Annotated in this window: 111 protein-coding genes, 1 tRNA gene and 2 pseudogenes (1 of these 114 cut by a window edge); 62 read left to right on the top strand and 52 right to left on the bottom strand. The window is 70.0% G+C overall.

Annotation, left to right across the window (positions count from 1 at the left end):
• Positions 1-820 carry the 5' portion of a vanadium-dependent haloperoxidase gene (locus IEZ27_RS41145; protein ID WP_189652207.1) on the bottom strand. It extends 467 nt beyond the left edge of the window, so 820 of the gene's 1287 nt are visible here — the first part of the coding sequence; it begins with the start codon at positions 818-820; the stop codon falls past the left edge of the window.
• A gap of 172 nt (positions 821-992) precedes the next feature.
• Here IEZ27_RS41145 and IEZ27_RS41140 point away from each other — a divergent pair, with 172 nt between their 5' ends.
• The 3 genes from IEZ27_RS41140 to murJ are packed head-to-tail and all read left to right on the top strand — an operon-like array spanning position 993 to position 4313.
• Complete coding sequence (locus IEZ27_RS41140) at positions 993-1514, top strand: SigE family RNA polymerase sigma factor (protein WP_189652206.1); 522 nt, start codon at positions 993-995, stop codon at positions 1512-1514.
• Positions 1511-2689, top strand: a complete 1179-nt coding sequence (locus IEZ27_RS41135; RefSeq protein WP_189652205.1) for a TolB-like translocation protein — start codon at positions 1511-1513, stop codon at positions 2687-2689. Before IEZ27_RS41140 ends, IEZ27_RS41135 begins: the two co-directional genes overlap by 4 nt.
• A gap of 52 nt (positions 2690-2741) precedes the next feature.
• A complete protein-coding gene (gene murJ, locus IEZ27_RS41130) occupies positions 2742-4313 on the top strand; it encodes a murein biosynthesis integral membrane protein MurJ (RefSeq protein ID WP_189652204.1) in 1572 nt (523 codons plus the stop codon).
• A gap of 21 nt (positions 4314-4334) precedes the next feature.
• Here the strand turns inward: murJ and IEZ27_RS41125 are convergent, their stop codons facing one another.
• Positions 4335-6749, bottom strand: coding sequence for a glycoside hydrolase family 5 protein (locus IEZ27_RS41125; RefSeq protein ID WP_189652203.1), 2415 nt, complete (start codon positions 6747-6749; stop codon positions 4335-4337).
• A 680-nt stretch (positions 6750-7429) separates the two neighbouring features.
• Here IEZ27_RS41125 and IEZ27_RS41120 point away from each other — a divergent pair.
• Positions 7430-8020, top strand: coding sequence for a hypothetical protein (locus IEZ27_RS41120; protein WP_189652202.1), 591 nt, complete (start codon positions 7430-7432; stop codon positions 8018-8020).
• Positions 8021-8144: 124 nt separating this feature from the next.
• Here IEZ27_RS41120 and IEZ27_RS41115 read toward each other — a convergent pair whose 3' ends face one another.
• The 5 genes from IEZ27_RS41115 to IEZ27_RS41095 form a co-directional block, all read right to left on the bottom strand.
• Positions 8145-8783, bottom strand: a complete 639-nt coding sequence (locus tag IEZ27_RS41115) for a response regulator transcription factor (protein WP_189652201.1) — start codon at positions 8781-8783, stop codon at positions 8145-8147.
• Positions 8783-9955 (bottom strand): sensor histidine kinase, encoded by a 1173-nt coding sequence (locus IEZ27_RS41110; protein WP_189652200.1) that lies wholly within the window; start codon positions 9953-9955, stop codon positions 8783-8785. Before IEZ27_RS41110 ends, IEZ27_RS41115 begins: the two co-directional genes overlap by 1 nt.
• On the bottom strand, positions 9955-10695 hold the full coding sequence (locus tag IEZ27_RS41105) for a hypothetical protein (RefSeq protein ID WP_189652199.1): 741 nt from the start codon (positions 10693-10695) through the stop codon (positions 9955-9957). The genes IEZ27_RS41110 and IEZ27_RS41105 overlap by 1 nt, the downstream gene beginning before the upstream one ends.
• A gap of 113 nt (positions 10696-10808) precedes the next feature.
• Positions 10809-11978 (bottom strand): serine hydrolase domain-containing protein, encoded by a 1170-nt coding sequence (locus IEZ27_RS41100; RefSeq protein ID WP_189652198.1) that lies wholly within the window; start codon positions 11976-11978, stop codon positions 10809-10811.
• Positions 11979-12093: 115 nt separating this feature from the next.
• On the bottom strand, positions 12094-13239 hold the full coding sequence (locus IEZ27_RS41095; protein ID WP_189652197.1) for a serine hydrolase domain-containing protein: 1146 nt from the start codon (positions 13237-13239) through the stop codon (positions 12094-12096).
• A 130-nt stretch (positions 13240-13369) separates the two neighbouring features.
• On the opposite strand from IEZ27_RS41095, the gene IEZ27_RS41090 reads away from it, so the two are divergent.
• Entirely contained in the window at positions 13370-16555 is a 3186-nt protein-coding gene (locus tag IEZ27_RS41090) for a BTAD domain-containing putative transcriptional regulator (RefSeq protein WP_189652196.1), read from the top strand.
• Positions 16556-16677: 122 nt separating this feature from the next.
• Positions 16678-17493, top strand: coding sequence for a CPBP family glutamic-type intramembrane protease (locus IEZ27_RS41085; protein ID WP_229824797.1), 816 nt, complete (start codon positions 16678-16680; stop codon positions 17491-17493).
• Between the two features lie 4 nt (positions 17494-17497).
• Here the strand turns inward: IEZ27_RS41085 and IEZ27_RS41080 are convergent, their stop codons facing one another.
• Positions 17498-17851 (bottom strand): hypothetical protein, encoded by a 354-nt coding sequence (locus IEZ27_RS41080; protein WP_189652195.1) that lies wholly within the window; start codon positions 17849-17851, stop codon positions 17498-17500.
• A 168-nt stretch (positions 17852-18019) separates the two neighbouring features.
• On the opposite strand from IEZ27_RS41080, the gene IEZ27_RS41075 reads away from it, so the two are divergent.
• The 8 genes from IEZ27_RS41075 to IEZ27_RS41040 all read left to right on the top strand — a co-directional run bounded on the left by IEZ27_RS41075 (position 18020) and on the right by IEZ27_RS41040 (position 26064).
• On the top strand, positions 18020-18178 hold the full coding sequence (locus IEZ27_RS41075; RefSeq protein ID WP_185845188.1) for a hypothetical protein: 159 nt from the start codon (positions 18020-18022) through the stop codon (positions 18176-18178).
• 18 nt (positions 18179-18196) lie between these two features.
• Positions 18197-20677, top strand: a complete 2481-nt coding sequence (locus tag IEZ27_RS41070) for a lantibiotic dehydratase (protein WP_189652194.1) — start codon at positions 18197-18199, stop codon at positions 20675-20677.
• Positions 20670-21707: a lantibiotic dehydratase C-terminal domain-containing protein gene (locus IEZ27_RS41065; RefSeq protein WP_189652193.1), complete on the top strand. Its 1038-nt coding sequence runs from the start codon at positions 20670-20672 to the stop codon at positions 21705-21707. The genes IEZ27_RS41070 and IEZ27_RS41065 overlap by 8 nt, the downstream gene beginning before the upstream one ends.
• Positions 21704-22786, top strand: coding sequence for a thiopeptide maturation pyridine synthase (locus IEZ27_RS41060; RefSeq protein ID WP_189652192.1), 1083 nt, complete (start codon positions 21704-21706; stop codon positions 22784-22786). The genes IEZ27_RS41065 and IEZ27_RS41060 overlap by 4 nt, the downstream gene beginning before the upstream one ends.
• A gap of 105 nt (positions 22787-22891) precedes the next feature.
• Positions 22892-23860, top strand: a complete 969-nt coding sequence (locus tag IEZ27_RS41055; protein ID WP_189652191.1) for an ankyrin repeat domain-containing protein — start codon at positions 22892-22894, stop codon at positions 23858-23860.
• A gap of 229 nt (positions 23861-24089) precedes the next feature.
• The gene (locus tag IEZ27_RS41050) at positions 24090-24329 is read left to right on the top strand and encodes a hypothetical protein (RefSeq protein ID WP_125645880.1); all 240 of its coding nucleotides are present in this window, start codon (positions 24090-24092) and stop codon (positions 24327-24329) included.
• 78 nt (positions 24330-24407) lie between these two features.
• Positions 24408-25451, top strand: a complete 1044-nt coding sequence (locus tag IEZ27_RS41045; RefSeq protein ID WP_189652190.1) for a DUF5937 family protein — start codon at positions 24408-24410, stop codon at positions 25449-25451.
• Positions 25452-25539: 88 nt separating this feature from the next.
• Positions 25540-26064 (top strand): DinB family protein, encoded by a 525-nt coding sequence (locus tag IEZ27_RS41040; RefSeq protein ID WP_189652189.1) that lies wholly within the window; start codon positions 25540-25542, stop codon positions 26062-26064.
• A 557-nt stretch (positions 26065-26621) separates the two neighbouring features.
• Here the strand turns inward: IEZ27_RS41040 and IEZ27_RS41035 are convergent.
• From IEZ27_RS41035 to IEZ27_RS41025, 3 genes are read right to left on the bottom strand one after another with little or no spacing between them, the layout of a single operon-like run.
• Complete coding sequence (locus tag IEZ27_RS41035) at positions 26622-26831, bottom strand: DUF4287 domain-containing protein (RefSeq protein ID WP_189652188.1); 210 nt, start codon at positions 26829-26831, stop codon at positions 26622-26624.
• A 30-nt stretch (positions 26832-26861) separates the two neighbouring features.
• Positions 26862-27722, bottom strand: coding sequence for an alpha/beta fold hydrolase (locus tag IEZ27_RS41030; protein ID WP_189652187.1), 861 nt, complete (start codon positions 27720-27722; stop codon positions 26862-26864).
• A 41-nt stretch (positions 27723-27763) separates the two neighbouring features.
• The gene (locus tag IEZ27_RS41025) at positions 27764-28303 is read right to left on the bottom strand and encodes a dihydrofolate reductase family protein (RefSeq protein WP_189652186.1); all 540 of its coding nucleotides are present in this window, start codon (positions 28301-28303) and stop codon (positions 27764-27766) included.
• 109 nt (positions 28304-28412) lie between these two features.
• On the opposite strand from IEZ27_RS41025, the gene IEZ27_RS41020 reads away from it, so the two are divergent.
• Complete coding sequence (locus IEZ27_RS41020) at positions 28413-29060, top strand: TetR/AcrR family transcriptional regulator (protein ID WP_189652185.1); 648 nt, start codon at positions 28413-28415, stop codon at positions 29058-29060.
• Positions 29061-29257: 197 nt separating this feature from the next.
• Here IEZ27_RS41020 and IEZ27_RS41015 read toward each other — a convergent pair whose 3' ends face one another.
• Complete coding sequence (locus IEZ27_RS41015) at positions 29258-30226, bottom strand: winged helix-turn-helix domain-containing protein (protein ID WP_229824796.1); 969 nt, start codon at positions 30224-30226, stop codon at positions 29258-29260.
• A gap of 73 nt (positions 30227-30299) precedes the next feature.
• Here IEZ27_RS41015 and IEZ27_RS41010 point away from each other — a divergent pair, with 73 nt between their 5' ends.
• On the top strand, positions 30300-31529 hold the full coding sequence (locus tag IEZ27_RS41010) for an MFS transporter (RefSeq protein WP_189652183.1): 1230 nt from the start codon (positions 30300-30302) through the stop codon (positions 31527-31529).
• 335 nt (positions 31530-31864) lie between these two features.
• Here the strand turns inward: IEZ27_RS41010 and IEZ27_RS41005 are convergent, their stop codons facing one another.
• Positions 31865-32392 carry a MarR family winged helix-turn-helix transcriptional regulator gene (locus IEZ27_RS41005; RefSeq protein WP_229824795.1) on the bottom strand — a complete coding sequence of 176 codons (528 nt, stop codon included), beginning with the start codon at positions 32390-32392 and terminating at the stop codon, positions 31865-31867.
• A 93-nt stretch (positions 32393-32485) separates the two neighbouring features.
• On the opposite strand from IEZ27_RS41005, the gene IEZ27_RS41000 reads away from it, so the two are divergent.
• The gene (locus tag IEZ27_RS41000; RefSeq protein ID WP_189652182.1) at positions 32486-33139 is read left to right on the top strand and encodes an FMN-dependent NADH-azoreductase; all 654 of its coding nucleotides are present in this window, start codon (positions 32486-32488) and stop codon (positions 33137-33139) included.
• Between the two features lie 252 nt (positions 33140-33391).
• On the opposite strand, the pseudogene IEZ27_RS54465 reads toward IEZ27_RS41000, so the two are convergent.
• The 3 genes and pseudogenes from IEZ27_RS54465 to IEZ27_RS40990 all read right to left on the bottom strand — a co-directional run.
• Positions 33392-33619, bottom strand: a pseudogene (locus tag IEZ27_RS54465) (RidA family protein); the annotation flags it as partial.
• 16 nt (positions 33620-33635) lie between these two features.
• Positions 33636-34184, bottom strand: coding sequence for a DUF1330 domain-containing protein (locus IEZ27_RS54460; protein ID WP_229824794.1), 549 nt, complete (start codon positions 34182-34184; stop codon positions 33636-33638).
• Between the two features lie 225 nt (positions 34185-34409).
• On the bottom strand, positions 34410-35405 hold the full coding sequence (locus tag IEZ27_RS40990; RefSeq protein ID WP_229824793.1) for an Lrp/AsnC family transcriptional regulator: 996 nt from the start codon (positions 35403-35405) through the stop codon (positions 34410-34412).
• 113 nt (positions 35406-35518) lie between these two features.
• Between IEZ27_RS40990 and IEZ27_RS40985 the strand changes: the two genes are divergently transcribed.
• Positions 35519-36940, top strand: coding sequence for an MFS transporter (locus IEZ27_RS40985; RefSeq protein ID WP_189652180.1), 1422 nt, complete (start codon positions 35519-35521; stop codon positions 36938-36940).
• Here the strand turns inward: IEZ27_RS40985 and IEZ27_RS40980 are convergent.
• Entirely contained in the window at positions 36901-37146 is a 246-nt protein-coding gene (locus IEZ27_RS40980) for a DUF4158 domain-containing protein (protein WP_189652179.1), read from the bottom strand. The two genes, IEZ27_RS40985 and IEZ27_RS40980, sit on opposite strands and share 40 nt — an antisense overlap.
• 161 nt (positions 37147-37307) lie before the next feature.
• Between IEZ27_RS40980 and IEZ27_RS40975 the strand changes: the two genes are divergently transcribed.
• Positions 37308-40385: a S8 family serine peptidase gene (locus IEZ27_RS40975; RefSeq protein WP_189652178.1), complete on the top strand. Its 3078-nt coding sequence runs from the start codon at positions 37308-37310 to the stop codon at positions 40383-40385.
• A gap of 165 nt (positions 40386-40550) precedes the next feature.
• On the opposite strand, the gene IEZ27_RS40970 is transcribed toward IEZ27_RS40975, so the two are convergent.
• A complete protein-coding gene (locus IEZ27_RS40970; RefSeq protein ID WP_189652177.1) occupies positions 40551-41588 on the bottom strand; it encodes a LacI family DNA-binding transcriptional regulator in 1038 nt (345 codons plus the stop codon).
• A gap of 136 nt (positions 41589-41724) precedes the next feature.
• Here IEZ27_RS40970 and IEZ27_RS40965 point away from each other — a divergent pair, with 136 nt between their 5' ends.
• The 8 genes from IEZ27_RS40965 (at position 41725) to IEZ27_RS40930 (ending at position 50772) form a co-directional block, all read left to right on the top strand.
• Positions 41725-43347: an ABC transporter substrate-binding protein gene (locus IEZ27_RS40965; RefSeq protein ID WP_189652176.1), complete on the top strand. Its 1623-nt coding sequence runs from the start codon at positions 41725-41727 to the stop codon at positions 43345-43347.
• The gene (locus IEZ27_RS40960) at positions 43347-44282 is read left to right on the top strand and encodes an ABC transporter permease (RefSeq protein ID WP_189652175.1); all 936 of its coding nucleotides are present in this window, start codon (positions 43347-43349) and stop codon (positions 44280-44282) included. Before IEZ27_RS40965 ends, IEZ27_RS40960 begins: the two co-directional genes overlap by 1 nt.
• A 22-nt stretch (positions 44283-44304) precedes the next feature.
• Positions 44305-45138: an ABC transporter permease gene (locus IEZ27_RS40955; RefSeq protein ID WP_229824800.1), complete on the top strand. Its 834-nt coding sequence runs from the start codon at positions 44305-44307 to the stop codon at positions 45136-45138.
• Positions 45138-46094 carry an ABC transporter ATP-binding protein gene (locus IEZ27_RS40950; RefSeq protein ID WP_125645846.1) on the top strand — a complete coding sequence of 319 codons (957 nt, stop codon included), beginning with the start codon at positions 45138-45140 and terminating at the stop codon, positions 46092-46094. The genes IEZ27_RS40955 and IEZ27_RS40950 overlap by 1 nt, the downstream gene beginning before the upstream one ends.
• On the top strand, positions 46087-46902 hold the full coding sequence (locus IEZ27_RS40945) for an ABC transporter ATP-binding protein (protein ID WP_189652173.1): 816 nt from the start codon (positions 46087-46089) through the stop codon (positions 46900-46902). Before IEZ27_RS40950 ends, IEZ27_RS40945 begins: the two co-directional genes overlap by 8 nt.
• Positions 46899-48308, top strand: coding sequence for an amidase (locus tag IEZ27_RS40940; protein ID WP_189652172.1), 1410 nt, complete (start codon positions 46899-46901; stop codon positions 48306-48308). Before IEZ27_RS40945 ends, IEZ27_RS40940 begins: the two co-directional genes overlap by 4 nt.
• A 10-nt stretch (positions 48309-48318) precedes the next feature.
• Positions 48319-49938, top strand: a complete 1620-nt coding sequence (locus IEZ27_RS40935) for an amidohydrolase (RefSeq protein ID WP_189652171.1) — start codon at positions 48319-48321, stop codon at positions 49936-49938.
• Positions 49939-50040: 102 nt separating this feature from the next.
• Positions 50041-50772, top strand: a complete 732-nt coding sequence (locus tag IEZ27_RS40930) for an MFS transporter (RefSeq protein WP_189652170.1) — start codon at positions 50041-50043, stop codon at positions 50770-50772.
• Positions 50773-50846: 74 nt separating this feature from the next.
• On the opposite strand, the gene IEZ27_RS40925 is transcribed toward IEZ27_RS40930, so the two are convergent.
• Positions 50847-51341 carry a hypothetical protein gene (locus IEZ27_RS40925; RefSeq protein ID WP_189652169.1) on the bottom strand — a complete coding sequence of 165 codons (495 nt, stop codon included), beginning with the start codon at positions 51339-51341 and terminating at the stop codon, positions 50847-50849.
• Positions 51342-51541: 200 nt separating this feature from the next.
• Here IEZ27_RS40925 and IEZ27_RS40920 point away from each other — a divergent pair, with 200 nt between their 5' ends.
• Positions 51542-52858, top strand: coding sequence for an erythromycin esterase family protein (locus tag IEZ27_RS40920; RefSeq protein WP_189652168.1), 1317 nt, complete (start codon positions 51542-51544; stop codon positions 52856-52858).
• A gap of 157 nt (positions 52859-53015) precedes the next feature.
• Here the strand turns inward: IEZ27_RS40920 and IEZ27_RS40915 are convergent, their stop codons facing one another.
• Positions 53016-54206 (bottom strand): epoxide hydrolase family protein, encoded by a 1191-nt coding sequence (locus IEZ27_RS40915; protein WP_308427341.1) that lies wholly within the window; start codon positions 54204-54206, stop codon positions 53016-53018.
• A gap of 62 nt (positions 54207-54268) precedes the next feature.
• Here IEZ27_RS40915 and IEZ27_RS40910 point away from each other — a divergent pair, with 62 nt between their 5' ends.
• A complete protein-coding gene (locus IEZ27_RS40910; RefSeq protein ID WP_189652167.1) occupies positions 54269-55282 on the top strand; it encodes a helix-turn-helix transcriptional regulator in 1014 nt (337 codons plus the stop codon).
• A gap of 33 nt (positions 55283-55315) precedes the next feature.
• Here IEZ27_RS40910 and IEZ27_RS40905 read toward each other — a convergent pair whose 3' ends face one another.
• Positions 55316-55867 (bottom strand): TetR/AcrR family transcriptional regulator C-terminal domain-containing protein, encoded by a 552-nt coding sequence (locus tag IEZ27_RS40905; protein ID WP_189652166.1) that lies wholly within the window; start codon positions 55865-55867, stop codon positions 55316-55318.
• Positions 55868-55956: 89 nt separating this feature from the next.
• Here IEZ27_RS40905 and IEZ27_RS40900 point away from each other — a divergent pair, with 89 nt between their 5' ends.
• Complete coding sequence (locus tag IEZ27_RS40900) at positions 55957-57108, top strand: FAD-dependent oxidoreductase (RefSeq protein WP_189652165.1); 1152 nt, start codon at positions 55957-55959, stop codon at positions 57106-57108.
• Positions 57105-57965: an alpha/beta fold hydrolase gene (locus IEZ27_RS40895; RefSeq protein WP_189652164.1), complete on the top strand. Its 861-nt coding sequence runs from the start codon at positions 57105-57107 to the stop codon at positions 57963-57965. The genes IEZ27_RS40900 and IEZ27_RS40895 overlap by 4 nt, the downstream gene beginning before the upstream one ends.
• 13 nt (positions 57966-57978) lie before the next feature.
• On the opposite strand, the gene IEZ27_RS40890 is transcribed toward IEZ27_RS40895, so the two are convergent.
• The 3 genes from IEZ27_RS40890 to IEZ27_RS40880 all read right to left on the bottom strand — a co-directional run bounded on the left by IEZ27_RS40890 (position 57979) and on the right by IEZ27_RS40880 (position 60792).
• Complete coding sequence (locus IEZ27_RS40890) at positions 57979-58635, bottom strand: TetR/AcrR family transcriptional regulator (RefSeq protein ID WP_229824792.1); 657 nt, start codon at positions 58633-58635, stop codon at positions 57979-57981.
• Positions 58636-58639: 4 nt separating this feature from the next.
• Positions 58640-59917 carry an MFS transporter gene (locus tag IEZ27_RS40885; RefSeq protein ID WP_189652163.1) on the bottom strand — a complete coding sequence of 426 codons (1278 nt, stop codon included), beginning with the start codon at positions 59915-59917 and terminating at the stop codon, positions 58640-58642.
• Positions 59918-59991: 74 nt separating this feature from the next.
• Positions 59992-60792, bottom strand: a complete 801-nt coding sequence (locus IEZ27_RS40880) for an alpha/beta hydrolase family protein (protein WP_189652162.1) — start codon at positions 60790-60792, stop codon at positions 59992-59994.
• A 113-nt stretch (positions 60793-60905) separates the two neighbouring features.
• Here IEZ27_RS40880 and IEZ27_RS40875 point away from each other — a divergent pair, with 113 nt between their 5' ends.
• Entirely contained in the window at positions 60906-62027 is a 1122-nt protein-coding gene (locus IEZ27_RS40875) for a PucR family transcriptional regulator (protein WP_189652161.1), read from the top strand.
• On the opposite strand, the gene IEZ27_RS40870 is transcribed toward IEZ27_RS40875, so the two are convergent.
• Positions 61999-63393, bottom strand: a complete 1395-nt coding sequence (locus IEZ27_RS40870; RefSeq protein WP_189652160.1) for a carboxylesterase/lipase family protein — start codon at positions 63391-63393, stop codon at positions 61999-62001. The two genes, IEZ27_RS40875 and IEZ27_RS40870, sit on opposite strands and share 29 nt — an antisense overlap.
• A 199-nt stretch (positions 63394-63592) precedes the next feature.
• On the opposite strand from IEZ27_RS40870, the gene IEZ27_RS40865 reads away from it, so the two are divergent.
• Entirely contained in the window at positions 63593-64318 is a 726-nt protein-coding gene (locus IEZ27_RS40865) for an MBL fold metallo-hydrolase (protein WP_189652159.1), read from the top strand.
• A 301-nt stretch (positions 64319-64619) separates the two neighbouring features.
• Positions 64620-65036: an SgcJ/EcaC family oxidoreductase gene (locus IEZ27_RS40860; protein ID WP_189652158.1), complete on the top strand. Its 417-nt coding sequence runs from the start codon at positions 64620-64622 to the stop codon at positions 65034-65036.
• Positions 65037-65686: 650 nt separating this feature from the next.
• Here IEZ27_RS40860 and IEZ27_RS40855 read toward each other — a convergent pair.
• The gene (locus tag IEZ27_RS40855) at positions 65687-66064 is read right to left on the bottom strand and encodes a VOC family protein (protein WP_189652157.1); all 378 of its coding nucleotides are present in this window, start codon (positions 66062-66064) and stop codon (positions 65687-65689) included.
• 103 nt (positions 66065-66167) lie between these two features.
• On the opposite strand from IEZ27_RS40855, the gene IEZ27_RS40850 reads away from it, so the two are divergent.
• A complete protein-coding gene (locus IEZ27_RS40850; protein ID WP_189652156.1) occupies positions 66168-66497 on the top strand; it encodes an ArsR/SmtB family transcription factor in 330 nt (109 codons plus the stop codon).
• On the opposite strand, the gene IEZ27_RS40845 is transcribed toward IEZ27_RS40850, so the two are convergent.
• The 3 genes and pseudogenes from IEZ27_RS40845 to IEZ27_RS40840 all read right to left on the bottom strand — a co-directional run bounded on the left by IEZ27_RS40845 (position 66491) and on the right by IEZ27_RS40840 (position 68550).
• A complete protein-coding gene (locus tag IEZ27_RS40845; protein WP_189652155.1) occupies positions 66491-66994 on the bottom strand; it encodes a hypothetical protein in 504 nt (167 codons plus the stop codon). The genes IEZ27_RS40850 and IEZ27_RS40845 overlap by 7 nt on opposite strands.
• A 432-nt stretch (positions 66995-67426) precedes the next feature.
• Positions 67427-67717, bottom strand: a pseudogene (locus IEZ27_RS55670) (hypothetical protein); the annotation flags it as partial.
• An 86-nt stretch (positions 67718-67803) separates the two neighbouring features.
• Positions 67804-68550, bottom strand: coding sequence for an aminotransferase class I/II-fold pyridoxal phosphate-dependent enzyme (locus tag IEZ27_RS40840; protein ID WP_229824791.1), 747 nt, complete (start codon positions 68548-68550; stop codon positions 67804-67806).
• Positions 68551-68602: 52 nt separating this feature from the next.
• On the opposite strand from IEZ27_RS40840, the gene IEZ27_RS40835 reads away from it, so the two are divergent.
• The 5 genes from IEZ27_RS40835 to IEZ27_RS40815 all read left to right on the top strand — a co-directional run bounded on the left by IEZ27_RS40835 (position 68603) and on the right by IEZ27_RS40815 (position 71426).
• Positions 68603-68989, top strand: a complete 387-nt coding sequence (locus IEZ27_RS40835; protein ID WP_229824790.1) for a carboxymuconolactone decarboxylase family protein — start codon at positions 68603-68605, stop codon at positions 68987-68989.
• Between the two features lie 153 nt (positions 68990-69142).
• Entirely contained in the window at positions 69143-69709 is a 567-nt protein-coding gene (locus IEZ27_RS40830; RefSeq protein WP_189652154.1) for a MauE/DoxX family redox-associated membrane protein, read from the top strand.
• Entirely contained in the window at positions 69706-70260 is a 555-nt protein-coding gene (locus IEZ27_RS40825; RefSeq protein ID WP_125645798.1) for a hypothetical protein, read from the top strand. Before IEZ27_RS40830 ends, IEZ27_RS40825 begins: the two co-directional genes overlap by 4 nt.
• Positions 70261-70356: 96 nt before the next feature.
• Complete coding sequence (locus IEZ27_RS40820) at positions 70357-70659, top strand: hypothetical protein (RefSeq protein WP_189652153.1); 303 nt, start codon at positions 70357-70359, stop codon at positions 70657-70659.
• Positions 70660-70865: 206 nt separating this feature from the next.
• On the top strand, positions 70866-71426 hold the full coding sequence (locus IEZ27_RS40815; protein ID WP_189652152.1) for a hypothetical protein: 561 nt from the start codon (positions 70866-70868) through the stop codon (positions 71424-71426).
• A 38-nt stretch (positions 71427-71464) separates the two neighbouring features.
• Here the strand turns inward: IEZ27_RS40815 and IEZ27_RS40810 are convergent, their stop codons facing one another.
• Positions 71465-72049 carry a hypothetical protein gene (locus IEZ27_RS40810; RefSeq protein ID WP_189652151.1) on the bottom strand — a complete coding sequence of 195 codons (585 nt, stop codon included), beginning with the start codon at positions 72047-72049 and terminating at the stop codon, positions 71465-71467.
• Positions 72050-72088: 39 nt separating this feature from the next.
• Positions 72089-73084 (bottom strand): selenide, water dikinase SelD, encoded by a 996-nt coding sequence (gene selD, locus IEZ27_RS40805; protein ID WP_268246117.1) that lies wholly within the window; start codon positions 73082-73084, stop codon positions 72089-72091.
• A 170-nt stretch (positions 73085-73254) separates the two neighbouring features.
• Between selD and IEZ27_RS40800 the strand changes: the two genes are divergently transcribed.
• The 3 genes from IEZ27_RS40800 (at position 73255) to selB (ending at position 75595) form a co-directional block, all read left to right on the top strand.
• Positions 73255-73350 (top strand) — tRNA-Sec (locus IEZ27_RS40800).
• Between the two features lie 20 nt (positions 73351-73370).
• Positions 73371-73829 carry a rhodanese-like domain-containing protein gene (locus IEZ27_RS40795; RefSeq protein ID WP_189652150.1) on the top strand — a complete coding sequence of 153 codons (459 nt, stop codon included), beginning with the start codon at positions 73371-73373 and terminating at the stop codon, positions 73827-73829.
• Entirely contained in the window at positions 73820-75595 is a 1776-nt protein-coding gene (gene selB, locus IEZ27_RS40790) for a selenocysteine-specific translation elongation factor (protein ID WP_189652149.1), read from the top strand. Before IEZ27_RS40795 ends, selB begins: the two co-directional genes overlap by 10 nt.
• Here selB and IEZ27_RS40785 read toward each other — a convergent pair.
• Positions 75578-75814 (bottom strand): DUF6289 family protein, encoded by a 237-nt coding sequence (locus tag IEZ27_RS40785; protein ID WP_125645786.1) that lies wholly within the window; start codon positions 75812-75814, stop codon positions 75578-75580. The two genes, selB and IEZ27_RS40785, sit on opposite strands and share 18 nt — an antisense overlap.
• A 560-nt stretch (positions 75815-76374) precedes the next feature.
• Between IEZ27_RS40785 and IEZ27_RS40780 the strand changes: the two genes are divergently transcribed.
• On the top strand, positions 76375-76890 hold the full coding sequence (locus tag IEZ27_RS40780) for a SigE family RNA polymerase sigma factor (protein ID WP_189652148.1): 516 nt from the start codon (positions 76375-76377) through the stop codon (positions 76888-76890).
• Positions 76890-78143, top strand: a complete 1254-nt coding sequence (locus tag IEZ27_RS40775) for a hypothetical protein (protein ID WP_189652147.1) — start codon at positions 76890-76892, stop codon at positions 78141-78143. The genes IEZ27_RS40780 and IEZ27_RS40775 overlap by 1 nt, the downstream gene beginning before the upstream one ends.
• 46 nt (positions 78144-78189) lie before the next feature.
• On the opposite strand, the gene IEZ27_RS40770 is transcribed toward IEZ27_RS40775, so the two are convergent.
• Together IEZ27_RS40770 and IEZ27_RS40765 are read right to left on the bottom strand one after the other, a co-directional pair.
• Complete coding sequence (locus tag IEZ27_RS40770; RefSeq protein WP_229824788.1) at positions 78190-78792, bottom strand: NAD(P)-dependent oxidoreductase; 603 nt, start codon at positions 78790-78792, stop codon at positions 78190-78192.
• A gap of 64 nt (positions 78793-78856) precedes the next feature.
• On the bottom strand, positions 78857-79174 hold the full coding sequence (locus tag IEZ27_RS40765; RefSeq protein WP_189652145.1) for a hypothetical protein: 318 nt from the start codon (positions 79172-79174) through the stop codon (positions 78857-78859).
• A gap of 70 nt (positions 79175-79244) precedes the next feature.
• Here IEZ27_RS40765 and IEZ27_RS40760 point away from each other — a divergent pair, with 70 nt between their 5' ends.
• The gene (locus IEZ27_RS40760) at positions 79245-80096 is read left to right on the top strand and encodes a LysR family transcriptional regulator (protein ID WP_189652144.1); all 852 of its coding nucleotides are present in this window, start codon (positions 79245-79247) and stop codon (positions 80094-80096) included.
• 273 nt (positions 80097-80369) lie between these two features.
• On the opposite strand, the gene IEZ27_RS40755 is transcribed toward IEZ27_RS40760, so the two are convergent.
• From IEZ27_RS40755 to IEZ27_RS40730, 6 genes are all read right to left on the bottom strand, one after another.
• The gene (locus tag IEZ27_RS40755; protein ID WP_189652143.1) at positions 80370-80831 is read right to left on the bottom strand and encodes a LysE family translocator; all 462 of its coding nucleotides are present in this window, start codon (positions 80829-80831) and stop codon (positions 80370-80372) included.
• Positions 80821-81321, bottom strand: a complete 501-nt coding sequence (locus tag IEZ27_RS55665) for a nitroreductase family protein (RefSeq protein ID WP_379478633.1) — start codon at positions 81319-81321, stop codon at positions 80821-80823. Before IEZ27_RS55665 ends, IEZ27_RS40755 begins: the two co-directional genes overlap by 11 nt.
• Positions 81322-81685: 364 nt before the next feature.
• On the bottom strand, positions 81686-82435 hold the full coding sequence (locus IEZ27_RS54455; protein WP_229824787.1) for a phosphotransferase family protein: 750 nt from the start codon (positions 82433-82435) through the stop codon (positions 81686-81688).
• A gap of 714 nt (positions 82436-83149) precedes the next feature.
• Positions 83150-83419, bottom strand: a complete 270-nt coding sequence (locus IEZ27_RS40740; protein ID WP_189652141.1) for a hypothetical protein — start codon at positions 83417-83419, stop codon at positions 83150-83152.
• A 10-nt stretch (positions 83420-83429) separates the two neighbouring features.
• Positions 83430-83753, bottom strand: coding sequence for a hypothetical protein (locus tag IEZ27_RS40735; RefSeq protein ID WP_189652140.1), 324 nt, complete (start codon positions 83751-83753; stop codon positions 83430-83432).
• A gap of 1024 nt (positions 83754-84777) precedes the next feature.
• Positions 84778-84933 (bottom strand): hypothetical protein, encoded by a 156-nt coding sequence (locus IEZ27_RS40730; protein WP_189652139.1) that lies wholly within the window; start codon positions 84931-84933, stop codon positions 84778-84780.
• A 1309-nt stretch (positions 84934-86242) separates the two neighbouring features.
• Between IEZ27_RS40730 and IEZ27_RS40725 the strand changes: the two genes are divergently transcribed.
• Entirely contained in the window at positions 86243-86728 is a 486-nt protein-coding gene (locus IEZ27_RS40725; protein ID WP_189652138.1) for an SRPBCC family protein, read from the top strand.
• A gap of 668 nt (positions 86729-87396) precedes the next feature.
• On the opposite strand, the gene IEZ27_RS40720 is transcribed toward IEZ27_RS40725, so the two are convergent.
• Both IEZ27_RS40720 and IEZ27_RS40715 read right to left on the bottom strand, forming a co-directional pair.
• Positions 87397-88362: a CU044_5270 family protein gene (locus tag IEZ27_RS40720; RefSeq protein ID WP_189652137.1), complete on the bottom strand. Its 966-nt coding sequence runs from the start codon at positions 88360-88362 to the stop codon at positions 87397-87399.
• The gene (locus tag IEZ27_RS40715; RefSeq protein ID WP_229824786.1) at positions 88359-88925 is read right to left on the bottom strand and encodes an RNA polymerase sigma factor; all 567 of its coding nucleotides are present in this window, start codon (positions 88923-88925) and stop codon (positions 88359-88361) included. Before IEZ27_RS40715 ends, IEZ27_RS40720 begins: the two co-directional genes overlap by 4 nt.
• A 146-nt stretch (positions 88926-89071) precedes the next feature.
• Between IEZ27_RS40715 and IEZ27_RS40710 the strand changes: the two genes are divergently transcribed.
• Positions 89072-90442: a S8 family serine peptidase gene (locus IEZ27_RS40710; RefSeq protein ID WP_189652135.1), complete on the top strand. Its 1371-nt coding sequence runs from the start codon at positions 89072-89074 to the stop codon at positions 90440-90442.
• Entirely contained in the window at positions 90442-92199 is a 1758-nt protein-coding gene (locus IEZ27_RS40705) for a hypothetical protein (RefSeq protein ID WP_189652134.1), read from the top strand. The genes IEZ27_RS40710 and IEZ27_RS40705 overlap by 1 nt, the downstream gene beginning before the upstream one ends.
• Before the next feature lie 684 nt (positions 92200-92883).
• Here IEZ27_RS40705 and IEZ27_RS40700 read toward each other — a convergent pair.
• Positions 92884-93594, bottom strand: a complete 711-nt coding sequence (locus IEZ27_RS40700) for a TetR/AcrR family transcriptional regulator (RefSeq protein WP_229824785.1) — start codon at positions 93592-93594, stop codon at positions 92884-92886.
• 95 nt (positions 93595-93689) lie between these two features.
• Between IEZ27_RS40700 and IEZ27_RS40695 the strand changes: the two genes are divergently transcribed.
• Both IEZ27_RS40695 and IEZ27_RS40690 read left to right on the top strand, forming a co-directional pair.
• Positions 93690-94391: an NAD(P)-dependent oxidoreductase gene (locus IEZ27_RS40695; protein ID WP_189652133.1), complete on the top strand. Its 702-nt coding sequence runs from the start codon at positions 93690-93692 to the stop codon at positions 94389-94391.
• A gap of 60 nt (positions 94392-94451) precedes the next feature.
• Entirely contained in the window at positions 94452-94811 is a 360-nt protein-coding gene (locus tag IEZ27_RS40690; protein ID WP_189652132.1) for a nuclear transport factor 2 family protein, read from the top strand.
• A gap of 150 nt (positions 94812-94961) precedes the next feature.
• On the opposite strand, the gene IEZ27_RS40685 is transcribed toward IEZ27_RS40690, so the two are convergent.
• The 3 genes from IEZ27_RS40685 to IEZ27_RS55160 form a co-directional block, all read right to left on the bottom strand.
• Entirely contained in the window at positions 94962-95138 is a 177-nt protein-coding gene (locus tag IEZ27_RS40685; protein ID WP_189652131.1) for a hypothetical protein, read from the bottom strand.
• Between the two features lie 5 nt (positions 95139-95143).
• Positions 95144-95335, bottom strand: coding sequence for a DUF4158 domain-containing protein (locus IEZ27_RS40680; RefSeq protein WP_189652130.1), 192 nt, complete (start codon positions 95333-95335; stop codon positions 95144-95146).
• A gap of 324 nt (positions 95336-95659) precedes the next feature.
• Positions 95660-95791, bottom strand: coding sequence for a hypothetical protein (locus IEZ27_RS55160; protein ID WP_268246116.1), 132 nt, complete (start codon positions 95789-95791; stop codon positions 95660-95662).
• Between the two features lie 285 nt (positions 95792-96076).
• Between IEZ27_RS55160 and IEZ27_RS40675 the strand changes: the two genes are divergently transcribed.
• From IEZ27_RS40675 to IEZ27_RS40665, 3 genes are all read left to right on the top strand, one after another.
• Positions 96077-96904: a MarR family winged helix-turn-helix transcriptional regulator gene (locus IEZ27_RS40675; protein ID WP_229824784.1), complete on the top strand. Its 828-nt coding sequence runs from the start codon at positions 96077-96079 to the stop codon at positions 96902-96904.
• A 274-nt stretch (positions 96905-97178) separates the two neighbouring features.
• Positions 97179-98093 carry a ketopantoate reductase family protein gene (locus IEZ27_RS40670; RefSeq protein ID WP_189652129.1) on the top strand — a complete coding sequence of 305 codons (915 nt, stop codon included), beginning with the start codon at positions 97179-97181 and terminating at the stop codon, positions 98091-98093.
• Positions 98090-98446: an ArsR/SmtB family transcription factor gene (locus tag IEZ27_RS40665; protein WP_189652128.1), complete on the top strand. Its 357-nt coding sequence runs from the start codon at positions 98090-98092 to the stop codon at positions 98444-98446. Before IEZ27_RS40670 ends, IEZ27_RS40665 begins: the two co-directional genes overlap by 4 nt.
• A gap of 159 nt (positions 98447-98605) precedes the next feature.
• On the opposite strand, the gene IEZ27_RS40660 is transcribed toward IEZ27_RS40665, so the two are convergent.
• Positions 98606-99901, bottom strand: a complete 1296-nt coding sequence (locus IEZ27_RS40660) for an FAD-dependent monooxygenase (RefSeq protein ID WP_189652127.1) — start codon at positions 99899-99901, stop codon at positions 98606-98608.
• A 71-nt stretch (positions 99902-99972) separates the two neighbouring features.
• On the opposite strand from IEZ27_RS40660, the gene IEZ27_RS40655 reads away from it, so the two are divergent.
• Positions 99973-100542, top strand: coding sequence for a TetR/AcrR family transcriptional regulator C-terminal domain-containing protein (locus tag IEZ27_RS40655; protein WP_189652126.1), 570 nt, complete (start codon positions 99973-99975; stop codon positions 100540-100542).
• A gap of 103 nt (positions 100543-100645) precedes the next feature.
• Here IEZ27_RS40655 and IEZ27_RS40650 read toward each other — a convergent pair whose 3' ends face one another.
• Positions 100646-100804: a hypothetical protein gene (locus tag IEZ27_RS40650; RefSeq protein ID WP_189652125.1), complete on the bottom strand. Its 159-nt coding sequence runs from the start codon at positions 100802-100804 to the stop codon at positions 100646-100648.
• A 101-nt stretch (positions 100805-100905) separates the two neighbouring features.
• Positions 100906-101076, bottom strand: a complete 171-nt coding sequence (locus tag IEZ27_RS54450; RefSeq protein WP_229824783.1) for a hypothetical protein — start codon at positions 101074-101076, stop codon at positions 100906-100908.
• 102 nt (positions 101077-101178) lie between these two features.
• Between IEZ27_RS54450 and IEZ27_RS54445 the strand changes: the two genes are divergently transcribed.
• Positions 101179-101469 carry a TetR-like C-terminal domain-containing protein gene (locus tag IEZ27_RS54445; RefSeq protein WP_229824782.1) on the top strand — a complete coding sequence of 97 codons (291 nt, stop codon included), beginning with the start codon at positions 101179-101181 and terminating at the stop codon, positions 101467-101469.
• Between the two features lie 403 nt (positions 101470-101872).
• Here IEZ27_RS54445 and IEZ27_RS40640 read toward each other — a convergent pair whose 3' ends face one another.
• Positions 101873-102460, bottom strand: coding sequence for a TetR/AcrR family transcriptional regulator (locus IEZ27_RS40640; protein ID WP_189652124.1), 588 nt, complete (start codon positions 102458-102460; stop codon positions 101873-101875).
• A gap of 164 nt (positions 102461-102624) precedes the next feature.
• Between IEZ27_RS40640 and IEZ27_RS40635 the strand changes: the two genes are divergently transcribed.
• The gene (locus IEZ27_RS40635) at positions 102625-105717 is read left to right on the top strand and encodes a bifunctional cytochrome P450/NADPH--P450 reductase (RefSeq protein WP_189652123.1); all 3093 of its coding nucleotides are present in this window, start codon (positions 102625-102627) and stop codon (positions 105715-105717) included.
• A gap of 11 nt (positions 105718-105728) precedes the next feature.
• Here IEZ27_RS40635 and IEZ27_RS40630 read toward each other — a convergent pair whose 3' ends face one another.
• On the bottom strand, positions 105729-105890 hold the full coding sequence (locus tag IEZ27_RS40630; RefSeq protein WP_189652122.1) for a hypothetical protein: 162 nt from the start codon (positions 105888-105890) through the stop codon (positions 105729-105731).
• A gap of 93 nt (positions 105891-105983) precedes the next feature.
• On the opposite strand from IEZ27_RS40630, the gene IEZ27_RS40625 reads away from it, so the two are divergent.
• From IEZ27_RS40625 to IEZ27_RS40605, 5 genes are all read left to right on the top strand, one after another.
• Positions 105984-106889 carry an LLM class flavin-dependent oxidoreductase gene (locus IEZ27_RS40625; RefSeq protein ID WP_189652121.1) on the top strand — a complete coding sequence of 302 codons (906 nt, stop codon included), beginning with the start codon at positions 105984-105986 and terminating at the stop codon, positions 106887-106889.
• 51 nt (positions 106890-106940) lie between these two features.
• Positions 106941-108365 (top strand): FAD-binding oxidoreductase, encoded by a 1425-nt coding sequence (locus IEZ27_RS40620; RefSeq protein ID WP_229824781.1) that lies wholly within the window; start codon positions 106941-106943, stop codon positions 108363-108365.
• Positions 108365-108505, top strand: a complete 141-nt coding sequence (locus tag IEZ27_RS55660; protein WP_189652120.1) for a hypothetical protein — start codon at positions 108365-108367, stop codon at positions 108503-108505. The genes IEZ27_RS40620 and IEZ27_RS55660 overlap by 1 nt, the downstream gene beginning before the upstream one ends.
• A gap of 316 nt (positions 108506-108821) precedes the next feature.
• The gene (locus IEZ27_RS40610) at positions 108822-109232 is read left to right on the top strand and encodes a RidA family protein (RefSeq protein WP_189652119.1); all 411 of its coding nucleotides are present in this window, start codon (positions 108822-108824) and stop codon (positions 109230-109232) included.
• 191 nt (positions 109233-109423) lie between these two features.
• Entirely contained in the window at positions 109424-110356 is a 933-nt protein-coding gene (locus IEZ27_RS40605; protein WP_229824780.1) for an alpha/beta hydrolase, read from the top strand.
• Here IEZ27_RS40605 and IEZ27_RS40600 read toward each other — a convergent pair.
• On the bottom strand, positions 110313-110636 hold the full coding sequence (locus IEZ27_RS40600) for a hypothetical protein (protein ID WP_189652118.1): 324 nt from the start codon (positions 110634-110636) through the stop codon (positions 110313-110315). The genes IEZ27_RS40605 and IEZ27_RS40600 overlap by 44 nt on opposite strands.
• Positions 110637-110869 lie beyond the last annotated feature (233 nt).

Genomic DNA, 110869 nt, shown 5'->3' with positions numbered 1-110869 from the left:
TCAGCCGCCGCGTCGTGGCGAGCTGGCGTTTGATCTCCCATTCGGCCAGGTGCCGGTCGTGCCACCAGATCGCGGCCTGCGTCTGGTCCTGCGTCCTGACCGTGCTGTTCGCCGCGCCGATCCGCTTGAGCTCGTCGAAGTCCTTGGTGTAGCGGGAGCTGGTGAGCGCGGGCGGGCCCGAGGTGCGGAACATGGACGCGCTCGGGATGAGGAACGGCTTGAGGTCGCCGACCCAGGCCCCGTCCGAGGCGGACGTGGGCGGCGTCGGCCGCCACTGGCCGGGCTGGGTGCCGACGGGCCAGGTCTGGTCGCCGAACGCCCCGTCGTTCTTCCTGGCGGCGATCATCGCGGCCGCCGCCTGCTCGCCCACGGCGATGCCGCGTCGTTTCGCGGCGCCGTCGGCGATGGTGGCCAGGTATTCGTCGTACTGGGTCGTCAATCGGGTCTGCTGGGCCGGAAAGAGTTCATTCAGCACGCGGAAGGCCGCGGTGGCGACGGCGGCCTCCGTCGATTCCCCGCCGCGGGCCCGGGGCGCGACCAGGTACGGCTGATAGGGGGTGCCGGCGATCGCGTTCACCGCGTCGTAGACGGCTCCGTGCACCATGGCGAAGCTGCGGGCCTGGACCTGCGGTTGCTGGCCGGCGACGTCCCAGATGGCGGTTTGGGCGTTGCGGTCCCAGACGATGACGGCGTTCTCGGGGGGTTGTGAGTTCGCGTACGCGGTTGATGAGCCCGGTCCCGCCGGGATGACGGCGGCGATGAGGAGGACGGCCAGCCATCGTGCGACGACCGGCCTGCGCCTACCACGTGATTGAGGCATTGGAGCAAATTACCTTGTCCCCCCATGGCCGTTAAGTGGCTTAATGGGCGAAAACTCGATAACGGCACAGCCGAAAAGCGAACCAGCCGCGGTTCGACTCTGCGGCGACTTTCCTGAGCTGATCGAACCTTCCGCGCCTCCACGGAGTCGGTACCGGGCGAGAGGAGTTGTCTTGGATCGCAATGACAGCTTCCGTGAGTTCGTCGCCGCGCACCAGCAATCGCTGATGCGCACCGCGTACCTGCTCACGGGAGACGCCCACCAGGCCGAGGACCTGCTGCAGAGCGTCCTGCTGAAGGTGCTGCGGCGCTGGTCCCGGTTATCGGACGTCGAACGCCCCGACGCGTACGCGCGCAGGGCGCTGGTGAACCAGCAAATCTCGTGGCGCCGGCGCCGGGTCAGGGCGGAGTTCCCGACAGCCGAACCGCCCGACCGGCCGTACTCGAGCGAGGACTCCACCCTCGTACGGCTCGTCATGCGCCGCGCCCTCATGGGGCTGCCGCCTCGGCAGCGGGCGGTGATCGTGCTGCGTTACTACGAGGACCGGACAGAACGGGAGACCGCCGAACTGATGAACTGCTCGATCGGAACAGTGAAGAGCCAGACCCATTACGCTCTGGCCCGGCTGCGCGAGCTGGCTCCCGGCCTCGCGCCGAGGCTCGCGGTCTCGGAGACCGAGGAGACGTACCGATGACCTGGTTGCGCGACGTCCTCGTCGATCTGGCCGCCGAGTCACCACAGGTGGATCTGGCCGAACGTACGATCGCCACGCGCGAGCACCGGCGGCGTACCGCGGTCTCGCTCCTCGCGGCCGCCATGGTCGTGGTCACCGCGCTCGGCGGAACGCTCGCCGTACGGCTGATGCCCCAGGCGCCCGCTCCGGCCACCTCGGGCAAGGACGACCTGCCCGCGCGCGGGGTCGGGCCGCTGAGCCACGCGTACAAGACCTACTGCGGGCCGGGCGGTGGGAAGGGTTCGTCACGCTGCCAGGAGGGGGAGTGGCGCGTGGTCACCCGCGGCGGCAAGACCTACCGCGTGCCGGAGGCGCTGCCGAGCCGCACCATGCAGGACAGCCCGCTGGCGATCAGCCGGGACGGCCGCAGGATCGCGTACTACGCCGCGAAGGAAGGCACCTTCCAGGTCCGCGACCTGGATTCGGGCACGAAGACCACGGCGTCGATGGAGCTGCCCCCGAAGACCTGGTTGTACAGCATCACGCGGCTGATGTTGTCGGACGACGGGCGGTACCTGGCCTTCAGCAAGGTCCCCGAGTTCAAACAGCCCGCGCTGCTCTTCGACATGAAGGACAGGGTCGTCCGCGAACTTCCGGCCCGCTACGTCCCCATCGGCCTGTCACCTGACGGAGCCACCATCACCCTCGCGGAGTACTCGCCCAACTCCCAGCTGCGAACGATCTCCGACCTGTGGCCGTCCACCTCGCAGGGCGACTCCACGGCGGTCATCCTGCCGCAGCACTATGTCTTCAGCCCCCTGGCCCCCGACGGCAGGACCGTGGCGGCTGTCGAGGATCTCAGCACCATGGAGAAACCCTGCAAGACGGGGGCCTTCGTCCTGCTGGACCCGCTGACCGGCAAGAAGCGGAAGACCCTCCCCATCCGTGGCCTGTCGCCCGGCGTCAGCCAGATCTACCTGCGCACGTGGCGCAGCGCCGACGAGGTCACGGCCCTGACGACGTCCGTCCGCTGCAGACCGTCCTCGGCGGCGCCGGACGACGCGGTCGCGCCGCCGTACGAGACCTTCACGGCCTACGCGCTGAACATCAGGACCGGCGAGGCCAGGAAACTCACCACGTACAGGGCGCATGACATCTTCGGCATCGCCATGCCCGGCGCTCCCGGGGCGATATGACCGCGACCTCCCGCTTCACGGCTACCCTGTTGATCAGCGAAGAAGGAGAGGCATGACGGACCAGCCGAGCTCCGCACGGACCGGCCGGACGATGGTGATCGCCACACTTGTGTCACGGATCACCGGGTTCGTCCGTACGCTGGCGCTGGTCGCCGCTCTCGGCCTGGGAACGCGACTGCTCGACGCGTACACCGCCGCCAACGTCCTCCCCAACAGCATCTACGAGCTGGTGATGGGCGGCGCGGCGGCGAGTGTGCTGGTCCCACTGCTGGTCCGGGTCACCGCTGACGACGGCGTCGACGAGGACCTGTTCACCCAGCGGTTGCTGTCCCTGGTGTTCTACGGGCTGTCGGCGGTCGTCATCGTGACGATCAGCGCCGCCCCGCTCATCGTGGACCTGACCGTCCCCGGGTTCGGCTCCGCCCAGCGGGCGCTGGTCGTCGACTTCACCCGGATCTTCCTGCCCCAGATCCTCTTCTACGGCCTCAGCGCGACCCTCGCCGCGATCCTGAACGTCCGTGGCCGGTTCGCCACCCCCATGTGGGCCCCGGTGGCCAACAACGTGGTGGTCACCGCCACCGCCGCGATGTTCCTGCTGGTCGGCGGGACCGGCCACCTGGAAACCCTCCCCCAGGGCCAGATGCTGCTGCTGTCGATCGGCACCAGCGCCGGGGTCGGCGCCCAGATGGTCGTCCTGGCGGTCGTCACCCGCCGGGCGGGCCTCCCGCTGCGGCTGCGCGCCGACCCGCGAGGCATCGCGGTACGCCGGATCATGGCGATGGCCGGATGGACGCTCGTGTCGGTGACCGCCGCACAGGTCGTGCTGATCGTCGTCAACCGTCTCGTGTCGCAGGCCGGGCCGGGGGCGGTGGGTGTCTTCTCCAACGCGTACACCTTGTTCCAGCTCCCGTACGCGGTCATCGCGGTGACCGTGATCACCGGCATGCTGCCCCGCATGAGCCGGGCGGCAAGCCGGCGGGACCTGTCCCAGGTGACCGCCGACCTGTCCCACGGCCTGCGGCTGGCCGGCGTGGTCCTGGTTCCCGTGGCCGCCGCGCTCGTGCTGCTGGGGCCGCATCTGGCCGTGCTGCTGTTCGCGCACGGGAACGCCTCTCCCGCCGCGGCCCACCTCACCGGCGTCGTGCTGGCCGCGTACGGACCGGCGCTGGTGCCGTTCGCCGGCTACCAGATCATGCTGCGCGCCTACTACGCCCTCGGCGACACGCGCACGCCCGCGCTGATCAGCGTGGTGGTCTCCGCCGCTCTCCTCGTCCTCAGCCTGGTCGCGGCGCGCCTGGTCCCGGGCAGGGACATGGTCGTCGCCCTCGCCGCATGCACGGCCCTCGCGTACGCCCTGGGCTTCGTGATCGTCGCACAGTTGCTACGCCGCCGGATCGGCCGCATCGACGGCCACCGCCTGCTCAGCTCGTACGGGCGCATGTCGGTGGCCACGGTCCTCGCCGCGGGGCTCGGCCTGGCTGTGGGCGTGGGGCTGGGCGGTTCGTTCGCCGTCGTCTGCGCCGCGACCGCCGTCGGCGCCAGTCTTTACGTACTGATCGCCCGCCTTCTTCGTGTCAGCGAGTTCACCATCCTCACGGCGGGGCTGCGCGTCCCACGTATCTGATCGAGCGTGGGGCGTTCTCGATCATGCGTGGGTGGTCAGGCTGTAGGGGCCCGAGGCGCAGGCGGTGACGCGCCAGCCGCCCGGCGCCCGCCGGGCGGCGACGTCCCTGAGTCCGGTGCCACGGACGACTGGTTGCGCGTCGCCGGGGAACCAGACGTCGAGGCCGCACCCGCTGCCTTCGCCCCGGGCCGTGAGGCTCGCCCGGTCCGACGTCAGGCCGGTCAGCCGGCCGGGGGCGGAACGGGGGTAGGGGCGCGAGAGCTCGGCGACGTACGCGGCGGGCGGGGGCAGGTCCTTCCCGGTGGCACAGTCCTCGATCATGAGGTTGCCGCCGGTCTCATCCTCGGCACCGGCGTGGGCGTCGCCGCACGACTGCTTCCAGACCCAGAACGCGCCACCGACGCGGTGCCGATCCTCCTGGTCGGTGTATCTCGTGATCGGGGCCGAGGCGGGGTCGCCGAACCACCCCCACTCTCCCGACCAGAGCCCGGCGCCGTAGTACTCCGCCGCCCGGCTCGCCAGCTCGAAGCCGCGCTCGATGCTCGTGACGGTGACGCCGGTGCCCTGGTCGATGGTGATCGACTCGTTGTAGAGGTGGGGAGCGAAGACGAGCAGCCGGTCGTCGGTGAAGTCCTTGGGCACCGGGACCTCGAAGCCGAGACCCGACCAGAGCACGGACGGCTCGAAGAAGACCAGGTGCGGGAAGCCGCGCCTCTCGCCCGCCCTGATGGCCTTGATCGCCCGGTCGTAGTAGCGGCCGAGCAGGACGCCGGAGGTGACCGGCGGGGCCTCGCCGAAGCCCGGCTCGTTCAGCAGGTCGTACCCGGCGACCATCGGCTCGTTCGCGAACCGCTCGGCCAGCATGCCCCAGGCGGCGACCAGGCGGGTCTGGATGCCGTCCCTGTCCTGGTAGAGGTTGGTGAAGGCGCGGGCGACGGCCGGGGAGATGTCACGTCCGGTGAACTCGCACTTGGGGGCGCCGTCGAAGCGGTCGGCCCAGGTGGGGGCGCCGTCCCAGCCGTGCATCGGGGAACCGTTCCGGCAGGTGGTTCCGGGGGCGGCGTCGACGCCCTTCCCCCAGGCGTCCTGGTGCATGTCGATGACCGTACGCATGCCGTGCCGGGCCGCGGTCTCGACGGCCCAGGAGATCCTGGCGAGGTAGGCCGGGTCGTACTGGCCGGGCCGGGGTTCCAGCGCCGACCAGGACAGGGCGAGGCGGACGACGTTGAAACCCATCCGTTCCATGCCGGCGAAGTCGGCCTCGGTGAGCGGTCTCGTCACCGCCTTGTCCGGACGCTTCTGGAAGTAGTCTTCGAGCTGGTTGACGTTCACGCCGCGCAGCAGCACCTCGTTGCCGTCGGCGTCGACGATCCTGCGGTCGGCCGACAGCGTCAGCCCCTTGGTACGCGGTGGCTGCGCGGTCGTGGTGCCGGGTTGCAGGAGCGGCAGGACGAGCACCGCCACGGCCAGGACGGCCGCCATCCGGGTACGCGGCAGGGTGAGGGCGGCTCCCCGTACCGGCTGGGTGGCGGGCAGGAGGGCGACGATCACTGCGGTCGCCAGGGCGAGGAGGGCGCCGAAGGAGAGCGCGGGGGCGAGGCGAAGCATGATCGCCGGGACCCAGAACAGGTCGCCGCCCGCCAGGTCGCCCGGGATCCCGATGGCCACCTCCACCAAGCCAAGCGTCGCGGCCGCTCCCAGCGCGGAGAGCCCGGCCACGACGGCCCGCGGCGAGGTGGCGCCACCGAGCCGGCGGTTCAGTGCCCACGTCAGTACGCCCAGCAGGGTGACCGCGGCCAGGCAGCCCAGCGGTCCCGCCTCGGGCGCCGGGGCCAGCGGGGAGTCGCCGATGGCGTACCCGATGGGTGAGCCGCCCCACCACACCCCGCCGACCGACGCGGCCAGGACCACGGCCGCTCCCGCCGCCGCCCACCCCGGCCCCGAGTCGGTGGCGGGTCCGGCATCCGGCCCTGGGGAGGACGGGTCGGCCGTGGCCGGAGGAGGCGGGGCGAAGCGGCGGCGCAGGACTTGGGCGAGCCACGTGGCGGCCGGCACCGGCAGGCCGAAGATCGCCGCCTTGACGCCGGTGAAGCCGGTCGACCACGCGAGGTAGACCACGTCACCGAAGGTCATCGCCAGCGACATCACCAGCTTCGCCGCCATCGCCGACCACACGACCGCGCCCCACACCAGCAGCGCCGTACGCAGCGGGGCACGTCCGCGCGCGACCGCCCACGTCAGCACTCCGACGCCCGTCAGGAGCAGCGGCACGTACACGGCCGGCGCGGCCACCTGCCAGAGCCCGGCGACGGGCAGCAGATCGGCACCGGTCCATGTGTACGGCGCCGCCAGCCCCGACGGGTCGAACACCGCCCCCAGCACGATGACGGCGGCCAGCACCACGACGGCGATCGGCGACAACCAGCGGTTCCTCATAGTGTCGGCGACCATACATGAGCATTGCTCACAAATGAAGGGCCAAGATCCACGACAACACGACCACCCGAACCCGTACGGCGCCCCGGACGCCGGCCCGGCCCACGTCGGTCGAGACATCTGACAGTGTCACCGCTGCCTTGCTCCTTGGGGTGAGGAGTGGTCGCCGTCCGGGCTCGACGGCTGGGCGCGAGCAGGACGCAACGCGGTGGTCTTCGACAAGCACGTGAACATCGCCGCCTGCATCCGGCTCGAACTGTGGACTGGCGAACCTTCCCCGGCACAACCGATGTGGCATCACATGTGGGCCGGCGAGACGCCACCTGGGCTGTACGGATCCAGCACAGGCGACTGGAGAACGACGAGGAGCCGGACTATCCACGCGACATTTACCAGGTGGATCTCTTCAAGCTGCAGCTGGACCGACGTTCCTCGGCTCCGAATGAGAGAGCACCCATAATCGGAATTTCCGGAAAATTCCCCCTTGTTATAAAAGCGCTTAGCCCTCCCTCTGGTCATTCTTTGCCATCGCCTAATCTCATTGCGCGCGATAACATCCTGATTGGTATTTACCGCATTCCGGCCGGGATGTTTGGCGACTGAATCGCGACATGAATGGACATGTCCGTTTCGGCGTCGACGGGATCGACATTTCGCACAACCGACGGAGGAAGATCGCCATGTTCAAGAAACTGTTGCGTTTCCTTCTCATCGGCCTGGCGGCGGGCTCGCTGCTGGCCACCGCGGCCCTGTACGCTCCGGCATCGGCCTCAGCATCCCCGACCGGGGCACGTCAGAGCGTCGTCACCGTACTCGGCTACAACAGCACCGACTGGAAATACCTCCAGGTGCCGCCGGCGTCCGACGCCCCGCTCTTCTACGCACGGAACTTCGACGACAGCGGCTGGTCGAGCGGGCAGGAGGGCTTCGGCACCACCAACGGCATCTGCTCCTGGAACAAGGCCGCCAACGTCAAGACGCCCTGGGCGGTGAACACCGACATCCTGGTACGCCACTGGGTGCACATCCCGCGCGGCGCACGACAAATCCGCATTCAGGGAACGATCGACAACGACGCGAGGGTCTACTTCAACGGCCGCCTCGTTCAGGCCGTAAAGAGCGGCGGCTGCGTCGCGGGCGCGATCAACGTGGTCCTTCCCGTCAGAGGCATGGAAAGCTGCAACCTCCTGGCCATCCGCGGCCATGACTACGGCGTCGGGACCTACCTGAACGTCGAGGTCAGCTACGTAAGGCCGACCCCGTCCGCCTGAACGGGCACCCAGCACCGCCCCCGGGCCCTTCTTGAACCACGAAGGGCCCGGGCTCTCTCCGCGTCGGCGGCGGATGCGGTGCTCGCGCGAGGCCGGACGGTGTCGGTCATGCCCGGATCCGGGGTCAGCGTGAGCGGAGGAACGTCAGTGCGGCGAGCACCCTGCGATGGTCGTCGGCGTCCGGGCCGAGATTCAGCTTGGTGTAGACGCTGGTGACGTGCTTGGCCACGGCGGCCTCCGACACGTACAGGCGTTGGGCGATCGCGCTGTTCGACCGGCCTTCGGCGACCAGTGCGAGGACCTCGCGTTCGCGGGGCGAGAGCGCGTCCAGGGGGTCGTGCGCGCGGTGGTGGACCATCAGGTGGTGGACGACGTCGGGGTCGATGACCGTGCCTCCGGCGGCGACCTCGCGTACCGCCGCCACGAACTGGCTGATCGCGCCGATCCGGTCCTTCAGCAGGTAGCCGATGCCGCGTGTGCCGGCCTCCAGCAGTTCCCCGGCCGCGGCCGGCTCGACGACCTGCGACAGGACGAGGATGCCGAGCCGGGGATGTTCGCCCCGCAGCCGGATGGCGGCCCGCAGCCCCTCGTCGTGGAAGCCCGGCGGCATGCGTACGTCCACCACGACGACGTCGGGCAGGTCGCGGGCGACGGCGTGCAGCAGTTCGTCGGAGCTGCCGACGGCGGCGAGCACCTCGCCGCCGAACCGGGTGAAGATGCCGGTCAGCCCCTCCCTCAGGAGCACCGAATCCTCCGCGATCATCAACCGCATGGCAGCTCCACCCGGATCGCCGTGGGTCCTCCCAGCGGGCTGCTCAGCGTGAGGGTTCCCTCCAGCACGCCGATCCGGTCGGCCAGTCCGTTGATCCCACTTCCCTTCGTGGCGTCGGCTCCGCCGATGCCGTCGTCGCGCACCTCCAGGACGAGAAGCCGGTCCGACAGTCTCGCTGTGATCATGATGTTCTGTGCCTTGCTGTGTTTGATCCCGTTGGTCAGGCTTTCCGAGATGCAGAAGTAGGCCGCCGCCTCCACCCCGGCAGGCGGCCGGCGGGGAAGATCGAGATCCAGAGTCACCGGGATGGGGCAGTGGCGGGCCAGGTCGGTGACGGCGAGCCCGAGCCCCCGGTCGGTGAGCACGGCGGGGTGGATGCCCCTGATGACGCGGCGCAGTTCGTCCAGCGCGGCCTGCGTGTGGCCGTAGGCGAGGCCGATGGCCTTCGCCGTACGTTCCGGGTCTTCCCGTACGTCCAGCTGGGCCAGGCCGAGTTGCATGAGCACGGCGGTGAGCTGGTGCTGGGTGCCGTCGTGCAGATCCCGTTCGATACGCCGCCGTTCGGCCTCGAAGGCGTCCACCAGCCGGGCCCGTGACCGGGTCAGTTCGATCACCCGCTCGGCGAGGGGCGCGGCGAGCAGACTTCGTGCCAGTGCCCCTTGCGCCGCAGCCACCACCGCGAACAGGTACGCGCAACCGGCCGCCCCGGCCGGCACCACCACGATGGCCGGAAACACACCGGACGGGAGGGGCGAGGCGTAGGAGCTGACCGTCAACGCCGCCAGCGCGATGACCAGGCCGTTGACCACGGGCAGGATCGTCGCCCACAGCAGCGCGTAGCCGATCTCACGCCGGGCGGCCGGGTTCGCGAAGGAGATCGTCGTTCTCGGCTTCGGCGCGGGGAGCGCCACCGGATCGATCAGCCTCAACCGCCACCGTTCCAAGGAGGCGATCGGACCGCTCAGCACGGCGACGACCACCAGCAACGTGATCATCGCCACCACCAGTGCGGTCCGCTGCCCGAACACGGTCACCGCGACCGCCGCGCCGCCGGCGGGCAGGCTGGTCACCAGGTAGGCGAGCGCCCGCCATGGCCACGACGACCCGAGGAACCGGAGCGGGTTCCCCGTGATCGCCTGCCACAGCGTGGTGCCGTTCTTCATCAGCCCTTGATCGTCCGGGTGACCTTGCCCGCGGCGTTCAGGAACTGGATCCGGGGATTCCCGTCCTGATCAACGCGCATCACGATGCGCGGTGCCCCCTTGCCGTCGGCGAGCGTCACGGCCGATGACTTGTCCGGGTTCTTGCCGATGAAGACCCGCTGCGGGCTCGGGTACTTCTTCCGGTACGCCGCCATCGCCTGATCCCGCTCCGGGCCAGGGGGCATCTGCTCGATCTTCCTGTACTCCTCGAAGGACTCCGGCAGGGGCGTCTCGGGCCGGTCGTCGACGGCCAGGCCGACGCCTCGTACGCCTTCTTGTTCCATGTACCGGAGAACGAGGGTCTGGTCCTGCTTGTACTGGTCGAAGGAGAGTTGGCCGACCGCCCACGGTTTGCCGGCGTTGACGCCGTTGTCGGTGCCCAGGCCGCCGGCCTCGTCCCCTTCGCCGTTGTAGAAGGTCATGCCCGGCCGCGTGCCGGCGTTGCCCAGGTCGACGCCGTTCACGACGGCGCCGGGCGACCTGTCCTTGTTGCTCAGGACCATGCGTGGTTTGCCGTCCGGCTCCACCACGTTGATCCGCTGGACCTCGATCTCGTCGAACGTGGCCTTGCCACCGCCCTGTGCGACGGCTTCCCCGTTGCCGGCCAGGATGGCCCCCGTGAGGACCGCAGCGCTGATCAGGCATACCCGCATCCGCCGAAGTTGCCGCTTGACCTTCACGATTTCCAGTGATGCATCCATGGCTTCGATGATCTTAGTTGCCTTGCGGGCTGACGATGGGGCTGCTTACCGATCACAGGTAGAAGTTCTTCTACCTCGGCCATCGGATGGCGGGCGAGGCCGTCAGGTCGCGTTCACCGGGAGCCGGGCGGGCACAGCTCCGCCTCCAGTTCCTTGGCGAAGATGCTGATCGGGTTGGCCCAGTCGCCGTTGACGTTGGTGACGAGCATGCGCTTGCCGTCCCGGGTGCCCATCGCGTACGTCCAGGAGCCGTGGATGAAGCCGCCGTTGCCCCAGGCCGTCACCCCGCAGGACAGCTTCTGGGAGAAGACGCCGAGGCCGTAGGCGGTGTTGTCGATCCAGGGCACGCCCTCGGTCGAGACGGTGGTGAACATCTCCTTCTGCTGAGCGGGCGGCAACAACCGGCCGCTCAGCAGGGCCCGGTAGAAGGTGTGCAGGTCACCGGTGGTGGAGACCATGCCGCCCGCCGCCCAGGCCCAGGAGGCGTTCATGTCGGTGGTGTCGTGGACCTTGGCGTCGGGCCCGGTCACCTGGAGTTTCGTGTAGTGCCGTGCGTGCGGTCCGCGCAGCTTCGCCTCGTCGCCCGGCACGTAGGTCGCGGTCATGCCGAGCGGGCGGGTGATCCGCCGTGCGACCTCCTCCGCGTACGACCTGCCGGTGACCTTCTCGATGATCATTCCGGCGAGCACGTAGTTGGTGTTGGAGTAGCCCCAGGCCGTGCCGGGGGCGAAGGACGGCGGGTGGGTCATGGCGATCTTCACCAGTTTCTCGGGACGGACGACGTCGAAACGGTGATCCATGAAGGCGGGCGTGGCGTAGTTGGTGATCATCGTCTGGTCCAGGGTGTAGGCGAAGATCCCGCTGGTCCCGTTGAGCAGCCGCCTGATGGTGATCCTGCTGCCGTCGTGGCCGTTGCCGCGTACGACGCCGGGAAGCCACTTGTCCACGGTGTCGTCCAGACTCAACCGGCCCTCGGCCGCGAGCTTCAGCACCACGGCCGAGGTGAACGTCTTGGTGATGCTGCCGACGCGGAACCGGTCCTGCTGCCGGCGTGCGCGTCCTGTCGCGGTGTCGGCCACGCCCGCCGTGCCGAACCACGTCCCGCGGCTGTCACGGACGTCGGCGAGGATGCCGGGCAGGCCGTCGCGGGCGACGGCCTGGTCAAGCACCCGCTGAACCCCGGCGTGGTCGTCGGCGTGGTCGTCGGCCACCGCCGGCGACGCGTTCACGGTCATGGCGGCGGCGGCGAGCAGGCAAGCGGCGGTACGGAGAATCCTGGTCATGAGTCGATCGCCCTGCTTTCCAAGGGAGGCGCACAGGCGGCCGGATCGACCGGCTGTACGTGGACGGTGGTGTCGGTGCGCGGGGTCGCGCTGATACGGATGTCGGCCACGGGGGTCACGCGCCGAAGGAGATGCCGAACTCCGCTTCGATGACCTTGAACATGAGGTCCCAGGACTTCCATTCGGTGTTGGTGTGGACGGCGACGGTGTGCCGGCCGTCGGGGGTGCCGACCGCGAAGAAGTAGGAGCCCCACAGGCTGCCGGCGATGCCGCGCAGCGCCCGGCCGCCGGGCGCCCCCTGGTCGAACTCGAACAGGCCCAGGCCGTAGCGGGTGTGCGGCATCCAGTAGCCGCCCTCGGTGGAGACGGTGGTCCACATCTGGCGGTGCTGGGCGGGCGGCAGCAGGCTTCCGGTGGTCATCGCCTCGAAGAAGCGGATCATGTCGGACGTGGTGGAGACGACGTTGCCGGCCGCGTAGCCCGCCGAGGAGTTGAACTCGGTGACGTCCAGGGGCGGCAGGCCGGGCTCCTCCATCAGCGACTGCCAGTTCTCCGGGGTGAGCGCGGCGGGGTCGGCGCCGTCCTTGAGGAACTGGTGGGAGTAGCCGCGCGGGTGCGGGTCGGGGTAACCGGTCTCGGCGGTGGGGCGTACGCGGGTGCCGGCCAGGCCGAGTGGCCGGGTGACGCTGCGTTCGACCTCGTCGGCGTAGCTGTTGCCGGTGACCTGCTCGATGATCGCGCCGGCGATGTGGAAGCCGCCGTTGGCGTACTCGAAGCGTTCGCCGGGCGCGCCGACCGGTGGCTGGGACACCGCGATCCGCAGCAGTTCCTCGGTGCTGAAGGTGTCGAAGCGATGCCGGTCGAACCCGGAGCGGGTGGCGTAGCGGTGGCTGACCTCCGGGGCCAGGCCGGTGGGGAACAGGCCGCTGGTGTTGTTGAGCAGGTGCCTGATGGTGATCTTGTCGCCGTCGTAGCCGTTGACGTCCAGGACGCCGGGCAGGTGGGCGTTGACCGTGTCGTCCAGGCCGAGGCGGCCCTCGGCCTCCAGGGTCAGCAGTACGGCGGCGGTGAAGGCCTTGCCGCTGCTGCCGGCATGGAAGTACTCGCCCGGCCGGCGCGGGGAGCCGGTCCGCAGGTCGGCCACGCCGGCGGTGCCGGACCAGGTACGGTCACCGTCCCTGACCTCGGCGACGATGCCGGGAATGTCGGTCTCGGCCACGGTCTGATCGAGCACCTGCTGCACGTTCTCGTACGTTGTCATCGCACTGCCTTCCGGGTGGTTCGTTCGATGTCCTGAACGATGTCCGGCGGCTCTGACAGGCGGCTTATATCCCGCTTCCAAGTAGCATCGGCGGGCTGTAAGAGCGTGCTTGATCGGTAGCCTGGCGTGCATGCGGATTGAGGTGCTGGGCCCGGTTCTGGCGTACGCCGACGATGGCGCGCCGATCGACCTGGGCGGCACCAGGGTGCGCGCGCTGCTGGCCAGGCTGGCGCTGGCCGGGAACGAAGTGGTGTCGGTCGATTCGCTGCTCGGCGGCCTGTGGGGGGACGACTCGTCCGGGGGCACCGTCAACGCGTTGCACGCGCTGGTCCACCGGCTGCGCAAGGCCCTGGCCGAGGCCGGAACCGTGGAGACGGTGGCCGGCGGTTACCGCCTGCGGCTGCGCGCCGAGGACGTCGACGCGGCCCGGTTCGAGGAACTGGCCGGGCGCGGCGGGCGCGAACTGGCCGCCGGTGACGCGGGGCAGGCGGCCTCGCTGCTGGACGATGCGCTGGCGTTGTGGCGCGGGGACGCGCTGGCCGACGTACGCGACATCCCCTTCGCCGGCACGGCCGGCACACGCCTGGACGAACTGCGTGTCGGAGCCGCCGAAGACCGCTTCGAGGCGGAGTTGCGACTCGGGCACCACGGCCGGATCCTGGCCGATCTGGAGGCGGCGGCCGCGTCCCGTCCGCTGCGGGAGCGGCTGGCCGGGCTGCGGATGCGGGCCCTGCACGCGGCCGGCCGCCGGTCCGACGCGCTGGCCGTGTACGACCAGGTCCGCGACACGCTCGCCGAGGAGCTCGGCGTCGACCCCTCCGAGGAGTTGCGCGAGACGCACCTCGCCGTGCTGCGCGGCGAACTGGACGTGCCCGAGACGGGACGGATCCGGCCGCAGGCGGTGCGCGGCCGGTTGCCGGCCCAGCTCACCAGCTTCGTCAGCCGCGAGGCGGAGCTGAGGTTGCTGGCCGGGTCGCTGGAGGCGTCCCGGCTGGTCACCGTCGTGGGGCCCGGCGGAGTGGGCAAGACCCGGCTGGCCGTGCAGGCGGCGAGCCGGTACCGGGCCCATCGGCGCGGCCGGGTCTGGCTCGTGTCCCTGGCCGCGGTGGGCACGGCCGACGGGCTGGTGGAGGCGGTGCTGGGCGTGCTCAACGTCGCGGGAGCCCAGCCGGCCGGCACGCCGCTGGAGCGGGTGGTCAACCTGCTCGCCGGTGGCGAGGGCCTGCTGCTTCTGGACAACTGCGAACAGATCTCCGCGGCCGTCGCGGAGTTCGCCGGGCAGCTGCTGGAGCGCCGGCCGGACCTGACCGTCCTGGCCACGAGCCGGGAGCCGCTGGAGGTCATGGGGGAGACGTTGTGCCGCCTGGGGCCGCTCGACCTCCCACCGGCCCACGCCGGTCCCGAACGTGCCTCCGCATCGGCCGCGGTACGGCTGTTCCTCGATCGGGCGGCAGCCGTACAACCCGGCTTCGTCCTGGACGGGACGACCGTGGCGCCGGTCGTGGACATCGTGCGCCGGCTGGACGGGCTGCCGCTGGCCCTCGAACTGGCCGCGGCACGACTGCGGACCATGAGCGCCGAGCGGATCGCCCGGCGGCTGGACGACCGGTTCCGGCTGCTCAGCACCGGCAACCGGACCGCCCAGCCCCGCCAGCAGACCCTCCACGCGGTGATCGAATGGAGCTGGGACCTCCTCACCGCACACGAGCGCACTTTGGCCGCCCGGATGTCGATATTTCCGGCGCGTACGGGCATCGCCGTGATCGAGGCCGTCTGCGCGGATCCCGACGGGACGCTTCCCCCGGACGAGGTCGTCTACCTCCTGGACTCCCTGGTGGACAAGTCCATCGTGGAGCGGGACGGCGACACGTACCGGATGTTGGAGACCATCCGGGCCCACGCGGCGGGGAAGCTCCGGCTCTCAGGGGAGGGTGACGCGGTCCTGCGCGGGCTCACGCGGTACTTCGCCGGCCTCGCAGAGGAACACGAACCGCTGCTGCGCTCGGGCGGGCAGGCGCGGTCGTTGCGGCTGTTCCAGGCCGAGTACGACAACCTGACGTTCGCCCTGCGAACGGCGATCGACGACGGCGACGCCCCGGCCGCCGCCCGGATTCTCGCGCCGCTCTACTGGTACTGGGTCATGCACCGCTACGACGCCCGCGCCGAGGCGTACGTCGCCAAGGTCGCCGAGTTCGGCGCGGCGCTGCCCGCGGACGACCGGGCCGCGTTCACCGCGATCCACGCGGTGGGCGTCGCGGGCGGGCCGATCGACGACCCCGGGCGGCTGCGCGCGCTCATCGACGACTGCGCGCGTACGGGCGCGCTGCGCCGCCATCCGATGTTGCTGACGATCGTGGTGGTGATGGCGGCGGTCTCAGGGCTGGACGACCTGCTCGACCAGGAGATCCTCCGGGTACGCGGCGGCTCGGACCGCTGGGCGACCGCCTGCACCTTCATGATCGAGGCCATCCGCCACCGCGAACGGGGTGACCGGACGCGTTCCGCGACCGCGCTGACCACGGCACTGCGCCTGTTCGAGGAGGTGGGCGATCGGTGGTGGGCGGCGAAGGCGCTGTACGGCCTGGCCCACATCCACGCCATCGCCGGTGACCACGCCCAGGCGATCGCCGCCTATGAGGACAGCCTCGCCATCGCCACCGACCTCGGCTCGCAGGACGAGGTCTCGACCCGGCTCGGGCTCGCCACCGAACGTATGCGCGCCGGCGACCTGACCGGCGCCCGGCACGACATCGACACCGCCGGACGCGCGGCCGGGCCGCGTGGCCAGCCGGTGCTGGAGATCGAGGTGCTCGGCGTCCTGGCCGAGTGGCACCGGCGGTCCGGAGAGGTCGTACGCGCCGATCAGGAGCTCGACCGGATGGAGACGCTCCTGCGCAAGCTGCCCCTGTCGCCGCAGGCCGTCGACAATCGGCTGTTTCCGGCGCGGATGGCCAATCTTCTCACCGCCGGCGACGCCGTACGGGCCCGCGAACTGCTGCCCCGAGCCGTCTCGGCGGCACAGGCGATCATGGACGCCCCGGCGGCCGCTCAGCTCCTGGCCAGGCTGCTGTTCCTGGAGGACGATCCGGCGGGCGCCGCCACCGCGCTCGGCCTGAGCCAGGCCATCCGCGGCGCCTTCGACCACGGCGACACCGAACTGCGCCGCCTCGCGGACGTGCTCATGGACCTGCTCGGCCGTACGGGCTACGCCACCGCCTACCGGCGCGGCGCCGACCTGACCCCGCACGAGGCCACCGACCGCCTGGCGAAGCTCCGGGCGGACGGCGGCATCGCGGGCAAGAGCACCTGTCGGTGAAGCGTCCGGTTTTAGGCGGGGGACGCGACCCGGCCCGCCGTGACCTGCGGCTTTCACGGCACCGGAAGCCGTGTCAGGGTGATGTCAGGTCCGTGTCGGGTCTCGGGGCCACGATTCTCGGCATGGACACAGCAATGCAACCCCCGGCCGACGCCCAAGGCGCCCGGCCGAGAGGCTTCGCCGGGAAACTCCTCGCGGACCGTCACTCCGTCCCGTTCTCCATCGCGCTGCACCTGGTGCCCGGCGCGCTCATCGTCGCCGCGTACACGTTCGTCGCCGCGCCCTTGGTCCGGGCGATGGAATACCCGATCTTCATGGCCTGGGCCATCGCCCTCGCGATCGTGCTCTTCCCGATCCAGCTGTTACTGCTGTGGCTGGGCAAGAAGAAGACCGGCCGGTTCACGATGAAGGGCGTCGTCCGATATCGCGACAAGCCCGTCTCGCGGGGCAAGGTCTTCTGGCTCGGCGCCGCGTGCCTGGTGTGGATGACCGTGGTCTCGCTCGCGCTGACCTCGCTGGACAACCTTGTCTACGACTGGTTCTTCACCTGGGTGGACTACCAGGGCGCCGGCCCCGACGGCACCACCTACCTTCAGGGCTACTCACCGCAACTCGTGCTCACCACGCTGCTCATCTGCGCGCCGTTCACCGGTTTCACCCTGCCCCTGATCGAGGAGTACTACTTCCGCGGTTTCCTGCTGCCCCGACTTCCGCAGCTCGGCAAGTGGGCCCCGTTCTTCAGTGTCTTCTTCTTCTCGGTGTACCACTTCTGGGCCCCTTGGACGGTCCTGTCGAAGCTCGTCTTCCTCTTCCCGGGTGTCTGGCTCGCCTGGAAGAAGCAGGACATCCGCATCTCGATCGCCATGCATCCCGGTACGACGCTGCTGATGAGCGTGGTCGGCCTCATCGCCCTCGCCACCGGCGCCTACTCGATGTGAGCCGTCAGGGGGTGGAAGCCGTCTCGCGTTCGGCGAGGTACTCGTCGAGGAGGTCGAACAGGGTGTCGATGACGAGTTCTTCCTGCTCGGCGGGCAGGTCCGGGCGGTCCCAGGTGGTCAGGGCGATGTGGCGCACCTGTGCTCGCCAGTGAAGGCTGCTCGCCCCGCCGTGACGGGCGACGAGCCATTCCGTCCACCCCTGCAGGCCGGGCCCACCGTGGCGTCTGGCGTGCCCGTCGTAACCATCAAGGAACCCCTCCAGGCCCTCCAGCCGACCGCCGGCAACGAACATCCCCCGCAGGCGCCTGACAGTGGCGAAGTACTCGCGCTCGCTCATCTCGTTCGGAGGCTTGTTCATGATCGATCTTCTCACCTGCGGCCGCAGTCTGGGGGAGCCGCTTTGTCGGGAATTAACCGACCTTCCGCCCAGTCCGATATGTCATGAAATATGGACGCATGCCGTTTTGCGTGATCTCTTGGCAGAGTGTCGCGGCGCGAAGTGCGCCCGTTCGGAAACGCAGGCAGCATGGACCTGCACGAAGAAGCCCTTGACCTGGACGCGCTGGACGTCGCCACCGTGGAACTCCCCGGCTCCGAGGTGCTCGTCGAGGCCGTGGCCATGGGACTGGGCAACACCGAGATCGGCGCCTCGGGATGCACGTCAGGCAAGAGCTGGCTCATCTAGCAGAGCAGCGGAATCCGTATGGCGATCCGGCGTCGGCGTTCGGACATCGTGGTGGTCAGGGTCGCCGCCCTGCCCGCGGCCGTCCTGGACGACCTGCGGTGCGGCCGTACCTGGCAGGCCGTCCAGGAGATCCTCAAGGGGCAGGACGGGCTGACCGCGGAAGGGCGGGCGCTCGCGCTCGCCCTGGAGCCGTGCATCGCGGACGTCCCTTCGGGGCGGGCGAGGTCCCGCCTGGTCGCACTCCGCCGGGCGCTGTACAACGGACGTCGTCCTGCGGCGTTCGCCGGCTCGGCCGAGCTTCCGGCCGAGCTTCCGGCCGAGCTGGACCGGCGGGTCCGGCGGTGGCTGGAGACGTCGCGAGAGAACGAGCGGCAGCGGGCCGCGCTGCCCGCCCTCCTGAAGGAGGAACGCCAGGACAGGCACCGCAACCTTCGTAAATGGGCCTCGGCCGACGTCTTCACCCACGGCCTGGTCCAGGCGAGCCCGTCGCTGGCCGAGATGTTGCGGCGCTGGCTCGACGCTCCCGTCGCCGCGCCGTCCCGGCGGCTGGACCTGCGGCTGAGCCGGTACCTCTCGCGGGTGGCGGCCAAGACGAGCCCGTACTCGACGTTCACCATGATGGGGCTCGGACGCTGGGACCCCGGGCCGGAACCGGTCACCGTGACCGGCGAGGGGAACTGGCGTAGCGCGGCCGAGCCCGACCTGTGGGTGCTGCGCAGGCTGCTCGGCGACCTGGCCGCGACCGACGACGACCTCGCGGCCCGCTTCCTGGTCAGGCCCAACGCCAGCCTGACCGGGGAAGGCGACCGCCTGTGGTACCTCAGCCGCACCGAGGACGCCTACCGGAGCGTCCGCGCCACGCCGCCGCTGCGTAGGCTCCTGAACTCGCTGACCGACGGGACCGCGCTCGGTGAGGCGCGGCGGCTCGTCCCGCCGGACACGCTCGCCCGGCTGATCGAGCTGGAGGTGCTGGAGACGTTCGCGCCGGTCGCCGACCAGTCCGCCGCCCACCTCGCCGACCTGGCCCGCGGGCTGGCGCCGCATCCCGCCGCCGACGCGCTCACCGCGTTCGCGCGGGTGGTGGCCCGCGCTCCCGGCGCGGCGGGGCTGTCCGGGCAGCTGGCCCTCCAGGACGAGGCTCGCACCGCGCTGCGCCGCCTGACCCCGCCCGGCACGCGCCTCCCGGACAAGAACCTCTTCCGCGACAACGCCGTCTTCGTCGCACCCGCCGTGCGCCTGGGGGAACGGGCCTGGCGGGCGGCGCTGGACGACCTTCACCTGCTCCGCGAGCTGCTGGGGGTCTTCCAGCGCGACAACGAGATCCGGCTGCTGGCCGCCGACCTCTTCGTACGGGCGTCCGGCGCCGGGGCGCAGGTCCCGTTCATCCGGTTCCACCGTACGCTGGCCGCGCAGCTCGCCACCCCCGAGGGCCAGGCGCTGCACGCCCTGCTCTATCGCGGCGGTGTGACGGCAGAGCACCTGAGCACCGTGCCCGAGGCGGTCGAGCTGCGGCGATTCCGGGACCGTACCCTGACCGTGCTGCGCGAGGAGCCGGAGGCGCTGGCCCGCTGGTTGTCCGCGCGGCCGGGCAGCGCCCGGCCGGTGCGCTCGCTGGCGTGCTACGTGCAGGTGCTGCCGGGGGACGGGCCCGTGCGGCTGGTGCTCAACAGCGTGGCCGCCGGTCACGGCGCCGCGCGCAGCCGGGTGCACCGGCTTCTGGCGGTCGCGGGGTTGTCGTACGAGCCGAATCCCCCCGAACCCGACGGCGACGGCCTCGCGGTCGAGCTGACGGGATTGTTCGGTCACAACGTCAACCTGCGCTCCGCCACGATCTCCCACGAGCTGAGCTACCCGGGCGCGGTCTCCGACCGGCCGCCCGGCGCGCGCCTCACGCCGGGCGAGCTGGCCGTCCGCCACGATCCCGCCGCCGGGGAGCTTGAGCTGGTACGCGCCACCGACGGCCGCCGCGTCCTGCCACGCCACACGGGCCTGATCGCCACGCCGTTCCTGCCGCGTACGGCCCGGCTGCTGCTGCACCTGTTCGGCGACCAGCCCAGCGTCGCGGTGCCGGCCTGGGCGCTGTTCGCCGAGCCGCCGCCGCTCACGCCCGAACGGGTCGTCAGCAGGCCCAGGACGTGGCTGGGCCAGGTCGTCGTGGCCCGCGCCACCTGGTACGCGGCCACGCCCGCCGTCCCGCGCCGCCGGCCGGGCGACCCCGAGGCCGAACACCTGCTGACACTGGCCCGCTGGTTCGCCGCGTACGGCATCCCGCCCCGCTGCTTCGTCTTCTCCCTGGACCCGGGCACATGGGGACAGGACCCCATGCGTACGGCACGGCTGGCCAAACCGACCTTCCTGGACCTGGCCGACCCCTCCCTGGTCGCCGCCTTCGACCGGCAGCTCGGCGACAGCGGCGCCTGCACGGCGTTCCAGGAGGTGCTGCCCGAGCTGGGCGACGGCCACGTCACCGAGTACGTGGTGGAGGTGGGCGATGGCTGAGCCGTGGATCTCGCTGCACGCCTTCCACCGGGGCGGTACCGACCGGCTGATCACGCAGGCGGTCGGCGGACTCGTACGCTCGCTCGCCGCCGACGGCCTGCTGACGGGCTACTTCTTCCTGCGCTACTGGGAGGGCGGGCCGCACCTGCGGCTGCGGCTCCTGCCGTCCGCCCGCCCGCAGGAGGTGGCCGAGCGCGCCACGGCGGCGCTGGAACGGCATCTCGCCGCCCACCCCTCGCCGGCCTCCTGGGACCCCGGCCAGTACGCCGCCACGGCCGAACGGTACGCCAGAGCCGAGCACCTCCTCCACTACGACCGGCGGATACGCGTCGGCGACGGCGTGGAGGCCATCGCCTATCGCCCCGAGTACGGCACGTACGGCGGACCGGACGGGGTCGAGGCCGCCGAGCGGCACTTCCGCGACTCCAGCCGGATCGCGCTCGCGCTGCTGGAGGGCGAGCTCGGGCCCGGACGCAGGGCCGGGTTCGCCGTCGCCGCCCTGATGCTCGCCCTGGCGGCCTGGGAGCCGGACCCCGCCCGCCTCGCCCGTACGCTCCCCACCGCCCGAAACCGTCCGTCCGCCCCTATGGAAGCGCCCGACCAGCCCACGCCTTCCGACCAGCCCGGATTTTCCGACCAGCCCGGATTTTCCGGCCGGGCCGGATTTTCCGGCCGGGCCGGGCCTTCTGCGGGGCAGCGGGCCGCGCTCGCCGCGCAGCTCCTGCGCAGTCACCGCATCGCCACCGGCGAGGAACACCCCTCCGCCCGCGATCCGCTCGGCGCGTGGTGGCGCTCGATCGACACCCTGCGCCACCGCGTCCTGGACCTCCAGACCACCGGCCGATTCAACCCCGAACCCGCACATTCCACCTTCGTGCCCCCCGGCGCCACCCGGCCGCGCGGCGACCTGCTGATCCTCCTCCTGCGCTGCGTCCACCTGCTGTGCAACCGGCTCGGCCTGCCGCCCGCGCAGGAGTCGCACCTGCGTCACCTCGTCGGCACCACCTACCGCGAACTGGAGCACCGGTGAACGACCTCACGACCCCCTGGCACAGCATCCAGGTCCGCTACTACCAGACCGACCAGGACGGGCTGATCCTCGACGCCGTGCGACCGCTGCTGGAGGAACTGGGGGAGCGGGTGCGGCAACCGTACTTCGTACGTCATTGGCGGCGCGGGCCGCACCTGCGACTCAACCTCCAGGCCCCCGAGGACGCCTGGCAGGCGGACATCCTGCCGCTGGCCACCGACCGGCTCGGCCGCTACCTGCGCGAACACCCCTCCCGGGCGGTTCTGGACGAGGCCGCGCTGGAGCAGGCCCACCGGGCGCTCGCCGTACGGGAGAGCGATCACGGCCCGCTGCGGCCGTGGTATCCGGACAACACCCTCCAGACCGAACCGTATGAGGACCGCCTGCACGTTCTCGGCAGCCCTGCTCTGCGGGACCTGCTCGACTCCTACCACGCCGAGAGCACCCGGATGGCGTTCGGGACGCTGGCCGCCATCCGCCGGGGCGAGCTGACGCTCTTCCAGCTCAGCCTCGACCTGATGATCGCCTTCGCGCACACCAGCGTGCCGCCGATCTCGCGCGGGTACATGTCCTTCCGCTCCCACGCCGACGCCTTCGCCTCCTACTGCGTGGACCGCGACGGCGTGCGCGCCGGCTTCGAGGCCAAGTACCGCGAGCACGAACGGCAGCTCCGCGCCCTGGTACGCCGCCGGGTGGCCGAGGTGGACGAGGGCCGCACCCCGCCGCACGTCCGCGAATGGCTCGACTACGTCGAGCGCAGGAAGGCCATCGCCGCGCCCCTCATCCGCGACAAGAAGATCGACCTCGACGCCGCCGCGCCCGAACCCGAGATGCGCCAGCTCCACCCCATCGACTTCCACGAGATCCTGCTGGCCACCGGACGGTACAAGAGCGAGGTGCTCGGCTCCGACTGGTTCCTCGGTCACCGGCTGGCCATCAACATGCTCTACGGCCACCTGGCCAGACTCGGGCTCGCGCCGCTGCAGCGCTACCTGTTCTGCCACCTGATCGCGGCAGCGGTCGAGGCCGAGTACGACGTCTCACCCGTCGAAAAGGCCACGGCCTGGGCACGTTCCTGACCCCACCCGCTCTCCTCCTGGGGAGATCCCGTACCGGGGCCGAATTGTCGGAGCTCTACGCCATGATCGGCATTCGTCCACCCCGTACGTCCCTCAAGGAGTGTCATGGTCGCCGACGACGAAACCGGATGGTCCGGCATCGACTGGGAAAGCTGGACGAACCTCAGCGTGATCCGCTCCCGGCTCGACGCGGGCGCCGACCCCAACACGGGCGTGTTCATCCATGGACGACCGCTGCACGCCGCCGCCGAACATGGTTCCCCTGAGGTGATCACCGAGCTGTCCCGGCGCGTCGATGACGTCGATGCCGAACACGAGGGCCGTACCGCCCTCTGGGAGGCCGTCTTCAACAACCGTCCCGGCAACGCCCGCAGCCTGGTCGCCGCCGGAGCCGACCCGTGGCGGCCGATGATGAACGGCTGGTCCCCAGGACGGCTCAGCCTGGCCACCCCGACCCCTGATCTGTTCACTCTTCCTGTCGGACAGACCGGCCTGTCGGCCGCCGAGACCGCCGCCGTGGCCACCGCCAAGCAACTGATCAACGTGTTGGGCCGCCCGGAGGACGACGGATTCAGCCTCGGCTGTGCGGCGGGCATCACCGCCGCCGAGGCGGCCCGGCGACTGGAGGCCGTACCGGTTGATGACGACGACGTCGAAGAACTGCTGGAAGATCCGTTCGCGGACTTCGAGAACAGCCTGGCCGTCATCGGCGTCACGGACGTACCCGGGGGGTGCGTCGTCTTCCAGCCGTTCGGATACAACGCGTCCACGCCCGGCGTCATGGAGCGCCTGTCGGTCGGTTCTGTCTGCTACGGCCTGTTCGCCAATCCCAAGAGCGGCAACCAGGGAGCGGTCGCCCGTGACGGCGCCATCGAGGAGTGGGACACCCATCCCGGCGGAGGCTCCGTCTCCGCCGACGACTCCGCGCAGGACATCCTCGCCGCCTACCTCTATCACCGCCGGGCAGTGGCGTACTGCTTCGCCGGCGCGGGCCTGCGACCGGCCGACGCCCGATCGCTCACGGAGCAACCTGACATGTGGCTCAGGCTTCCCGAACGGGACTGGTGGAGCTGACCAGTGGCCTCTGTACGCGAGGTTCCTGCACAGCTCGGTCACCGGCCCCGCTGTCTGCCGGCCTGAATCCGGTCACCGACCTGGAGTGACAGCGCATTGCCCCCTTTCTTCGCACACGGGAGGAAGGGAACAAGATCTACAAAAACGCCCCCTTATAGATCAACAAGCGCTACGGTGGAATGATCATTACGGCGGCGCGTGCGCCGCCGTCCACGAGGAAGGACCACATATGCGACAGAAGTCCGCACGGTTCGGCGTGACACTGGCCATGGCCGCCACCCTCGCCGCCGGCACCCTCGCCACCGCGGCTCCGGCCGGCGCCACGGCTACGGGCTGGGCCCCGTACCAGGCGTACCGCACCCTTCAGAACTGCGTCTCGGCGGGGACCACCCTGCTCGTCACGAAGGGCTACAAGGAGTACGACTGCCGCTGGGACAGCCCGTTCTACATGCTCTGGCTGAGGAAGTAGCCCGCCGGCGCGGTCAGGTGTGCCGCGATCCACCTGTCCGTGGCACGTCGTACGGTGCGGGGTGATGGGATCGGGTCCATGCCCACAGTGATCACCGGTCTCGACCGATGCGCGCAGGCAGGGGTTCTGCTGCCGGCGGTGTCGGCGATGACCGAATTCGGCTCGGCGTTGCACGTCCTGCGTGACCCCGGTCATCACGGCCTGGAGGACTGGGCGGCGAAGATCCTCACGGCGATGAGCCCTCGCCTGGCGGCATGGACACGATCGTGGTGGTGGACGGCGCAGGCCATCAGGGCGACGCCGTTCGTCACCCCCGCACCCCCGGCGGAGAGCTTCGACGACCGGCTCGAACAACTGTGTGCCATGCCCGTCCAGGAGCTGGCCGGGCAGCTGCTGCGGCCGATCGCCCCCTCGGGCGACACGCAGGTCGCGCTCCAGTGGTCGCGCGCGCGAGATCCGGCGGTGGCGGCCCGGGTCGAAGCGCTCGTCAGGCGCCCGCGGGACGCGGCCGGGGACTTTCTCTCGTTCTTGCGTCGCAGCCGGCAGGAGTGGTTCGAGGCCGAGTGGACGCGGATCCGGCCGGTGCTGGCCGGGCGGGCGCGACGCTTCGCCGACATGGTGTCCCTGCAAGGGCCCGGGCCGGCGCTCGCCGCTCTCGACCCCTCGATGGAGATGGCCCCGGGCGGGGTCGCCGTACGCATCGCGAAGGTCCAGGCCGCCCGTCATGACGTGTCCCGGCGCGGGCTCGTCGTGGCGCCCAGCACGTTCATCCGCCCCCACCTGTACGTGGCCGACGTGCCCGGCCGGCCGCTTGTTCTCCTCCATCCCGTCGACCCCGGCCTCCCCGTGCCCTCCGCCGCCACGGTACGGCGACGGCTCGAGGCCCTCGCCCACCAGGGCCGCCTGGAGGTCGCCAGAGCGATCGCGACCGAACCGCGGACGGCCGGCGAGATCGCGATGTTGTGGAACGTGGACCCGACCCAGGTGAACCGGCATCTACGCGCCCTGGCCGCGGCGGGACTTGCCACCACGACCCGGCAGGGACGGTTCGTGCGATACCAGCTCGCCGCGGGCGTCCTGGAGGAGCTCGGCAAGGATGTGTTGTCGCTGCTGCTGCGCTGAGCACGATTGATCGGATTCGTCAGTCCGCTGGCCGGACGGTCGCAAGGGTGCTGAAGTCCCTCCAACCGCTCAAAGAGGGAGAACCACTGTGACGATCTTGTCTCCGGGGGAGGCGATCGGCCGCCTGCGTGCCGATCGGGACATCCTCCTCGCCCGCGTCACCGGCCTGACCGAGGAGCAGCTCGACGCCGACTACCTGGTGGATTCGGGCCCGCTCGGCGACTTCTGCCGTTCCCTGCACGACCTCATCGCTCATGTCCTGATGTGGGAAGAGATCAACCTGGCAGTGCTGACGGAAGCCGCCGCTGGCCGGCAACACTGGAGCCTCGACCCCCGCTGGGAGGACCCCGCCGTCGGGCGGGCGCTGAACATCGGCGGCGTGGAAGCGGGCCGGCATCTTCCGGCCTCGCTGCTCCTGCACCGGTCCGCGTCGGTGCACGACGCGATCGTGGCGGACCTGAGCCGGTTCGGCGAGGAGTCCTGGGACTCACCCGGGCTCGGAGCGGTGACGCAGAGGGTGTGGACCGTGCCCGGGAATCCGGCGTACTGGCACGCCGCCATCCACCTCGGCCAGGTGCCGTCGATCCCGCCTGCCGCCGGCCGCCGGCCGTAGGCGTCCGGGTCCCCTAGCCAGATACGGCGTGCTGGCCAGTGCGCCCCTCACGGCTGGTCCGGGTTCGGCGGGAGATAGGTGTTGTGGAAGGGCCGGATGGGGCGCCCCCCTGGCCGGGCGCGTATCCGGTTCTGCCAACGTTCGGTGTACGGAGTGATGAGCCGCTCGCCGGCTTGCCTTTCCACGGCTCCGGCACGGGAGTGGCTGTCCTCGTCCGGTTGCCCGGAGTCCCGGACTTGCTCGATGTCGACGAGCCGCCAGGGCCGGTCGCGTCCAGTCCGGCCCGGGTACGCGTTCGACGTAGCCGAACTTCGCCAGGACCCGCAGCTGGAAGGAGCGGTTGGAGGGGTTCTCGTCGACGAGAAAGGCGCGGGCGACCCCTGGGCGGTGCAGGTTGAGGTAGGCGCGGTCGCTGGTTCGTAGCGCTCCGCCGTTGTGGAGGAGCATGCCGTCGTTGACCAGACGGCGGGGAGGACGGCTTCGACCGATGTCGGATCAACGTAGTCGGCGTTCGACTACACCTCAAAGCGTTCATGGGCGCCGAGCTGACCGCCTGCCTACGTGCGGTTGGCGAGGGTGTGGGCGACCAGGGCGTTGGCGTGGCCGTGGCCCAGTCCGTGCTCGGTCTTGAGCCAGGCGACCAGTTCCATGTGCTTGGTCAGGGGCGAGGTGTTGATGAGGTCGATCCAGTCCTGGACGGGACGCCCGTACCGGGTCTCGATCGAGGGGAAGTAGCTGGCGGGGTTGCCCTTGGCGGGTGCGGTCATGTTCTGAAGCTCCGTTTCTGCTGATGAGGGTCAGACCTGTGCCGTACGGGTGAGTTGGGTGTGGATGATGTCGGCGCTGGTGAAAGGGTCCATCGCCAGGCCCTGATGGTCGCCGGGGAACGCCAGCGGCACAGTGCCGAGCCGGTCGGCCAGCGCCTTGGCCGACAGGGCGGGAACGCCGTCGCCGGAGGCGGCCCCGACGCCGACGGAGATCGGAACGGAACCGGAGCGCAGCGCGGTGACGTCCGGCTCGTAGCGCAGCACGGGCAGCAGGACGTGGCTCAGGAAGTAGTCGAGGTTGCCCTGGATACGGCCCATCATCTCCAGCGCTTCGGGCGGCATCTGGGAAGGATCGGGCATCGCGGGCGGCGGGGCGTCCGGTCCGTCGACGGTGGCGATGAACTTGCCCATCGCCGCGCCGGCGCCGTGGTCGCGGTAGGTGTCGTGAACGTCCTGGAACGCCGCCCGCCACCGGTCGTGGTCGGGCAGTAGTTCCGGGAGCGGCGGCTCGTGCACGACGAGGGCGCGCACCTGCTCGGGGTGGCGGGCCGCCAGTTCCAGGGCGGTGAGCGCGCCGCCGCTGTTGCCCAGCACGTAGGCGGGTTCGTCGGTCAGGGCGGCCAGCAGCCGGGAGGCGTCGGCGGCGAAGACCGTGACGTCGGTGTCGGCGGGTGGCCCGGTCAGGGGACTGCGGGACAGGCCGCGCTGGTCGTAGGTGACCACGGTGTAGCGGTCGGCCAGCATGGTTGCCAGCGCGGTGAGCGTCCCGGCGTCGGCGGGGGCGCCGGGGATCATCAGCAGGAGCGGTCCGGAGCCCCGCACCTCGTAGTGCAGACGCGCGCCGGGCACCTGGAACGTCTTGGTCTCGGTCTTGATCTGGACGTCGTTCATGGGGTTCCGTTCTCGGTCGGTGAGGGTGGATCAGAAGGGGATCAGGCGGGCCGGTAGGTCAGGTCGAGGACGCCGTTGGTGAAGGTGGCCGACCGGGCCAGTTCCAGCGGGACCGGCGGGGTGCCCTCAGGGAACAGGCGCATGCCGGTGCCGACGACCAGGGGGTGGACCAGGAGCCGCAGTTCGTCCAGCAGACCGGCTGCCAGCAGGGTGCGGACCAGGCTGATGCTGCCCGACAGCGTGATCGTGCCGCCGGGCTGGTCCTTGAGTTCCTTGACCGCCGCGACCGGGTCCCCCTCGATCAGCGTGGAGTTGTTCCAGGTGATCTGGGTCAGGGTGGTGGAGGCCACGACCTTGGCGATGCCGTTGATCGCCTCGGCCAGTTCCCCGTTCTGGTGCGGCCACACCGCGGCGAACGCCTCGTAGGTGACCCGGCCCATCAGCAGCGTGTCGGCCTCGGCGTACATGCCGCCCACCGCCGCGCCCATCTCCTCGCTCAGGTACGGGAAGTGCCATCGTTCCGGTGCCTCCACCACGCCGTCCAGCGAGACGAACAGTCCAGCTACGATCTTCCGGCTCATTTCACGAACTCCTGACCAGGTAAAACAATATGTGGACGGCATCCACATCTGGATGCGAGAGGAGTATGGCATACTTTTGTGGACGCCGTCCACATGAGAGGTTCCGGTCATGCCCGAGCGCCCCGGCAAACCCACCCGCGACACCTATCGCCACGGCAACCTGCATCAGGCGCTCCTGGAGGTGGGCACCGAACTGGCCCGCGCCGGAGGCCCGGACGCGATCACCCTGCGCGAGGTCACCCGGCAGGCCGGCGTCGCCCCCAACGCCGCCTACCGGCACTTCCCCAACCGCGACGCCCTGGTGCAGGCGGTCTCACTCCATGCCATGGCCGAACTCGCCCACGCCATGGAGGAGGACCTCGCCGCCCTCGATCCGACCGACGACCCGGCCCGGACCGCCCTGGCCCGCTTCCGCGCCGTCGGCACCGGCTACCTGCGCTTCGCCCGCACCGAACCCGGCCTGTTCCGCGTCACCTTCTACGTCCCCGGCGACATGACCCAGGCCCAGGTCGCCGCCTCCGCCGGACAAGGCGGCCTGACCCCGTTCCAACTGCTCGGCGCCGCCCTGGACGACCTGGTCTCCTGCGGCCTGATGTCCCCCGAACGCCGCCCAGGAGCCGAGTTCCTGGTCTGGTCATGCGTCCACGGCCTGGCGGTCCTGCTCATCGACGGCCCCCTGCGCGGACTACCCGACGAACTCGCCGATCCAGCCGTGCACGACCTGATCGACCTCATCGAAAAGGGCCTGCGACAGTAGTGCTGTGTCAGGTCTGCCGGCGACGACTGCGGCGCAGCGGCGGTCCAGGGCTCGTCGTTGACGAGCTGCTCCCTACATGGCCAAGCCCCGGTCAGCCTTGACGCGGTGGGTGCAGCAGTAGATGTCGTGGGGGAGAGGCGGTTCCTTGCACGGCCGATCGTTCCTGGCGCAGCCGCCACACCGGAACACTTCGCTGCTCAGCCCTGTCCAAGGCCGGCGAGCAGGTGACCGGCCTCGGTGCGTCGATAGACCACACGCCGGCCGGCCCGCGTGCCGACGACGAGGTCCGCATCGCGCATGACGGCCAGGTGGCCGCCGACGGTGCCAAGTGACAGGCCAAGGTGCGCGGCGAGTTCGCTGCTGGTCGCGGGGTGTTCGAGTTCGTGCAGGATGGCCGCTCGACCGGCGCCGATGAGCCGCTCCAGCGACCGGGCGCGTGGGGAACGCGCCGCACCGTCGGCGGATCCGCGGGCCGGATAAACCAGTGCGTACGACGTCGGCGGCGCCTCGCACAGCCACGTTCCGCTGCTCAGCACGCTGACCGGGACGAACAGCATGCCCTCGTCGCCGACGACCCGGTCAGGGGAGGCCTGGTCGCTGAAGCGGATGGCGTCATCGCCGACCCAGGCGCTGCGGCGGCTCATGTGCTGCAACGCGCGCGGCCACCCGTAGGCGGCCAGCAGCCCTGCCCGGTAGGTGACGTCGCGTTCCAGCAGCGCCCGCCGGCGCGGCCAGTCGGGGGCGACATGAGCCTCCCACACGTACGTGAGCAGGTCGGCGGTACGGGCCGCCCAGCCGCGTCCGGTCAGCCAGGCCAGATCGTGCTGCTTCCAGCTGTGCGCCACCGACTCCTCCAGCTCGGCTCGCACCTCTTCGTCGGACACCTGCGCGACCGACGCGAGTTCGCTCTCCAGAGTGGTGCGCATGCCGCCTGCCGGCGGGATCACCACGTGGCTCGGCAGCCACTTGCTCGAGCTCAGCAGTCTGACCAGGCCCTCGGCGAAGGGATCCGCCTCCAGGGCGGCGCGGAACGCGCCGCGGTGGAGGCGATGCCAGGAGGCCAGCCACGGATCGGTGCAGGGCTTGTCGAGCACCATCAGCGATCCCAGCGTCTCGGCGAGCGGGGACAGCGCGAACCGGGACCGCGAGAGAGCCAGAGTGCTCAACCGCAGCAGTGTCATCTTTCGCCTCCTGCCGAAACGATAGTGTCCGATCCGGTACGTCTGCAGACTCCTGCCCATGCTCTCAGCCCTCCTGCGACAGACAGATTTCCGCTGGTTCCTCTCCGCGCAGGCGGTGTCGCTGCTGGGCAGTTCGATGGCGCCGGTGGCGCTGGCGTTCGGGGTTCTGGACGCCTCGGGCAACACCGGCGACCTCGGCGTCGTCCTGACCGCCTACATGGTGCCGCTGCTCGCCTTTCTCCTGGTGGGCGGGGCCGTGGCCGATCGCCTCCCGCGCCGGACGGTTCTGGTGGCAGCCCACCTGGGCTCAGCCCTCACCCAGGGCGGCGTCGCCGCCCTGCTGCTCACCGGGAGGTACGCGCTGCTGCCGGCGGCCGCGCTGGGGTTCCTCAACGGCGCTCTCGCCGCGTTCATCACGCCGGCCCTGCGCGGCATCGTGCCCCAGCTTGTCCCCAGGGACCGGATACGGCGGGCGAACGCCCTGCTGGGATCGGTGCGAAACGCCACGAAGATCCTCGGACCGAGCCTGTCCGGGATCGCGGTCGCCGTCGTCGGCGGCGGCCCCGCCATCGCCTTCGACGCACTGACCTACCTCCTCGCCGCGGGATGCCTTGCCCGCCTGTCCCTCACCGCGGCGCCGACCTCGCCGCGGCCCGGCTCCGGGATCCGGGCCGACATCCGTGACGGCTGGACCGAGTTCCGCCGCATCCGCTGGGTGTGGACGGTGTCCGTGTGCTTCTGCGTGGTCAACCTGGTTCAGGTCGGCACCTGGCAGATCCTGGGGCCCGTACTGACCAGGCAGCTCAGCGGCGAGGAGACGTGGGGGTTCGTGCTCAGCGCCCGCGGCGTCGGCATGCTGGTCATGAGCGCGCTGGTCTACCGGCTGGTGGTCAGGCACCTGCTGCGGCTGGGCCAGCTGATGAGCGCGCTCGGCGCGATCCCCCTGCTCGCACTCGGCGCGCACCTGGACGCCCTCTGGCTGATCGCGATCGCCTTCGTCGCCGGACTGGGCTCCTCGGTCGCGGCCGTCAGCTGGGAGACCTCACTGCAGGAGCACGTCCCCGCACACGTGCTCTCGCGCGTCTCGTCCTACGACGACCTGCTGTCCTACATCGCGATCCCCATCGGCCAGCTGGGCGTGGGACTGCTCGCCGACAGGTTCGACGGCCACCAGGTGGCCGCGACCGCCGGCATCGTCTACGCCGCGGCGGCCGTCCTCCCCCTGGCCTCCGCCACCGTGCGCCGGCTCCCGCACGCCCAGGACGACCATGCCCGTAGCGGCCCTTAGAACACGGCTGGTGGCTCGGTGTGCCGGCAGAACAAATTCGTCCCGGACCGCGCCGGGCTGAGTGTGGGAGAAGTTCGCTGCGATCCATGCTGATCTCGCCGCGCGCGAGTCGCGCGGTGTGGCGCCCACGTACGAGCGGCGGGCGTGAGCCGCTCGGACCCGGTCCCGGCGCTGATGTCGGTGGATCATTCGGTCACCCGCCCCTTTGGCCAAGGCCCGACAGAGCGTCGGCGGGCGGGTAGCGCCAGCAGGCGGGGCTGGGCCGCTCACCTGGCGGCTCCGGCCTGACCCTGACGGGATCCTGATGCTGCGGCAGGCCCGCTGCGTCCGCCGGATCAGCAATCGCCGCTCTCCCGGCACGTCTCGGGCTGCTCCGCCATGGTGACGGCGGTGATCGCCCGGGCGGCGTCGCCGAGTGCGGCGAGTTGCTCGGGCGTCAGCGCGTCGACCACGAGACGACGCGCTTCTCGGACGTGACCAGGGACGATCTCCTCAAGCTTGGCGAAGCCGGCGTCGGTGAGCCGTGCCTCCGTGTGGCGGCCACCGCGGTTGGGCAGGCTACGCCGCTCGACCCAGCCGGCCCGCTCCAGCCGGGTGATCGCGTGAGAGACCCGCGAGAGCGACCCCTGCGCCAATGCGGCCAGGTTGCTGAGCACCAGGGTGCGGTGGGGCGCCTCGGAGAGGGCCGCGAGCACGTGGTACTCGAAACCGTTCACGCCGCCATCGCGCTTGAGCTGTGCGTCCAGCGCGGGCGGCAGAGTCATGATCAGGGCGATCAGCGCTCGCCAGTCGCGCTGCTGGTCGGGCGACAGCCACGGCACGTCGTGCTCGGGGGTGGTTCCGCGGGGGGTGTCGTTGCTCACATGCCGACTCTACCAGTCAATTTGAACATTCAAGTGGTGCGGCATACCCTCAACTTGAACATTCAAGTAGCTCTCACTGTCAGGGAGACCCCCATGTCCGTGCTCCGTGTCGACGCCACCATCCAGGGCGACCGCTCCGCCAGCAGCGCACTCGCCGACCTCGTCATCGACGAGTTCGGGACTGTCCGCCCGGGGGTGCCGGTGGTACGGCGTCACCTCGGCCAGAACCCACTGCCCGCGCACGTCTGGGAGACCGCGGTCTCCAGCCGCCACATTCCGGAGGAAGGCCGCACCGCCGCGCAGCGCGAGGCGCTCGCCACAGCCGAGCGGGTCGCCACCGAGCTACGGCAGGCGACGAGCGCCGTGCTCGCGATGCCGCTCTACAACTTCGGCATCTCGCAGCACGCGAAGACCTGGATCGACCTCGCGATCGCCGGCGCGCCGCAGGGTGTCCGCCTGCTCGAAGGCACGCCGACCGTCCTGGTCACAACTCGCGGCGGCGCCTACGGCCCCGGGACCCCGCGTGAGGGCTGGGACCACAACATCGACTACCTGCGCCGGATCCTCGTCGACATCTGGGGAGCCGACCTCACGGTGGTCGAGCGCGAGTTCACGCTCGTCGGCGTGAACCCGGCCCTCGACGAGTTCACCGAGATGGCGGCGATCATGCACAAGACCGCCGAGGAGGCCGCGGGCGAGGCCGGAAGAGCGCTCGCCGCCCGGTACACCGCCCGGTACGCCGCCTGACCCACCCTCTCGCCCGTTCATCCTCAGCCGATCCGCCATCAGGAACCCCCGGCGGCTCCCGCACCTGCTTGGACAGCTCAGCATTCCGTTTCAGCCACCCTCGGGTGAGGTCGGCCGGGCGGGCGCCACAAGCCACCGGGGAGCCGTCACGAGGTGCGGTCGAACGGAACCGAGGCACGGCGAGACGGCAACGAGGCTCCTGGTCGAGGCATCGGATCTTGGTCGACTGCCGCCTTGCCGGGAGCACCCTTGTCATCCGCCACCGCTCCGCGGCGGGGCTTCGATCTCAACGAGCCGGCCGTCGTGACCGAGCACCGTGACTCCGATCAGGGTGCTCGGTAGGCCATGCTCGCCGAACGAGTCCCGGACCACCTCCCACGCGGCCACCAGATCCTCTTGCCGAGTGGATGCGACGAGAACCCTTGTGCTGATGACGTCCTGCGCTGATGCACCAGAGGCAGTGAGAGCCGCCTTCATGTTCTCGGTGGCTGACGACCTACGCGGGCGAGGTCGTCACCTGCCGTAGGGCGGTGACTGCCGCCGTCGGGACGTAGTTCTCGGGCACGCCGTCGACCAGGATGAGGTCGGTCTCGATGTTCCGTGAGCGCAGCGGTGCGATCTCCCGGTACGCGGGAGAATCCCACCACGCCTGCGCCTCGGCGATCCCTGGGAATCCGAGCATCACGACATGTCCGGGCCGGCTGCCCTCCTTCACCTCGTGCTGGGTGGCGTGGACGAGGTAGCGTCCGCCGTACGGTTCGAAGGTGGCGGGGAGCCGTTCGATGTACTCGGCGATCTCCGGGTGCGCTGCCGATTGAGCCGGTTGTCGATGACCGCCTGATGGCGGCCAAGTCCTCCGCGAGGTACGACATGAACCGCGCGGGCGCGGGTGCGGTCGTGATCGCGTCTGGGGGCGCTCAGCCGGCTCCGCGCTCTCCACAGGAAAGGTCACCTCGTCCAGGGCCGCGAGCCAAAGCGCGCTGCTCGCCAGTTCTGGGTGGGACGGTGACGGCGAAGCGCCCGAGCGGGGAGGTAAAGGCGGCATTGCCGCGCCCTTCGGCCGTCCGCCGATGCTCGGAGAGCCGGGCGCTTGTCACCGGAGGTTCTCGACCAGGGCCGGGGGAGAGCGACCGGCGGCTGCTCAGCACCACCCGGAAGGCCGCCGCCATCGGCCACTGCCCGGCATCACGCTGACCCGCAAACAGCTGGAGGTACCCCCGCGCCGGCCACGGCGGTCTCGGCGTCGAGGCGTATTCCACACCGAACGGCATTACAGGCCGTCGTGACTCCCAAGGCCGATGTCGAGGTGAGTGCCGACGCGCTTGACGTTCTGGACGATCGGAGCAGTCTCGACATGGGTGATCGCGGGCAGGGCGGCGACGCGTTCGGTGAGGTAGCGGTAGAGATCGCGGGAGCTGCGGCAGGCGACTTGGACCGCCAGGTTGGTCGGGCCGGTGGTCGCGGCGGCGAATACCACCTCGCGGTGCTCGGCCAGGGCCTGCCCGGTGGCCACCAGTTCGGCCGGCGGCACAGTGATCCACAGCCGGGCGACGCTGCGCAGGCCGACGTAGGCGATGTCGAACTCGGCGTAGTAGTGCAGGACGCCGGTCGCGCGCAGGTGCTCCAGACGCCGAGCGACGGTGGACTGCGACCAGCGGGTGGCGGCCGCGAGCTCGGCCAGGCCCGTTCTCCCGTCGCGCGCCAGGACGTCCATCAGACGCTGGTCGCCGGGGTCGAGGGAGTCGATCTCGCCGGTGTCCGGCGCGGGCGCGGGGCGCAGCCGTTCGACTTCGTCCGGGGACAGCGCGTCGAGGCCGCGGATCACATGCGGTGAGCCGTAGTAGGTGTGCAGGACCGCATGCGCGGCGATCGAGACGACCCGGGCGCCGCGCGGAAACCGGTCCAGCAGGAGCTGCTCGCTGTCGGCCTCGCTCCGGGCGCGGACGACGCAGAGGATCTCCGTACCGCCCGAGACGAGTTGCACCCAGGTGGTGTCGGGACGGCGCGCCAGCGCGGCGGCGACGTTCCGGGCGGCGCCCGGGACGCACCGCAGGCGCAGGATCCACCGCCCCTCCGCGACGTAGCTGACAGGCGGGACACCCACGACGCGCAGGATGTCGCGTGAGCGCAGCCGACGGTACCGGCGGGCAATGGTCTGGTCGGAGACGCCGAGGACCTCAGCGATGCGGCTGAACGGGGCGCGGCCGTCCATCTGGAGCGCCTGGATCAGGCGGCGGTCAAGTTCGTCCGCGACGTCGGATTTCACCATCTGATCATATCCAGTGTCGAAATATAGGAAGATGACGGCTTCCAAGTGGCTTTCCCGCATATTCGCTCTGATCGTTGAGGCGTCTTCGCATAACGATCGGAAGGATCATCATGGGCAAGTGGGGGCCGTTGACCGCCGTCAGCCTGGGAACGTTCATGCTGCTGGTGGACGTCAACATCGTGACGGTGGCGATGCCGGACATGGCGGCGTCGCTGAAGGCGTCGTTCTCGTCTCTCCAATGGGTGATGGACATCTATGCGCTGGCGCTCGCGGCTCTGCTGCTGGGCGCGGGTGGGCTGGCCGACCTGCTCGGTCGCCGCCGTGTGTACGTGGTGGGCCTGGTCACCTTCGCCGCGGCGTCGCTGGCGAGCGGACTGGCCCCGAACGTGGGCTCCCTCATCGCCGCACGGGCCATCCAGGGCGCGGGCGCCGCGATGATGTTCGCCACGACGGTGGCACTCATCGGTGCCTCCTACGCGGGACGTGACCGGGGCGTGGCGTTCGGCGTTTGGGGCGCGGTCAACGGCGCCGCGTCCGGGATCGGGCCGATCCTGGGCGGGCTGCTGACCGAGCAGCTCGGCTGGAGGTCGACGTTCCTGGTCAACCTGCCCGTCAGCGTGGCCGCCGTGGCGCTGACCCTGCGCGTGGTGGACGAGTCCCGCAACCCGGACGCGCGGCGGATCGACCTGCCGGGCATCGCGCTGTTCGCCACCGCGGCGGGCGCGTTGGTCTACGCGCTGACCCGGGCCGGCGAGGACGGCTGGGGATCGCCCGTCATCGTCGGGACGTTCGCCGCCGCGGCGATCGCGCTGGCCGCCTTCGTCGCGGTCGAGGCCCGCAGCCCGTCCCCCATCCTGGACCTTCGCCTGTTCCGCAGCCCGTCCTTCACCGGAATCATGATCGCCTCCCTGGCGATGTCGGGGGCGGCGTTCGCGTACCTGATGTACACCTCAATGTGGCTGCAGTCCGTCCAGGGGCTCGGCGCGCTCCAGGCCGGGCTGGTGATCCTGCCGATCCCCGCGGTGTCGTTGGTGGTCTCTCTGCTGTCCGGCCGCTTCCTGCACGCCGTCTCGCCGCGCTGGACGATCGGCCTCGGGATGCTGCTCGTCGGCGCCGGCGTGGCAGGCCGGGCGGTGCTGACCGGGGACTCGGGCTGGGCCGCCCTCGTCCCCGGATTCGCCGTCGTCGGGGTCGGGGTCGGGGTGGCCGTGCCGAACGTGACGGCCGCGACGATGGCCTCGGTGCCGCCGGAACGCGTCGGCATGGCGGCCGGGGCGGTCAGCACCTTTCGCCAGCTCGGGTTCGCGGTCAGCGTCGCCGTCCTCGGCACCGTCTTCCGCGCGAAGCTGCAAGACGCCCTGGACCACACCGTCTCCGAGGCCGCCGCGTACGCCTCCGGCCTGAACGCCACGTTCCTGGCCGCCGGCGCGATCGGCCTCGCCGCAGGCGCGATCACCCTCCTCCTGGTACGGCGCCCGGCCTCGGCACCCGCTCACCAGCAGACATCGCAGGCCGCACTCGCCCAGAAGTAACGGAAACGGCCGGACGCCAGGTTTCGTGCCGCGCCGGCGGGGCTGGTCGTGCGCTGCTGGTTCGCGCGGGGCCGCGCCGAGAAGTCCTTCAGCCCGGACGCCTTGGCGATCTTCCAGGTGTGTTCCAGCCGTGTCCTGTCCCGCTCGGCGTAATGCTTCACGCAGGACGGATCCTCGATCCCCGGCTGGGCGGCGACGTGCCTCATAACGTTTCACGCCGGTTCGTCCAAGTAGGGGTGTGGCATTCACAACTTTGCGAACAGGATTAGTGACCGCCGTACTGGCCGGTTCCTTGGGAGTCGTCACGGCTCAGGAGCCCTCCTTCGCCGCGGCCCCGCAGCAGGCCCCGGTAGGATCCGGCCCGGTCGTGTCCGGTAGCGTGACGCTCCTGACCGGGGACAAGGTGACGGTCAGCGGCCGGGGCCACCGGGTGGAGAGCGCCCCTGGACGGCAGGTCCGCTACTCGACGCAATTTCGCGACGGACACCTCTACGTGATCCCCTCGGACGCCTTCCCGCTCGTCAGCGAGGGACTGCTCGACGATCGCCTCTTCGATGTGACCCAGCTTCTCGCATGGAGGTACGGCGACGCCGACACGGACGAGATCCCGCTGATCAGTCAGCCCCTGGGGGAGAAGCCGGCCCCGACACTGAGCGGGACCCGCCTGACCCGCAAGCTCGACGACCTCGGCGTGGCGGCGGTGCGGGTGCCGAAGAGCACCGCCGCGCGGACGTGGAGGGACCTGGTGAGCGGGGTTCGTATGCCGGCCGCGGGGAAGGGCAAGATCTGGCTCGACGGGCGCCGCTCCTTCACGCTGGACCGCAGCACCGCGCAGATCGGCGCGACCGAGGCGTGGAAGCAGGGGTTCACCGGCCAGGGCGTCACGGTGGCCGTGCTCGACAGCGGCTACGACGCCGGTCATCCCGATCTCAAGGGGGTCGTCACCCAGGAGCGCAACTTCTCCGACGAGCCGGACATGACCGACCGCGTCGGCCATGGCACGCATGTCTCGTCGATCGTCGCCGGGGCCGGGACGAAGTATCGAGGCGTCGCGCCGGGGGCCCGCATCGCCATGGGGAAGGTGGGCGGCGTCGACGGCATCTCCGACTCGGCGTTGCTGGCGGGCATGGAGTGGGCCGCGACCGAGGCCCGCGCCAAGGTCGTCAACATGAGCCTCGGCACGACGGACGAACCCGGCGACGATCCCGTCGAGCAGGCGGTGAACACCCTGTCGGAACGGACGGGCACGCTCTTCGTGGTGGCGGCCGGCAATGAGGGCGGCGAAGGGTCCGTGTCCAGCCCGTCCACCGCGGACGCCGCGCTCTCTGTAGGCGCCGTCGACCGGTCGGACCAGGTATCCACGTTCTCCAGCAGGGGCCCCAGAGCGGGCGATCATGCGATCAAGCCCGAGATCACCGCCCCTGGCGTGGACATCGTCGCCGCCGCGGCCGAGGGCACCGCCGACGGGCCCCACGTGGCGCACAGCGGGACCTCCATGGCGGCGCCGCACGTGAGCGGCGCGGCGGCGATCCTCGCCCAGCGACACCCCGGCTGGACCGGGCAGCAGCTCAAGGCCGCGCTGGTCGACAGCGCCAAGCCCACCAGCGGGACCGGCCTCTACGATCAGGGCGCCGGGCGGGTGGACGTGCCCCGCGCGCTGGCGCAGCCGGTGATCGCCTCTCCCGCCACTGTCTGGGCCGGTTTCCCGTGGCAGCACACCGGTGGCGACCAGGCGACCCGGACGATCACCTACACCAACGACGGGGACACCCCCGTCACTCTGAACCTCACGACCGACACCGACGTGCTGAAGCTGCCGCAGGACAAACTGGAGGTCCCGGCGGGCGGGCAGGCGTCCCTCACCCTCACTGTCGACGTCACCGGCAAGCCCGCCGGCGACTACCCGGGCGTGCTCACCGCCACCTCCGGCGACACTGTCCTCCGTACGCCGGCGGGCGCGTACGTGGAACCGGAGTCCCACGACGTCACCGTCACCGCTGTCGCCAGGTCGGGCGCTCCGGCCGGCCTGGCGTACGGAATGGTCTACGACCAGGCGAGCGGTGCTCAGCGGACCCTCCGCTTCCGCGACGGGGTGGCGAAGGCACGGCTCCCGAAGGGCGACTGGAACCTCTACACCGAGATCTACGACTTCGACCCCGTCGTCCTGACGACCGGACACCGGCCGCTCACGGTCGATGACGACGACCTGCGCGTCACGGTCGACGCGCGCAAGGGCGAGCGGATCCGGTTCGCCGTGGACGACCCCACCGCCGCGGCCGACCAGGAGTTCGGCCTCTACCTCGCCAACGGTCCATGGCAGTACGGCTGGTACTCCTCCGGCCAGGACCCCAATCAGGGTTACTACGTCATTCCCGTCCGGCAACCCGGGCTCACCTACGAGTCCTGGAGCGTCTGGCACAAGAAGGACGCCGCGCCCAGCCCCTACCGTTACGATCTCGTCGACCGCCGCACAGGCGGCATCCCGGACGACCCCACCTATTCGGCGAGGACCAGGGACCTGGTCAAGGCGTCCGAGACGTTCCGCGCCTCGGGCGCGACCGGTACGGGCACCATGTGGACGGGACCGCTGGACCCGGCCGGCATCGGGGCACTCACCCTGCCCACCAGGGACATCCCGCTGCCCTCGGCCATGACGCACTACCGGAGCCCCGGGCTCGCCTGGTCCTCGGAGTTCCAGACGGGCGGTTCCCGGCAGATCGGCACGAGCCCGGTGCGCGGGCGCGCCTTCTCCGAGGTCTGGAACGCGGCGGTCGCGGGCCCGTCGTTCGCCACGCCCGGCGGCAGCCGTAGCGGAGACACGCTCCAATTCTTCGCGGGCCGGCTCTACACCGACGGCGTCGCGGAGCTGACCGGCATGGACGCCACCGCCACCGGCACCCTGACCCTCTCGCGCGACGGCAGGCAGATCGCCACCAGCGGCATCGCCGGGTGCGCGCCCGGCAACAGCGAGCAGTGCGCGCTGTCCGCGACGCTGCCGCAGGACGCCGGCACCTACACCCTCGCCGTGTCCTCGCACAGGGACACGTCCGTGAACACCCTGTCCACCGGTGTCGACGCCGTCTGGACGTTCCGCTCGGCCCGTACGGCGCAGGCCACGCCCCTGCCGCTGATGGCGGTCAGGTACGCGCCCAGAGGCCTCGACACCGCGAACCGGGCCGAACCCGGGTCACGAACTCAGCTGTCGATCTGGATCGAACGCAACCCCGGCGCCCGCGGCGCCGCGGTGCGCACGGTCAAGCTGGAGTTCTCCACCGACGACGGCGCCACATGGCAGCCCGTCAGGACCCGGGCAGCCGCCTCCGGCTGGACGGCGACCGTCGCCAACCCGGACTCGTCGGGGTTCGTCTCCCTGCGCGCGACGGTCAAGGACACCGCCGGTGACGGCGTCACCCAGACGGTGACCCGCGCCTACGCAGTCGGCTGACCGTGGCCGGGCCGTGGGACGGGCGACGTCCCGCGGCCCGGTCCTCCCGGCGATCGTCACGTACAACTCCTCGAAGCATTCGGCGTGGTCGCTGTCGTCGAGCCCGTCCCACTCCGGATCGCCGCGGTGGCGGTCGGGCCAGGGCGATCAGTGATGTTCGGAGGATCAGCCTCCCGGCACGGAGCGGGGAGCGGAGGAGGTGCGGATGTCGAACCTCGCCTGGAGCAGCCGGCCGCCCGCGACACCGCGGCCCTCGATGAGGTCGACGAGCATCCCGACCGCGATGTCGGCCGTCTCGACCGGCAGGAAGCTGAGCGTGCTGACGGGCGGATCCGTGAACGGCGCCGTGGGGTCCTCCGTCGCGCAGACCAGCAGCAGGTCGCCGGGCACCGACCTGCCGAGCTTGCGGATCCTGTCCAGGAGCAGGGACGGGCTGACCTCGACGAGCACGACCAGCGCGTCCGGCGGCTCGGGATCGCTCAGCAACCTCTCCACCGCGGCCAGCGTCGGCTCGAACCCGGGCCCGCCGAGCTGGGCCAGCAACGGGACGCGGCCCCTCTCCGCACTCCAGTCGAGGTAGGCCTGGACGGAATCCCGGTGGTAGCAGGCCGTGGTCGGGGCGCCGACCGCGGCGATCCGCCGGGCGCCCGCCGCCGCCAGGTGGTCGAGCACACCGCGCAGGGCCGCGCCGTAGTCGAAGTCGACCCATGGCCACGGTGTCCCCGCCACGGCTCTGCGGTCGGAGACCACGGCCACTCCCGCGGCGAGGAAGTCTCCGACCAGGGGGTCTCCCTCGACCGGATCCACCACGAACACGCCGTCGAGAGGCAGGTCCGTCCAGTAGTCGTCGGGGCCGGTGGTGGGCAGCAGCACCACGCCGTATCCGTGGGTCATGCCCGCGCGGGTCGTGGCGGCGGTCAGCCGGGCGAAGTAGGCGAGCTCGGTGTAGAACCACGGATGCTCGACGAACTCGCGAGCGGCGAGGCCGAGCAGGCGTGAGCGCCCGGCGCGCAGCCGCCGCGCCGTGGCGTTCGGCCGGTATCCGAGCCGGCGCGCCACCTGCCGGACGTGCTCGCGGGTGGCGTCGGGGAGGCGGCCCGCGCCGTTGAGGGCGTCCGAGACGGTGGTCTTGGACACCCCCGCCGCGCGGGCGACGTCGACCAGGCGCACGCGCGCGCCGACCTTACGCTCTGGCTCTTCCATGGGTCCGATCTTTGCAGGATGTCAGGCAATTCGCCACCTCGCTGACCGTTGCTGAATCGTTCCTTCAGCGCCTTGTGCAGGAACGTTCCTTCACCAATACTCGTGGCACTTTCCCGCACGAGGAAGAGGTGGTCCGATGCGTACCGCTCGTCTCGCCGCCGCGGCGCTGACCGTACTGGCGGCCGCTGCCTGCGGAGGCGGCACGGCCGCTCCGAAGGCGTCCGGAGCCGGTGCCTTCACCGTCACGGCGGACCTCCCGCCGGCCAAGGGCCCGGTGGACGCCGTGACCTGGGCGCTCTACGCGGAGCCGCAGTCGCTCGACTACGCCTACGCCTTCGATTACCCGCCCAACACCGTGCTGGCCAACGTGTGCGAGCAGCTCATGCGGATCACGCCCGACTTCCGGGTCGAGCCGGGGCTCGCGAGCAAGGCCGAATCCCCCGACCCCGGGCGCTGGGTGTACACGATCCGCGAGGGCGCGCGCTTCCACGACGGCTCGCCGCTCACCGCCGACGACGTCGTCGCCAGCATGCGCCGTCACATGGATCCGAAGGTGGGGTCGTACTGGGTCTCGGCCTACCAGAACGTCAAATCGGTGGAGAAGACGGGCCCCATGGAGGTCACCGTCCACATGAAGAAGCCCGACCAGCTGTTCAACGAGGAGATGGGCACGTCGGCCGGGACCATCGAGAGCGCCGCGTTCCTGGCCCGCGAGGGCACCGGGTACGGCACCCCGGACAAGGGCGTGAACTGCACCGGGCCGTACTCCCTCGACAAGTGGGACAAGGGACAGGCGATCAACCTCAAGCGCTTCGACGGCTACTGGGACGCCGCGCTCAAGGCCAGGGCCGCGACCGTGCGGAACGTCTTCATCTCCGACCCGGCGGCCCGCGTCAACGCCCTGCTCTCGGGCGAGGCGGACGGCAGCTACCTGGTCCCCACCACCGGCTTCACCCGCCTGGGCGCCGCCTCCAGCGGCAAGCTGTACTTCGGCCCCAACACCGCCGCCGTCAGCCTCATCCCGCTCGACCTCAAGGGCACGCTCGGCGACCTGAGGCTGCGCAAGGCGCTGTCCATGGCGCTCGACCGCAAGGACATCCTCAAGGCCAGCGTGGCCGGGGTCGCCACACCGGCCAAGGCGCCTGCGGCGATCGGCGCGTGGGGCATCGCCCCCGAGGCCGCCAAGCAGTACTACGCCAAGCTCCCCGAGCTGAACACCGACCTCGAAGCGGCCAAGAAGCTGGTCAAGGAGGCCGGCGGCACGGGCAGGAAGATCGTGATCGCCACGAGCACGATGGCTCCCGACATCGGCGTCATCGCGAACGCCGTCCAGGCCGCGGGCCAGGCCATCGGACTCCAGGTCGAGCAGAAGGCGGTGGCCCCCGACGCCTACTCCGCGCTGTTCTCCGACCCCAAGGCCCGCGAGGGCATCGACCTGGTCATGACCATCTGGTACGACTCGACCCCCGACCCGCTGGAGTTCTACGGGATCCTGCAGACCGGCAACTTCGCCAACTACGGCGGCTACTCCAACCCCGACTACGACAAGCTCGTCGACCGGGCGAGCGCCGAGGCCGACCCCGCGGCCCGCGCCGCCGTGGTCGCCGAGCTGCAGGAGATCGCCGTCCGGGACATGGTGTGGATCCCGCTGTACGAGGTGCCGCACAGCATGTTCCTCAACAAGCGGCTCACCGGCGCGCCCACCGGCATCACCCAGCTCGTCTATCCCTGGGCCGCGGTGCTCGGGTCGGCCGACTGATGGGCGCCTTCCTGGCCCGCAGGCTCGCCGGGCTGGTCGCGACCCTGCTGGGGGCCTCGTTCGCGGTGTTCTCCGCCGTGTACCTGGCTCCCGGCGACCCGGCCTCGTTCCTCACCCAAGGGCGTTCCGCGTCCCCGGAGGCGATCGCGGCGATCAGGGCGCAGTACCACCTGGACGATCCGTTCCTCACGCAGTACCTCAAATGGGTCGGCGGCGCCGTGACCGGGGACTTCGGCCGGTCGGTGCAGTTCCGGCAGGACGTGACCGGCCTGCTCCTGGCCAGGCTGCCCACGACGCTCTTCCTGGTCGGCTACGCCGGGCTGCTCATCGTGGTCGCGGGGCTGATCCTCGGCGCCCTGGCCGCGCTGCGGCCGGGCCCGCTCGACAGGGTCGTCCTCATCGGCACCGGGGTGGCCACCGCGACCCCCTCGTTCGTCGCGGCGATCGGCCTGATCTCGCTGTTCTCCGTCCAGTTCGGCTGGTTCCCCGCCTTCGGCAACGGTGAGGGGCTGGTCGACCGGCTCTGGCATCTGACCCTGCCCGCGGCCGCGCTCGCATTGACGTTCGCCGGTCTGCTGGCCCGGGTCACCCGCGCGTCCATGCTGGAGGAGCTGGCCCGCGAGCACGTCGAGGTGGCACGCTCGCGCGGCGTCCAGGAGAACGCGGTGATCCGGCGCCACGTCCTGCGCAACTCGCTCGGCCCGATCAGCACGGTCACCGGCACGGTGATCGCCGGGCTGCTCGTCGCCACCTCCATCGTGGAGACCGCCTTCGGCCTGTCCGGGATCGGGCAGCTGCTGGTCAGCTCGGTCACCGTCAAGGACTTCCCGGTCGTGCAGGCCGTCACCACCTTGATCGTCGTCGTCTTCGTGGGCGCCAACCTGCTGGTCGACCTGGTCCAACCGGCCATTGATCCGCGCCTGCGCAGGGCGTAGCGAAGGAGTCCCCTTGACAGCCGTGACCCTCCACCGCCGATACCGGCTCCCGGCCGACAGGACGACCGTCGCCGGCGTCGCCGTCCTGGCCGTCCTGGTGGCGGTGGCGATCCTCGCCCCGGTCGTGGCGCCGCACGACCCGCTCGCCATCGACTTCTCGGCCGCGCTGAGCGGCCCGAGCGCCGATCACCTGCTCGGGGCCGACCAGTCCGGCCGCGACGTCCTGTCCCGCCTGATCTTCGGCGCGCGGGCGGGACTGCTCGGCCCTCTCCTGGTGGTGATCCTGTCGACGGTGGCGGGCACCCTGCTCGGCGTCCTCGCCGCCTGGACCGGCGGGGTCGCCGACGCGGTCCTGTCGCGCGCGATGGACTTCGTCTTCGCCTTCCCCGCGCTGCTGCTGGCGATCAGTCTGGTGGCCATGTTCGGGCCCGGTCTGACCGCGCCCGTCGTGGCGATGAGCATCGCGTACACCCCCTACGTCGGACGGCTGGCGCGCGGCGTCGCCCTGCGGGAGATGTCCCGTCCCTACATCCACGCCTATCGGGTGCAGGGCTGGTCCGGCTGGGTCATCTGCCTGAGACACCTGGTCCCGAACGTCGTGCCGCTGATCCTCGCGCAGTCGGCGATCAACTTCGGCTACGCGCTCATGGACCTCGCGGCGCTCTCCTTCCTCGGGTTCGGCACGCAGCCGCCCGTCCCGGACTGGGGCGCCATGATCAACGAGGGCGCGTCCGCGCTGCTCCAGGGCGCCATGCTGCCCGCGCTGGTCCCCGGCGCCGCCGTCGTGGTCACGGTGGTGGCCTTCAGCATCGTCGGCGAGGGCATCGCCGACCGCGTCTCCGGGAGGGAACGCTGATGCTCCAGATCGACGACCTGACCGTACGGCTGGCGCCCGGCCAGGCCGCACGGCCCATCCTGGACGCGGTGTCGCTGCGCGTCGCCCAGGGCGAGGCCGTCGGGCTCGTCGGCGAGTCCGGGTCGGGCAAGTCCGTCACCTGCCGGGCCGTGCTCGGCCTGCTGCCCCGGCAGACCGCCGTGAGCGGGCGCGTCCTGGTCGACGGCCAGGACGTGCTGTCGCAGACCGCCGCGGGACTGCGTGACCTACGCCGCCGCCGAGTGGCGATGATCTTCCAGGATCCGCGGGCGTCGATCAATCCCGTCCGGCGGATCGGCGACTTCGTCACCGAGGGGCTGCGGGCGGGCGGCCTGCCGTACCGGCAGGCCCTCGATCGTGCGGAGGGGCTGCTGGAGGCGGTGGGCATCGAGGACCCGCGAGCCGCGCTGCGCCGCCACCCGCACGAGTTCTCCGGCGGGATGCTGCAACGGGTGATGATCGCCGGGGCGCTGGCCGCGGAGCCCGACCTGCTGCTCGCCGACGAGCCGACGACCGCGCTGGACGTCACCACGCAGGCCGAGGTCATCGCGATCCTGTCGCACCTGAGAACCGCGCGCGGGATGGGCATGTTGTTCGTCACCCACGACCTGGAGCTGGCCGCGGCCATCTGCGATCGCATCTACGTGATGTACGCGGGCCGGATCGTCGAGGAGCAGGCCACCGGCGAGCTCTTCGCCCGGCCCCGCCACCCGTACACGGCCGGGCTGCTGGCGGCCACGCCCCGGCTGGAGTCGCACGAGCCCCCGCACGGCGTGCCGGGCAGGCCCCTGTCGCTCGCGGAGTCGCCGGACGGGTGCGCGTTCGCGGCCCGCTGCCACCTGGCCGTCGAGAGATGCCGGGAGCAGCGGCCCGCGCTGGAGACCCTGGAGCACGCCCAGGTGGCGTGCCTGAGAGCGGGAGAGCCGGTCCATGACTGAGAACGTGCTGGAGGTCGAGGGGCTGCGCAAGGCGTTCAGCGGCAAGATCGCCGTGGACGGCGTCTCCTTCTCGCTGCGGGCGGGCGGCTCGCTCGCCGTGGTGGGCGAGTCGGGATCGGGCAAGACGACGACCGCGCGCATGCTCGTCGGCCTGGAGATCCCGGACGCGGGACGGATCGGCGTCGAGGGCCGTGACCGCTCGCGCGTCCCGCGGGGGCGCCGGGCCAGGCTCGCGCGGGCGCGGGAGATCCAGATGGTCTTCCAGGACCCCTACCTCTCCCTGGATCCGCGCATCAGCGTGAGCGAATGCGTGGAGGAGTCGCTGCGGCTGCATTTCGCCATGGACCGGCAGGCCCGGCGGGCCCGGCGCGATGAGCTGCTGGAACGCGTCGGGCTCGGCGAACGCGAGGCCGCCGCGCTGCCCAGGCGGCTGTCCGGCGGGCAGCGCCAGCGGGTCGCCATCGCCCGCGCGCTCGCCACCGAACCGAAGGTGCTCATCCTGGACGAGGCCACCTCGGCGCTCGACGTGTCCATCCAGGCGCAGATCCTCGACCTGCTGGCGCGGATCCGCCGCACCCTCGACATCGCCTACCTGTTCATCACCCACGACCTGGCCCTGGTCCGGCACGCGGCCGACGACATCGTCGTGCTGTACCGCGGCAAGGTCGTCGAGGCCGGGCCGACCGAGCAGGTCCTGGCCGCCCCCCAGCACCCCTACACCCGCCTGCTGCTGCATTCCGTGCCGCGGCCTGGCTGGGACCCCGTACAGATCGCCGCCGACCGGCGCGCCCTTCAGGAGATCATGTGAGTGACCTCGCGCACCTGCCCGCCACGCAAGCCCTGAAGCTGTTCAGGACCCGGGCCCTGTCGCCCGTCGAGCTCATGACCGCGGTCATCGAGCGGGCCGAGGCCGTCGAGCCCCGGGTCAACGCGCTCAGCGAGACGATGTTCGAGCAGGCGCTCGAGCAGGCCAGGAAGGCCGAGCACGCCTACGTCCACGGGGAGCCGCGACCCCTCGAAGGGCTCCCGGTCGCCACCAAGGACGAGCAGCCGATCGCGGGAAGGCGGGCCAGCGACGGCTCCCTGGCCTACGCCGGCCACGTCGCCGACACCACCCACCCGGTCGTGGAGCGCGTCATCGCCGCCGGCGGGATCGTCCACGCCCGCACCACCACGCCGGAGTTCTGCTGCGCCGCCTACACGCACTCCCGGCTGTGGGGCATCACCCGTAACCCCTGGAACCTGGACTACTCGCCCGGCGGTTCCTCCGGCGGCGCGGGCGCGGCCCTGGCGTCGGGGACGGCGACGCTCGCCACGGGGTCCGACATCGGCGGCTCGATCCGCCTGCCCGCCGCGGCCACCGGCACGGTCGGATACAAGCCGCCTTACGGGCGGGTGCCCGCGATGTCGCCGTACAACCTGGACCACTACTGCCATGACGGCCCGATGGCCCGCACCGTCGCCGACTGCGCGCTCCTGCAGAACGTCATCGTCGGGCCGCACCCGGCCGACGTCGTCTCCATCCGCCCCGCCGTACACGTCCCCGAACGCCTCGGCGACGTCGCGGGGTTGCGCATCGCCTATTCCCCCGACCTGGGGAACTGGGAGATCGAGCCGGACGTCGCGGCCAACACCCGCGCGGTCGCCGACGCGCTGGCCACGGCCGGGGCCGTCGTGGAGCAGGTGGAGGTGCCGCTGCGGCGCGCCGACGTCATGCGCGCGGCCTTCATCCACTTCGGCGCCATCTTCGGCCCCATGGTCGCCGGCGTGGCGGACGCGCACCGCGACGAGCTCACGCCCTACGCCCTCGCCTTCGCCGAGGACTCTCGCGCCGCGCTGGCGCGGGACGGCTTCCTGGCCGGGCTGGAGCTGGAGGGCCGCATCTACGCCGTGATCGGTGACCTGCTCGACCGGTACGACGCGCTGATCTGCCCCACCGCCGGCGCCGCCGCGCTGCCCGCGGGCGAGGACTACGTGGACACCAAGCTGACGGTCAACGGCGTCCAGCTCGACCACTACCTGGAGTACTCGCTGACGCCCGTGTTCAACATCGCCGGCCGCTGCCCCGTGCTCAACGTCCCGTCGGGCCTGTCGTCGTACGGCGTGCCGACCGGGGTGCAGATCGTCGGCCGCAGCTACGACGACGCGACCGTCTTCCGCATCGGCGCCGCCGTCGAACGCGTCCTGCCGTGGCCCACCCGCCCGCAGCTCTGAGGAGAGTTTCATGACTTCTGCCGACATCCTGTTCGTCAACGGCCGAGTACGCCCCATGGCCGGCGCTCCGAGCCGTGCGGTGGCCGTACGCGAGGGGCGGATCCTGGCACTCGGCGACGACGAGGAGATGCGCGACCTCGCGGGCCCGCGGACCGAGGTCGTCGACCTGGCCGGCCGGACCCTGCTTCCCGGATTCCAGGACGCCCACGTGCACCCGGTCCTGGCCGGGCTCACCATGACCCGATGCGACCTGCACGAGGCGCGGGACGCCGCCGACGCCCTCGCCGCGGTCCGCGCGTACGCCGCGGCCAATCCCGAGACGCGCTGGATCTCCGGCGGCGGATGGTCCATGGAATGGTTCCCCGGCGGCACACCGAGCCGGGTCGCCCTCGACGAGGTCGTCCCCGACCGGCCGGTCTACCTGACCAACAGGGACGGGCACGGCGCATGGGTCAACACCGAGGCCCTGCGGCTGTGCGGCGTCGACGACGGCACCCCCGACCCGGCCGACGGACGCATCGAGCGCGAGCCGGACGGGACCCCCCAAGGAACCCTGCACGAGGGCGCCGCCTCGCTCGTGGGCAGGCACGTGCCAGAACCCACGGACGAGGACCTGCTCCGCGGCCTCCAGGCGGGCCAGCGACGCCTGCACCAGGCCGGAGTGACGGCATGGCAGGACGCGATGGTCGGCCCGGAGGTCCAGCGCGCCTACGAAGCCGCCGCCGACGCCTCGATACTCACCGGGCGCGTGGTCGGGGCCCTGTGGTGGGACCGGGACAGGGGCGAGGAACAGATCCCCGAGCTGCTCGCCCGCCGTACCACCACCGGACGGTTCAGGGCCACCAGCGTGAAGATCATGCAGGACGGCGTGGCGGAGAACCACACCGCCGCCATGACCTCCCCCTACCTGGACGGCTGTGGATGCCGGACCGGCAACAGCGGCATCAGCTTCATCGGTCCCGAGGACCTGCGCGCCCACATCACCCGGCTGGACGCCGTCGGGGTCCAGGTCCACGTGCACGCGGTCGGCGACCGGGCCGCCCGGGAGGCGCTGGACGCGTTCGAGGCGGCGCTCAAGGTCAACGGGCGCAAGGGCAACCGGCATCACATCGCCCACCTCCAGGTCGTCCATCCCGACGACGTGCCGCGGTTCGCGGCCCTGGAGGTCACCGCCAACATCCAGCCATTGTGGGCGGCGCACGAGCCGCAGATGGACGAGCTGACCATTCCCTTCCTCGGCGACCGGCGCGCCGCCTGGCAGTACCCCTTCGGCGACCTCCTGCGCTCGGGCGCCGCCCTCGCCGCGGGCAGCGACTGGCCGGTCAGCAGCCCGGATCCGTTCCTCGGCATCCACGTCGCCGTCAACCGGATGCTCCCCGACGGATCGGGGCGGCCGTTCCTGCCCGCGCAGCGCCTCCCGGTGGCGGCGGCCCTGTCGGCGTACACGATCGGCACCGCCCGGATCAACCACCTCGACACCCGGACGGGGACCATCGAGCCCGGCAAGCTCGCCGACTTCATCGTCACCGACGCGGACCCGTTCGCCGTCCCTCCCGGTGACCTGGGCGGTATCACCGTCCTCGCCACCTACGTGGAGGGACGACGGGTGCACACGCATCCGTCCTTCTGACCGCTCGCCGCCCGACCAGGCGCAGAAGCGGACCAGCCGGCAGAGCGCGGGGCCGGCTCCGGCGAGGTGGGCCCGCGCCGGGGCCTCGACAGCGCGGCTGTGTTGTCCGACGAGCTGGGAAGGCATCGACTCTCCAGCATCTCGGCCGACCTGGAAGCCGGCGGCACCCTCCTCGCCTTCGCCGCAGGTTCGCTGGCCTGCGCGCCGGCGTCGTCCATGCCCGTCCTGATCGCCGCGAGGGCCGTCCAGGGCGTCGGCGGGGGCGGACTGGTGGTCACCGCGATCAGCGCCCTGGCGCAGATGTTCACCCGCGAGGAACTGGTGAGACGCCAGGGTCACCTCACCGGCGTCGCGCTGTTCGGTACGTTCGCCTTCATCCCGCTGGCCATCAAGGAGGGGACCGGCGCCGGCAGCGACGAAACGGGGCTGCTTCTGCTGGCGCTGACCACCGGCCAACTGGCGGCCACCACCATGTTCTCCGTCCTGGCCCGACCTGATCGGCGCCACCATGGGCGCGCTCACCTTCGCCCGGCAGCTCGGCGGCTCGATCGGTGCCGCCGCGTTCGGCCGGCTCCTGCTCACCGCGTCGGGGACACGAACCGGCGTGATCGTCGCGCTCGCGTCCGCCGCGATCTGCCTGGCCGCCGCCCTGGCCACCGCGCCCCGCGCCAAGGACGACATCCGGGGGACACCGGCTCCAGGCGTTCGACGTGTGCTCACTTCGCCGAGAACGGCAACCTCGCGTCGGGGCACGAGTGGCCCGACGGACGCGTCTACGTGACCGTCATCAAGATCGACTGGGTCAACGCCTGGACGGCGCCGTGCAACGGGTAGCCCGCGTTCGCCGTTGATCCGGCGGAACCGGTCCCCCCGGCCCACCTTGAACCGCGAGTGGGCCGGGGGATCGGTTACGACAGGTGGGCGTAGATGGTGTAGTCCGCGCCGGAGTACGTGCCGCGGAAGGTCAGCTCCTGGTAGGGGTCCGTGCCGACGGTGAAGGTCTCGCTGAGGATGATGTCGTTGGGGGAGGTGATGTCATCCTCCACGATCTTGATGGTCCAGGTGTCGCCGGGCACGAAGATGATGGGGAGCGTCCCCTGCTGGCCCACCGACTTGTTGTTGTAACCGTTGGGGCAGCCGCGTACGAGGTTGATGTACCAGCAGTCGCGGGCGTTGACGTTCATCCAGTCGCGGTCGTCCGGCCAGATGCGTCCCTCCTTGCCCACCGGGCCGATGAGCGTGATCGCGACCTCGTCGTTGCCGCTCTCGTTCTGGTCGTCGACGATCATCAGTTCGAGGGTGAGCCGTAAGCTGTCGCTCGCCGAGGCGGGCAGCGGGGTGAGCGCGGTCAGCGACAACACAAGGGCTGCGAACGTCGCCGTCAGGCGGGTGAGTGATCTCATGGCGGCGACGGTAGGCGGGGCGTCTTGGATGCCGGTTGACTCTCACTGCAACGACGTCGCGGGTCGTGGTAGGGGTGGCCCCACCTGTTCCGGTCAGTACGCACGCCTATGAATACGCAGGTCAGCGGCATCGTGTGGGGCTATGGGCCCGTCGTACGGTTCTTGGCGTCAAGCAGGAGCGACACCGAGGAGCACGTGACATGACCGTTGGCCGGAAGCTTGCCGCCCTCGCGGCGGGCCTGACCATCGTGCCCGTCCTGGCCCAGGCGGCCTTCGCGGCCGAGCCCGCCGAGCCCGTGCGCGCATTGGAGGCGGCGGCGTACGAACTGCGCTCGACCGAGCCGGGCGCGAAGGACGGCGACCTGGCGGCCTTCGGGCGGATGGTCGGCGATGCCCAGGTGGTCGGCATGGGGGAGGCGACCCACGGGTCGCACGAGTTCTTCACGGTGAAGGAACGGGTCTTCCGCCATCTCGTGGAGAAGAAGGGTTTCACCACGTTCGCCCTGGAGGCCAGCTGGTCGGGAGGGGTGCGGCTCGACGAGTACCTGCGGACGGGCAAGGGCGACCTGCGAGCCATCGCCAAGGAGGAGCTCCGGGCTTCGCCGTGGGAGCGCGAGGAACTCGTCGGGATGCTGGAGTGGATGCGCGAGCACAACCGCCGCGACCCTGGCCGCCCGCTGCACGTCATGGGCGACGACATAGGCGCGCCGAAGGTCGGTGAGGAGGTCTTCGCCCGCGTCGCGCAGTTCGTACGCAGCGCCCACCCCGACTCCACCGCCCCCTTGGCCGCGCTGTACGAGGGGTTGCGCCCGCTCGACGACATCTTCGCCTACCTCGACCGGCCGCTCGACGAACGCCGGCAGCTCGCCGGCAAGGCCCAGCAGGCGCTCGACCTGCTCGTCAGCCTGGGAGGGCCGCGGGCGTCCGCCGCGTACGACAGCGCCGTCCAGGACGCCCGGTTCATCGCCCAGACCGCCAAGTTCGCCGGCTACGACCTGGCCGGAAAGTCCTGGCTGAGCGTCGTGCAGCGCTACCGCGACCAGGTCATGGCCGACAACACCGTCTGGTGGCTGCGACATCACGGCGGCAAGATCCTCATGTCCGCGCAGAACACCCACGCCGGGTACGCCGCCGGAGATCCGGCGCTCTACCCGAAGACGCAGGGTGCCTACCTGCGCGACATCCTGGGCAAGAAGTACGTCGCCGTCGGTTTCACCTTCGACCGCGGATCGTTCCTGTCGAAGGACGCCGCGATCGGCGGCGACTGGAAGCAGTTCACCGCCGGTCCCTCCGAGCCCGGCAGCAACGAGCACACCCTCGACCGGGTCCGCTACGACGACTTCTACCTCGACATGCGTACCGCGCCCGCCGCGGCGCGCGACTGGCTCGCGGTGGCTCGCCCGACCCGCAACATCGGCACGCAGTACCCCTATCCGCTGCTCGACACCGCCCTGTCCCGCGCCTTCGACGTGCTGGTCCACCTGCACGAGGTGCGTACGGCGAAGGTGCTCGAGTAGCGCACGAGGGAGGAACGGTTCACCGTGCGTCGTCCCGGGGGCGAGGAAGGCGCACAACCGTTCAGCCTCGGCCGACAGCACGTCGCGGTCCTCCCGGCTCAGCCTGGTGAACGGCTGGACGCGCAGTGATCACTACCGCGCCGGCTCGGCACCTCGGTCACTTCAGCGGTCCGAAGAAGGCTCGCAGGTCCGCGGCGAGCTGGGCCGGGGCCTCCATCGCCGGGAAGTGCTTGCCGCGCTCGAACTCGCTCCAGTGCGCGTCGGCCGGCGCGGGGACCAGCTTTCGTACGGTCTCGTCCGCACCGAAGACCGCGAACCCCTGCGGTACGGCCGACGGCGCGCCCCAGTCCGAGGAGTGCGCCTGCTCGTACAGGGTGTGCGCGGCGGAGGCGCCGGAGCCGGTGAACCAGTACAGGCTGACCGTGGTGAGCAGCTGGTCGCGGTCGATCGGCAGGTCGGTCCAGTCGTGGAACTTCTCGGCGATCCAGGCGAGCTGCAGCAGCGGTGAGTCGGTCAGGCCGTAGCCGATGGTCTGCGGGCGGCTGTTCTGGATCGCCAGGTACCCGGAACCTTCCCTGGTGAACGCGTCCATCCGGTCCAGGATCAGCTTGTCGACCGGATCGTCCTCGTTCAGCCGGTCCGCGGTTCCGGGCATGAAGGTGGCGACGTTCGCGGCGGTCAGCGGATCGGTCACCACGTGCATGCCGATGACGTGCTCGCCGTCGAGTCCGGCGACCATGCCGGACACGCCGGCGCCGACGTCGCCGCCGTGCACGCCGTACCGCTCGTAGCCGAGCCGGCGCATCAGCTCGGCCCAGGCGCGTGCGGTGCGGCCCATCGCCCAGCCCGTCCCGCCCAGCGGGGTCGAGAAGGCGTACCCGGGCAGGGACGGGGCGACGACGTGGAAGGCCTGCCCCTCCGCCGGGTCGACCAGCGGCTCGATCAGGTGCATGAACTCGGCGACGGAGCTGGGGAAGCCGTGGCTGATCAGCAGCGGTTTGGCGTCGGGCCGGTCGGACCTGACGTGCAGGAAGTGCACGCGCTGGCCGTCGATCTCGGTGGTGAACTGCGGGAAGCGGTTGAGCCGTGCCTCTTGGGCGCGCCAGTCGTACCGCGTGCGCCAGTACTCGGTGAGTTCCTTCAGGTAGGCGAGCGGTATGCCGCGTGTCCACTCCGTACCGGGCAGTTCGCCGGGCCAGCGGGCGTTGGCGAGCCGGTCGTGCAGGTAATCGACGTCGGCCTGAGGGATCTCGACGCGGAAGGACTGGATGCCGTCGTTGATGGCGCTTCTCCTTGTCACCAGGGCCGGTACGGCCCGGGGGCCTTCGCTGGGCGCTCTTGCGCTCACGTGGAGAAGACTAGGAACAATAACGGAAAGGTCCGTTCCTAGATTGTCGGCAGGATCGAAGAATGTTGGAGACCTCGGCGCGCCTGCTGCGCCTGCTGTCCCTGTTGCAGGCTCAACGCGACTGGACCAGTACCGAGCTCGCCACCCGGCTCGGTGTCACCACTCGCACCATTCGTAATGACATCGGCCGGTTGCGCGGGCTGGGCTATCCGGTCGACGCGCGGCCCGGCGTGGCCGGCGGCTACCGGCTCGGGACGGGCGGTGCCCTACCGCCGCTGCTGCTGGACGACGAGGAGGCGGTTGCGGTCGCGGTCGGTCTGCGTACCGCGGCGAACGGCTCGGTCGCGGGCATCGAGGAGACCTCGGTGCGCGCGCTGGCGAAGTTGCAGCAGGTGCTTCCTTCGCGGCTGCGCCGCCAGGTCAGCGCCCTCCAGTCGTACGCGCTGCCGATGCCGTCGCGTGGCCCGCAGGTGGATCCGGACGTGCTGACCGTGATCGCGAGCGCGTGCCGGGACCACGAACGGCTCCGGTTCGACTATCGGGCGTTTTCCGGCGCGGACAGCCGGCGTTCGGTCGAGCCGTACCGGCTGGTCAACGACCGGCGGCGCTGGTACCTGGTGGCCTGGGACCTGGACCGGGACGCCTGGCGTACGTTCCGGGTCGACCGGATCGAGCCGCGGACGCCGACGGGGCCGCGTTTCACACCCCGTGCGCTGCCGCCCGACCCGGAGATCGCGGCGCAGGTGGAACGCGGAGTCGGCGAGGCGACCTGGCGCTACCGGGCCCGGGTGATCGTGCACGCGCCCGCCGCGTACGTGCGGGGCCGGTTGCCGATCGCCATGGAGGTGGAGTCGCTGGGGGAAGACCGGTGCGCGTTCGAGCCGGGCTCGGACCATCCCGAGATGCTCGCCCTCTACCTGGGGCTGCTGGACGCGGACTTCACGATCGTGGACTCGCCCGAACTGGTCGACGCGCTGCACAACCTGACGAAGCGCTACCAGCGCGCGATCGACGCCAGCCGGCAGAACCAGCACCAGCCTCCGTCGGAACCGGAAGCGGAAGCGGAACCGAGTTGATCTTGTTCGCCTCCCGGACCGATCGACGGCCCGTCACGGCGCAAGGGTTCCTCCTACGCCCAAGATGATCAGATCGAGCCCGGCGTGGAAGGCGCGGTCCCGCTCTTCCCTGGGCCAGCCGCCGGTTCCGGTCTTACGGTTCTGTTCCTCGATCGTGTAGCCGTTGACGTAGGCCAGGGCGGTGTCCACGGCGACGGTGGCGAGCTCGGCGGGGATCCCCGCGGCGACCAGGGCGACGATGAGCCGCTCGAACGTGCGCACGGCCTCGTCGCCCGGGTGCTGGAAACCTGAGATCAGGCGGGCGCCGTCGCGGTGGGCCAGCATGGTCTCGCGCATGCCGGACGCCACACCGCGCAACAACTCGTCCCAAGGGACCTCGGCGGGCGGTACGACGTCGTCCGCCGGGCCGACCAGGTGCGCGACCATGGCGTCCAGCAGGGCCTGCTTGCTGGGGTAGTGCCGGTACAGCGCACTCGCCCGCACCCCGAGCCGGCTCGCCAGCAGCCGCATGGTGAGCGCGTCGAGGCCCACCTCGTCGAGCAGTTCGATCGCCGCCCGCAGCACCTCGGTACGCCGCTGCCCCATCGTGTCCTCCTGGAATCCGGCTTGACAGCCCTGCCCGAGCTACGTGAACAATGTACACGTGAACGTTGTTCACCTGCGAACGGAGGATCATGATGACACGTGTCCTGGTGATCGGGGCGGGGCTCGGCGGGCTGACCCTCGCGCATGCCCTCGTACGAGCCGGCCTCGACGTCGCCGTGTACGAGGCCGACGACGGCACCGGCGAGCGGGCCCAGGGCTACCGGATCGGACTCGCGCCACCGGCATTGGAAGCCTTACGGACCGGCCTGCCGTCTCGGCTCTACGAACTGGCCGAAGCCACCAGCGGCAGCCTGACCGGGCCGGGACTGCTGTTCGACGAGCGGCTCACGCTGCTCAGCAGCGACCTGCCGGGACCGGAGGAGGCCAGGGCGTTCGACCGGCAGGTCCTGCGGCAGATCCTGCTCGGCGACCTGGACGGCCGGGTCGCCTTCGGCAAACGGCTGACGAGCTGCACGGAAGCCGCGGACGGGACCGTCATCGCGTTCTTCTCCGACGGCACGCAGGCCACGGGCGACGTGCTGGTCGGAGCCGACGGCGGGAACTCGGCGGTACGGCGCCGGCTGGTGCCCGAGGTCGAGCTCGTCGACGCCGGCCTGTGCGGGGCGATGGGCCGCACCCCCGCCACCGACCGTTTCCTGGCGCTCGTGCCAGGTCGCGGCACGATGGTCAAGGGACCGGGGATCACGCTGATGCTGGGACGCATGCAGTTCGGCAGGGAGCCTTCGGAAGCCGCCGCCGAACTCGTACCCGGCCTGCCCATGCCCCGCAGGGAAAGTTACGTGCGGTGGGTGCTGCTCCTCCCGCCGGACCATCCGGCGACCGTCACGCCGGGCCGGGAGGACGCCCGCGAACCGGTGCTGGAGCTCATCGACGGCTGGCATCCCGACCTGCGGGACCTGGTGCGCGGCGCCGACATGAGCGCCATGGGCCGCTCCAAGGTCTTCGACCGGCCGATGCCGCCGTGGCCGGTGGGCCGTATCACGCTGCTCGGTGACGCCGCGCACCTGACACCGGCCAGCGGCGGCAACGGCGCCACCACCGCGATGCGGGACGCGGTACAGCTGAGCGCGCGGCTGGCCGAGGTCGATCAGGGGCGGCGGGACCTGCTCTCGGCTCTGGCCGAATACCAGCACGACCTGCTGGAACGCGGGAACGCGGCAGTGGAGGCCGGCAGGCGGGCGGTGCCCAGATTCGTCCCGGCCGGGGGTGACGCACGATGAGGAATGAGCCGCGCACCCCACACGAACAGGTTCTTTCCGCCGACGGAACCACGATCGGCTACCGCCGCCGTGGCCGCGGACCCGGGCTGATCCTCGTCCACGGCGGGATGCAGGCGTCGCAGCACTTCACCAAGCTCGCCGCCGCCCTGTCGACGGACTTCACCGTCTATGTGCCCGACCGGCGCGGACGCGGGCTGAGCGGCCCCCACGGCGCCGACTTCGGCGTCATGCGGGAGGTCGAAGACGTACAGGCGCTCGTCACGGCGACCGGCGCGTCGCAGATCTTCGGTCTGAGCACCGGCGCGCTCGTCGTCCTGCGTACGGCCCTGAGCACGCCCACCCTTGACCGGATCGCCCTGTACGAGCCCCCACTGTCGATCGACGGCTCGGCGCCGATGGACTGGGTCCCGCGCTACGACCACGAGGTGGCCGCGGGAAAGAGCGCATCAGCGCTGGTCACCGCACTGAAGGGGCTGGATGCCGAACCGTCGCTGTTCAGCAGGATCCCCCGCTTCGCGCTCGTGCCGCTCCTGGCGATCGGCGCGCGGTTGCAGGGCGACGGGCCCGCCGACGAGGTGCCGGTCAAAGCGCTCATCCCGACGCAGCACTTCGACATGCAGGTGGTCAGGGAGATGGCTGACACGGTCATGGACTACGCGGCGCTCGACGCGCGGGTGCTGCTCCTCGGCGGGACGAAGAGCGCGGACTACCTGCGTCTGGCCCTCCGGAAACTGTCCGAGGCGCTTCCCCACGCACGAAGCGTCGACCTGCCGGGAATCGGGCATTCAGGACCGGAGGACGACGGAGCCCCACTCGTCGTGGCCGAAGCCCTGCGGGAGTTCTTCAAGGGCCGGTGACGATGGGGTGCCGCTAGGAGTTCCCCTTGGTGATGCGCAACGCGAAGTCCGCGTAGGTGTCCGCCACTTCGTTCGGTTCGTACGGCAGGGCGGAGTCGTACCAGTTCGCCACGCGCATCCCCATCCCGCTGATCGCGGTCACCGCGAGAAAGGCGTCGGGCACGTCGAAAACGCCCGCGGCGATGCCCTCGTTGATGGTGTCGATGAGCAGTTGCCGGCCGGCCGCGCGCAGCATGAGCGCGGGGCCGGCCAGCTCGGGGGAGAGGGCGTGCAGTTCGTTGTTGGCCACGACGGCGAGCATGGGGAACTCCGCGTGCGCAAGGACGTGCGCGCGGACCACCCGCCGCAGCCGCGACGCGGGATCCGCCGGGCCGGCGGCGGCCGCCTCGGTCAGCCGCCGGTGGTGCTCCTCGTGACCGATCCGCACCAGCTCGGCCAGGACGTTCTCCTTGGTCGGGTAGTGGGAGTAGAGGGTCGCCGAGCGGATCTCGCAGGCCACCGCGAGGTCGCGGATGGAGGTCCCGTAGAAGCCCCGCTCGGCGAAGAGCTGCAGCGCCTCGCGCAGGATCCGGCCGGAGGTGCCTTCGAGCAGGATGTGCTCGGGCAGCCGGATGTCGGAGGCGGCGATCCTGCGCTGGGTCGCCAGAGCTGCCGATCGATCGTTCGTCACACGCTCATTCTGCCAAGATGTCGGTCCGGCTGGTCTCCTTGAGCGCCAGGGCGCAGACGAGGGAGACCAGCAGGGAGGCGCAGACGTAGGCGGCCACGGCCTGGATGCCGACGGTGGTGAGCAGGGCGGTGGCGATCAGCGGGGCCAGGCCGCCGCCGAGGACCGCGCCGATCTGCCCGGCGACCGAGGCCCCGCTGAAGCGTACGGCGGTGGGGAACTGCTCGGCGATGAAGGTGATCAGCGGCGAGTACATGATGGTCATGAAGCCGAAGGCCAGCGCGTAGCCCAGGTGGATCAGGGCGGTGCTGCCGGTGCCGAGCAGGGCGAAGAACCCGAACGAGAACAGGGCGGACACCGCCGAGCCGGTGACGATCAGCGGACGGCGGCCGAAACGGTCGGAGAGGCGTCCGCACAGAGGTCCGAGGACGATCACCACGACCGAGCCGATGGCGACCGCGATCAGCGGCACCTGGGCGGGCAGCTTGAGCTGGACGGTCAGGTACGAGCCGGCGAAGACGAGCAGCACGTAGAAGATGACGTAGAAGCCGAAGCCGGTGCCCACGCCGAGCAGGACGGTACGGGTGTGGCGGCGGAACACCTCCAGGACGGGCGCCGAGTGCCGGGTCCTGGCCCCGACGAAGGCCGGGCTCTCCGGGGCGGTGGCGCGGACGGCCAGCCCGACGAGCACGAGCACGGCCGAGAGCAGGAACGGGATGCGCCAGCCGTAGGACAGGAAGTCGGCCCTGTCCATGCCGGCGACGGCCATGATGGCGACCGTCGCCAGGAGCAGTCCGGCGGGCCCGGCGGTGGGGACGAAGCTGCCGACGTAGCCGCGGCGGTGGCGGGGTGCGAACTCGGTGGTCATGAGCACCGCGCCGGTGACCTCGCCGCCGTAGGAGAAGCCCTGGACGATCCGCAGGGTGATGAGCAGGACCGGCGCCCAGATGCCGATCGAGTCGTAGGTGGGCAGCAGGCCCATGGCGGTGGTGGCCAGGCCCGCGACCAGCAGGGTCATGACGAGCATGGACTTGCGGCCGATGCGGTCGCCGTAGTGGCCGGCGACGATCGCGCCGACGGGGCGGGCGACGAAGCCGATGGCGAAGCCGGCGAACGCGACCAGGGTGCCGACGGTCGGGTCGGAGCTGGGGAAGAAGAGGGTGTTGAAGACCAGGGCCGTCATGAAGCCGTAGAGGAGGAAGTCGTACTGCTCGATGACGGTGCCCGCGAAGCTGCCGATGGTCACCCGCAGGAGGGCGGGTCCGGGCCGGCTCTCGACGGTCATGGGGGGTTCCTTTCCGAGCGATCGATCGGTAGGCCGAGAGTAGCCGACCGATCGATCGGTAGGAAGACTCCGTTCTACTGCGGTACGAGCCCGTTGCGGCGTACGTCCGACCACGTGCCCCGGTCCACGCAGATGCCGCAGTTCGGGCCGTAGAACACGGCACGCGCCTCGGGGTCGTCCATGAGCTGGAAGCGCCACCAGGCGGTGGTGGGCGCGGCGAACGGCCCGGGGTCGCCGACGACGGTGAAGTGGTCGGCGCCGCGCACCTCGCCGTAGATCGCCGGGATGTGGTCCGCGTCGTCGTAGAAGGCCTTGACCAGCCAGGGCCAGACGATGGAGTCGTACTGACCGGCCATGAGGAAGGCGGGGACGCGGACGGCGTCGATGTCGGCCAGCGGGCCGGGCTGGATCGGCAGGATGCTGTCGATCCGGTCGTCGGCGCCGACGACGATGGCCGCCGCACCGCCCTGGGAATGCCCGGAGGCGCCGATCCGCGTCAGGTCGACCTTGCCGTGGAAGATGCTCGACGGGTCGGCGTCGCGGCGGGCGAGGGCGTCGATCCCGGCGCGCATGGAGATGCCGAGGTTCGACATCGGGGTGTTGGCGGCGGAGACGATGAAGCCGTGGCTGGCCCACTGCAGGAGCAGGTCGCGGTAGACGAGCGGGGCGCCGCCCGTGCCGTTCCCCCAGACGATCACCGGGTGGCGGCGGCCGCTCTGGGCGATGTCGCGCGGGTAGTAGAGGGTGTTGACCGCGCCGATCTCCACGGCGGTCGCGTAGGGGCCGGGTGCGCCCCAGTCTGTGCTTGCGGCCCGGGCGGGGGTCGTGCCCAGGACGAACACGAGAAGCAGGGGGATGAGCAGGCGTCGGAACAAGGCGGCCTCCTGACTGGGGGTTTGAACGAATCCTGAACATGGCGGAGGCCGCCGTCTCTCCGCACTCGGGGCAAGAATTGACGCGCCGGTTTGGGCAATGTGACGATCGCGGGATGTCCGACCTGCACAGCCGGATGCAGCCGAGGGTGCGGGAGCTCACCGCCGCGGTGATCGCCCGGTGCGCCGCCGAAGTGCCGTTCTACCGGGAGCTGCCGCCCGAGACCCTCCACGGCGAGGTGACCCAGTCGGTCTCGGCGGTCCTCACGATCCTGCTGCGGACGCTCGGCCGTCCCGGCGCCATGGGCCAGGCCGACCTGACCCGCATCATCGAGTGGTCGGCGCGCCGGGCCGAGGACCGGCTGCCGCTGGAGGCGGCGGTGACCGCCTACCTCATCGGCGCGGAGGTCTGGTGGCAGGCGCTGACCGAGGTGGCCACGCCGGACGAACTGGCCGCCGCGGGCAGGGGCATGCTCGACTGCCTGCGTACGGCGATGCCCGCCGTCGCCCTGGCGCACCAGCAGGCGCAGGAGGACATCAGAAGCGAGGACAAACGGGTACGACGCGCGCTGATCAGCGCCTTGCTGAGCGGTCACCCGTACGAGAGCCTGGCCGAGGCGGCGGGGGCCGAGGTGGGCCAGGCGCACGAGGTGCTGCTCCTCGACCTGGGACAGCCCGCGCCGCCGGTCCGGCTCGTGCAGTCCGCGCTGGACGCCCACACAGGGACGCTGGTGCTGATGGATCACGTCGACGGAGTCGCGCTGCTGCCCGGCGGCTGCAGTCTGGACTCGCTCGCGGGCAGGCTCGCCAAGGCGGTGGGACGGCCCGTGCTGGCCGCCGCGGCCTCCGCCGCCGCGCCCGCGGCGATCCCGGAGGCGGCGGGGGAGGCCCGCGAGGTGCTGGCGCTGGTACGCAGGCTCGCCCGGCCGCCCGGCCTCTACCGCCTGGACGACGTGCTGCTCGAACACCAGCTCGCCCGTCCCGGCGCGGGGCTGGTACGGCTGGCCGCCAAGCTCGCCCCGCTCGACGGCCACCCGCACCTGCTGGAGACGCTGCGGGCCTTCGTCCACCGCGGGCACAACCGCCGCCAGACCGCGCTCGACCTGCACATCCACCGCAACACGCTGGACTACCGGCTGCAGCGGGTGAGCCTGCTGACCGGGCTGGACCTCGCGGCGCCCGAGCAGGCGCGGCTGCTGGCGGCGGCGGTCACCGCGCGCGATCTAGCCAGACCCTGAGCTCCTCGTCCCGCGGCGCGTGCACGACGCCGGAGCCGGGGGAGTCGAAGACCATGACGGGCCGGGAGGAGTCCCACGGCTCCCAGCCCGGATCGCCGGTCGCCGCGAAGGCGATCCAGGCCCGGTGCATGGCGTCGGCCAGCTCCTGCGGGGCCTCGTCGCCGACCATCTCGCGGCAGTGGCGCAGGTTGTCGAAGACGAAGCCGATCTCCAGGCTGTGGCAGGCGCGGAGGTCCATGATCTTCGTCCGCCAGGCGAACTCGTAGACGTGGGCACGGTCCACGCTGTCGGCCAGGCGGTTGACCGGGGCACGCAGGAGCAGGTCGGTGGCCATCTCGCCGAGCAGTTCCCCGGGTGTGGCGCCGGGGCGGGCGGACCGGTAGAGGCGGACGGTCCGTCCCGGGATGCGCAACTTCAGCAGGGCCAGGCGCAGCGTGAGCCGGCTGACCCGGTCCACCGCTCCGCTGGGGACGAACCAGAGGCGGTACTCCTCCCGGTTCGCGCCGATGAGCAGGTCGGCCTCGACCGGACCGGCGTCCGGCTCCGTCACGATGTGGAAGCCGGGCCCGCCGGTGATCGGGTCGGCCTTGCCGATCACCTCGACCTGGGCGTCGAGCAGGCGCTCCCGGTCGACCGCGGCGAACGCCCCGGCCGTGGCCGGCACCCCCAGCCGGGACGCCATCAGCTTCACCGTCCTGGCGGCCTCCTCGCGCGTCACCGTGTGCGGCGGACCGCTCTGCATGATCGCGCGGCGGAACAGGCCCTTGGCACGTGGGCTGGTGAGCAGCGCGCCGATGCTGATCGCGCCCGCCGACTCGCCGAAAACGGTGACGTTGCCGGGGTTGCCGCCGAAGGCCGCGATGTTGTCGCGTACCCACTCCAACGCGGCGATCTGGTCGAGCAGGCCGCGGTTGTCGGGCGCGTCGGGGAAGACGCCGAAGCCCTCGACGCCGAGCCGGTAGTTGATCGAGACCAGGACGACGCCGTCCCTGGCGAAGGCGGATCCGTCGTACAGGGCCATGCTCGACGAGCCGTTGCGCAGGGAGCCGCCGTGGATCCACACCATCACGGGACGCGTGCCGTCGTCCGTGGCCGAGGTCCAGACGTTCAGGTTGAGGCACTCGTCGCCGGGGATCTGCTCTTCGGGGATGAGCCGGTCGAGCGGCGGCGGATAGGGCCGCTTGGGGGCGGTCGGCCCGAACTCCGCCGCGTCACGTACACCTTCCCAGGGCTGTACGGGCGCGGGGGCGCGGAAGCGGTGGGCGCCGAACGGGGGCGCCGCGTAGGGAATGCCCCGGAAGACGTGGATCCCGTTCTGGATTCGGCCGCGCACCTTGCCGTGGCGGGTGGCCGCGATGATGTCCATGAACCGGATCCTACCGATCGATCGGTCGGCGGCCATGGCGACGTGGCGTTGTTCGCGGGCGGCATGCTACCGTCCTCATATCATTCAGCTTCTGAACGATTAGAGATGAGAATCGGCACCCTGGGTGACCTGCGGCGACCACAGCCCTGCCCCTTGCCCGCGGAGCCCTCTCTCCGTCCATGCCTCCGAAGGAAGTCCCATGAAACTCGCACCCCACCTGCACCGCCTCGGTAACGACCTCGTGGCGTGCTACCTCGTCGACACCGCCGAGGGCATCACGCTCGTCGACGCGGGACTGCCCGGCCACTGGCGGGACCTGCGGCGCGAACTCCGCTCACTGGGCAAGTCCGTCGACGACATCCGCGGGCTGGTACTGACCCACGGCGACTCCGACCACCTCGGTTTCGCCGAACGCCTGCGAAGCGCCCACGGCGTACCGGTGTTCGTGCATGCCGCCGACGCCGTCCGTACCCGCACGGGGGAGAAGCCCAAGGTCGCGGTCGGCCCCATGCGTCTCGGCCCGACGCTCGGGTTCTTCGGTTACTCCATCCGCAAGAACGGCCTGCGCACCCGCCACGTCCGCGAGGTGACCGAGATCGGCGACGGCGACGTCCTGGACCTGCCCGGCAGTCCGGTGATCGTGGGCATGCCGGGGCACTCACCGGGGAGCGTGGCGGTGCACGTCCCGCTCGCCGACGCCGTCTTCGTCGGGGACGCCCTGACCACGCGGCACGTCCTCACCGGGCGCGGAGGCCCCCAGCCGGCGCCGTTCACCGACGACCCGGCCGAAGCGCTGTCCTCCCTCGACCGGATCGCCGGACTGTCTGCATCCTGGGTGCTCCCCGGCCACGGCGCACCCTGGCGTACCTCGCCGGCTCAGGTGAGCGAGGCGGTCCGGTCAGGATCGGCCGACACCCGCACCTGAATCCGTCCCCGCTTGCTGATCACCGCCACGCGACCCGTCCCCGGACGTCGTATACGGACGCAGAGGCAGTCCCCGCGCCCTCACCGGCTGTTCAGCCGCAGTGCACGTTGTCGAGCTTGACGCTCGTCCACGACGGCGAGATGCCCTCGACGTCGATTGTGCCATGTGAACGCCTTCGCCTCGTTGGTGATCATTTTCGCTCGGCGGAGCATGGCCCACCGCACCGCCAATCCGCGGCGACCTGCACGTACGATCGGCCTTCTTGACCTCAAGTTCGCTTGAGGTTCTATCGTTCATCGTCATGAGCACAACGAACACCGCCGACCAGACGAGCCGGACCGACATTGAAGCGATCAAGCAGGTCGTGGCCGCGGTTGAGCACTCGCAGAACAACGAACTCCCCGACGAGTTCGTCGCCCTGTTCCGCGCCGACGCGATCTGGACGACCGGCCATGGCAGGCGCCTCTTCGGCCGTGATGCGATCTCGACGTTCACGCACCAGGTGCTTCCCGGAGGCATGCAGGGCGCGACGGTGACGTTCGAGGTCGAACACGTCCTGTTCATCCGTTCCGACGTCGCGGCCGTGAAGGTGGTCCAGACCTACCGGAACCCCGACGGGACGGAAGAGGTGGGTACGCCCCTGTTCGTCATGGCGAAGGAGGACGGGCAGTGGCGCCTGACCGCCTGCCAGAACACCAGCGTGTTCAGCGGCGACTGACCCCACACGACGCCACGCACCTCCGGCGACAGGACGCACGCCAAGTCGCCGTCCCGCACATCAACGACCCCGTCCGGCACGTCCGGCGGGGTCTTCTCGCGGTTGCAGCGGCGGACGCGGCCGACCTGGCGTCATGAGCCAGGTCACACACGGAGGTTGTCACGCCGGCCGCCGCCGTCCCGTCCGCACGTCATCAGAACGCACCTGCGGAAGAATGATCATGGTTGACGTGGCGGAGCGACGCCGGACAAGAATGCGCCGTTGGGTACTGGGCGCCGTCGGCGTCCGGCGGGCGGATCTGGCCGTCAGGCTGTCCGCCAGCCGGTCGGCCGCCCGCAGCCTGGCCGAGGGCATGCTCGTGCACAAGGAACGCGTCACCGACGAACTGCTGACCGAATGGTGGGCTCCGATGACCTTCCCGGACAACGTTCGAGCCACCTACCTGCTGGAACGCCGCTTGGACCGGAGTACGGGCGCAGCGCTTCTCCGACCTGCTGCCGCACGATCAGACGTACGTCCTGGACGGCTGCGGCCACGCACCCCAGCTCGATTGCCCGGACGCGGTCAACCGCCACCTCCAGACATTCTTTGCCCCCGCACCCTGACCCGTTCGGCGAGCCGACCGGACAAGGGCCGCACCCGTGGACGTTCTACTGCGCCGATTGCGCCTGAACCTTGGCGGAGTCGAACTCGACGTACTCGATGACCGCGCCGCCGGGGTGGCGGATCGTCAGGTTGCGTCCGGTGGGAACTTCGTTCGGGCCGTCAAGGGTGTCGCCTCCTTCGCGTTCGACGATGGCGAAGACGTCATCGAGGTTGTCGACGATGACGGTGGCCTGCACGTCGCGGTAGGGCGCCAGCGCCTCAGGGGTGCCTGAGACGAGCAGGTAGTCGCCGATGCTCGCCAGTTCGAGGTCCCGGTAGGGGAAGCGCAGCCCCGGCCGGGCGGCGGTGAGGGCCTCGAAGGTGGGCAGGGCGGTGTCCAGGTCGTCGACATAGATACGGGCATAGGTGGTACGTGTGGCCATGCGCGAGCACTCCTTGATCATTTCCATTTTCTCGAAATATGGAAATGATCCTATGCTGGTCGGATCTGGACATGTCAACTCAGACCGACGTCAGGAGAGTGGGATGCGATCGCCGGCCGAGCCCAAGGCGGCAGACCTGGATCTGGTCGCCGTACTGCACGCGCTCGGCGATCCCGTCCGCCTGGGCCTGGTACGCCTGATGGCCGCGGACGGCGAGGTGTCCTGCAGCCCGCCGCACCTGAACGTCCCGCGTTCCACGCTCTCCAATCACTGGCGCATCCTGCGCGAGTCGGGCATCACCTCGACGCGTGCCGAGGGCAAGGCCCGCTACATGACGCTGCGTCGTGACGACCTGGAGGCCCGCTTTCCAGGCGTGCTGGGGACGATCCTCACGGCCGCCGCACCCGACGCGGCCGTCGGCCAGGGTCAGTGACCGGGAGCCGTCAGGCAACCGCCGTCCTTGATGTAGCTCCCCACCTCCACCTTCGACTCACGCTCGTTGTAGAACCCCGTCACACATCCACCCCGCAGCTCGATCGCGAACACCACGGCGGAGCCGGCGCCTCCCGCCCTGATGATGACGTTGGTCCCCTGTGGGGCGACCGCCCGGACCGCCTTCGCGACGTGGGTCTCGCCGCGCAGTTCCCGTTCGCGCAGGTCGGCGAACTTGCCTCGCAACTCCTTGGCCACCGGCGCGGCCACCTCCGGAGAAAGCGTGGCGCGCTGACGGTACGACTTGTTGTCCGCGTGCTTCTGCTCCCAGGAGGGCATCGTCACGCAAGGGCTGGGCGTCGGCAGCTCAGCGGCTTCTGGGCAGGGCAGCAGGGCCGACGGCGACGGCGACGGCCCGGCTCCCAGCGTCCGCACCACACCGCAGCCGTTCAGGACGACCGACAACAGGACGGCGACAAAGGCGGCCAAGACTTTCATGTCCCAACGGTCGGACACGACGAACCAGAACACAAATCACGTCTACGGTCGAAACGCTTCCCGGATGCGGGTTCGAGGGCGACGCCGTATGGCAGCCGGGCTGGATTCCCCGCCCAGACCTCGAACGAGCCCGGCGCCCTGAGGGGGCCGGGTGGCGCGGCCGATCATACGCATTGACATCCCTCCTGACACTCTCCATCCAACGTGCGAACGGAGACGTTGTCCGAGGTCATCCATCATTCTTGAGAGGTGCGCCAACGAGTTGCCGCAATTCTGGGCCGGCGGGATTCTGTGCCGCGCTCAAGAGGCGCGGGGGCTTTCATTCCATAACCCCTTGTGTCGTGCGAGGGGGCGTGGTGTTCATTGTCGGTGGGGTGTCGTCGATATTGGCGCCGGCGTTCCGCTGGTTCAATACCTGAACTTTCTGGACGGTCATTGCCTGTTTGGTGGAAATGGTCCTCGCGGCGGCTCTTCTGCCCTTGGTCCGACATTTCGACGATGCACGCGCACTCGGGCCGATCGTCGACTGACCAGGCGTGTCAGGGTGACCTCGAAACTGGCCGCGTGACCGCTGGCCGCTGCCTCCGCGCCGTATCCGTCCTCCCAGTCCACTTGACCGTAGCCGGCGCCCACGATGACCTGGTCCTCGTACTCGCCGTCGTCATCCGTCTCCGCCTGGATCACGAACGGGGCCCTGTCCGGCAGGTCCGCGATGGCTGCCCTGAGCTGCCCGGTCTTCCCACCGCGCCGGCCTGTGTGAGAAGTTTTTCGGGGAGGCCGGGTGGCAAGCCCTGCTCACGCTCGACCGGTCAGCGATCGCTCGCCGGCCGTCCAGGCGACCCCGGTGTCAGCAGGACCGCTCGCGCGTCCGTGGCGGGAAGGTGCCCGATCCGGGCGCCGTGGGCGTCCACGGTGAGCGGGACGGTCTCCAGCCCGGCTTCGGTCAGCAGAGAGCGGTGGAAGGCGAGCCCGTAGGCCTCGACGGCGACCGGGCCGCGCAGCACCTGGCACACCAGCCGCAACCCGTGCGCGTAACCCGAGCAGATCACGATGTGCTCCGCCGTGGTGCGTACACCTCTGGTGCGTGCCAGATAGTCCACCAGCGCCTGACGCAACTCGGGCCGGCCGCGGGGGTCGCCGACGCCGAAGGCGTCGCCGGGCGCGGCGGTCAGCGCCCGGCGGGCCGAGGCGGTCCAGGCCGAACGGGGGAAGGCGGCGGCGTCGGGGGAACTGGGCATCAGGTCGTGGACGACCCGCGGGCGGGACGGACGCGCGGGAGCCCGCCGCGGGTCTGGCTCCACAGGCGCGGCGCGGTGCGCGACCTCGGTGCCCGAGCCCTGACGTGCGGTGAGCCGGCCTTCCTCGACGAGCTCGGCGTACGCGGCGGCCACCGTGTTGCGGGCGATGCCCAGGTCCAGGGCGAGGGCGCGGTAGGGCGGCAGCCGGGTGCAAGGGGCCAGTCGTCCCGAGCCGATGGCCTCGCGCACGGCCCGCATCAGCCGTACGCGCGCGCCGCCGCTGCCGGTGAGCTCCAGATGCAGGTCGCTGCCGCTCACGAATTGGCCCAGGAAAGAGTCATGGAAATGCACCATCAAGGTCTTCAAGGCCGTGCTGGCCCTGGACGCCGTGGCCCGCGAAGGGCTGGACCCGGTTCTGGTCGAGTTGGTGCAGATACGGGCCTCGCAGATCAACCGGTGCGCGTACTGCATCGACTACCACACCGGCGACGCCCGCCGGGCGGGTGAGAGCGAGGTGCGCATCTACCAGCTCAGCGCCTGGCAGGAGGCCGGCCTCTACACCGCGAAGGAGCGCGCCGCCCTGGCGCTGACGGAGGCGGTGACCCTGCTGCCCCAAGGAGTCGAGGACGAGGTGTACGACGAGGCCGCGCGGCAGTTCGACGACAAGGAACTGGCCCAGCTCATCGCGCTGATCTTCACGGTCAACGCCTGGAACCGCATGAACGTGACCACGCGCAGGACCCCCGGCACCGAGTAAGCCCGCCGTCTCCCGCTTCCGGGCGGTGGCCGCCTCCGCGCGGCCACGCCGGGCGCCGGTTCCAGGTAACCCGCGAAATCGATCTTGTCAAGAGTTGATCATTTAAGGCCAGTACCATACTTTTCGTTCATCCGACCCTGACGGGAGCGACGGATGAATCTGAATGCGGCTGTTGCGACCGGAGCCGCTGCTCAGGTCGTACTTATCGTGGTTTTCCTGATAGCGACACTGTCAAAGACCATAACCCACCGCGAACTCGGCCGGACCATTTCACAACTCGGTCCGGAGGCTCTGGGAAGGCATGCCGCGATCGCGGTGATCTCCGTCGAGATGCTGGCTGTGATCGGCCTGGCGGTGGCGCCGTCCGCCTTGTGGCCCCGAGTGCTCATCGTGCTGCTGGCGCTGGCGTTCGCCGGGGCCGGGATCCGCGCGCTGAGCCGCGGCGAGAAGATCAAGTGCGGTTGTTTCGGGAACGGCGGCGCGGTGCTCGGCTGGCGCCAGGTGTTGTACCTCCCGCTGTGGTTGGCGCTTGCCGTGCTGGCCGAGGCGAACCCGCCGACCTGGACCGGGCAGGAGGGCCTGCTCGGCCTGGCCGTGGCGCTGCTCGCCATGGTCGCCTGGAAACTGAGGGCCGAACTGCGCCTGTTGCGCCCGCTGCGGGAGGACCGGATGGTGCTTCCCGACCCCACCCAACCCGAAGCGGAGGTGCACGCCGCATGACGACGGTGCTGCTCATCGTGATCTGCCTGCTGGCCGTGGTGCTGTTCGTCCAGATCGGCGCGCAGGTGGAACTCTTCCAGCAGGTCAAACAGATCCGGGCCTACCTCGACATGGAGGACAAGCCCACCCCGGTGGAGCTGGGAACCCTGGAGGGTGCCCCGCCGAGCCGCTTCGGCCTGCCGGCGGCCCTCGACGAGGCCGAGCGGGCCATGGTGCTGTTCCTCTCCAACAAGTGCGAGACCTGCCACAACCTGGCGTCAGCGCTGCGTGGGGGAGCGGTGCCGCCTTCGATGTGGGTCGTGGTCGTCCCGGTGTCCGGGGATGGCAACGAGTTCATCGCCGAGTTCGGGCTGTACAGCGAGCGCGTCATCCTCGACGAGGACGAGAGCATCGTCGGCAGCATCGGACTCGACATCACACCCGCCGCACTCCACGTCACCGAAGGGAAGTTGACACGGGCCCACACGGTGCCGACGGTCAGGCAGATGTACGCGGCCGCCCCTGTTCCCTACAAGCACAACCTGGCCGGCAAGCCCTCCGTACGGCACTGATCCGATTTCACCCCACGGCCAGAGAGGCCAACCATGGATCACCTCCACAAGATGTCGGACGGACCGGATGGGAACCGGCGAGGATTCCTCGGCTGGATGGGCAGGGTCGGTGTCGCGGCGATCGGCGCGGTCGCGGGCGCGACCGTGATGACCAAGCCGGCGGCGGCGGCGAACTGGCGTTGCTGCAACCTCGCCCTCCCCAACAATTTCTGCAGCACCAACAGCAGCGGGCAGTACGTCTGCCCCTCCGGTTACAGCATGAAGGTGTGGCAGTGCTGCAGCGGCTCGGCGCCGTACCAGCGCAAGTACGCCTGTGGTGAGTGCACCAAGGGCGGGGACTGCAGCTCCGGCCCGTTCATCTGCTCGGCCGGCTGGACCGTGAACGCCAACGGCTGCTGACAGCGACCGGGTGGCCGGCCGGGCGTGATGGCCTCGGCCGGCCACTCCGGATGGAGGATGTCGTGTCCTTTGACACCTGGCTGACCTTCGCGCTGGTCCTGCTCATCGCGAGCGCGGGCTTCGCGCAGTTGTTCAGCTTTTGAGGCCTTTCCTTCGTCGGATACCTCCGCCCCCTGGTTCAGGGGAGAGTTCCCGGGGAGAAGCCCATGTACCGGCCGATCCTCATGCTCATGCTCGGTTTCAGCATCTCCGCGCTGACCGCGTACGGGTTGGTGCACCTGCTCGGCTCCGGTCTGTTCGGCGGAGTTTCGGGGACGGGCGCCAAGCTCGCCGCGGCGACGGTGATGCTCGCCTGCCTGGTCATCGACTCCGGCCTGTTCGGGCTGCGTACGCCCATGTGGCGGCGCCAGACTCCGCAGCAGCATTTCTACCGGTTCGGCGCGGCCAGGGGAGCGCTCCTGTGGGGGCTGGACACCGGCCTGGTCCTGACCACGTTCAGGGTCACCTCGCTCACCTGGGCGGCGCTCGGCGTCACCCTGTTCGGGCTGGTGCCGTGGTGGGCGGGACTGGCGTACGCGATCGGCTTCACCTGGCCGGGTTTCGTACTGGTCGCGGTCGTGCCACCGTCGAAGGACCTGGTGGAGATCCCTGAGCCGATGTGGCTGATCGACTGGCTCATGGAGAAGGAGAAGCCGGTCAGGCGGCTGGCGCTGGGCCTGCTCACGGTCACGTTCGCCGGCGTCGTCGCCTCGGCGTTCCTGGGCTGACGCGCCGCCCGCCACTCGCGCGGGCGGCGCGTCACAGGTCAGCAGGCGCCGTTGAAGAAGGAGACCTCACGCCGGACGACAGGCTCGCCCGGCACCCGGAACTCCAGCGGGACGCACCTGGGCTCCTTCACGTAGAAGCCGCCCACGAAAATCGTGTCGTGGTCGGAGCACGCGGTGAAGGACACCGAGTGGTCGGCCTCGGCCGGGGTACGGGCGTTCCTGGACGGCTCGGAGTAGAGCAGGCCCGCGCTGTCGTGGAACTTCGCCGGGATGGACACCGTGATCGTCTTGCCCTTCCTGACCAGCGCGCCGACCTTGAACTTGTGGTCGCTCCCGTACTGCTCGGCCCGGGCCTCGCCCCACGCGAGCAGCCCGGGGATGAGCAGCGGCCCCACCACGAGGTCGTCCGGCGCGGCGGCGCGGCTCGCCGTCTTCTCTCCCGCGAACTCCCCGTTGCGGTTCGCGCAGTTCAGCACCCGCGGATTCTCCAGGCTTCCCGGTCGTCCGGAGGTCTGCGCCGCCGTTCGCGCGTCGGCCTCCCCGGCGGCACAAGCGGTCAAGGACGGCAGCAGCGCCACCAGCGCCGCCCAGATCGATCCCCTGCGTACACCTTTGAAGATCATTATCCAGTTGTACACCTCGTCCCCGGAGGTGGCCAGACGTCAGTGGATCACGACGGCGTGGTCTCCGCGGGGGATCAGCTCACCGATCACCGGGGCCCCCGGAACCTCCCCGGCGACCAGCAGTCCGCCGGAGGTCTGCGCGTCGGCGAGCAGCAGGAGCGTCTCCTCGGCCACCGTCCCGGTGTCGGTGTGCGGGGCCACCCAGTCCAGGTTGCGGCGCGAGCCGCCCGGCACGTAGCCGTCGCGCACGGCCTCACGGGCACCCTCGATGAGCGGAACGGCCGCCGCGTCGATCACCGCGGTGACGCCGGAGGCCCGGGCGAGCTTGTACAGGTGGCCCAGCAGGCCGAAGCCGGTGACGTCGGTGACGCAGCGGATGCCGGCTTCCAGCGCGGCCTGGGCGGCGTCGGCGTTGAGCCGGGTCATGACCTCGATAGCCTGCGGGAACACCTCGCCCGTGGCCTTGTGCCGGTTGTTCAGCGCGCCGGAGCCGATGGGCTTGGTCAGCGAGAGCGGCAGTCCGGGGCGGCCCGCGTCGTTGCGCATCAACCGCGCGGGGTCGGCCAGCCCGGTGACCGCCATGCCGTACATGGGCTCCGGTCCGTTCACGCTGTGCCCGCCCGCCACGTGGCACCCGGCCTGCCGCGCGACGTCCGCGCCGCCCCGCAGCACCTCTCTGGCGATCTCGTACGGCAGGCCGTCCCGGGGCCAGCACAGTACGTTGAGGGCGACGAGCGGCCGGCCGCCCATGGCGTAGACATCCGAGAGCGCGTTGGCGGCGGCGATCCGGCCCCAGTCGTAGGGGTCGTCGACGACCGGCGTGAAGAAGTCCGCGGTGCTCACGATCGCGGTGCCGCCCTCGATCCGGACGACCGCCGCGTCGTCACCGGTCTCGGTGCCGACCAGCAGTTCGCCCAGCGGATCGCCGGGCGGCTCCGAGCCGAAGCCGGCCAGCACGCTCTCCAGTTCGCCCGCCGGGATCTTGCAGGCACAACCGCCGCCCTGCGCGTAGTGCGTCAATCGCTGCATGATCATAATGTACCGATATGTTGATCATGGTGTAAGTCCGGCCGTCCTGACCGGTCCGCGGCGCCTCTTCCCGCGCACCCGTACTCGCCGACCGCCCCGGGCGCCGTCTGCGAGTGAGCGGCTCCGCGTAAGAAGGATCTTCAATTGGGGCGCCGGAGAAGGCTAAGATCATCAATGGAGGCGTCCGGGTGCCTGGTGGCCCTCTCGGTCTTCAAAACCGATGGCGCCGAGCAACTCGGCGCGGCGGGTTCGATTCCCGTCCGCCTCCGCCAGACCTCACCCCTGGAGTCTCTTGAGCATCGACGCGTTACTGGCCCGGGCACGTGCCGGGCTGCGCCGCCTGCCACCGGCCGAAGCATTCGACGCGGCGAGCCGTGGAGACGCCTTCATCGTGGACACCCGGCCGGAATCCCAGCGGCGCGACGGCGGCGAGGTGCCCGGCGCCATCGTCATCGAACGCAACCAGCTGGAGTGGCGGCTCGATCCCCGCTGCGACGCGCGGATCCCCGAGGCCACCTCGGCGCACATCCGCTGGATCGTCCTGTGCGACGAGGGATACTCCTCCAGCCTCGCCGCCTCGTCCCTCAGGCAGATCGGGCTGGCGAACGCCACCGACGTGATCGGCGGCTTCCAGGCATGGACCGCGGCCGGGCTGCGGGTGAGCCGCCCCGCCGCCCTCACCCGGCCGCGCGGTCCGGGCGAACCCGGCACGGACACGAGAAGAACGGCCGCCGAGCGCGCATGTGGGTGATCGCCACCGCCGGGCACGTGGATCACGGCAAGTCGGCCCTGGTACGCGCGCTCACCGGGATGGAGCCTGACCGCTGGGCCGAGGAACGCCGCCGGGGCATGACCATCGACCTCGGCTTCGCCTGGACCAAGCTCGGCTCGGGACGGCAGCTGGCCTTCGTCGACGTCCCCGGGCACGAACGGTTCGTCACCAACATGCTCGCCGGCGTCGGCCCGTGCCCGGCGGTCATGTTCGTGGTGGCGGCCGACGAGGGGTGGCGGGCCCAGTCCGCCGAGCACCTGGCCGCCCTGCACGCCCTGGACGTACGGCACGGCCTGCTGGTGGTCACCCGCAGCGACCTCGCCGACCCCGGACCGGCGCTGGAGGAGGCCCGCCTCCACCTGGACGGGACGAGCCTGTCGGGGATCGACGCCGTCCCCGTCAGCGCCCGTACCGGGCAGGGCCTGCCCGAGCTGTCCGCCGCGCTCGACCGGCTCGCGGCCGGGCTCCCGGAACCGCGCCGGGACGGTCCGGTGCGGTTGTGGATCGACCGGACGTTCACTGTCACCGGGGCCGGAACCGTCGTCACCGGCACGCTCACGCACGGCACCCTGCGGGTGGGCGACGAACTGCTCGCCGGGTCCGACCGGCTCCAGGTCCGCGGCCTCCAAAGGCTCAACCAGCGGCGGGACGCGGTGTCGGCGACAGCTCGCGTCGCCGTCAACGTCAGGGGCGCCGATCGCGACACGCTGACCCGGGGCACCCCGCTGCTGACCCCGGACGCCTGGATCACCACCCGGTCGGCGGACGTGCGGCTGGTGTCCGGCGCGGACGTCGGCCGGGAACTCGTCCTCCATCTGGGCTCCGCCGCCGTCCCGGTTCGGCTGCGCCCTCTGGGCGCGGACACGGCCCGCCTCACCCTGGCCCGGCCCATGCCGCTCAGGGCCGGTGACCACGGCCTGCTCCGCGATCCCGGCCGCCGGACGATCGTGGCGGGGGTACGCGTCCTCGACGTACGGCCGGCACCCCTGCGGCGACGGGGAGCCGCGGCGGTCAGGGGAGCCGCGCTCGCCGGCGTGACCGTGCCCACCGCGGCGGACCTGCTGCGCTGGCACGGACTGCTGAGCCGGGCCGAGCTGACCGCGATGGGCGCTGCCCCCGACGGGCCGCCGGTGGCGGGCGACTGGTTCGCCGACCCCGATCACTGGTCCGAGCTCGGCCGCAGCCTGACGGAGCAGGTGTCGCAGCGCGAGCAGGGGATCACCGTGGAGGCCGCCGCGCGGCTGCTCGGCCTGCCCGACCGGCGGCTGGCACGGGCGCTCGTCACCGAGCCCCTGACGATCAGAGCAGGGGTGATCGTCGATGGCGACCGGGCGCGGGCGCCGATGTCGCCGCAGGTCGAGCAGGCCGTCGCCCGGCTGCGTACCGACCTCGACGGACGTCCCTTCGACGCCCCCACCGCCGAGCGCCTGGCCGAGCTCAAGCTGACCGGCGCCGCCCTCACGGCGGCCGTACGGGCGGCGGCGTTGCTGCCCATCGGGAGGAACGTCGTCCTCCTGCCGGACGCGCCGGAGCTGGCGGTGGCCGTCCTGAGCACGCTGCCCGCGCCCTTCACCGTCAGCCAGGCCCGCACGGCCCTGGGAACGAGCCGCCGCGTCGCCGTACCTCTCCTGGAGTACCTCGACGCCCAGGGCCGCACCCGGCGGGTCGACAACGAGTCCCGGATCTGCGTCCCACCCGCCGGCTCGGGCCCTACCGGATGCCTTCCATCAGTTGCAGGGGCTTGAGGACCAGGTGACGTAGCCGCTGAGCCTGCCCCAGGTCGAGACTGAACGATCGCAGAACTCCGTCCTGACGCCCACCAGGTTGGTGCGCGCGGAGTCGGAGAAGTACTGGGTGTTGCACAGGTAGCCGACCGGGCACGCAGGGAGGGCCTGCGCGGCGGCCGGGATGACGGCGAGCGTGGCGGTGGCCAGGACCGCGACGGCCAGTACGCGACGGATCATGGATCGTCCTTCCTGATTCGCAGGGAAACGGGGGAATCAGCTACAGGGAGTTTCGGACCAGCCCTTGTGTACGGTGCGCACGCCCCATTCGGAGAAGGAGCCGTCTGACTAGTACGTGGTGGTGCAGTGGAGGACGAGAGCGCGACGGATCATTCATGGTCCTTCCTGAGCGCGAAGCAGCACAAAGGTCCCTCGGCTTCGTGAGCGGCCCAGCCGGTGATCGAAATGATCCGTCCCATGGGATGAAAACGCAAGAGGGGCTCATATCCCGCCTCACGCCCCGCAGAGAGACCATCACATTTGTCGAATACCTCGCGAAATAGCTGGCACGCCGGATCTCCCCATGAACCCCGGACCCCGGCGCTGAGCACCAGACCGACGCGCGAGATCATGGTCGCCCTCCGCCCGGAGCCGAGCCGGTGCAGGTGCAGGTGCAGGTGCAGGTGCAGGTGCAGGTGCTCGATGTTCTTCCATCTGCCCGGGCGCGGTGCGCACATCGGGTGTGGATGGCCTCCAACCGGTGTCCGGCGTCCGGCGTTCATTAGGGCGGAAGGAGTCGCATGGACAAATATGAGGGATTCCGGGAGTTCGTCAGCGCCCGTCAGCAGACTTTGATGCGCACCGCGTACCTGCTCACGGGAGACGCGCACCGGGCTGAGGACCTCCTGCAGACCGTGCTGACCCGGATCGCCAGACACTGGCCCAAGCTGGCCAGGGACGGCAATCCGGAGGCATACGCCCGGCGGGCCCTGATCAATGAGCACGTGTCCTGGCTGCGGCGCAGGCGTACGGACATCCTGACCAGCAGTCCGCCGGAACCCGCCTACGATCCGGAGTCCGCCGGGCTGCACCGGATGGTCCTCCAGGAGGCGCTCCTCCGGCTGACTCCGCGGCAGCGCGCCGTCCTCGTGTTGCGTTTCTACGAGGACCTCAGCGTCGAGGAGACCGCCGAAGCGCTGGGCTGCTCACCCGGCACGGTCAAGAGCCAGACCCACTACGCCCTGGGCCGCTTACGTGTCCTCGCGCCCGAACTGGCCGATCTGTTGTCCGAAGTCGATCCGGTGGAGGTGCCGTGATGACGAGGTTCCGTGACGAACTCGACTCGATCGCCCGACAAGCACCCGACGTCGATCTCGCCGAGGTCGCGTTGCGGGGCGCGCGGCGTACGCGAACGGCTCTGATCGGCGGCTCCGCGGTCGCGGCCGTCGCCGCACTGACGCTGGCCGTCACTCTTGTCATCGATCCCGGCGGGCCCGCCGACGTCGCCACCGTCACGAGCGGTACGCCCTCGTCCGGTCCGGCCTTCAGCGGCATCCCCGAGCGGCCCTCGCCGTCGCCGGAGGACCTCGTCCCCGTCCGCGCGGTCCTGCCCGCGTCCGGGGTGGGGCCGGTGCGCTACGCCTACTACGACTTCTGCCAGGACGCGTGGAAGCCCGGCGAGGACAACGCGCCGGTGGCCGACGAGACGTGCCTGCAGTGGAAGGTGGTCCTGCAGGACGGAACCCGGTACAGGGTCGCCGATGCGCTCAGCGTCTACACCGACCAGACCAAGAAGAACTACATGAACACCGCCGCCCCGCTGGCGATCTCCCGCGACGGACGCCGCATCGCCTACTACGTCCCCGAGCGCGAGCGCTTCACCGTCCGCGAGCTCGACACCGGCCAGGTCTGGGAGATCCCGCAGGTCGTCAGGCGCAAGGCCATGGTCGAGGGCGGCGGGCTGATCACCTTCTCGCCGGACGGGCGCCGGCTCGGCCTGAACGTGGTCGGCGTCCCCCGGGTCGTCGTGGACGTGGAGAGCGGGCGGGTCGTCGAGGAGATGCCCAAGGGCTGGTTCTTCCTCTCTCCCACTGACGAGGGCGTACCCATGGTCGTGCAGCACGAGCGCGGCCGGCTCGGCGTGCTCTCGAACGGCAAGGTGACGGTCTTCGCCGAGCCGAAGACCTGGACGCTGACGGGAGCCGTCGGCCCGGACGGCACGACCGTGGCCATGCTGACCGGCCCGACGGCGCGGGGGGAGAACATGACGAACGGCGAACCGTACGACAAGATCGTCACCGTGGACCGGACGAGCGGCCAGGTCAGGTCCGAGGCCAGGCTCGACCCGCCGGGGCAGCTGCGTCCCTACCGGCTCGGGTACTGGCTCAACGAGCGTGAGGTCCTGGCCTTGGGCGGCGCCGAACGCGATCCGAACTCCGGCCGGTCTCCGGATCTGGGCGACACGGTCTACGCCATCGACGTGACCACCGGCAAGATCCGGAAGCTCGGCACCTACCGGCTGCCACCGTGGGGTGGCAGCGTCTCGGCGCCTGGCTTCCCCGGCGGCTGACGAACCAGGACGACAGCACCCGGACCGGACCGGGAGCGGCCGTTGATCAGTTGATCGGCACGACGATCTCGCCCCCGTGGTCACCCGACTCGGCCTCGTCCAGCATGAGCGCGGCCACGGTGGCGCGGGACATCCGGGGCGGCAGCAGCGGGCGCCGCAGGCCGGCGAGCGGTACGAGGCGGCGTCCGGGGCTGAGGGGGCCGTCCTTGAGGTCGGGAGCATGGAACACCGTGGCGCCGGCGTCCAGGGCGATCTGGTCGGCCTCGGCCTTCTCGGCCAGTTCCGCGCCGACTGCCATCCGCATCACCGCCTGGTAGATCAGCCCGCCCGCGCGTTCCGACCGACCCGAGCCCAGGGCGCCGAGCCACACGGTGCGGACGTGTGCCGCGGCGAGCAACCTGGCCCCGGCGACCAGCGCGCCCGGACCGCCCTTGCCGATGCCGATGGCCGAGACGGCCACATCGACGTCGTCCAGGGCGGGGAAGGCCTGAGGCGAGAAGACATCCGCCTGCCGTACGTCGAGCCGCCGCGACGCGGGGACGGTGATCCGCTCCGGGCCGCGGACGAGGGCCACGACCTGGTGCCCCCGCTCAAGTGCCTGGTCGACGAGGAGGCGGCCGACCCGCCCGGACGCGCCGAGTACTGCCATGCGCATGATGATCCGTTCTCTGGCTGAACAGGTGCGAGTGAGCTGGGCGATCCGGACATGTCGCTCATGTCAGCGGTTCGTGGTTCGCCCACACCACCTTGTACGGGTGCCGCGACCGCCAGTACTCGATGACCTCATGCAGGCCGGGCGCGCTGAACGCCTTCGTCAGCGCCTCGGTGCCGGGCAGGGCGATCCGTACGATCGCGGTCGCGACCGGCGCGGCGACGGCCTCCTCTCCGAGGACGGGAACATGGCGCCGGGCCGCGAACGTCTGTGCGAGACCGGTGTCAAGCATGACCTGTTCGATGTCCGAGAGGTATCGGTCGAGCTCGGTGTCAGGTATGGGCTGATCGAAGGAAACGATCATCGTGTGCTCAATCATGTGTCGATTCTCAAGGCCGCAGGACGCCGACGTCCAAGGCCGATTCATTCATCGGCGATAACCTGGAGGCATGGTTGAGCTGGAGACCCGCGAGCTCGAGTACTTCATCGCCGTCGCCGACGAGCTGCACTTCGGCCGAGCCGCCGTCCGGCTCTCGATCGCCCAGCCGGCGCTGTCGAAGGCGATCCGACGCATCGAGACCCGGCTCGGCGTCGCGCTGTTCATCCGTTCCAGCCGGCACGTCGAGCTCACCCCGGCCGGGGAGGCGTTGCGGGAACACGGGCGGCATGCCCTCAACGCGGTGAGTGTCGCCGTCCAGCGCGCCCGGCGCGCCGCCGACGCCCAGGCCCGCCTGCGGCTCGTGCTCAAGCCCGGCGGCGACGCCGGCCTGCTGTCCGGAATTCTGGCCGAGTACGCCCGGCAGCCCGCCGCCCGCCAGGTGGACATCCTGTTCAGCGGCCCCGCCGACCGCTCCGACTTCCTGCGCGACGGGCGAGCCGACGTCGGCCTGCTCTACGTACCGTTCGACGACCTCGACGGACTGGCCCACGAGACGCTGCACACCGAGGACCGCGTCGTCGTCGTCCCGGTCGGGCACCGGCTGGCCGGGCGCGCTTCGGTGCGCATGTCCGATCTGCGCGGTGAGACACTGCCGCGCTGGAAGGGAGTGCCGGGCGGCGACGGCACCGGTCCCGAGGTCGCCGACGTCGTCCAGCTGCTTCACATGATCACGGTGAGCCGGATGATCGGAGTGCTGCCCCGCTCTCTGGTCGAACCGGCTCCGCCCGGCCTGGTGCGCATCCCGGTTGCCGACGCGCCTCCCAGCCGCCTCGTACTCGCCTGGAACGAGCAGGACCGCCGGCCACTGGTCGCCTCGTTCGTGTCCGCCGCGCTCGCCCGTACGTGCGGATCGTCTTGCTGATCCAGTTCGCGTGTGCGGGCACACGGGTGTGGAGTGCGAGGTCCTCCAGGCCGAGGACTGCTTCCGGGGCATCCTGCGAACCCACGGCCGGCACCCGGCACAGCCGGAATGGTGACTGCCCTTGCTCTCCTTGCTCCCTTTGCGATCAGGCCGCATCTCTCGCAGGTGGGGGATTCTCTGAGAGCCTGCAAACAGAGGGATTTGGTGTCGAGATTCGCGGATCGCCAGACGTTCAGGGCTGCCCGATCGATCCTGGCGAGGCGATCGCGGGTGTCATTCGGTGGTCACCCGGACTCCGAGCGTGGTTGGAGTGGCGCCGAGGAGCGCCTCCTGGACGCGCCGGGAGCGGAGCAGGTGACGGATACGGTGCACGCTCAGGGCGGTCAAGCCCAGTCCGGTCATGCTGAAGGCCACGGCGATCATCGCCGGCCTCAAGGCGACCGGCAGCGCTTGGCCCGGCGAGCCGGCCGGGACGAATTGTGGGAGGGCGGCCAGAAAGAACAGAGTGGCTTTCGGGCTCGTCAGATTGGTCAGGAGCCCCCGCAGAAAAGGGGTGCCGCGCCGTTCGGGCTCGGAGAGGGTCAGTTCGACGGCACCGTGCGCGGGGCCGATGCGCCAGGCCTCCCACAGCGAGCGGATGCCGAGGCCGACCAGCGCCACCGCGCCGGTGAACTTGACGAGCGCGAACGGTGCCTCGACGCAGCGACACACTCGGGCGATGCGGTCAGGGGCCAATCCAGCGGACCAGGCGGTCCGGTGGTAGACGTCCTGAGGGGATCGCGGATCTGCCGCTGGGTGTGGGTGCGGGGTAACCGAGCGAGATGGCGGTCCGGACCTTCCACGGAGCCTCGACATCGACTAACCGTCCGGCCTGCTCGGCCTTGGACGCGGGAAAGAACGAGGCTGGACAACTTCCCAGACCAAGGCCATGCGCGGCAAGCATGAGGCTCTGGGCGGCCCGGCCCGCGTCGAACTCCGCGTCCTCACCCCCCGTTGAGTGGTCCACCGCGAGCAGAACGACTACGGGAGCGGTGGCTAGGTGAGCCGCGTAGCTTCCCAGCAGGCTCAACTTCTCCCGCAGGTCACGGTCCCTGACGACAACGAATCTCCATGGCTGACGGTTGCGCGCCGACCCCGTCCAGCGAGCCGCTTCCAGCGCTCGCACGATCTCGTGCGTCGGCACTGGCGTGTCGGCGAACCACCGTGTGGCCCGCAGTGAAGACACCTCTGCCCGCAACGGCTCATCCGTGTGCCCCAAGCCCGTCTCTCCTAACCCTCATGTTGCTCTGCGCCCCATCATCTCGAAGGCTTGGGAGCTTCACTCCTGCTACCCACACATCGACGCCCTCGACCGGCATCTCCATGAAACCGGTGAACGTTTGTGGTCACCGCACGAGCGGTCTCCTGACTCGAACCTCGATACCAAGTCCCTTTGTCAGCAGGCTCTCAGACAACACTCAGTTACCGGGAGCCCGCTCCTGCTTACGGGTCAAGTACCCACTCATGACCACACCCCGACGCTCTCCCAGACCCTCCCTGGGGAACACCAAAGCCCTTCGTCAGCAGGCTTTGAGAGGAGGTGGCCGTGCCTAACCGAGCCGGTCCAAAGCCCGCCCGACCGCTCGCATGAACGTACCGGGCGGATTTCTCGGCCCCTCGTCCTTGAGTAGGAAGACCCACAGCAACGCGAACAGCCTGCGGCATTCCAACAGCCTGAGTTCCTCAGCGGAATCGAGTTCGAAACTCACCTCTTTTTCCCCTCGCACCCAGCACGACACGTGCTCGGCCATCTCCGCGACCTCGGTCGCCCGATCGCTGCGCCCTGACTCCTCGAAATCGACAATCCTGACGCGCGCGCCGTCCCACAGGAAGTTCGCCGTGTTGCCATCACTGGCCCCGAACACCGGCCGAACCCCACGCTCGCCCGGCTCCCACCCGGACAGCCACCGCGCGCCCTCTCTGACGGCCTGGTCCGCGAGCTCGTTCTTCGGCTGCCACCGCCCGGCCCACACGAGCAACTGATCTCTGAGCCGCTCCACCGGCCACAACCGCTCCGGTACCCGGTCGAGTACCTGGCGGGGCACTGCACTGTGCAGTCGGTCCACCGCCTCCACCAGTTCTATCTCCGGCACGGCAGACAGCAGAAGGAGTGGAGTGCCCTCGATGCGCGACATCACCACCAGATCGGTCCCGTACTCCACGGGTGAGGGCGCGAGCCCAGGCGCGTGCTCCGCCAGCAGTTGCAGCGCCCGCCATTCCCGCTCGGCGCCGTCGGGCTTGCCGTCGATGAAGCGTTTGCGTACCAGGTCGCCGTCGACCTGCACATCGTGGGTATGCATGAACGGATATTGAACCAGCCGCAAGGGGACGGCGCGGTCTAAGCCGAGTATCGCCGTGGGAAAGGGACGGACGGTTCTGGAGTATGACAAGGAAGGCCGCAGTTTGACGGTCGGGTGTTCGTGACGGCGTGTCGGCTACGCCCGCTGCAGCACCGACGAACAGGACGTCACCATCCACACCGAGCAGCTGCTCGAACTCGGTGTCCCCGCCGACCGCGGCTTCTCACGGTGACGAAGTTCGACCGGTTCGCCCACACCATGGCCGAGGCCAACGACATCCTCACCGGGCTGCCCGGCCCGCGATGTCCTGTTCGGCCTGGACGCGTCCGTCTATGACCGGGAAGACCCGTTCCTGGCTTTGGGCGCCCGGTCGAGGCCGATCTCGGACACCTGCGCACCCGGGAAGGCATGGCCCTGGCCAAGAAGAATGGCAAGCCCAAGGGCAAGCAACCCAAACTGCCAGATCCCGCCGACGCTCCATCCGCCGCCGCTACGCCGGAGGCGAAGTCTCCCTGGCGGACCTGGCCGTGTCGGGCGGCCCTTCGGGTACGGCGTGACCTTGTGGGGCTTGATCGGCGGTCAGGTCAGGTTGCCCAGCCTCCTTGCTCGGCGGCTGCCGGCGTGTGGGCAGGGGGTCGCTGAGTCCGCCGGCGGTTTCCCGTGGTGCGGACCATCCGCGGCCCTCCTGAAGAGGAGGGCCGCGGACTCTCATGCCTATCTCACCCAGAGCTCGTAGCTACCGTCCCCGTCTCCGTCACAGTGGTAGTCGGCGTAGCCGTCCCAGAAGACGGCTACGATTCCGGCTGCCTGACAGGTGACCAGGTTGTCGTAGGTTCCGTAGTACCGCCAGCTGAGGATGCCCGCCTCGCTGGACGGCGCGGTCGCGGTCACGGTGGCGTTCGAGGACGCTGCCATGGCCGGCGGCGCTGCCAGCAGGAGCGTGCTTGCCGCGCCCACCAGCACCATGATCTTCTTGATGCTCATCGTGATCCTCCTAGTGGATCTCGGCGTAGTAGCTGGTGATGGGGGACCAGCCGCAGCCCAGAGCGAGCTCTGCTCGGCCGTTGTCGATGATGTTGGTCTGGGCGTCCCGCCACCAGGCCCACGCGCACTGCACGTGCAGGTCGGCGATGCCGGGTCCGGTGCAGAAGACGTGCACCCTGTTGTCGGAGCCGATGTAGGGGGCTTCGCAGGATCCCGACAGGGAGCCGGCTGCGCTCGCGGTGGAGACGGCGGAGGCGGAAGCTGTGGCCGACCCTCCGTACAGGGAGAGTCCGACGCTGCCCACCAGGGCGAGGGTGGCGAGAAGTCTGTTCATGATCTGAGCCCTTTCTGCGTGTTCTACACGGGATGGAAGCTCCATCCGTGGTGAGTGCTCCCGCCCTCGAGCTCAGCTGTGCAATTGTTGATCACGGCTGCTCTCTCAGAAGCGGGATGAGTGGACGCCCTGATGTTGATCCGGCCGTGTTCCGAAGTCTGTCGTGCAAGCCGTCGGCCAATTGCTCGACATTCAATGCACGACTGCTCGTTTGAAGTAGGTGTCGTTTGACGCAACGCCTGCCAGTGAGGCGGCCAGACGCCCGCGCTCGGCGTTGGTCGGGCTGTGCTCGCCGAGGTAGTGGGTGAGCAACCCCAAGAGCGTTGAGTCACCACCGCCGGCGCACCTTCGGTGACAGAAGCGAACTGCTGCACAGCCCACTTCCACCACCGAGAGCCCGGCTCCCCGTCAGAGTGGGGGACCAAAGGCGATTAGGCCATCTTAGATAGATCTATGACTACGTAGCCGTTGATTCTGGATGATCCGGATCGCAGCATTGCTCGGTTTTGGAATCCAACTGCACTTAAGGGGGTGAAGTTGACTTGTGGGGTCGATTGACAGGGCTACTTGCTCCCATTTCGGGGATGTCATCTGAATAAAATTCGGCCCTGTTCCTCTGTCTCGCCATCCTCGCTGCAGCAAAGGATTGTGTGCAACTTTCAGTGCCTCGTCGGAGGTCGCCGCGCCGACATCTAGCAATACGATGTCCACGACTTGAACTGTACCGTCATATGTGAGTTCGGCATTGACCTGTGCCCGGCGTCTCGCCGATTTCACGAACTTGATCGATGGCGGCCGTTTCCATCTCTGACCGGTTGGGAAACCACCGAGTTCCACATCCTGAAGGGGTGAACAGTGTGGACAACGCCAGCGATGTGCACTTGAGGACATTGATCATCGTCCTTGGGTGAACCGTCTTGTCGAGATTCACGCTATGGCTCCCATGTCTGAATCAACAACCGCCATTGTGATGTAGAGCCAGTGTTCTTTGGCGGCGGACTTCATCAGTCCCTCGCGTCCGCGGTCATGCAAGTGCGAAGGCCGAGATGCGTACGGATCCAACTATTCGGGGTGAACCGGCGCAGAGGGTGTAGGAGGGCTGCGGGTCCAACAGGCGGTCCCGCAGCCGGTGCATGCCGATCCGCTCGCGCAGCATCCCGCCCATCTCATCGTCTGGCATCGGCAGGATGGTCTCCACCACCGGCTGCCAGGCCTCGAGCAGTCCTCGTCTGTCTCGGACTGCCGACAGACGTGATCTACATTGTAAAGGCGCTGGTTTGGTGAACATTGAACACTCATCAAACAATTAGCGGAACGGGCTTCGCCCGTACTCGCTCACCAAAGAGAGCAATCACCTCAGGGGTGCAAGGAGAGCCTCGTGCAGCGGATGCAAGAAACGGTTCCCCCCGGAGCGGCATGAGCCGCTAGCGGCACGTTGGGCTTCAGAGGTGACCCTGGCGTGTGCGGCGAGTGTGGTGTTGATGGGCCGATCGTGGTGCGGGAGTGTCGATCGATCTGGGCAGGTTCTGGAGGGATGGGTGTCCTGCTATGCCGCCGTGATCGTGTCGGACGGGGTGATCGGGCCTGCGGGCCGGGTGGTGGCTGCGGAGTTGGGGTTGGGGTCGGAGGCCGGATGGCCGGCGCCGAGCACGTACGGCAGGGTGCGGGAGGCGTTGCCCAGGCCGAGGCGTCCGGCGATGACGCTGTCGTGGAAGGTGTCGGTCTGCCGCGGGCCCGGGCCGAGGGCGGGTGTAGGCAGCGGGCTGGTCTATGTGTTCGTTTCGGGTGGTTCGGTTGGCTTGTGGTGTGGGGGTTGGCTTGGTGTCGCCCGCGGCCGGTCGGATCGTTGCAAGGGCTGGATGGAGATCCTGGCGAGGGGTGTGACCAGGCTGCCGGATCCGCCTGTTGCTGGTGGGGTTGTGTCCGGGGTGGCGGTGGGCGGTTCCTGTGCCGCAGAGGGCGGTGGGCTCACCGCCTCGCTCCGCTGCCCGTGCCGTGGTTGCTGCGGCCTTTTGTTCCTTGGCGGTACCTGGTCTTCCTTGGGAAGGGCCGCGGTCTGCCGGAGAGGGGGGAGATCCGCCTCTCCAGGGCCCGGCGGGGGAGCCACTGCTAGACCTTGATGCAACCGACTGCTTGCCATATTATAGCAACCAATTGGTTGCTATTCGCTGGAGGCTGTGATGGCATTCCCCGACTGGATCGAGCGGAGCGTGGAGCTCACGAGCCCTCCTGAGCAGGTGCGGGTCGCGCTCACCACATCCGAAGGCCGGTCGTCCCAGCTCGAGGAAAGGGTGGCAATCGACCTGCGACTCGGCGGAGTTGCCCAGATGACAGTCAGGAGCGGGCTCGCTGTTGACATGCGGGTCGAACGGGCCGGGGGAGCCGGTGGTGTACGGGTTCCCCTGGCGGCTACCCGATCTTGCCGACCTTGACGGGCCTGCCCCTGTTCCGCGCCACAACAACCAGCATTCGAACTGAAGGACCTGCCCATGACAAGCACTGCGGACTACCAGACGACCGTACGGGTGAAAGCCTCTCCTGACGTCCTCTTCGAGGCGCTCACCACCATCACGGGGCTCGCGGCATGGTGGAACCCGGCGACCGGATCAGGAGCGACCGGCGGCGAGCTCCAGTTCCTCATGAACGCCCCCGAGCCACTCGTGATCCGCGTCGAGGAGGCGACCCGGCCGACGTCGGTGCGATGGACCGTCATCGACTGCCCCTTCCTGCCCGACTGGGTCGGCACCAGGCCCACGTTCACCATCACCCCGGTCGACGGCGACACATCTGAGCTCGTCTTCCGCCATCGAGGTCTGAGTGAGGACCTGGAGTGCTTCGGCATGTGCAGCCGCAGCTGGCAGCACTACATGACGAGTCTGCGCGACTACCTGGAGGTTGGCGGTGGAAGCCCGTTCGGAAGCCCCGCAGACGACGCCCGCCGACAAGCACAGGCAACCGGTACGCCCATCCATTAGGGGGCTCTCGCCGCGGCGCCACCTCGGCCGGTGTTCGAGCTCCTCATCTGAGGTTCTCTCTGTGGTCGGGATCTGGATCAGGCTCCGTGAAGCAGTGACGGATGGTGATCGTGCGCGGCTTGCGCATGGTCGTTGATCGCGATTCCGCGACTCGACGTACGCGAAGACGGCCGCATCGCCGTGATCCAGTTCATCCCAGAACTGATCACCACGAGCAGCCGCGCGGCCATTGTGCGGCATCCCCGGACAAGGGTGTCCTGATCATCTGCGCTGGTCAGGTCATGAACTCATCGGGGGGAGCAAACGGATGGACGATATGACCTGTGGCGAGTACGGACCGTGCCTGGACCGGGGTCCTGGTCATAAGGCGCTGGTCAGCGGGGCTCGTCCCTGGTAGTCCAGCCGTGTTTGGCGATGAGTGTGGACAGTGCATTGCGGAGTTGGTGGATGTGTTCTTGTGCGTCGGGGCCCTGGATGCCGGGTGACTGAGCCCGCTCGGAAGAGGCGAGCCGAAACCGCATCGCAGGACTGACCCAGCAATGACGATGGGCGCGGCCTGGTGGCCGCGCCCATCGTTGGGCTCCCGTGGCAATCAAGTGTCGTCCGACATGACTACGCCTCGTCGCGTCGAGCAATGGACCGCATCATTCTGCGTCGTGTCTGTTCCCCTACGGCCGGTCCCCCGGCCTATCGACAACCTGGCTCTCCATGTTCGCGGTCCACACCGTCGGCGTGCCTGCCCTGACCATCATCTTGCTGATTGGGAACGTGCGATCGGCGACGGTCTCGCCATACGTCCCCAAGAACCGGTAGTCCTGCGCGCTCACAATGATCTCGGAGCGCTCCCAGGCTCCCGTGTAGCCGAACGCGACCCCGCGACGGCCTGCCGCGTCGATCGCGTCCTGCTTGACCGAAACCCCCTGGATCATGGGCAGCGCGCGGAACAACGCGGCCCGCACGTCGGCGACCAATGGCTGCTCGCCCAGCAACTGGGAGATCGTCCGGAAGATCCGCTCCTGCCTGGTCGCGTCGTCGAACTCTGTCACCGGGGTCGCATCGACGCTCGCCCCGATCCTGGCGATCATTTCCTCGGGGGTGACCGGCGCCCTGGCCAGGTCCGCGCCCGTGACGCCGGGGCCGAACTCGTTCGTGACGAGCTTGCCCCGTCCGTTGTCCAACGCGATCTGCTTGCCGTCCAAGCTGTGCCACGTCTCAAGAGTCATGCGCTTGTCGCGATCCACCTCGGGCTCCGGCTCCTTGCGGAGCGGAGCGATCGTCTGCTTCACGTACAGCCAGCGGCCCGGCGACGGCGTGATCTCGTACGGGTCGGTCTCGGCGCTCCTGGCCGCCTTGTCGCCGAGATCCCGAACGCTGGCGACCGGGGTGGTGGCAGGTTGTTCATCGCCGCGCACCACGAGGACGCCCGCGCCGACGGCCAGCGCGACCGACGCAGCCAGCGCCAGACGCCAGGCCAGGCGCGGCCTGCGCCGCCTCGGCGGGGTCATCAGCGGGGGCATCGGCGACATGGGGACCGGCTCACGGATGGCCTGCAGCAACTGGGTGCGCGCCGCCTCCTTCGCCTCACCGGTGATCGCCGGGGTGGCCTCGAGGAACCGTCCGAAGTCATCCATCATGCATCCTCTCTCGTGTGATGGCCGGTGCCGAGGGTGGCCCGCGCTTGTTTGCGGGCCCGGTGCAAGCGCGAGCGCACGGTCCCGATCGGGATGTCGAGCGCCTGCGCCACCTCGTCGTAGGCCAGTTCTCCCAACGCCACCAGCAGCAGCACGTCGCGATCACCGCTGGCCAGGCCCGTCAGCGCCCCCGCTAGCCGGCGGTCCTCGGCCTGCGCGGCCACGCGCTCGATCACCGCGTCAGCCATCGACTCAGGCGGCGGCTCCACGCCGGTGCGCGCCAGCGCCCGCAGGAACCGCTCCTCGCCACGTCGCTGCCTGGCGATGAGGTTGGTCGCGATGCCGTACAGCCACGGCCTGGCCAGCGGCTGCGCGTGATCGTAGGAGGCGCGGGAGCGGAAGGCGGTCAGGAACGTCTCCGCCACAATGTCGTCGGCGGCCTGCACGCCCAACCGCCGCGCGGCATAGCGGTGGATCTGCTCGACATACCGGTCGAACACGCCGGCGAACTGCTCCGGGTCGTCGATTGACCGGCGGATGAGCTCGGCGTCGTCCGCCTCGACCATCTCCTCCGGTGGGGTTCGTGTCATGCCTGCTGTTTCCCGATGGGACGAATCGAGTTCTCGACAGCCATGCGCCCGGTGCGTGAACCCGTCCAGGACCTGCGGGCAACAACAGGCCAGCCAATCTTCCCGTGCCCGAGAGGCCCACGATGAACTTACGCAACGCGCTCATGGCCGTCCTGCTGGCGGGAGCGGCCGCTACCATCCCCACACCCTCATCGGCCGCGCCCGTCGGCACCGGCACGTCGAGCAGTGTGACATTGATCACCGGCGACCGGGTGATGGTCGCCGGCAACGGTTTCCGCGTCGTCCCCGGTCCTGGCCGGCGGGTGGACTTCACCAGCCAGATGCGCCAAGGGCATCTGTACGTGATTCCGTCCGACGCCCGCCCGTTGGTGGTCGGAGGCGCGCTCGACCGGCGGTTGTTCGACGTCACCCAGCTGCTGGCCTGGCGCTATGACGATGCCCGCAGATCCGACATCCCTCTGATCGCCCAGTCGGCGCAGATTCCCGCGGCCGCCCGCCAGGCCCGGCGGCTTGCCGGCGCCGGCATGACCACGCTGCGTGTGCCGAAGGAAAGCGCGGGCCAGACGTGGAAGGACCTGACCAGCGGCGCCCGCGCCCTCGGCACCGGGAACACGAAACTCTGGCTGGACGGCCGCCGCTCCTTCGACCTCGATCAGAGCGTCAAGCAGATCGGAGCGACCACGGCCTGGGAGCTCGGCCTGACCGGCAAGGGCGTCACCGTGGCCGTACTCGACTCCGGCTACGACCCCGACCATCCAGATCTGAAGGGGACAGTGGCCTACGAACGCAACTTCAGTGAGGACCCTGACATCCGCGACACCCTCGGCCATGGCACCCACGTCGCCTCGACCGTCGCCGGAGCCGGAGAGAAATACCGGGGCGTCGCGCCCGACGCCAAGCTGGCCATCGGCAAGGTCGGCGGTGCCGACGGTATCGCCGACTCTGCCGTCCTGGCGGGCATGGAATGGGCCGCCCTCGAAGTCAAGGCCAAGATCGTCAACATGAGTCTCGGCGGGCCCGACACGCTGGAGCTCGACCCCCTGGAAGAGGCCGTAAATTCCCTGTCGGAGCGGACGGGCACGCTGTTCGTCATCTCCGCCGGCAACAGTGGCCGGCCCGGCACAATTTCGAGCCCCGGCAGCGCCGACGCCGCTCTCACCGTCGGCGCGGTCGACAGGTCGGACCGGATCGCCGACTTCTCCAGCTGGGGACCGCGGCAGGGCGATCATGCGATCAAGCCGGACATCACCGCGCCGGGCGTGGACATCGTCGCCGCGGCACCCGGTGGCGGCTACCAGACGCTCAGCGGCACCTCGATGGCCGCGCCCCATGTGACGGGATCCGCCGCGATCCTGGCCCAGAAGCACCCCGAATGGACCGGCCGGCAGCTCAAGGCGGCGCTCATCGGCAGCGCCGCGCCCTCGGCCGGCGCGACGCCGTACCAGCAAGGCACCGGCCGGGTGGACGTAGCCGCGCCGTCGACCAGCAGATAGTGGCCCTACCGGGCGATCTGTGGGCCACCTTCCCCTGGAACGGCCCGGATGAGCGGCTGGCCACCAGAACACTCACCTACGCCAACACCGCAGACACCCCGGCCATCATCGACCTGGCCGCCGAAGGGGAGACGCTGAAGCTGTCCACCCAACGGCTGGAAGTGCCCGCGAAAGGCGAGGCATCGCTCACCCTCACCATCGATGCCCGCCAGAAAGCGCCGGGCGACTACCCCGGCATCATCACCGCCAGGTCCGGCCAGAGCGTGATCCGCACGTCGGCCGGCGCGTACGTCGAGCCGGAGTCGTACAACCTCACCGTGAGCGTCATCGGCAGGGACGGCAACCCCGCCCATCCGTACGTCGAGCTGTACGACCCGAAGACCGGCGTCGTCCACGAACTCGCCGTCCAGGACGGCATCGGCAAGGCCCGCTTGCCCGTGGGTGAGTGGGATGTCTACGCCAACTTCAGCGAGCGGGCGTACGGCAAGACCTTCGCGCACACCGCGGTGCGCATCGCCGATCGCGACCAGCAGGTGGTCGTGGACGCACGCAAGGGCAATCCGGTACGGGTCACGCTGGACGATCCGAGCGCGGCCCCCGGACGCGGCCACTTGCTGAGCCTGGCACACGGCGCCTGGGGTATCGCGAACTGGTCGAGCGAGGACCCCAACACCAGGCTCTTCATCGTCCCTTCACGCCAGGAGGGCCTGCGCTACCTGCTGCGGACCATCTGGTTCAGCAAGGACGTCGTGCCGAGCCCGTACCTGTACGACCTCGCCGACCACCGCGCCGGCGGCCTACCCGAAGATCCCACCTACGCCGCCAGGCGCAAGGACCTCGCCACGGTGAGCGCGACCTTCCGCGCGTCCGCCATGGCGGCCACCGGCCTGCCCCTCAGCGGCCCACGCTTCCGCGACGACTGGCCGGTGCCCCTGGCCTCGCCACGCCAGGACTTGGACCTGCCCGGTACGCTCACCTACTACCGCACGCCCGGCCTGATCTGGGAAAGCATGCTCGAACTCGGCACGTATATGCTCGCCGACGATGGCCAAGCCATGAAGCCCGGACAGCATACCCGGCAAACCTGGAACGCCGCGGTGACCGGTCCCGCGACAGCCGGGATTCGCGGCAGCCGTACCGGGGATACGCTGACCTTCTCCACCGCCGGGCTGTTCACCGACCCCGTCCCTGGCAGGGTCGGAGCGGACAGCGCGGCCACGGGCACCGCCACCCTCAGCCGGAACGGGCACGTGCTCACCGAGACACCCCTCGCCGGCTGTGCGCTCGACCAGTGGGAAACCTGCCGCCTCCAAGCCGCGCTGCCGGCGGAATCGAGCCTCTACACGTTGCGGGCGTCCCTGCGCAGGCAAGCGCCCTACTCCGCGCTGTCCACGGCGGTGGAAAGCGTGTGGACCTTCCGGTCAGCGCGCACGGAAGCGGAGCGGCCGCTACCACTGATGGCGGTGCGCTACGCGCCCCGCGGACTCGACGACCTCAACCGCGCCAGACCCGGCTCACTGACCGAACTGCCCATCAGGGTCGAGGGCACTCCCTCCACGCTCAAGCTGGAGCTCTCCTCCGACGACGGCACGAGCTGGCGTACCATCCCGGCCCAGCGCACCGCCACGGGATGGACCGCCACGATATCGAACCCGCGCACGCCCGGGTTCGTCTCGCTGAGGGCTACTGCCCACGGCACGTCCGGCACCACCCTGGCCCAGACGATCACCCGAGCTTACGCCGTCGGCCCGGGCTGACCTCGCAGGCCCGGCTCGTCCGCACCAAGACCCCTCGCTTGAACATGCTGGGCGAAAACGATCCTGACCGGGGGTGGACTGGATCTTTCTCCGGATCTCCGACGTGGAGAAGCAGCGGATCGGCAGGGGCCGGGCGTTCATAGATCATGGACAGTGAAATCCTGCGGCCGGCGGAGCCGGCACCGAAAGTATCCGCTCCGCCAGCCGCATCCCTGATGCTGACCTGGTCGCCTTCTTTCGCCTGCATCGGCTCAGTCTTGTGCGGTTCGCGGTGCTGCTCGTCGGCGATCACAAGACGGCCGAAGACGTGGTGCAGGACGTGTTCACTCGGCTTCATGGCAAGTGGGCGGCCGGGAGTCACGACGATCGCTCATGTCAGGAACGCGCGTGCTCAACGGTTCCCGGCCGATCTTTCCCCACCGTGCGGAAGCCCACGTCGTCCTTGCTTTGGGTGGCCCGCATAGACAGCCCCGCTCGAAAATCACGGCGGATCGCCGCGTACAACGCGACCTTGGACTCGGGCTGCGCCAGTGTTCGCCGGACAGAGCTTTGTCGGGCCGTGCTCCAGTGTGGTCTTCCGCTCGTCCACCATGGCGATCCCGCCAGGGTGGTCAGTGAGGAATGGGAGCATGGCGACGTCCCGGACCAGATCGCCATCCGGCAGTTTCCCGCTGTCGAGGGCCGTCACCCCTCGGACTTGATGCCCAGCGACCGGACGAGCTGGGTCAGTTCTTCTTGGAAGAGCTTGCCGGGGCTGATCGTCTGGGTCTGCAGGTGTCCGTAGATCTCCAGTGACACCAGGCCGTGCAGGTGGCCCCAAATGCGCAGTGCGAGTGCCACGCCGGCCGGCGGCAGGTCGGGGAATGCCGGGCGAACCTTACTGAGAAGCCCGCCGTCGAAGTCGGGCCACTGGAAGTCGCTGTCCGCGTAAAGGTGCTCGGCGTGCGGCCAGGCGGCGTCCGCGAGGGCGGCGATGCCTGTGCAGACGCGGTGCGCAGCGTCCGGGGCGGCGCCGCCCTCGGGGGCTTGGTAGCCGGGCACGGGGTCGCCATAGATGAGGCGAAATCCCTCGGGATTGGCCAGAGCCCAGTCCCGGAAGGCTCGCGCCCACGTCTGGATCCGATGGGCCGGATCCGCAGCAGGGGCGTTGGCCCATGCGGTGTCCACCGCGTCGGCCAGCGCCGTGTACACCTCGTTGATCAGCGTGGTGACCAGGTCGTCGCGGGTGGCGAAGTAGCCGTAGATGGCGTTGGCGGTCATGCCCATCTCGCGGGCGATGGCCCGCAGCGTTATCGCGTCGGGTCCGCCCGAGGCCATCAGCCTGAGCGAGACCTGCTTGATCTCCGCTGTCGTCTCGGCCCGCAGCCGTTCTCGGCGTCCTCCCGTGCTTCCCACAGCCGACACTCTACAGCGTCACTAGGCTGTGTCGCGTATCTAAACTTCGCGGCGTATAGTTTCTGCGCGCCACACAAGTCAGAAGGAGAGACCTCATGCACATCGGGATCATCGGAGCCACGGGTGGTATCGGAAGCCGCGTGGTCACCGAAGCCCTCCACCGGGGGCATCACGTCACAGCGCTCACCCGCGACGCCGGCCGGATCAGTGAAGAGCGAGATAACATCGTCTGGAAGAGCGTTGACGTCCTCGACGCCGAAAGCATCGCCGCGGTACTGCCCGGACTGGACGTCCTGATCAGCGGATACCAGCCCGGCAACGCTGCCAATGACTTCGCCGACACCGTGTCGCGTTCAATCGCTGACCCCACGGTCTACGCCACCGCCGCCCGAGCACTGCTCAAGGCGCTGGAGAGCCACCTCCGGACCCGGTTGATCGTGATCGGCGGCGCTGGCAGCCTGGAGATCGAGCCTGGCCTCGTACGAGCCGACTCCGACGAACTTCTGCACGAGAGCCTCGACCAGCTGGGGCTGCCGGGAGGGTACGCCGCCGCCGTACGCGGACATAGGGACGCCCTGAACGTCCTGCGCACCTCCAACCGGCTCTGGACCTACTTCAGCCCGGCCGAGGAGATCGCCCCCGGCCGGCGCACCGGCCGGTTCCGGATCGGCGGCGACCAGGCGGTCCTCGACGCCGACGGACGCAGCCGCATCTCCTCGGAGGATGCCGCCGTCGCCCTCATCGACGAGGTGGAACTCCCTCGCTTCGTCCAGCGACGCTTCACCATCGGCTACTGAACCGGCCGAGAGCCGCCGCCCCATCCCTCAAGCAGCAGCAGACACAGAGGAGATCACGTCATGAGCGAGCCCATCGACGACATCGTCCACACCTATTTCGCCGCATGGAACGACCTGGATCGCGACCACCGCAACGCCACAATCGAGGCGATCTTTACGGAGAACGCCACAGTCATCGATCCCGACTGGACAGCCGAAGGCCGCAACAACATCGCAGCCGCCATAGGCGACGCACGTGAGGAGAAACTCGGCAACCTTGTGCTCGCAGCGACCAAGGTGATCAGTACTCACCATGATCTGGCCCTGTTCTCCTGGCACCTCATCCAGCCTGACGCCTCCGCCACTCCTCTGGCCACCGGTTACGGAGTCGTGCGCATGGAGGAAGGAAGGATCAACCGTGCCTACAACTTCTTCGGCTGAGTGCCGCCGACGCTAGTCTGCTGGCCCACGACAGTTCGATCATGGCGTCCAACATCCGGGGCCGCCCACTGGGGCGGCCCCGCTCGCGGGCCGCCTGTCCCTTCAGCGGCTTCTCGTGGACACCGCGCCCGCCGCCATGAGGAACGCATGTCAGCCGAGCCCGCCAGGGTGTGCGCCAGCTCCAGCCGGTGCAACTCCGGCCCGCTCGGCCTCGGACGCCAGCTCGGCGGCGGTGAACGAGCGTTTCAGCAAACCGATGGCCACCAGGGCCGCGGCCAGCTTCGCCGGATCCGCCATCGTGACCAGGTCCTCCCGCTGCTCACCCATCCGCCTCATTCCTCCTCATCGGTGGCGGCCGGATCACGCAGCTCGCGTAGGCGGCCGCCCCAGCGCCGCTTGTCCCGCGCTTCTTCCAGGGCGGCGGCGTCCAGGAAGAAGAACCTCTCCAGCTCTTCCGGCGTCGGGCCCGCCACAAACCGGCCATACCGGTCAACCTGTGCGGCGGACAGATACTCCTGTGCCACAACGCGTCACGCTGCGCGCCTGGCGTCACTACCCGCTGGTACACCCGAATCGAGACCGATTCACCCGCGCCGCGCCCGTACGCGATCGCGTCATCGGAGGCTTAACGGGAATTTCCGGCCGGATATGACCACGACCCGGGCCAGATCACTCCGCTGCTGGCCGGCCACTTCTGCCCTCCGCTCGCCGGGTAGTCCTGGTGCAGCAATGCACCGGGGCTACCCGGCGAGAAGGACGCCGTCTCGGGATACTGGAGGAAGCGGTGGGCAATCTGACCGGGGCCCAGCACTGATACCGCGAGGCGATCGCCTCTTCATTGGTCCAGGTCACTTTTCCTTGATCGCTGCCTCGACCAGGGCTCGTGCGGCCCAGATGACCGTTTCCTGTTCGGCCTGGGGGTCGAGGCCGCGGACATCGCGCAGGGCGATCTGTGCTTCCCAGCCGACCACGATGGTCAAGGCCGAGACCAGGCGTTGGAAGGACTCTTCGCTGAGGGTGCCATGGAGCGGTTGGCAGGCCTGCTCGAGCCATTCGATCCGTGCCTGGACCAGACGGCAAACAGACCGCGGCAACCGAGCGGTGGCCGAGTCCGGGTGACACCCCGACGCTGCCCGGCAGAATCGGCCCGGAAATTGTCGACCGGAGTTGTCGTATCCGGGCCGCGTCGTTCGTAGCCAGGGTGAACGGTCGCCCGCGAGGGCGCTGTCACGACCAGTTGTCACGACCGAGGAAGATGCCGAGCGATGCAGCAGCACCCACAGGCCAAGATCCACCGCATGTTCGAGCTCGTCGAGCCGATCGCCACCGTCACCTTCTCCGAGGTGGTGAACGAGGCGTTCCTGGCCGTCGGCATGCGCAACTACTGGGACGGATACTTCGCGGGCCGGGCCGCACCGCTTGGGCTGGTGCCGGCCGCGGTCGTACACGCGGTCTTCTACAACTTCGCCGACGGCGAGGTGGCACGCCACATCCCCTGGGTGTGGGGAAAGATCACCCCGCAGGAGGCGATCGCCGTGCGTGAAAGGGGCAGCTCCGCAGCCCTGCGGCAGCTGATCGGGGAGCTCGCCGGCTCGCCCGGTCTGGTGCGGGCCGCCGACCTCGCCACCCGGGCAGCGGTCAGCGCGCCGGCCGAGGGCCGGCCACTGTACGCCGGGCTGCGGGCGCTCGACCTGCCCGAGGAGCCGGTGGCCAGGCTCTGGCACGCGGCGACGCTGCTGCGGGAGCACCGCGGGGATGGCCACAACGCCGCCCTTCTCGCCCACGGCATCGGTGGCACCGAGGCCCATGTCCTCATGGCTGTTTCCCTCGGAATGAGGGCGGAGGAGTTCGGCCGGATCCACCACCTGCCCAAGGCGCGGCTGACCGCCGTGGTCGACGGGCTGCGCGGCCGCGGCCTTGTGGACGCCGCCGGCGGGTTCACCGACGCCGGCCGGGATACCAAGCAGCGGATCGAGGCGCTCACCGATGAGCTGGCCGCGCCGGCGTACGACGTGCTCAGTGCGGACGAGCTCGACGAGCTGGTCGCGGAGCTCGAGCCTATCGCCGCCGCGGTGCGGGCCTTCGACAACTGAGCGGGCGCGTCAAGCTGTCGGCCGCGGCCGAAACCGGACACCCTGTGTCGCCTGGCCGACGGCGGCGTCTCGGTCACGGAGCCCGCCCGCACGCCCAGAATCGCGTCGATCGTGTCCTGCTTGACCGGAACCCCTGGATCATGGGCGGCGGGGCTGCTGGCCGACCGCGAGCCGGGGCCGGGGAAACCTGATCGAAGGGGCCGTATGCGGACACTGGCGGCTTCTGTCAGGATGATGCTCCATGCATCCAAATATTTAGATCTATGGAGCGTAAATGTCGAAGGTGCTGATTGTCGGGGCCGGGGCGTTGGGGCAGGTGTTCGGGGCGTGGCTGGCCGCGGCCGGGGCCCAGGTCAGCTATCTCGTGAGGCCGGGCCGGGAGGGCTGGGAGGGGGCGTCGCTGTACCGGCTCCGGTGGGGGCGGGCTCCGGTGAGTGAGCGGATCGTGCCGTACGAGGTGATCAGCGAGCCGCCCCGCGTACGGTGGGACATGGTGTGGCTCTGCGTGGACTCGCCCGCGCTGCGCGGCGAGTGGACGAATGCGCTGCGCGCGGTGACCGGCACGGCCACGGTGGTCACCATCGGGCAGGATTCGGGCGATCTGCGCACCCTTGCCCGTGTTTGGCCGCAGGAGCAGATCGTCCAGGTGACCCCGACGCTGCTCGCCTACCAGGCGCCGCTGGAGCGGGAGGTCCCCGGGCCGGGGGTGGCGTACTGGGTGCCGCCGGGTTCGGCGACGGGCGTCACCGGAGCGCGCGCCCCGCAGGTCGTCGCGGCGCTCCGGGCCGGTGGCGTACGGGCCAGGCGGGTGACGCGGGCCGGCACGGGGGAGCTCACCGCCGCCCGGATGATCCCCTACATCGCCGAGCTGGAGTCCTCCGGCTGGCGGCTGCCCGCGTCGAGCAGGGGGTTGCGGCGTGCCGCTGCGGCCGTCCGGGAGGCCGTCGCCGTGGTCTCCGCCCAGTACGGGCTGCGTGCTTCCCTCGCCGTTCCGTCCTGGGTGGTGGGCCTGGGGTTGCGCGTGCTGCCGTGGCTGCTCCCCTTCGACCTGCGGCGCTACCTGGAGACGCATTTCACGAAGGTGAGCGTGCAGACGCGGATGATGCTGGACGGCTGGATCGCCGAAGGCGCCGCCAGGGCGCTGCCGGTCGGCGGGCTGTCCGCCGTGCGCGACAGGCTGCCCGCATGAGCGGCTCGATCGACGCCCGGGACGTCCTCGCGCTGTTCGCGCGGACCCGGCCGCTGTTCACCGCCCTGGGGGACGAGCGCAGGCAGGAGATCGTCGTCCACCTCCTGGAGTCGGCGGCCCCGCGCAGCGTCGGCGACATCGCCGCGCACCTGGAGCTGTCCCAGCCCGCGACCTCCCACCATCTCAAGATCCTGCGCGACGCGGGTCTGCTGACGGTGCGCCGCAAGGGCACCCTGCGCCTGTACGACCTCAACGCCACGGCCTATCCGGATCTCCTGACCCCGATGCGCGACCTCATCACGTTGATCATCTCTTGCGCGTCCGATCTAGGGGAACAGCCGAACGGCCGGTAGCGCCATGAGCCGTGCGGTACGGCAGGACGAGAAGCTGCGCGGAAGTTCGAGGCTCGTCCGGCGGCGCCGCCGTCACCGATGAGGCCATGCTGTCCACTGTCCTTGGCATCGCGATCCAACGCCGTGAACACGGCGCTACACCAGCCGGGAGATCTGGCGTTATCGCAGGTCAGAAGCGGCTTCGTTGAAGATTTCTGGCTTGCTGCCGGGATCCCTGATCGGCGCCGGGTTCTCGGGGAGCTGCCAGCTGCCGCCGCGGTCCTCCTTGGAGAAGCGCGCGGCGAGGTCGGGAAGGTGCAGGAAGCAGGCCAGCGCGGTGGCGGCCTGGAAGGCGTCGATCGCACGCTGGGTCATCGGCATGCCCAGGCGTAGGAGACGCGGATTCACCTCGCCTTGGATCTTGTCGACGAAGGGCCGCAGCACGCTGTCGTAGTTCGCCAGTGCGGTCGGCAGGTCGCCCGGGTGCCGGTTGATCTCGCCGGCCAGGACGTAGGCGCCCACCAGGCCGCCGGAGACGCCCATGCCGCTGTAGGGGGAGGCGCAGTGGGCGGCGTCGCCGGCCAGGACCACGCGGCCCTTGGACCAGGTGCCGGTTCGGACCTGGACGATCTCCTGGGAGTAGAAGAAGGGGCTCGTTCGCATGCCGTCGATGAAGCGCTCGGTCTGCCAGCCCGCGTCGCGGAACCTGCTCGCCCAGAACTTCTGCTGGTGTTCGACGGGTTCCCGGTGGATCGCCGAGGCTTCCTCGGATTCCTCCCGCATCACGAAGTACACCTGGGTCTCGGTCGGGTTGTGGCTGCGGCGCATGATCTGACGGCCGCCCGGGACCATGTAGGTGTCCCGGATGTTGCTGTCGGACGCGATGCGCGGGACGAACCAGTAGGCCATGTGGATGCCGACCCGCCAGTACGGGTCGCAGCCCGCGGGGAGGATCGCCCACCGGATGCGTGATCCCTGGCCGTCCGCGCCGACCAGGAGGTCGAACTCACCGCAGGACCCGTCGGAGAAGTGTGCGACGACCTTCCGTTCGTCCTGTTCGAAGCCGTCCACGCTCACGCCGAAGACGTACTCGGCGTCGTCCTTCGAGGCGTCGTGCAGAATGCGTACCAGGTCGCCGCGCATGATCTCGTACTCGGAGGTGAGGGTCTGCCGGCCCTGGCCGGAGGTGTTGGCCATGATCGTCGCCTTGGTCCTGCCGCGCGCGTCGACGAAGGCGACGCCCGCCTCGTCCACCAGCTTGCCGCGGACGGCGTCAAGAAGGCCCATCCGTTCGACGGCCTCGATGCCCTGTCCTCGGAGGTCGACCTGTGCCCCGGTGGCCCGCAGGACCGGGAAGCGTTCGACGACGGTCACCCTGTGGCCGCCCCGCGTGAGCCAGAATGCCAGCGCCTGGCCCGCTATCCCGCCGCCGGTGACGAGGACTCGCAGGGGGCGCGCTCCTGATCGGTTGGCCATATCTCATCTCCAAAAATCTATCAGTGAATGATTCCTCTCCAGAGTCATCTATCAGTGATAGATTTGTCAACGTGACCAAGGTGAACCGCGAGATCGTCGTCTCCGAAGCACTCGACCTGCTCGACGAGGTCGGGCTGGACACGGTCAGTACGCGGCGGCTGGCGAAGCGGCTGGGCGTCGAACAGCCCTCCCTCTACTGGTACTTCCGTACCAAGAAGGACCTTCTCGCCGCCATGGCGGAGGCGGCGATGGCACCGCACTCGGCTGCCCGGCTGCCGACGCCCGACGACGACTGGCGCGACTGGTTCCTGGACAACACGCGAAGCTTCCGGCGTACCCTGCTGATGCGCAGGGACGGCGCACGCCTCCACGCGGGCAGCGCCCCCGCCAACGACCTCGACCGGATCCGCCGCAAGATGGACTTCCTGATCAGCTCCGGAGTGCCCGAGCGGGACGCCCAGATGGCGATGCTGGCCGCCGGTCGGTTCACGGTCGGCAGCGTCCTGGAGGAACAGGCGGACGCCGGCTCGGATCGGCCGGCGGACATGCCTGTGATCGACCACGAGTCGGCGTTCGAGGCCGGCCTGACCCTCATCCTGGACGGCCTGGTGCACCGCACCGCAACGCGGAACGTCCAATGAACCCATGCGATCGGGGGAGTGAGGACCGGGTCGTCTTCTAGGAGGACCCCGGGCACCTCCAACCCCTTCATGCCGTACGGGTGTGGCGTGGTCTGCCGCGAGGTCAGCGGCCTGCGGGCTGGGTCAGGCCGCCGTTGACCTCGATCACCTGGCCGGTCATGAACGCGTTGGTCGCGGCCGGCAGCACCGCCTGGGCCACGTCCTCGGCCTGGCCGATCTTGCCGACCGGCAGCGCGGCTCGCGCCGAGGAGGCGGTGGTCAAGGTGACCGAGCCGTTCTCGGCCAGCCAGGCGGGCCGGCGCGCCGAACAGGTAGAACCGTGCCACGGTGGTGCCGCCGCCGGCGGTGGGTCTCCCGTTCGCCTCAATCGGCTCCGAACAGCTTGGCCGCCTCGCGTCCGTGCTGCTGGTTGTCGGTCACGTACGGGCGGATCTGCCGCTCGTAGGCGGCGAAGGCGGTGGCGTGGTCGCCGCCGGACTCCGCCAGCCGCCGGGCGAGGGCGTGCGCACCGACGAGAGCCTGGGAGGTTCCCATGCCGGACGTCGGCGCGGCGCAGTAGCCGGCGTCAGTAAGACGACCCTCTACAAGTGGTGGCCTTCGCGCGGCGCGCTGGCGCTGGACGGCTACTTCCACGCGGTGCAGAACACGCTTGCCTTCGACGACACGACCAGCGTCCGCGAGGACCTGCGCCGCCAGTTGCACTCCTTCGCCGAGGTCATGGGGACCCCGGGCGGGCGGGCGCTGCGCCAGCTGATCGGGCAGTCACAGACGGACGGCGACCTTGCCACCGCCTACCGGGCGCTGTACTCCTCCGGCCGGCGCGAGCTCGCCTACTGGCGGCTCGCGCCCGCCCAGGACATCGGTGAGATCCGCGCGGACGTCGACGCGCTCGTGGACAACCTCTTCGACGGAATCGCCCCACGATAGAAGGGGGCCGGAGAGAATCGTGTCATAAGCTGCAAACGGCGCAGCTCATGCTGATCACCTTGCCCAATCATGCGGGTGACATCGTGGCATTCCCGATCTCACCGTAGGCGCGCCTGCTGGTGTGCCGGCAGGCCGGTCAGCGGGCCTCTGATGACCCGGGCCGATGGCCGGCGGCTGGGTCTGGCGTGGCCGCAGAGTGCGCTCACCGATGCCGCGTTCGCCGCCGGTCCCAGTCGGTCCCAGTCGGTCCCAGTCGGTCCCAGTCGGTCACGGGCCGAGAGCCTGCTGACCTGCGGCGTGGAACGGTGCGGCCGCCCGAATCCGGCCGGAGTGCCGTTACGACCGGGCCGCAACGATCAGGACGGATCCGCCAGGCCTGTGGAGTGCCCGTGTCACTGCTCCCTCATGGTGGTGCGAGCCAGTGGCGGGTGAGGTCGTGGACGACCGTCAGCCAGCGTTGTGATTGCTCTCCGGTGGCGATCGCGTCCGCGGCGCTGTGCAGGACGCTGAACAGGATCGTGGCCGCGATATGCGGGTCCACCGGGCGGAACGCGCCCTCGTCCATGCCTCGGTGCAACGCCTTGGCGATGGCGGCGACGGTGTCCTGCTGCCCTTCGTCCATGGGCCCGAGCGCTGAGTTGGAGTGGAAGACCGCGGCGTGGAGCCCACCCTGCCTGGCGATGGCCTCGATGGCCGCGGCGCATTCGGCGTCGAGGGTGGCCCACCAGTCGATCGGCTCAGTGGATTCGGTGAGCCGTTGGAACCGGTCCACGTAGTCACGCAGCACGCGGTTGCGCACCGCGACGAGCATCTCCTCCCATGAGGAGAAGTAGACGTAGAACGTGCCCTTGGCGGCGTCGGCTTCGGCGGTGACGGCCTGAACCCAGTTGGTCACATCCTGTCCGGAGTCCAGGAGCCGGATGGCGGCATCGATCAGTTCGCCGCGCCTGGCCTCGGGGGAGAGGCGGCGCCGGCTCCTAGAGCTAACCATCGCACCAGGGTAACCGGCCGTCGGAGCCGCATCCGATACCACTCCGGATCGCGGGGAGCGGGGCTGACAAGCCGCCCGGCGTCCGGCACCGGCGGCCCTTGACATACTGACCTCGGGTCAGTATTACTGACCCGAGGTCAATATAACGCTCTGAGGAGGGACGCATGTCAGCGACCATTGATGGCCCCAAGGGCCTGCCCGTGTTCGGCAACGCGCTACAGATCCCCAAGGACGCGCCCAACGCCTACCTGTCCGAGCTGGCCCGGCACTACAAGGAGGGCGTCTTCCAACTCGACCTGCTGGGCCGTACCGTGCTGTTCGTCTCCGACCCCGATCTGGTCGCCGAGGCGTGCGACGAGAGCCGCTTCTACAAGCCGATCGAACGGGCGCTGGCGGTCGTGCGCGACTTTGCCGGCGATGGCCTGTTCACCGCCCGTGAGGACGAGCCGGTCTGGGGGCACGCGCACCGCATCCTGATGCCCGCCTTCAGCCGGCGCTCGATGAAGGCGTACTTTCCGCAGATGCTGGAGATCTGCGAGGAGCTGATCGCCTCTTGGGAGAGCCGGCAGGGCGAGGACCTCAGCGTCGCCGACGACATGACCCGGCTGACCCTGGACGTGATCTCCCTGACCGGGTTCGACTACCGGTTCAACTCCTTCCGATCGCCCGAGCTCCACCCCTTTCTGCAGGCGATGGGACGCTCGCTGACCGAGGCGATGCTCCGCAACGGCCAGCTGCCGTTGGTCACCAGCCTGAAGAGGAAGCAGGAGGCGGCGTACCGGGCCGACATCGCGCTCATGCAGGAGCTGGTCGACGACGTCATCCGCCGCCGCCGCGAATCGGGCGGCAAGGGGACCGGTGACCTGCTCGGCCTGATGCTGGAGGCCGCCGATCCCAAGACCGGGGAGCGGCTGTCGGACGAGAACATCCGCAACCAGGTGCTGACCTTCCTCATCGCCGGACACGAGACCACCAGCGGGCTGCTCTCCTTCGCGCTGTACAACCTGCTGCGCAACCCGCACGTGCTGGCCCAGGCCTACGCCGAGGTCGACCGCCTGCTGCCGGGCGACACGGTGCCGACCTACGAGACGATCATGAAGCTGGACGTGATCCCGCGCGTCCTGGACGAGACCCTGCGAATCTGGTCCCCGATCCCCGTCTTCGGCGTCAAGTCCCGCCACGACACCACACTCGGCCCCTTCGACGTGCCCGCCGGCCGCAACGTGGTGATCCTGCTGGAGCCACTGCATCGCCACCCCAAGGCATGGGAGCGGCCCGAGGAGTTCGACATCGACCGCTGGCTGCCCGAGCGCAAGAAGGAGCACCATCCGAGCGCCTACAAGCCGTTCGGCAACGGCGAGCGTGCCTGCATCGGGCGGCAGTTCGCCCTGGCCGAGGCACGGCTGGCCCTGGCCATGCTCCTGCGGCGCTTCGCGATCTCCGACCGCGACGCCTACCGCATGAAGGTCAAGCAGACGCTCACGCTCAAACCGGAGGACTTCACCATCCAGGTCCGGGCCCGCAAGCGACACGAAAGAGGACACTTCGCCCCGGAGGTGACCGAGCAGGTCGAGGAGTCCACGGTCGCCGTCTCCGGCGTGGCGCTCACCGTGGCGTACGGCTCCAACCTCGGCACCTCGGCCGACATCGCCGAGCGGCTGGCGGAGCGGGCCGGGCGGTCCGGCTTCACCGTGACCCTCACCAGCCTGGACGAGCTTCAGGCACCGTCGGGCGGCGCGCTGGTCGTGGTCACCTCCACCTACAACGGCAAGGCCCCCGACAACGCGCAGGCCTTCGACGCCGGCGAGATCAGCGGCTTCGAGGGGGTACGGCTGGCGCTGCTCGGTGTCGGCAACACCACGTGGCCGACGTACCAGGGCTTCCCCCGGCGGGCCTTCGACAAGCTGGTCGGGGCGGGAGCCGTACCGCTGGTCGAGCGCGGCGAGGCCGACGCCGACGGCGACTTCGACGGGGACGTCTCGGCGTGGACGGCCGAGCTGTGGGCGGCTCTGGCCAAGGAGTACGGCGCGACCTCCGCCGACGCCGGACCGCGCTACGACATGGAGGTCCTGACCGAGGCCGACGTCCGGCCCGCCGTCGTCTCCGCGCAGGCCGTGCCGCTGACCGTGGTGGCCAACGAGGAGCTGACGGGCGATCCGACCGGGTTGTGGGACTTCTCGCTGGAGGCGCCGCGGCCTGGAGTGCGCTCGATCGTGGCCTCGCTGCCCGAAGGGGTCGCCTACACCGCGGGCGACCATGTGGCCATCTTCGCCAAGAACGATCCCGGGCTGGTGGAGTGGGCGCTGCGGACCCTGCGGGTGCCGCGCGAGCAGGTCGTACGGCTGCACGCCCGCGGCAACACCCACCTGCCGGTCGGCACCCCCGTGACGGCTGGGCTGCTGTTGTCGGAGTTCGCCGAGCTGCAGCAGGTCGCCACCCGCGCCGACCTGGCGAGGCTGGCCGAGCACACCGAGTGCCCCTGGACTCTCGGGCAGCTCGACGCGCTGGACTACGCCGAGGAGATCCTGGCCAAGCGGGTCTCGGTGCTCGCGCTGCTGGAGCGCTTCCCCGCGCTCACGCTCCCGCTGCCGGTCTTCCTTGAGCTGGCCGGGCCCATCCGGCCGCGCTACTACTCGATCTCCTCCTCGCCGCTCGCCTCGCCCGGCCGGGTGCGGATCACGGTCGGGCTGGTCGAGGGCGAGGCCTGGTCGGGCAGCGGCGACTACCGTGGCATGTGCTCGGCCTACCTGGCCTCGCTCGAGCCCGGCGACGTCTTCTACGGCTACATCCGGGTGCCCGGTCCGCCCTTCCGCCTGCCCGACGACCCCGAGACGCCGGTGATCCTGATCGGGCCGGGCACGGGCTTCGCCCCGCTCCGCGGCTTCCTGGAGGAACGGGCGCTGACCGGGGGCAGTGCCGAGCTCTTCTACGGCTGCCGCCATCCCTCCCACGACTGGCTCTACCGGGACGAGGTCCAGGCGTGGGAGGCGGCCGGGGTCGTACGGGTGCACACCGCCTTCTCCGCACTCGCCGGGCACCGCTTCGTGCAGGACGCGGTGGCGGCCGAGGCGGACAGGGTCTGGGAGCTGCTGGGACGCGGGGCGCACGTCTATGTCTGCGGTGACGGGCTGCGCATGGCTCCTGCGGTACGGCAGACGCTGGCGACGATCTACGCCGAGCGGACCGGCGGCGACGGCGAGGCATGGCTGCACGGCCTGGAGGCCGAGGGACGCTATCAGCAGGACGTCTTCGCCTGATCCGGACGCGCTCACGCACCCTTGGCCGCATCGGCGTCCCGCTGTTTGAACGCGTCAGCCGCCAGGTCGCGGTCCCGGTCGGCGGGCGCCTGTTCGGCGGCGGTCAGATGGGAGATCCCCGGAGCGTGTCCGATCCGTACAAGACCGATGCCGATCTCGCTGAATATCGTCACGGCTGTGCGCCTCGGCGGGCGCATGAGGACGGCCGGAAACGGACTGTCCGAATCGTTGTGCCCGTAGTGAGATCTGGTTGAGACGGAGTACTTGTGAATATTGGAATTGGTCTGCCGATCGCCGTTCCCGGACGTCCTGCGCGGGAGGTCAAGCAGTGGGCGCAGGACAGCGAGCGCCTCGGCTTCCACTCCCTGGGATCCATCGACCGCCTGGTCTACGACATCCTTGACCCGCTGGTCTCCCTCGGCGTCGCCGCTGCGGTGACCGAGCGCGTCCAGCTGTTCACCAGCGTGCTGAACGTCGGCTGGCGGGGCAACCCGATCCTGTTCGCCAAGCAGCTCGCCACCATCGACCTGATCTCGCAGGGCCGGCTCACGGCGGGCCTGGGCATCGGGGGCTGGCCGGACGACTTCACCCTCAGCGGTGCCCCCGACAAGGGCCACGGCAAGATCTTCGACGACACCCTGACCGAAATGCGGCGCGTCTGGGACGGGGAGATCACCAGCATCTCCGGCCCCACCCCGCTGCCCGGCAAGGGCCGTCCCAAGCTGCTCATCGGCGGCCTGATCCCCGCGGGCTATGCCCGCGCCGCCCGCTTCGGCGACGGCTGGGTGGCGCCCACGCTGAGCCTGGACCTGCTGGTGAACGGCGTCCAAGGCGCCACCGAGGCATGGGCCAAGGCTGAGCGGCCCGGCAAGCCGCACATCCTCACCGGCCGCTACTTCTGCTGCGGTCCCGAGGCCGTCCAGCTCACCGACGAGTACGTGGCCCACTACTACGGCTCCAAGGAGTCGCCGTACTACGAGTCGGTCCGCGCCGACTCGCTCGACTCCGACGAGCGCCTGCTCAAGGAGCTGATCGCGTTGTCGGACGCGGGCGTCGACGACCTGGTGCTCTACCCGGCCAGCAGTTCCCTGGACCAGGTCCACCTGCTGGCCGAGGCGCTGGAACGGGTGGGGGCCCGCCGGAACCCGACCTTCGAGTTCACCACGGGCTGACCCATACCGGCCGACGCGACCACCTGAACGACGACACGTGAGGACACGCCAGTGATCGAGCAGACCCAGCCGACGGGTGGCCCCGCCCTGACCGCCGGGGCGGTGATGGCACTCGCCGACAGCGTCAAGGGCCCGGTCTTCCTCCCCGGCGACCCGGGGTACGCCGAGGAGGCGGACGGCTTCGACCGCTCCGTCGTACACCACCCGGCCGTCATCGTCGGCGCGGCGGGCGCCGACGACGTGGTGGCCGCGGTGCGCTTCGCCCGCGACCACGGCCTGGGCGTCGCCGTACAGGCCACCGGCCACGGCGTGGGACTGCCCGCCGACGGGGCCCTGCTCATCTCCACACGGCGTATGGGCGGCCACCGGATCGACCCCGAACGCCGCACCGTGCGGCTGGAGGCGGGCGCGCTGTGGCGGGAGGTCATCCCGTCCGCCGCCCGCCACGGCCTGGCCCCGCTGAACGGCTCGGCGCCGTTCGTCGGCGCCATCTCCTACACGCTGGGCGGCGGCATCGGCGTCCTGGCCCGCCGCTACGGTTACGCCGCCGACCACGTCCGCACCATCGAGGTCGTCACCGCCGACGGCGAACTGCGCACCGCCTCGGAGGAGGAGAACACCGACCTGTTCTGGGCCCTGCGCGGCGGCAAGGGCAACTTCGGCGTGGTCACCTCACTTGAGGTGGAACTGGTGGAGGTGTCGCGGATCTACGGCGGAGGCCTGTACTTCCCGGCCGAGTCCATCCGTGACGTGCTGCACTTCTACCGCACCTGGGTCACCGAGGTGCCCGACGAGCTCAGCTCCTCCTTCTTCATGATGCCCTGGCCCGATGTGCCCGAAGTCCCCGAGGAGTTGCGCGGGCGTTTCGCCATGCACCTGCGCCTGAGCTACCTCGGCTCGCCGCAGGACGGTGCCCGGCTGGTCAAGCCGCTGCGCGAGATCGCCACGCCGCTGCTCGACACGGTCACCGACATCCCGTACACCGAGGTCGGCACCATCCACAACGATCCGCCGACGCCCGGCTCGTACCACATCAACTCCTTCCAGCTCACCCACCTCGACCATGACGCCGTCGAGGCGATTCTGGCGCTGGTGGGCCCCGGGTCGGACAGCGCGGTCGGCATCGAGATCCGTCATCTCGGTGGCGCCCTCGCCCGTCCGCCGCGCCTGCCGAACGCGGTCGCGCACACCACCGCCCAGTTCCAGCTGTACTCCGCCGGTGTCCTCGGCATCGGCGAGGACCAGGCCGTATACGCCGGGCACGACCGGGTCATCAAGACCCTCGCCCCATGGAACAGCGGGACGCGCATGCTCAACTTCATGGCGGGCGTCGCCCACACCGACCCGGAGGACGTGCGCCAGGCGTTCACCCCGCAGGCGTACGAGCGGCTGGTCGCCGTCAAGACGGCCCACGACCCCGGCAACATGTTCCGCTTCAACCACAACATTCCGCCGGCGGGCGGAGGGAGCCGATGATGAACGCGGTCGACACGTCCACCGAGGAGCTGAAGCGGACCCCGGCAGCCTTCACCGACCGGGTCACCGCCGGCGGCCGCTTCGGCCGCCGCACCGAGTCCGGCCGCTACCGCCTCCTCGTCAACCGCGTGTGCCCATAGGCCCACCGCAGCGCCATCGCGCGCCGTCTTACGGGCCCGTCACCGACTCCCTCCAGGAGGTTGCCGGCGGCGTACACCACCGGGTGTGCACCGAGGAGACGGGCGGCTCCGGCTGGTCGAGCAGACGTGGGACGCGTCCTGGCCACCGGCGAGGCATACGCCCGCCTCACCCACCACAAGAAGGGCGTCAAACCCCGCCGAACCGGCCGAACAACCAGCTCAGCGGCAAGGCTCCCAGGCCAGATAAACCTGTGGCGTAACGAAAGATCCTTTGACATGGTGGCCACGTTCTTGCCTGATCCGAAGGGAAACCACCATGGGCCATGCAGTTACGTTGATCCGTTCGTTCTCCTTGTCGGACGTCGCCGAGTACGCCTACGCGGCCACGGCACCCGCCGGATCTCGCCTGATCTTCCTTGCCGGGGCCTGCCCGCTGAACAAGGACGGATCCACGGCGGCGGTTGGAGACTACGCAGGTCAGGCAGCCAAAGCCCTCGAAAACATGCAGACCGCCCTGACGGACTCCGGTGCGTCCCTGCACGACATCATCAGCACCAGGGTTCTCGTGGCGTCCAGCAGGCAGCAGGACCTGGGGGCCGCCTGGGAGGTGGTGCGGGCCTTCTTCGGCGATCACGACGTTCCCAGCACATTGATGGGCGTCACAGTGCTGGGCTATGAAGATCAACTCGTGGAGATCGAAGCCGTCGCCGCTGTGCTCGACTCCTGAGGCGGCGACACCTCCATGCGGCTTCGCGAAGGATGTCCGGCCGACCGCGTGATCTTCAACCCGTCTGAAGGATGTTGATGTTGCCCTGGTCGGCCGATCTCGCCGGTCGGATCGAGCACCGGGTGGTCGGCAGCACGGTGCTGCGCGGCAACCCGCTCGGCGACCCGTACGAACGGCCGCTGCTGGTGTAGGTGCCGCCCGGCTACGACGACGAGCCGGGGCGCCGCTACCCGACGATCTTCTGGTCACCCGGCTACGGCGGCCACGTCGGGATGGTCCTCAACCGCACGTCGTTCCGGCCGTCGTTCCCCGAACTGATCGACGCGGAGTTCGCCACGGGGGAGGCGCAGCCGGCCATCGTCGTCTACTTCGACACCTGGACCTCACTCGGCGGCAGCCAGTACCTCGACTCCCCGGCCACCGGCCGGTACCACACCTTCCTGTGCGAGGAAGTGGTGCCGTGGGTGGACGCGAACTACCGGACCGTCCCCGACCGCGACCACCGGGCGATCGCCGGCAAGTCCTCCGGCGGGTACGCCGCCATGGTCACCCCCATGCTGAGGCCCGACGTGTTCGGCGCCCTCGCCACCCACGCCGGTGACGCGCTCTTCGAGACCGGCTACCGGGCCGAACTGCCCGAACGGTTCCGGACGCTGCGCAACGAATACGGCGGATCGTACGAGAACTTCCTCGCCGACTTCCGCGGCCGCGTCGGCGGTCTCCAGCCAAGTGACCTGGAACTCATCGAGGTGTACGCCTACGCCGCGGCCTACTCGGCCGACGAGGACGGCACCGTGCACCTGCCGTTCGACGAGTTCGGAGCGATCGTCCCCGACGTCTGGCGGTGCTGGCTCGCCTGGGACCCGGTGGTCGTGGCCGTGCAGCCCGAGTACGCCGAGGCGCTGGGCTCGATGCGCGCCCTGTGGATCGACGCCGGCGACCGGGACGAGTACCACCTCGACGCCGGAGCGACGGCATTCCGGCGGGCCGCAGTCGCGGCCGGAGTGCCGGACGAGCGGATCCACTTCGAACTGTTCGACGGCGCACACGGCGGAATCGAGCACCGCCACCCCCTCGCGATCACCTGGCTGAGCAGAATGCTCGCCCCGACCGCCGCCTCCTGACAGGAGGCGACCGCGCCGACCAGCCAGCTCGTGGGACGCGGTCCAGGTCGTCGACTGTCTCCAGCCGGGACGGCTTCTTGGCCGGCCGTACGGGCAAGGATCCGGCGAACGGTTCCACGTAGTGCGTGTGCGCGGGGAGCATGACGGCGATCTCGTCGGCCGGCTTGGCCGTGCCGCCGTAGTAGGTGATCGGGGGCAGCACCGTGGCGCGGCTGACGCCGAGCCGGTCGGCGATCTGCCGGACGGTGTAGCGGCGCTTGCCGTCTGAGAGCAGGGCCATGGCCGCGGGGTATGTCGGAAATGCTCGATTTCGCACAAGATCATGCGCGTCAGGAAGGCCCTCGGGACGGCGAGCCACGCCGTTGTTGGGTCGGACCGGGGCGCCCTGCCGTGATTGCTCACGGTGGGTTTCCCCGGCCCGCCCGCCGCACCCGGCGTGCGCGTCTCCACGCACCGGGCGCTCCACGCGTCGATGCCGTTGGTCAGCCGCCTCAAGCGACTGCCGGTGTCGGG

The sequence above is a fragment of the Nonomuraea spiralis genome, assembly GCF_014648435.1.
In the GTDB taxonomy this organism is placed as follows: domain Bacteria; phylum Actinomycetota; class Actinomycetes; order Streptosporangiales; family Streptosporangiaceae; genus Nonomuraea; species Nonomuraea spiralis.
This window is presented reverse-complemented; position numbering and strand designations above follow the sequence as displayed.

Bases quoted from the DNA above. Each gene is read 5' to 3' on its own strand.
- IEZ27_RS41135 (WP_189652205.1), top strand. From the start codon at position 1,511: ATGACCTGGTTGCGCGACGTCCTCGTCGATCTGGCCGCCGAGTCACCA.
- murJ (WP_189652204.1), top strand. From the start codon at position 2,742: ATGACGGACCAGCCGAGCTCCGCACGGACCGGCCGGACGATGGTGATC.
- IEZ27_RS41125 (WP_189652203.1), bottom strand. From the start codon at position 6,749: ATGAGGAACCGCTGGTTGTCGCCGATCGCCGTCGTGGTGCTGGCCGCC.
- IEZ27_RS41120 (WP_189652202.1), top strand. From the start codon at position 7,430: ATGTTCAAGAAACTGTTGCGTTTCCTTCTCATCGGCCTGGCGGCGGGC.
- IEZ27_RS41115 (WP_189652201.1), bottom strand. From the start codon at position 8,783: ATGATCGCGGAGGATTCGGTGCTCCTGAGGGAGGGGCTGACCGGCATC.
- IEZ27_RS41110 (WP_189652200.1), bottom strand. From the start codon at position 9,955: ATGAAGAACGGCACCACGCTGTGGCAGGCGATCACGGGGAACCCGCTC.
- IEZ27_RS41105 (WP_189652199.1), bottom strand. From the start codon at position 10,695: ATGGATGCATCACTGGAAATCGTGAAGGTCAAGCGGCAACTTCGGCGG.
- IEZ27_RS41100 (WP_189652198.1), bottom strand. From the start codon at position 11,978: ATGACCAGGATTCTCCGTACCGCCGCTTGCCTGCTCGCCGCCGCCGCC.
- IEZ27_RS41095 (WP_189652197.1), bottom strand. From the start codon at position 13,239: ATGACAACGTACGAGAACGTGCAGCAGGTGCTCGATCAGACCGTGGCC.
- IEZ27_RS41090 (WP_189652196.1), top strand. From the start codon at position 13,370: ATGCGGATTGAGGTGCTGGGCCCGGTTCTGGCGTACGCCGACGATGGC.
- IEZ27_RS41085 (WP_229824797.1), top strand. From the start codon at position 16,678: ATGGACACAGCAATGCAACCCCCGGCCGACGCCCAAGGCGCCCGGCCG.
- IEZ27_RS41080 (WP_189652195.1), bottom strand. From the start codon at position 17,851: ATGAACAAGCCTCCGAACGAGATGAGCGAGCGCGAGTACTTCGCCACT.
- IEZ27_RS41075 (WP_185845188.1), top strand. From the start codon at position 18,020: ATGGACCTGCACGAAGAAGCCCTTGACCTGGACGCGCTGGACGTCGCC.
- IEZ27_RS41070 (WP_189652194.1), top strand. From the start codon at position 18,197: ATGGCGATCCGGCGTCGGCGTTCGGACATCGTGGTGGTCAGGGTCGCC.
- IEZ27_RS41065 (WP_189652193.1), top strand. From the start codon at position 20,670: ATGGCTGAGCCGTGGATCTCGCTGCACGCCTTCCACCGGGGCGGTACC.
- IEZ27_RS41055 (WP_189652191.1), top strand. From the start codon at position 22,892: ATGGTCGCCGACGACGAAACCGGATGGTCCGGCATCGACTGGGAAAGC.
- IEZ27_RS41050 (WP_125645880.1), top strand. From the start codon at position 24,090: ATGCGACAGAAGTCCGCACGGTTCGGCGTGACACTGGCCATGGCCGCC.
- IEZ27_RS41045 (WP_189652190.1), top strand. From the start codon at position 24,408: ATGCCCACAGTGATCACCGGTCTCGACCGATGCGCGCAGGCAGGGGTT.
- IEZ27_RS41035 (WP_189652188.1), bottom strand. From the start codon at position 26,831: ATGACCGCACCCGCCAAGGGCAACCCCGCCAGCTACTTCCCCTCGATC.
- IEZ27_RS41030 (WP_189652187.1), bottom strand. From the start codon at position 27,722: ATGAACGACGTCCAGATCAAGACCGAGACCAAGACGTTCCAGGTGCCC.
- IEZ27_RS41025 (WP_189652186.1), bottom strand. From the start codon at position 28,303: ATGAGCCGGAAGATCGTAGCTGGACTGTTCGTCTCGCTGGACGGCGTG.
- IEZ27_RS41020 (WP_189652185.1), top strand. From the start codon at position 28,413: ATGCCCGAGCGCCCCGGCAAACCCACCCGCGACACCTATCGCCACGGC.
- IEZ27_RS41010 (WP_189652183.1), top strand. From the start codon at position 30,300: ATGCTCTCAGCCCTCCTGCGACAGACAGATTTCCGCTGGTTCCTCTCC.
- IEZ27_RS41000 (WP_189652182.1), top strand. From the start codon at position 32,486: ATGTCCGTGCTCCGTGTCGACGCCACCATCCAGGGCGACCGCTCCGCC.
- IEZ27_RS54460 (WP_229824794.1), bottom strand. From the start codon at position 34,184: ATGCCGCCTTTACCTCCCCGCTCGGGCGCTTCGCCGTCACCGTCCCAC.
- IEZ27_RS40985 (WP_189652180.1), top strand. From the start codon at position 35,519: ATGGGCAAGTGGGGGCCGTTGACCGCCGTCAGCCTGGGAACGTTCATG.
- IEZ27_RS40980 (WP_189652179.1), bottom strand. From the start codon at position 37,146: ATGAGGCACGTCGCCGCCCAGCCGGGGATCGAGGATCCGTCCTGCGTG.
- IEZ27_RS40970 (WP_189652177.1), bottom strand. From the start codon at position 41,588: ATGGAAGAGCCAGAGCGTAAGGTCGGCGCGCGCGTGCGCCTGGTCGAC.
- IEZ27_RS40965 (WP_189652176.1), top strand. From the start codon at position 41,725: ATGCGTACCGCTCGTCTCGCCGCCGCGGCGCTGACCGTACTGGCGGCC.
- IEZ27_RS40960 (WP_189652175.1), top strand. From the start codon at position 43,347: ATGGGCGCCTTCCTGGCCCGCAGGCTCGCCGGGCTGGTCGCGACCCTG.
- IEZ27_RS40950 (WP_125645846.1), top strand. From the start codon at position 45,138: ATGCTCCAGATCGACGACCTGACCGTACGGCTGGCGCCCGGCCAGGCC.
- IEZ27_RS40945 (WP_189652173.1), top strand. From the start codon at position 46,087: ATGACTGAGAACGTGCTGGAGGTCGAGGGGCTGCGCAAGGCGTTCAGC.
- IEZ27_RS40935 (WP_189652171.1), top strand. From the start codon at position 48,319: ATGACTTCTGCCGACATCCTGTTCGTCAACGGCCGAGTACGCCCCATG.
- IEZ27_RS40925 (WP_189652169.1), bottom strand. From the start codon at position 51,341: ATGAGATCACTCACCCGCCTGACGGCGACGTTCGCAGCCCTTGTGTTG.
- IEZ27_RS40920 (WP_189652168.1), top strand. From the start codon at position 51,542: ATGACCGTTGGCCGGAAGCTTGCCGCCCTCGCGGCGGGCCTGACCATC.
- IEZ27_RS40910 (WP_189652167.1), top strand. From the start codon at position 54,269: ATGTTGGAGACCTCGGCGCGCCTGCTGCGCCTGCTGTCCCTGTTGCAG.
- IEZ27_RS40905 (WP_189652166.1), bottom strand. From the start codon at position 55,867: ATGGGGCAGCGGCGTACCGAGGTGCTGCGGGCGGCGATCGAACTGCTC.
- IEZ27_RS40900 (WP_189652165.1), top strand. From the start codon at position 55,957: ATGATGACACGTGTCCTGGTGATCGGGGCGGGGCTCGGCGGGCTGACC.
- IEZ27_RS40895 (WP_189652164.1), top strand. From the start codon at position 57,105: ATGAGGAATGAGCCGCGCACCCCACACGAACAGGTTCTTTCCGCCGAC.
- IEZ27_RS40885 (WP_189652163.1), bottom strand. From the start codon at position 59,917: ATGACCGTCGAGAGCCGGCCCGGACCCGCCCTCCTGCGGGTGACCATC.
- IEZ27_RS40875 (WP_189652161.1), top strand. From the start codon at position 60,906: ATGTCCGACCTGCACAGCCGGATGCAGCCGAGGGTGCGGGAGCTCACC.
- IEZ27_RS40870 (WP_189652160.1), bottom strand. From the start codon at position 63,393: ATGGACATCATCGCGGCCACCCGCCACGGCAAGGTGCGCGGCCGAATC.
- IEZ27_RS40865 (WP_189652159.1), top strand. From the start codon at position 63,593: ATGAAACTCGCACCCCACCTGCACCGCCTCGGTAACGACCTCGTGGCG.
- IEZ27_RS40860 (WP_189652158.1), top strand. From the start codon at position 64,620: ATGAGCACAACGAACACCGCCGACCAGACGAGCCGGACCGACATTGAA.
- IEZ27_RS40855 (WP_189652157.1), bottom strand. From the start codon at position 66,064: ATGGCCACACGTACCACCTATGCCCGTATCTATGTCGACGACCTGGAC.
- IEZ27_RS40850 (WP_189652156.1), top strand. From the start codon at position 66,168: ATGCGATCGCCGGCCGAGCCCAAGGCGGCAGACCTGGATCTGGTCGCC.
- IEZ27_RS40845 (WP_189652155.1), bottom strand. From the start codon at position 66,994: ATGAAAGTCTTGGCCGCCTTTGTCGCCGTCCTGTTGTCGGTCGTCCTG.
- IEZ27_RS40830 (WP_189652154.1), top strand. From the start codon at position 69,143: ATGAATCTGAATGCGGCTGTTGCGACCGGAGCCGCTGCTCAGGTCGTA.
- IEZ27_RS40825 (WP_125645798.1), top strand. From the start codon at position 69,706: ATGACGACGGTGCTGCTCATCGTGATCTGCCTGCTGGCCGTGGTGCTG.
- IEZ27_RS40820 (WP_189652153.1), top strand. From the start codon at position 70,357: ATGGGCAGGGTCGGTGTCGCGGCGATCGGCGCGGTCGCGGGCGCGACC.
- IEZ27_RS40815 (WP_189652152.1), top strand. From the start codon at position 70,866: ATGTACCGGCCGATCCTCATGCTCATGCTCGGTTTCAGCATCTCCGCG.
- IEZ27_RS40810 (WP_189652151.1), bottom strand. From the start codon at position 72,049: ATGATCTTCAAAGGTGTACGCAGGGGATCGATCTGGGCGGCGCTGGTG.
- selD (WP_268246117.1), bottom strand. From the start codon at position 73,084: ATGATCATGCAGCGATTGACGCACTACGCGCAGGGCGGCGGTTGTGCC.
- selB (WP_189652149.1), top strand. From the start codon at position 73,820: ATGTGGGTGATCGCCACCGCCGGGCACGTGGATCACGGCAAGTCGGCC.
- IEZ27_RS40785 (WP_125645786.1), bottom strand. From the start codon at position 75,814: ATGATCCGTCGCGTACTGGCCGTCGCGGTCCTGGCCACCGCCACGCTC.
- IEZ27_RS40780 (WP_189652148.1), top strand. From the start codon at position 76,375: ATGGACAAATATGAGGGATTCCGGGAGTTCGTCAGCGCCCGTCAGCAG.
- IEZ27_RS40775 (WP_189652147.1), top strand. From the start codon at position 76,890: ATGACGAGGTTCCGTGACGAACTCGACTCGATCGCCCGACAAGCACCC.
- IEZ27_RS40770 (WP_229824788.1), bottom strand. From the start codon at position 78,792: ATGGCAGTACTCGGCGCGTCCGGGCGGGTCGGCCGCCTCCTCGTCGAC.
- IEZ27_RS40765 (WP_189652145.1), bottom strand. From the start codon at position 79,174: ATGATTGAGCACACGATGATCGTTTCCTTCGATCAGCCCATACCTGAC.
- IEZ27_RS40760 (WP_189652144.1), top strand. From the start codon at position 79,245: ATGGTTGAGCTGGAGACCCGCGAGCTCGAGTACTTCATCGCCGTCGCC.
- IEZ27_RS54455 (WP_229824787.1), bottom strand. From the start codon at position 82,435: ATGCATACCCACGATGTGCAGGTCGACGGCGACCTGGTACGCAAACGC.
- IEZ27_RS40740 (WP_189652141.1), bottom strand. From the start codon at position 83,419: ATGAGCATCAAGAAGATCATGGTGCTGGTGGGCGCGGCAAGCACGCTC.
- IEZ27_RS40735 (WP_189652140.1), bottom strand. From the start codon at position 83,753: ATGAACAGACTTCTCGCCACCCTCGCCCTGGTGGGCAGCGTCGGACTC.
- IEZ27_RS40730 (WP_189652139.1), bottom strand. From the start codon at position 84,933: ATGCCAGACGATGAGATGGGCGGGATGCTGCGCGAGCGGATCGGCATG.
- IEZ27_RS40725 (WP_189652138.1), top strand. From the start codon at position 86,243: ATGACAAGCACTGCGGACTACCAGACGACCGTACGGGTGAAAGCCTCT.
- IEZ27_RS40720 (WP_189652137.1), bottom strand. From the start codon at position 88,362: ATGATGGATGACTTCGGACGGTTCCTCGAGGCCACCCCGGCGATCACC.
- IEZ27_RS40715 (WP_229824786.1), bottom strand. From the start codon at position 88,925: ATGGTCGAGGCGGACGACGCCGAGCTCATCCGCCGGTCAATCGACGAC.
- IEZ27_RS40710 (WP_189652135.1), top strand. From the start codon at position 89,072: ATGAACTTACGCAACGCGCTCATGGCCGTCCTGCTGGCGGGAGCGGCC.
- IEZ27_RS40695 (WP_189652133.1), top strand. From the start codon at position 93,690: ATGCACATCGGGATCATCGGAGCCACGGGTGGTATCGGAAGCCGCGTG.
- IEZ27_RS40690 (WP_189652132.1), top strand. From the start codon at position 94,452: ATGAGCGAGCCCATCGACGACATCGTCCACACCTATTTCGCCGCATGG.
- IEZ27_RS40685 (WP_189652131.1), bottom strand. From the start codon at position 95,138: ATGGGTGAGCAGCGGGAGGACCTGGTCACGATGGCGGATCCGGCGAAG.
- IEZ27_RS40675 (WP_229824784.1), top strand. From the start codon at position 96,077: ATGCAGCAGCACCCACAGGCCAAGATCCACCGCATGTTCGAGCTCGTC.
- IEZ27_RS40670 (WP_189652129.1), top strand. From the start codon at position 97,179: ATGTCGAAGGTGCTGATTGTCGGGGCCGGGGCGTTGGGGCAGGTGTTC.
- IEZ27_RS40665 (WP_189652128.1), top strand. From the start codon at position 98,090: ATGAGCGGCTCGATCGACGCCCGGGACGTCCTCGCGCTGTTCGCGCGG.
- IEZ27_RS40660 (WP_189652127.1), bottom strand. From the start codon at position 99,901: ATGGCCAACCGATCAGGAGCGCGCCCCCTGCGAGTCCTCGTCACCGGC.
- IEZ27_RS54450 (WP_229824783.1), bottom strand. From the start codon at position 101,076: ATGGGAACCTCCCAGGCTCTCGTCGGTGCGCACGCCCTCGCCCGGCGG.
- IEZ27_RS40640 (WP_189652124.1), bottom strand. From the start codon at position 102,460: ATGGTTAGCTCTAGGAGCCGGCGCCGCCTCTCCCCCGAGGCCAGGCGC.
- IEZ27_RS40635 (WP_189652123.1), top strand. From the start codon at position 102,625: ATGTCAGCGACCATTGATGGCCCCAAGGGCCTGCCCGTGTTCGGCAAC.
- IEZ27_RS55660 (WP_189652120.1), top strand. From the start codon at position 108,365: ATGAACGCGGTCGACACGTCCACCGAGGAGCTGAAGCGGACCCCGGCA.
- IEZ27_RS40610 (WP_189652119.1), top strand. From the start codon at position 108,822: ATGGGCCATGCAGTTACGTTGATCCGTTCGTTCTCCTTGTCGGACGTC.
- IEZ27_RS40600 (WP_189652118.1), bottom strand. From the start codon at position 110,636: ATGGCCCTGCTCTCAGACGGCAAGCGCCGCTACACCGTCCGGCAGATC.